Source organism: Paenibacillus sp. IITD108, assembly GCF_036541265.1.
Classification (GTDB): Bacteria; Bacillota; Bacilli; order Paenibacillales; family Paenibacillaceae; genus Pristimantibacillus.
The window spans coordinates 1-115,343 of sequence record NZ_JAZHCT010000018.1 but is presented as its reverse complement, the minus strand read 5'-3'; the positions used below and the strand labels follow the sequence as shown (position 1 = coordinate 115,343).

Here is a 115,343-nt window from a genome sequence, read left to right as displayed (position 1 = left end):
AAAATATACCTAATGAAATTAATGAATCCGCTTACATGGATGGCGCCAATGATTTTAAAATATTTCTTAAAATTATTTTGCCGTTATCTTTGCCGGTCATAGCCACGATGGTGATGTTTTATGCGGTGTGGCATTGGAACAGCTTTTTTCCGGCCATGATTTATTTGAATGATAAGAAGCTGTATCCGGTCCAGCTTATTATGCGAAGCATGCTCATTGACGGAAGCCTGCAGGATACCGATCCGTCACGGGATTTGTCAACGATTTCTACGAATCTGAAATACGCCATTATTATTATTACGATTTTGCCGATTGTGGCCATTTATCCATTTATTCAGAAATATTTTGTCCAAGGCGCGATGGTTGGCTCTTTAAAAGGATAGGCAGTTGCTTCACGTATTTCTGTGAATGAATAGGAGAGGGGTGAGGGCACAGGTTTGTCCAAATATAAGAAAGTATAAGTATTCAGCTTATACCTGTTCTTATATTTCTCCGGAATGAAACGCGCGATCGCCATAAGGATGGCGACAGCCGTTTCACCTTGGTTTTACCAAAATGATTGAGGGGAGAAGTGGAACGTGTGAAGAAAAGCACATTAATCATTTCAAGTATTCTCGTGTTTATGATGCTATTGGCGGGGTGTGCAAGTGATAAGGGGAATAGCGATAAGGAGAATAACGTAAAAGGGAATAATGCGGAGACCGAGCCTGTAAAAGCAAGTCAACCGCCCGGCGAAGCAGTCAGCACCAAGCTGCTTGATAAGCCGCTTAATTTGAAGGTAATGACAGTGGATAGTTCACCGCAGATTGTGACGGATGCTCCAGTATTTGACTACATTCATACACTGACCAATGTGAAATTAAATTTAGAGCCTGTACCGAATGCCAATTATGATCAAAAAGCGCAAACACTGATTGCTACTAACAATCTTCCAGATGTGATGCGCATCCCGAACGGCAAGCCTTATTTTGCAGAAGCAGCTAAAAACGGCTTGTTCTTGCCAATATCCGATTACTTGGACTATGCTCCCAACTTAAAGAAGCTCATCGAAGAAAATAAAGATATTAGCAATGGCCAGGTAAACGGGAAGCTGTATGGTTTTCCTTTGCTTGGCAAATGGAAGCTGCAACTGGCACAGGCGCCAATGATTCGCATGGATCTTATTGAAAAGCTCGACTTGAAGGTGCCGACCACTTTTGAAGAGCTTTACGAAGTGCTGAAGAAGTTTAAAGAAGCTTACCCAGATAAAATTCCGTTTACGAATCGCGAGGGCTCGCCTAATCTGCTTTCCTCATTAGGATTCGCAATGGGTTCAGGCTATAAAATTTATTATGACCCGGATGTAGACGGAGGAAGGTATGTATACGGTCCGGCTCACGAAGAGTTCAAAGCTCCGCTGGAGTTTTTGCACAGACTGTATTCGGAAAAGCTGCTTGATCCCGACTATGCTTTAAATACGGGGGATGCGATGAAAGAGAAGCTGAGCTCGGGCAAAGCGTTGTTCTATTTTGACAATAATAGCTTCGGAGAACAGTTTACGATGGCATTGAAGCCTACAGATCCCGATGCGCATTTCGATCTGCTTTTACCGATGGAAAATCAATTCGGACAGAAGCGTAATTTAATGTATAAAAAGGATTGGCTGCACCATTTTGTCATTAACGCAAAGGTCGACAGGCCTGAGGACGTAGTTAAGTTTTTGGATTGGATGTATGGAGAGGAAGGGACGCTGACTACCAACTACGGCATCAAAGGCGAGCATTATAATATCGTGGACGGAGAGCCGGTAATTGCAGAAGAAATTATCAATAAATATGCGGATGTAAAAGATCCGTTCCGTACGATGCAAAATGCTTTGGGAATCGGTTTCCAGGCATTCACATTGAATGTGGATGAGCGTCCGATGGCATTGCTGTCTTCTGATGAACTAGTGGAATGGAGCACGAAATTCAAAGTGGAGAATGGCTACATGTTTGATGTGCCTCCGCCGCCGCTTAATGATGAAGAGATCAATCGTGTAAAAACGCTGCTATCAAAAATAGACACCCTTGTTAACCAAGAAGTAGATAAATTTATCATTGGAACGAAACCATTAAGCGAGTTTGACAGCTTTGCACAGAAACTAAAGGACAGCGGAGCCTTGGAAATTGAAGATATCTATAATGAAGCCAATAAACGGTTCTTAGCTAGCAATCCTTAAGAGCGTGTCGATTCATTGAAAGCAATAGAAAAGATAAACGAAGAGCAAGATTGGAACTGCAGAAGCGATAGCGTCCGCATTTGTCCGCCAATTTTAACCTCTATTAGGTTTATAGAATCAAAAAATTGTCGGACAACAGCGGTCGGAAGTCCAAACTTGATCGTAGTGGCCATTCATTTCTATTGCTTTATTTATAATAGAGAGGTTGGGATGAGCATGAAATTTGCTCTGGATTTGAGCAAAGCAGCCATTGTAGCATGCGAAGGCATTCAAGGCGCCGAGGCCAAGGCAATCGATGTCCTGATCGAGGAAGTGGGCAAACGAACAGGAATCACATTGCCGCTTACGCATCAATACGGGCTGGAGCACAGCACGTCCATAGTGGTCGGGACAGCAAAAAATTTACAGCATATGATTGACTCTGGCAGTGAGCTGCAGCAAGAGCTTGAGCATCTGCAGCCGGAAGGCTACTTATTGCAGACAGTAGTACAAGACGATCATGAGCATATATATATTATTGGTGCTGATGCGAGAGGTGTCTTATACGGGGTCGGGAGGTTTCTCCGTAAAGCGGTAATGCAGAAGCAGTCGATAAAAATGGATAGCAGCATGAAACTGATAACTTCCCCGCGTTACAAGACGAGAGGGCATCAGCTCGGCTACCGGCCGAAGACCAATGCTTACGACGCTTGGACAGTTGAAACCTATGAGCAGTATATTAGAGAGCTGGCTTTATTCGGGGCAAACAGTATAGAGATTGTGCCTCCCCGCACCGATGATGATGCGACGGGGCCTCTGATGAAGGTCGACCCTATGGAAATGATGATTCGGTTATCAGAGATTATTGATTCTTATGGGCTGGATGTGTGGATCTGGTATCCCAATATGGGAGATGATTATACCGATCCGCAGACTCGATTGTTCGAGCTTGCAGAACGGGAAGAGATTTTTAGCAAATTAAAGCGAATTAATGTGGTGATGATTCCTGGAAGCGATCCAGGCGGAATGCATCCCGATCGGTTATTTGAATGGTCGGAGGAGGTATCTGAACTGCTGAAGCGCTATCACCCTTCAGGGCAGATTTGGCTGGCGCCGCAAGTTATGAAATATGAGCCGAAGCCGTGGCTGGACAGCTTCTACGAAAATATGGACCGGGAGCCGAAATGGCTCGGCGGCGTAGTGTTTGGCCCTCATGTGGACGAAATGCTTCCGCAATTTAGAGAGCGCATTCCAGCGAAATATCCGATCTGCCGGTATGAAGATATTACTCATAATTATGTTTGCCAATATCCAGTCGCTAACTGGGATATGGCTTTGGCCAGAACAGTCGGCAGGGAGGGCTTTAATCCTCGCCCGGCAGCAGAAAAGCATATCCATAATTTATTTGCGCCATACGCAATCGGCAATATTTCCTATTCAGAAGGAATTAACGATGATGTCAATAAATTTGTCTGGAGCGATCAAGATTGGGATCCGGATACCCCTGTTATGGAAACACTAAGAGATTTCGCTCGCTTGTTTATCGGCAGTGAATATGCTGAACCGGTAGCAAGAGGATTAATGGCATTGGAGGAAAATTGGGAAGGTCCGCTGATCGTCAATGAGCAGGTAGAGGTTACGCTTTTGCAATGGATGCAGATGGAGCGGGAAGCAGCGCCAGAGGTGCTGAACAATTATCGCTTTCAAATGGGATTGATTCGCGCGTATTTCGATGCTTATGTGAAACGGAGATTGATCTATGAGACGGAGCTGGAGGCTAGAGCGAAGGATGCCTTGCGTTTTGCGCCAGTAACTGGAAGCTTGGAAGCCTTAAAGAAGGTAGAGCAGCAATTGATGCTTGCCAAAGAGGAGCCTGTAGCACAGGACTATAAGCAGCGTTGTCATGAGCTGGCCGACAAATTGTTTGATAATATCGGTTATCAATTAACGGTAGGGCGGCATTTTGCGATTGGTGTAGATAGAGGCGCATTTATCGACAGTATGGATTATTCGCTCAATGATATTGATTGGCTGCTTACCCAATGTGCAATTATTAGAGCGTTGGATACGGAAGATAAGCGTTTAGAAGCCATCCATCAGGCTTTGAATCGAACAAACCCGGGACCGGGCGGTTATTACAGCAATTTGGGCGCATATGGCCAGGATCGCCGGGTCGATCCGGGGCCAGGCTGGGAACAGGACCCTGGCTACTTAATATCGCCAAGAACTGCAGCTGCGTTTTATCTGTTACGAATGAAAGAGGAAGAGAAAATGAAGCTGGGAGGCGTTCCTCTAGCATGGGTGAACCATGTTAACACCATGACCGAAACACCCATTCACATTACTTACAGTCAGCTGGACCCTCACTCCGCCTATAAAGTCAAAGTCACTTATGTAGGCGACACCATCGATCCGAACCTCTGCAGGGATACATGGGTGCGCATGACGGTTAACGACAAGTACAGACTGCAGGATGATATCCAGGTTAAGGAAGGTAAATGCACCATACAAGAATCCCTCATTCCACAGGAGGCGCTTGCTAATGGCGAGCTAAAGCTCACATTCCAGCGGATTAGAGGCTTTAAACGATTGAACATTGCGGAAATATGGGTTACCCGTCAGACTTAAAATACCTAGAAGTGCAGACGGCTGTGTGGCATGATAAATGCATAGCTGCTTACTAATAGTAGGAACTCGCAATATATATGGCAGCTGCCAGCCGTCGAGCATCTGGGGGGGAATAGGTCCAAAATGAAACGTTTAAAAAGTCCGATTTTTGGGTTGAATCATTTATTCTTTCGCATTTTATTATATTTTTTGTCCTTGCTGCTTCCTGTTATCATCATTAGCGTTGCCTTTTATATTAATGTAAATAGCCGTATTAAAACAGAAAATATCGAAAAAATACATATGAATCTGCAGTCATCGGCTAATACGATGGATATTTATATGCGCACCGTACAAGAAACGAGCATGAATATTTTTTATGAGCAAAATCTTCATTTGCTTCCCTATGGAGAATACGGCCAACTAGATCGTGTCTATATGTCTGAAATCCCGCAGCGATTATTGCGAATCAGAAATAATTTAAGCGCTATCATTGATAATCTCTTTTTGATTGCTGATGGGGTAAAGGTGTATACGGGAAGCGGCCTTGATGATTTTCGTGATTATTTTGACCGGTTATATAACTTTAAAGAATACAATTACGAGTATTGGCAGGATAAGCTGCAAACCGAAAAATCTATTGAATTTTTAGAGAGGTCGGAAGTAAAGACCAATAACGGCAGCCGGAAAAATGTTATTCCGCTCGTATTGATGGAAATTGTAAATGGCAACAAAGTGATACTGGTAACAACGATATCGGTAGGTATGATTCATGAAATGCTGCAAAATAATGCGGTGACTGGCTCTAGTTCTTTTTTAGTTACAGATCATTTAAATAACGTCGTTTTAAGCAAGCACAATCGTGAATTAAGTACAGACGCGATGCAATTCATAACGGATTATTTTGCACTCGGATCTTCGGAGTATGGGGAAATGGATATTGACGGTGTAAGAAGTACTGTTATTTCTGTTAAATCAGAAAGCTATGGCTGGAATTATTACGCCATTGTGTCCGAAGCAGAACTCCGAAAGCAGACGGATTATATTTTTACATGGATTCTTATCGTCTGTTTCGTTCTATTTATTGCGGGAATAATTTTTTCATTCATCTTTACTTTTAATTTGTACAATCCAATCAAGCGCATTCGTGATATCCTGCTTAGCAAAAATGAGGAATCCATATTGGCAGACCGTTACTTGACCAAATACAATGAGTTCGAAGTTATTGGAAAAGGCATTCATCAATTACTGGAGTTTAATCATAAATTCAGAAGCGAGCTGGAAACCGTCTCCATTCATTATAAGGATCAAATATTGTTAAAGTTTCTTCACGGGAATGCTTCATTGAAGGATCGTAATGAGCTGCACCGGATCTTGCATGAAAAGCTGCTGTTTTCTCATGCCAATTATTTATGCTGTAATATCAAGTTCGGATTTAAACCGGCTTTTTATAGTGAAATTCAAGATACCGATCGGCTTGTCATATTAGAGAAAATAAAAAATATTATATGGGCCACTCTTCAGCCAAGGGTTGATGCGTATGTGCTTGAGGAAGAGCAGCAGTTTTACATCTGCATATTTAATGTAAAGAGTGAGGACTGCAGCTCGCAAGTGACGGCAGCATTGGAGAGGCTGCTGGATACTTTTAGCTATGACTCAAAGTATTGCTTTATCCATATTGGCAAAGGAAGAACATACAGCGACATTCCGGGGATTAAAAGCTCTTATGCAGACGCCATGTATGCGCTGGAAGCTGCAGATCAGAACAATGACTTTCAGTTAATCGATGCGGGGGAGCTCCCTACGGTTTCGATGAACTATTCTTACTCTTTTATGGATGAAAATATTATTATTAATTGCCTTAAATCCCGGAATTTCGAAAGCTTAAAAAATAAAGTAGATGAAATATTAGATAAAAATGGCGCAGCAGTCACTCATCTCGGGATATCCTCCTTAGTATCGGAAATGTACAATACGGGCTGCAGATTTTTGGCGGAAATCGGGATCGATGTTCAAAATGTAATTAAAGAAGAGGAACATATTATTTTAAGCACAAAATCAGAATCTCTGCCTAATGTTAACGAGAAAAAACGTTTGCTGAATCAATTTTTCTATCAAATCATTGAGCAAATGCCCAATAAGCCAGCTGACAAATCTAACACTTTAATATCGATGATTATTAAATATATCGAGGAAAATTATCATCAAGATTTATATTTGGAGAAAATCGCCGAAGAAATGGGCGTTTCCGCTAAATATATTTCTAGAGTGTTTCATGAGAAGACAGAAATCAATCTTACTAATTATATTAGCAGACACCGCATTTACAAAGCCAAGGAGCTGCTGATCGAGACTGATTTGACGATTAACACCATTTCGCAGCAGGTGGGCATTTATAGCAGAACTACGTTTATTAGACTTTTCAAAAAATATGAAGGCATTACGCCTCTAGACTACCGCAAATTGAAAAGATAAGAAAAGAGGATTGAGTGATGAATAAGCAATTGCCGAACGGTGTATTTCCGACGATGATTACTCCCTTTACAGCATCAAATGAAGTTGATTATACGGCATTGGAAAAGCTGGTGGAGTGGTATATTCAGCATAAGGTTGACGGCTTGTTCGCAGTATGCCAGTCTAGTGAAATGTTTAAGCTTAGCCTGGATGAGAGGGTGGAGCTTGCCAGATTTATTATGGAAAAAGCAAAGGGACGTGTGCCTGTCATAGCTTCCGGCCATATAGCGGATACGTTCGAGGAGCAGGTAAAAGAGCTTAAGGCGATGTGCGGTACAGGAATCGATGCTTTAGTGCTGATCACTAACCGGCTCGTGCAGCAGCATGAATCCGATGAAGTGTTCAAGGGAAATCTGGAAAGACTGTTGAAGCATATCCCTGATCATATTCCGCTGGGCTTCTACGAATGTCCTTCGCCTTACAAACGTGTGATGTCGCCATCGTTGCTGAGATGGTGCGCCGAAACGGGGCGCTTCTTTTTCTTGAAGGATACAAGCTGCGATATGGAGAATATAACAGAAAAGCTAGAAGCCGTACAAGGCACTGGGCTCAAAATTTACAACGCGAATACGGCAACGCTGCTCGACAGCTTAAAGCTAGGAATTGCAGGATATAGCGGTGTTATGGCTAATTTTCACCCAGAGCTTTATGTTTGGTTAACTAGAAACTATAGCGATAGGCCGGTGGAAGCCAAACAGCTGAGTGATCAATTAAGTATGGCATCCCTTATAGAGAAGCAATTATATCCTGTCAATGCCAAGTATTATCAAATGCTGGAAGGAAACTTTACAAATAATATAAGCCGAACGCAAGATTATACGGCTTTCACACCAACTCATCGGCTGGAGGTTGAGCAGCTGCAGCGGCTTTCAAAACGGCTAGCCGAGCAACTGCCAGATGGAAAGTAATGCAGTCAGATGGAAAAGCTGAAGGAGAATGGAAATATGAAGATTGTTGTGCTTGATGGATTTACTTTAAACCCGGGTGATTTGAGCTGGGATGGTTTGCGAGAGCTGGGTGATGTAACGGTGTACGACCGGACCTCATCACAAGAAATTGTAGAACGCTCTATTGACGCTGAAATTATTCTGACGAATAAAACACCAATAACTAGAGAAACCCTGGAGTGCCTGCCACATTTGCGCTATATAGGTGTTCTTGCAACCGGTTATAACATTGTGGATATACAAGCGGCCAAAGAACGGGAAATTATCGTGACGAATATTCCTGATTACAGCACTTACTCCGTAGCGCAGCATACGATAGCGCTGCTTCTCGCCTTGTTCAATCAAGTACAGCCTCATGCAGATGCAGTTAAGCAAGGAAATTGGACGGCATCCCCGGATTTTTGTTTTATAATTGCTCCGCTAACTGAGCTTTATGGTAAAACAATAGGTATATTTGGGCATGGCCTGATCGGGCAACAGGTTGGAAGAATCGCTGCTGCATTAGGCTTGAGGGTCCTTTGCGTTAGCCGTAAGTCTTCTCCCGCAACATCGCTGTATGGCGAAACCTATGTGGAAATAGATAAATTTCTTGCAGAGTCTGATATCATAAGCCTGCATTGCCCATTGACAAAAGATACAGAAGGGTTCATTAATCGCAGCACGATTGCCCGTATGAAAAATCAAGCGATTGTGCTGAATACATCCAGAGGCGGGCTTATCGTAGAGCAAGACCTTGCAGATGCATTGTTTACAGGCAAAATAGCCGGCGCAGGCTTAGACGTACTATCGACAGAACCACCTCGGTCAGATAATCCGTTGATACATGCAAAAAACTGTATCATTACCCCTCATGTGGCATGGGCGAGTAAAGAGGCGCGTTCAAGACTTATGACTATTTGTATTAATAATATACAAAGCTATTTGCAAGGCAGTACGATTAACAACGTCTGAGAACACGGGGGGTGTCGATTCATTGTGGGCAACTATTGATAAGCAATAAGAAAGGGGAACGGAGAGCAGGATTGGGAATGGAGAAGCGGCAGCGTCCGCCTTTGTAGGCCAATTTTATCTTTTACAGGGATTACTTAATCAAAAAAATTGGACTACAACAGCGGTCGGAATCCCAATCTTGATCGCAGTAGCATCTCTTTCGATTGCTTGTGGCCCTATCCACAATGAATCGACACCCTCCTCAGTTCCGTTCCGGCTTGAGCATGCACAATAGGTTTAGGGGGATTGTTATGTATAAAAAATTAGCTAAACAATTGGTGATACCGGATCAACGGCCGTTCGCCAGCTGTCATGCCTCTCATCTTGCACTGCTTCCCAATAACGAGGTATTAGCAGTCTGGTTTGGCGGATCAGCAGAAGGTGCGGATGATGTAGCGATTTGGGGTTCGATTAGAAGCAGTTCTGGTCATTGGAGTGCCCCCATGTTAATTGCTGATCAGGCTGATACGCCGCATTGGAATCCAGTCTTATTTCGTAAAGCCGATGGAGAGCTGTTGTTATTTTATAAAATCGGGCGATGGATTAAGAGCTGGTCTACCTTAATTAAAACGTCCGGCGATGGCCGGAATTGGTCGCAGCCTCAAGAGCTGGTGCAGGGTGATCGCGGCGGCAGAGGGCCTGTCCGCAACAAAATGATCGTGTTATCTGATGGAAGCTGGCTTGCACCAGCATCTACCGAAGAAGGTATTTGGAAGGCATTCGTGGATAAGTCGACAAATGAAGGCGAAGAGTGGATACGAAGCGGCGAGATCATGCTTGCCAATATTGCGTACACCTCTCAAGCGCCTGATGTTGAGATAAAGGTAACCGAGCAATCCTTTGCAGGACGTGGCGTTATTCAGCCGACATTATGGGAGTCCCAGCCTGGCATTGTTCATATGCTACTGAGAAGCAGTGAGGGGAAAATCTATCGAAGTGACTCTACTGATTATGGAGCTTCTTGGTGTGATCCCTACCCAACGGCGCTTCCGAATAATAATAGCGGCATAGATCTGGTCAAGCTTTGGAATGGCATGCTAGTGTTGGCGTATAACCCGGTGGAAATTAATTGGGGGAAACGATCGCCGCTTGTGCTGCGTGTTTCCAAAGATAATGGGGTAACTTGGGATTCAGAATTCGTATTGGAGGACGAAGACGGCGAGTTTTCTTATCCAGCCATCCTTGCAGACGGCAATCGTATTTTTATTACTTATACGTGGAATCGTGTAAATATCGTATACTGGGAAATAGAAATTATAACATAAGAGGAGATTTTGCCAATGATCATGGATCAACTGAAAAACGCAGGCTTGTATAAAGGATTGCATCCCAACATCGATTATGCTTTTCAATATTTGCAAACCCATCCGATCGCTGACATGGCACCCGGAAAATATGAAATTGAGGGAGAAGATATTTTCCTGCTTATCCAAACGTACGATACGCGCTCGTTAGATGAAGGTTTTTGGGAAGCCCATCGTACCTACACCGATATTCAATATATGGTTGAAGGCTCCGAGCTTATGGGCGTTGCTCACATCGAAAATTTGGTGCTGACGGAAGATCATTTGGACGAGAAAGATTACGTTGTTCTTGAAGGAGACGGAAACTTCCTGAAAGTTGAACAAGGGAGCTTTGCTGTATTTTATCCGGGTGATGCACATATGCCTTGTCTTTCTGTTGATCAGCCAGCGCAAGTTAAGAAAGCAGTGGTGAAGGTACGGGTTGCGTAGGGGGATGTAGGTAATACATTGGGCGAAACATGAAGGAAGAGGGTAACGGCGAAACATAAAGCGAGAGTAACGGTGCAACATAAAGTGATGGAGTAACGTGGGAATGGTCTATCTAAGTATATTTATCTTAGGTAGACCTTTTGTTTATTGCACAGGGTGGGAAATGATGAACGAAACTGTAACGGATGTGAAGAGCGCTATTTTACGAAAAATAGCCGTTTTAAAATTTTAACGGTTGCCATCAACGCTATTTACGAATATTTAGCTTATTTTGCTTGATTTTAGGCAATTAAGCTCTCCTGGAACCGTTAGAATTTATAATACGGTTTTTTAGGCGGATTAGCGTCTCATGCAACCGTTAGAGGTCAGTATACAGTTTTAGAACTAAAAAGTTTAGGATGGTTTATTAATGAGGATACGTATGAAGGGGAATTGGCGAATTGGTTAACGTTGAATCTTTATACATATGTGTGTAATAACGCGGTGTTCTGTTTTTTACGAGGTGAATTTGATAACATGGGGAACAACAACAAATCGGCTTAAAAGGCCTCCTTCAAGGATTTAAAAGAAGGTGGCCTTTCACTCAGCGTTCAAATATAACTTCAATTTCAGCAATAAACGATTAATATTCTGAAGCGTCAACACAGTCGAAATAGTACATCATGCTCTCATATAATTTTTCTTTGCATATCATAGAGTTCATGTTAAGAATGAAAACTACCCCCAAACAAGCAAGTACAATGTGTTGCGGTAATTGATTCGAAACCTTTTTTTAATAAATTCGTCAATATTATGAAGAGACAATACCAGATGAAAGGAGGGGGACTTTGAAGAGAGTAATGTTGACTACTACTATTATAACTGCTCTAGTTATGGGTGGTGGATTAGCAGTTGGCTATGCCCAATATGCTAACAGTGATTCTACACCAACAAAAATTAGTAGGTCAGAATATCAAAGAATGTCCCAAATTGTGCAAGATTTTAATAAGGGTAAGCTGCCAATTTCAGCACTTAAAGATGCTCAACCCCTTATCGAAAGAGACCCATATGCGATACCAAAGAAAGTCAGAGATCAATTAAAATTTGAAGATCTAAAATAAACACATAAATAAATACACTGGTACCCATAGACTATCACTTTGAAAAACAGGTGTGCGGGCTGTGGGTACTTTTTTTGCATACTTTCCACTTCCGCAGAAGGGGATACGTTGCTTCGCTGGCCGGGCGCGGCTTTGGACATTGATGTAAAGGGCGAGCCAGAGCGACTTTACGCCAGAGGTGTAACGGTGGGAGCAGGTTGGGTTCCGAACATGAGCCGCAACGAAAAAGGCGTTTGTTTGATTCGGCCTGAAGCGTGGACGCGCGGCTCGAAAATCCTGTATTGCTCACGATGGAGATGCAGCCGCCACAGGTAGAACCTGCCTTTTGGGATCTCGATAAGGATCTGCTCCGATTTCAAATTTTATACAATTTCCTATTGATTTCTCATAAAGAGCTATGTCACACTATAGATGTAAATTGTATTTCCACTTTTTCCCGCGAAAGGAGATGTTTTTAATGACTGCTTATATGGTATTGGTGGTTTTAACTTAACCAAATATGTGGCATAGTAAATTCCAATCTTTGAAGATAGCTTGGAATGAGAGCAACCGGGAATATCACCCGTGTTTTTTTGCTATGCCGTAAACAGTAACCTTTCGTGAATACTGCTGTTAGCGGGATACGATGAAGGTCGTATCCCTTTTTGATTATAAGCCGAATTTTGGCTTTTCGCCGCGAAACAGCAGCTTCTTAGGAGGCTGCTTGTTCGCGGTATTTTTGTGCCCAAAAACAACTTTAATATTAGGAGAGATCGGTTCAATGATTGATTTGAAACAATACGGCTATATAGAAGCCGAAACGCCGCCAACAGGTTTAATACCCGGAAGGGTTACGGAACTTCAGCGAGATCAATATACCGTCATCACCGAACGAGGAGAAGTGACGGCTGTATTGAAGGGCGCGTTGTACCACAGTGCCGGGACTCGAGAGGATTTTCCGTACGTTGGCGATTTTGTATTTCTAGAATACAACGAAAACGGTGCCTCGCGCATTGCCAAATTGCTGCCTCGCCGCTCAAAATTTTCCCGCGCTGACTATTCGGGACACGCAGCAGGGTATGTCAAAACCATACTGGAACAAGTCGTAGCAACGAACTTTGATTACGTATTTATCGTGTCGTCCCTGAACTGGGATTTCAAGATTAGCCGCATCATGCGTTATCTGACACAGACACGGCAGAGCGGTGGCCAGCCTGTCGTCATCTTAACAAAAGCTGACTTGACCCCGGATTTCAGCATACCGTTAGCTGAGGTTCAGAAAACCGCTCCTGATGTGCCGGTACACGCAGTTTCCAGTCACACCGGTATTGGGCTAGACGGGTTGAGTAAATATCTGCAACCAGGAAAAACCGTGGTATTCCTCGGCATGTCCGGAGTAGGAAAATCCTCGCTGCTAAACACCTTGATGAATCAGGAAGTGATGACTGTCAAGGACATCCGCGAGGCTGACAGCCGGGGACGGCACACAACAACGCATCGCCAGCTTTTTATGCTTCCTTCCGGCACAATGGTTATTGATACGCCAGGTATGCGTGAGCTTGGGCTGTTCGGTGCAGATGACGGGATCAGCGCGGGATTTAACGATGTGGAGGAATTATTTACACAGTGTCGTTTCAAGGACTGCCGCCATCAGACGGAGCCAGGCTGCGCAGTTTTGGCCGCCCTTGCCGATGGATCATTGGCGCAAGAGCATTGGGAGCGATACCTTGTACAGAAGCGGGAAAACAAATTTGTGGATGATAAATCAGGATATCTCATAGATAAACGGGCATGGCAAAAGTCGATTGCTATGCGACATAAGAGTAAAAAAGGAGGAAACAAGAAATGAACATGAACAATCATGATGAAAGATATGTAAAACCCGAAATACTAACGCTTGTTTTGAGTAAAATGCTCGATAAGACGATAGTCCGCGCAGATTATCAAATCAAAGAGTTGCAAGGCGGGACAATAGGAGATGTTCGGCTTGTAACAGGCATGGTTGAAACCTTCGATGGCGAAAATCTGCCATATAAAATAGTTTGGAAAACACAGAAAAAATTTGAGCGTTATGGTGATCCGGATTCATGGCGAAGGGAGTACGACCTTTATGCGTCGGATTTCAAAAAGGTTTTCTTCGATTCGTTCCGTTGTCCGGAGTGTTATCACGCTGAAATAAATGACGATGAGATTCAACTGTGGATGGAATATATTGATGGTGTGTCGGGCTTAAATCTGACTGCGGAAATGTATGAACATATAGCCGAGGAACTGGGGCGATTTCAAGGTAAATTATATATTGAACGACCAAAAGTATTGCAGAATCTGTCCAATTTAAGCAAGGTTGAGTTTATGAAAAATTACTATCTGAGGTATCGGTCATGGAATGTTTTGTATGATTATATACGCTCCGATGACTGTGAAATTCCGAAGCACCTGTGTACAATGCTCATAAACATCGATAACAATGCAGATGAAATATTCGGTCGTATTGAAAAGCTGCCAATAGTGCTTTGCCACAGAGATTTTTGGGTGGAAAATATATTCTACTCGGATAGTAAGATCGTGCTTATCGATTGGGATACCGCCGGATGGGGATACATGGGTGAGGATATCGCGAGTTTAATAACGGATGAAGCGGACGTCTTTCATATGGTTGAATATTACAAAAAATGCATTCCGGCATATTACAGGGGTTTTTCAGAATATGCGGATGTGTCCCATATATCTGATCATTGTATCTATGAACTAATCCTTGTTATGTTCGGATACAGGCTTGTGGAGTGGTATAAATTCGCTGAGTCGCCAGAAGCTAAATTAATACATCTAAAAACCTTGCAAAAAATCTATGAGATGAGAAATTTATAGATGAATATTAGGAATGGGCCATTTAGATGTACGAAAAAGGTGTATAATATCGACCCTTAAAATTGAGCAATTTTCGCTTATTTACCATAAAAATAGAAAAATTATAATGAAATATACAAAACCGATTGAAAATAGCTTTAAAACTAGTGCATAACTTCATCCGTACAACAAAAGGCCGTCCCAACCCGGGAACGGCCTTGCTACATCACATCTCAAAGATTACAGCTGCGTCGAATATTCAATACATAGAAATAGCGCACAAGCAGGAAATACACAATCTGAATCGCAAGGAAGCTGCCGAGCACCATCACAGACTCCTTGAAGATGCTGGAGTAAAACATATTTTGCAAAGCGCCCAGTGCGATAATGCCGTGCACGAGCGCGACGGCAATCGGTGCGAAAAAGAGCAGGATCAGCTGGCGTGTGATGACCTTAGACAGCTCACCGGCGGAGAGGCCGATTTTGGCAATTGCCGCAAATTTTTGTTTGTCATCGTCAAGGTCGGTGTACAAGCGGAAGTACAAGAAGCTGCCTGCTGCGACGAAGAAAACGACACCGATAAATAGGCCAATAAACAGCACTGCATAATAGACACGCAAAACTTGAGTGACTGCAAAGGCTACCGTATAAATATTGGAGTCGCTATCGGTTAGGAGCTGATTGCTGCTTATCGCCTCGCCGGCTTTCAACTCATCGCTGCGGCTTGGAATATCCCACATCGCGTAATTGGTTTTCTCGTTCGCAGGCGGCAAGCTGCTATATTGCGTATCCGGAATAATAAAGACGGGCTCTATCTGATCAGGCATGGGGCTCTTCACCAGGTGGATCGTAGGGTTAATCTTCATACCGGATTTCAGCTCATGGCTCGACTTTACATTATAATTTCTCACATTCACGTAAAATGGATCGAATATAACAGCACTTTCGCCCTCTTTAAGCTCAAGCAAAGGCAATCGCTTTACACTCGCAAACTGATTGTAGACGCTCTCTGGTACGATCGTTATAGGTTTGCCTTCTTTAACAGACCATGCATGCATATCAAGCGTAAAATAACTGCCAGAAATATTTAGCTCTTGGAGAACACGGTTTACTTCATTAATTTCATTTGATTGATCGGTTGTTTTGGCGGCATTGTTGACCAGTTCGATGGCGAACGGATGCCCTGCTGTAATTTGCTGAGTAATAATCGATTTGAAGCCAAATAGCGAGCCAATCGCGCAAAACGCAACAGTCGAAACGATCGACACGATGAAGAAGGTGCGTGCATTATCCTTCATGCGGAAGGATAGATCAGCAAGCGTAAGCAAGTTCGTTTTGCGCCAGAAGAAGTTTGGACGCCGCTTCAGCCGTGTGATGATAAACACGCTTAGCTGGGTGAACAAAAAATAAGTGCCGATGATAACCATGATCGTAACGGGAATAAAAGCAAGTACAACAACCATTCCTTCTACCAGGATGGATGTGATATAGCCTCCGCCGATCAGCAAAACGGCAAGCAAAGACAGCAGCCAGGAAGCTTTCGGCTCCGGGCGCGGCTTTTTGCCGCCCTTGATCAGCTCGATAATCTCCTTGTTGCGCACCATAAACACTGTAAAGAGAGAGATTACGGCAAATAACGCCAGAAAGGCGCAGACGGTTAGCAGCATCGCTTTGCCCGGGATATAAAACGGCAGCGAAGTATCCAGGCGCAGCACATTTTCGGCGAGCAGCAAAATAGCTTTGGCAAAAATAATGCCAATACCGACGCCACCGGCAGTCGCACCGCACCCGATCAGCATATTTTCCCAGAAGATCATCTTGCGCAGCTGGAATGGCGTCATGCCATGCATGATCATGAGGCCAAATTCCCGCTGGCGCGACTTGAGGAAGGAAGCCATGGAGTAAAGAATAAAGAAAAAGGAAAATACATAGATGATGCCTTCTGCCGTATGCAGCCCTGTTGATACCGTATTGCCAAGATTGTCATCTCCAAGGCTCGGGTGAAAAGCAAAGATTGCATAGACAAAGAAGATGAGCACGGAAAACAGGCTGCTCAGGAAATAGGCGGCATACAGGCGCTTGTTGCGCAGCACATTATTGAATGTGAATTGACGAAAGGTCATGTGCATCGCCTCCCATCAGCGACAGCGTGTCGATGATTGTTTGAAAAAACGCCTTGCGGTGTTCGCCGCGATGAATTTCCGTGTAGAGCGTACCGTCTTTAATAAATATTACCCGATTGCAATAGCTGGCCGCTACGGCATCGTGAGTAACGAGCAGCATCGTGCTGCGGTCTTGACGGTTAAGTCCCTCAAGCGTAAGCATGACATCCTTCGCAGCCTTTGAATCGAGGTTGCCGGTTGGTTCATCTGCCAGCAGCAGCTTCGGCGCATGGATGATCGACCGAGCGATCGCTGCCCGTTGTGCTTGCCCACCGGAAATTTCAAAGATACGCTTGTCGAGAATATGCGTGATACCGAGCTTCTGGGCAATTTCCTCCAGCTGCTCGCGCATGTAGCGCACGCTTTTGCCGTCGAGTGTCAACGGCAGGATGATATTTTCCGCTACTGTCAATGTGTTCAGCAGATTAAAATCTTGAAAAATAAAGCCGAGCTCTCTACGGCGAAATTTGGCAAGTTCCCGCTTGCCAAGCGCATGTGGATTGCGGCCGCCAATTGTTATTTCACCGGTAGTCGGCTTATCGATCGTTGCAATCATGTTTAGCAGCGTCGTTTTGCCACTGCCGGAAGGACCCATGATCCCTACAAATTCGCCAGGTGCTACCGAAAAGCTCAATTGATTCAATGCACGGTATGCGAGCTTGTCCCCATATACTTTACTGACTTTATTAACCTGCAGCATTTCCATAAATCGTCACTCCCCAATAAGTGCTTGCATGCGCTGCATGTAAGCTTTGTATCTTTAGTATAGCAATGGGGCAGTACGGTCACTATCGATTTTGCTTTCATCTTCCTTACACCGGTGTAAGGTTGGTTACATATTGGCTGCATGCTGCCAGGACATAAACTTGATGCGTACGACTGTACCTTCGCCCACGGCAGGTTCGAGCTGCAGCTCATGCCCGAGCTTCTCGCTGGCTTGCTTGACGAGATAAAGGCCCATGCCTGTCGATTCCCGGAATTGCCGTCCGTTATCGCCCGTAAAGAACGGATCACAGACGCGCTTCAGATCGGTTTTTGGAATACCGATGCCACGGTCGCGTATTTCCACAGCCGCATGATTAAGATCTACATAGATGCGGATAGTGACCTTTTTAGTAGGTCCAGTGCTGTATTTGATTGCATTGGTAAGCAGCTGTCCGAGCATGAACATGAACCATTTCTCATCCGTTTGCACGAGAATGGAACGGTTTCCAACCAGCTCCGGGAACACTTGGCTGCGAATAAACAGCCGCTTGTGCTCATGCACTGCCTGTTCGGCAATGCTTGTGAGCGATACCGTCTTCACATGGAAATCCTGCTCAAAAGATTGCAGTCGCGCAACGTAAAGCACCGTATCAAGTCCTTGGCGCAGCCGCTCCAATTCTTCACGCATACTGGCGGTATAAGGCATGCTTTGCTCTTCCTGAAGGGTTAAGTCCATAATTGCAATCGGGGTTTTCATCTGATGCACCCATTGATTCATAAACAGCATATGGGTCTTCTGCTGGTTCTCGGCCTGATGCAGCTGCTCCTGCATGAGGGTGTATTGGTTATCGAGAAGCTGCTGCAGCGCTTCGGCTACCGGGGCATGCCCAAGTGGCTGCATGATCGCATCCAGGCTGCTCGGCCGATCCGCCAGGCGCTTGTAGTAGCTGCTATACTGGACATAGCGAAAAGAGAGATAACCGATGCAAAGCACTATGCCTAGCAGGCCTGCATAGAACGCCACTGCCAGATTGCGATAGCCGTCGAGCCAATAGATCAGCAGCACAAGCGCCCATTGCACAGGCTGAAGCAAAATCAAGGCAAGGTGATCCCGCAGAAAGAGTCGGCTCATCGTTCACCGCCTGATCCGCTCCAGGAGGCGACTAGCCGGTAGCCGCTGCCCCGCACGGTTTCGATGCCATCCTGTATGCCAAGCTCCTGCAATTTTTTACGTACACGTGCCATGTTAACGTTTAGCGTATTTTCATCGACAAACATCTGGTCATCCCATAGCCGTTCAAGCAGCTCATCCCGGGAGGCGACACGCGGGGCACGTTTGATCAGCAGCTCGAGAATGTCCGCTTCTTTTTTCGTTACCATTACATTGCGTCCGTCAAGCTCGAGCTCAAGCCGCTCGGGAAAGATGCTCAGCCCTCCCCAGGAGGCGCAGCGTTCGCGGCTCGTTGCATATTCGCCATAGGCACGACGCAGCAAGCTGCGAACTTTGGCCATCGCGATCTCGTTATGAAACGGCTTCGTAATGTAATCGTCACCGCCATTTTCAAGCGCCATTACCTGATCCATCTCACCTGCGCGGGCGGAGATAAACAGTACAGGACAGGTCGATACGGAACGAATCTGCCTGCACCAGTAATAGCCATCATAGCTCGGCAGATTTACATCCAGCAGCACCATGTCGGGACGGTGGGCGTTAAATTGGTCCAGCACACGGTCAAATTGCTCGATAACAACGGGGTGATAGCCGTATTTGGCGAGCGAGGTGGACATAAGAGAGGCGAGTTTGGGATCATCTTCAACTATCATAATTTTATGCATCACTAAAAGTTCTCCTGCAAACGATTTTTAAGGGAGCCGGAGCCAAATGGCAACTGGGCTGCTTGTTTGGCTTATTCGTTGAGCTTATACCTATTCCTATATTTCACTAAGAAATGGCACATCCTTTGCTTAGGACGCGCAGCGTTTCTTCTTGGGTAGTATAGCATAGCTGTTGAAATATTTATAATCCGTTACTTCTATGTCATTGACTAGCCCATCCCTGATATTGGTAATGGCGTCAGTTGATAGAATAATATTTCTAAACTGGAGTCTAATATTATATATCGAGAGGAGCAGGAGTAAGAGTTCTCATCATTGAAAAAGTTAATAATGGATTTATTAAATACTCAGTAAGGATGATTAATTAACTCTTTCTTAGAATTTATGAAAAAGCAAATGTGAGTGATCAATCTGTTATTTTATAAAAGTTAACGACATAAAAGACCGCCTATTCGACGGTCTTTTTATGATTCTCAATATATTAATTATGTGATTTAAGATTTTGAATCGAATCCTCTACAACTTACCCATAGCTTTCTCAGCAGCCTCAAGCGTCGCATCGATATCCGCTTCTGTATGGGCAACGGTCAGGAACCACGCCTCATACTTGGAAGGGGCAAGGTTGATGCTTTGCTCGAGCATCAAGCGGAAGAACTTGCCGAAGCGCTCACCGTCTGTGTCCAGAGCTTCATCATAGTTAGTGACTGGATGATCGCAGAAATGGGTGGACAGAGAGCCAACGATTTGGTTGACGGTTAGCGGAATATCATGTTGTCTAGCAGCGGCGCGCAGGCCGTCTGCAAGCTTCACAGCAAGCTTGTCCATTTGCTCATATACGCCTGGCTTGCCTAGCACCTCAAGGCAAGCGATACCGGCAGAGATGGATGCAGGGTTGCCTGCCATCGTGCCTGCCTGGTAGGCTGCTCCAAGCGGCGCTACTTGCTCCATTACTTCTTTGCGTCCGCCGTAAGCGCCGATTGGCATGCCGCCGCCGATAATTTTGCCGAGCGCGGTAAGATCCGGTTCAATTGCAGCGTGATCAGCGAAAGCTGTGAACGTTTGGGATGAGCCGTAATGGAAACGGAAGGCGCTGATGACCTCGTCATAGATGACGAGTGCGCCTGCTTCGCGAGTCATGCGGCAAAGCCCCTCAAGGAAGCCTTCATGCGGCATAACCATGCCGAAGTTACCGACGATAGGCTCTACCATTACGGCGGCGGTATCCTCGCCCCAACGCTCCAATGCTTCTTTCAAAGCATCCAAATTATTGTAAGGTACTGTAATTACTTCGTGTGCAATGCTCGTTGGAATGCCTGCGCTGTCCGGAATGCCGAGCGTAGACGGGCCAGAGCCGGCAGCGACAAGCACAAGGTCGGAGTGACCATGATAACATCCGGCAAATTTAATAATTTTGTTGCGCTTCGTGTAAGCGCGCGCTACTCGAATGGTCGTCATAACCGCTTCTGTACCTGAGTTGACAAAGCGTACTTTATCCATAGACGGAATAGCTTCTTTTAGCATGCGTGCAAGTGTAATCTCTAGCTCAGTAGGTGTACCGAATAAGGTGCCGTTTTGAGCAGCTTCTACAATTGCCGCAGTAATATGCGGATGGGCATGTCCAGCAATGACCGGTCCATAAGCTGCCAGGTAATCGATGTAGCGATTGCCGTCCACATCCCAGAAATAAGCGCCTTCAGCACGCTTCATAAACGTAGGTGCACCGCCGCCGACAGCCTTGTAAGAACGGGAAGGGCTGTTAACCCCGCCTACAATATGCTTTAATGCATCTGCGTACAGTGCTTCAGAGTTTGGTCTTTGCATCATAATTATCTCCTCTCCATTAAGAAGAAACGGTGAGCGAACTTGTTTAAAGATGAACCGTTTCCCGGAAAATCTATAAGAGTGCTAGTCTTATAGATTTAGTTTATTAAACAACAATACACATTCCAAGCCCATAAAAGCTTGGAATGTGCAATCCATAAAAATAGATGAAATTACTTTTAAGCACACTAACGCGTTGAAGCGTCTCTTTCATTTCTAGATAGTTAGTGGCGCACGCAAATTTTACTGAGTACTGCTGTTTGTTCCAGAGCTGCCTGGTTCATTAGTTGCTTGTCCGCCTTCACCATCGGTCGCCTCTGGCTGCGAATCGTCTTTGGCAAGCACTTCTTGCACATATTCCTTCAGCTTATCGTAACTGCGAATGGCGATTACCTCAGCGCCGCCAATTTTTTCTTCTTTCACAAGCTCCATAGGCGGAATTTGAGCTGATCCGCTCATATTCATTTCCATGCCTAGCTGTCCGAGCTTCCAAATATCGTTAATATCAGTTAAATTCATACGGACATATGGCTGAATGCTTTCAAGAATTTCTTTCATTTTTAAAATATTCCAAGTGGACTTCAATTCGTTTGCTACTGCTTTTAAGAAATTCCGCTGTCTTTCTGTTCGCGTGTAGTCACTCATTGCATCGTGACGGAAGCGAACATATTGCAAAGCCTTATCTCCATCGAGCAACTGATATCCTTTCTCCAAATCAATATCATAGCGATTGCCATCGGCATTATCTTTGTAACGCATATTTTTTTCTACATCGAAATGAACTCCGCCGATTGTATCCACCAGCGCCTTGAAGCCTTCAAAATCGGTATAAACAAAATATTGAATATCAAGTCCGAGCAGATCGCCAACTGTTTTCATTGCCAGTGGGGGACCACCAAGTGTAATAGCTGTATTAATGCGGCCTTTTCCATAACCTTCAATCGGTGCATACGTATCACGCAAAATAGAAAATAAATGCGCTTTTTTGGTTGTCGGATCAAGGGAAGCTACCATCATTGAATCGGAACGTGCGGTTTCACCCGGCTGTGCATCACGCGCATCAACGCCGAGCAGCAAAATATTAACTCGCTCCTTGCCTTCCCATTTTGGAATTTCGACTACTTTATCTGGCGGAACTGAAGGGAATAAAGTGTCGTTTTCTCCAGGATTAAGTTTTTCAAGAGCACCCCAGACCCCTACCGCCCAATAAATACCCGCGGCGATGATAATGCCTGCTGCAATAGATAAACCGATATATAACTTTTTCCTCTTAGATTTTGAGTGTTCTTTTTCTTTATTTCTCTTGCCTGATCTTGTTTCCATTTGCTTGAGTGCTGCTCCTTTCAAAATAAGCGCTTTTTCATAAGCTTTATAATAACAACAGTTTTCAAAATATAAGAAAAGAAAATTTTAATTTTATTTTTGTTCTATATTTCTACACAAAACTGTACGTCTTTAAAAAAAGACGTGGAAGAGATTTTAAAAAGGACGACGGAGCTGTTTCACCTTGCTTCCTTATTATTGCCCAAAACGAGTTTTATTGACATCACTCCGAGTAAACAGATGTGTGGTATCATAAAATTATAAGTCGGAATGGCGACTCGTTGCAAGTTATTATCCAATTTCGCATTTAACATCGCTATTTCCCAGGAAATGTCGAACAGAGAGGGGTTTCAAGCAAGTCATGCTAGCAATCGACGTAAAAGATTTAAGAAAGCAATTTTTGGTACAAAAAAACCGCGAAGGACTTTCGGGTGCGCTAAAAGATTTGTTTAAGCGACAATATCGCGAGGTTTTGGCGGTTAAAGATATATCTTTTCAAATCCCGCAAGGCGAAATTTGCGGGTATATTGGCGAGAATGGAGCGGGAAAATCGACAACGATCAAAATGCTGACAGGTATTTTAGTGCCGACTTCAGGTCAGCTTCGTGTGAACGGTTACGTGCCCTATAAGGATCGTGAAAAATTTGTCAAGGAAATCGGCGTCGTATTCGGACAACGCTCGCAGCTATGGTGGGATATTGGTGTCATTGAGTCTTTTCAGCTATTGCGGAAGGTATATAGCGTATCCGAACAGGATTTCCGTAAGCGGCTCGATCATTTGGTGGAAAGGCTGCATTTGGCTGATTTGCTTAATCGTCCGGTAAGAAAGCTCAGCCTTGGCCAAAGAATGAGATGCGAGCTGGTCGCTTCCTTGCTTCATAATCCTTCAATTTTATTTTTGGACGAGCCGACTATAGGGCTTGATATTGTAGTTAAAACGGAAATTAGAGATTTCCTTATGGAAATGAATAAGGAGCAGGGAACTACGATTCTGTTGACTACGCATGATTTACAGGATATCGAAGCGCTTTGTTCGAGAGTAGTTATGCTTGATGATGGCAAAATTATTTATGATGGCGGACTTGACGAACTGAAGCAGCGCTGGAGCAAAGGGAAGGAAATTCAATTCCAATTTGCGAAGCAGATGTCGCTTGCCTATTTGCAGCAGCTGACTGTCGGAATGAATGTCGCTTGGTCCATCGAAAATGATGTGACAGCCAAAATGTTTGTGCCGCATGCCGTCAGCGTATCGGATGCAATGGGACGAGTAGTAAGCGGAGCAGAAATCCGCGATATTAAAATATTCGAAACAAACACGGATGAAATTGTGCGTGAAATCTATCAATCCGGCTCGGCGGCAGCAGCGAAGGAGCCTGTCTTAGCATGATGAGCGCTTATTTGGATTTTATACGAATCAGATTTTTAACGATGCTTGCTTACCGGGTCAATTACTACAGCGGGATAATTATTTATGCCATTAATATTGGCGCTTATTATTTTTTGTGGAAGGCGATCTATGGCGATCAGGATTCGCTGGCAGGCTTTACTGTGGCACAGATGACTACTTATATTGCCGTGTCGTGGATGGCAAGAGCTTTTTATTTTAACAATTTGGATCGTGAAATCGCTAATGAAATTCGGGACGGCAGTGTCGCCATTCAGTTTATTCGTCCTTATTCTTATTTGCTTGTCAAAATGATGCAGGGCTTCGGAGAAGGCTTGTTCCGCCTGTTATTGTTTATGGTGCCGGGAATGATTATCGTATGCTTAATATTTCCTGTGAAGCTTCCGACCGATCCGACGGTTTGGCTTATTTATGCGGTTATGCTGCTGTTCAGCTTTTTGATTAATTCTCAGATAAATATTTTGACAGGCTTGTTTGCCTTCTTTGTGGAAAATAATGAGGGCATGATGCGTATGAAACGAGTGATGGTCGATCTGTTTTCAGGGGTTGTCATACCAGTTGCTTTTTTTCCAGGCTGGTTATCTTCCATTATGCAATGGCTGCCCTTCCAGGCGATTACGTATTTGCCAAGCTCGGTATTTACGGGGAGAACGCCGCTTCATGAAGCGATGGGCGTCTTCGGACTGCAGTTCGTATGGTTTCTGGTGCTGTTAGTGCCAATTTTCGGCATGTGGAAAGCAGCGCGCAAGCGGCTGTTTGTGCAAGGGGGATAGTGGAAATGAGATATGCTGCTTTATTCGGCGAGTATTTAAAAAATTATGCGAAAACAAGGCTGACTTATCGCTTTGATTTTTGGATTGAAGTATTATCCGATTTGCTTTTTCAAGGAATGAACTTAATTTTTATTTTAATCGTATTTCAGCATACGCCTTCCCTAGGCGGCTGGTCGGAAGCTGAGGTTGTATTCGTTTATGGATTTTTCATGATACCGTATGGCGTGTTCAGCACGTTTTTTAGTATTTGGAATTTTAGCGAAAGATATATTGTAAAAGGGGAAATGGACCGCGTGCTGACACGGCCCGCACACAGTCTGTTTCAGGTATTGCTGGAAAATGTAGATCCGCCGTCCTTATTCGGCTCTTTCGTCGGTGCAATTATTATGGCACTTAGCTGGTCGAAGCTAGGCCTTGATTTTCACTGGTTTGATCTTATTATGCTGCTCATATTCGTCATCGGCGCAGCGCTTATTTATGCGGGCTTGTATACAGCGCTTAGTGCGATTTCCTTTTTTTCGGATGCGCCAACCGGCATCGTGCCGCTCATGTACAATATTCAGAACTATGGCCGTTATCCGGTTAACATTTATAATAAGCTGATCCGGTTTGTATTGACGTGGCTGCTTCCTTTTGCGTTTGTTGGGGTTATACCTGCTTCTTATTTTTTGGAGGCCAAATCAGATGATTTATCCCGGCTTGCGCTGCTGACGCCTGTTATGGGCTTGCTCGTGTTTTCGCTGGCGCTTCTGTTCTGGAACTATGGAGTGAAAAAGTACCGGGGAGCAGGCTCGTAGTCTCAAAGGAATGATACGGGATCATTACATTGAATTTTGTGCTGGCGTCAGTCCAGTACTTTGAGCAAGTTATTTGAAATAGTGAAAGTGAAGGAGAGAGCAACATGACACAGCTAATAATTGGGAGGAAGGCGCCGGCCTTTACTCTGCCTGCCTCTAACGGAGAGACGGTGAAGCTGGCTCAGTTCATTGGGCAAAATGTGGTGCTTTACTTTTATCCGCGCGATATGACGCCGACCTGCACGCAGCAGGCTTGCGATATGAGAGATTTTAATAGTCAATTTGAACAAAATAACACCGTAGTACTCGGTATCAGCACCGATCCGGTAAAATCTCATTTGCGCTTTAAAGACAAGCATGAGCTGCCGTTTTTGCTGCTGTCGGATGAACAGCATAAAGTTTGCGAAAAGTACGGCGTATGGCAGCTGAAAAAACTGTATGGCAGAGAGTATATGGGCCTGGTTCGTTCTACTTTTCTAATTGATGCTAAAGGAAAGCTTGTAAGGCAGTGGCCGAAGGTTAAGGTGAAGGGACATGCTGATGAGGTGCTTGGTGAAGTGAAGGAACTGTACAGCAAGCAGCAGAAGCGTCAGAAGACTCAAAAAGAGTAGTATGAAAAGCGAGTGGACAAGCGATGGGGAAACCCCATTGGGTCTGACTCGCTTTTTTTGAGAAAATGTTTGTTGCAGGAAAGACAGAAGCGAGCAACCTGATGCCTACCTGCATTTCCTCAGAAACTCATCAGCACTATGCGTGTCGGCGCCAGCTCCAAATGGCTAATTGTATATGAAAATTCATACACATTACGCTGAAATGCCCCGAAAAACACAATTGTATATGAAAATTCATACAGAATCGGCTAGTGCCGCCTCCAAATGGCTAATTGTATATGAAATTTCATACACATTACGCTAGAATGCCTCGAAAAACACAATTGTATATGAAAATTCATACAGAATCGGCCAGTGCCGCCTCCAAATGGCTAATTGTATATGAAATTTCATACACATTGCGCTGAAATACCTCGAAAAACACAATTGTATATGAAAATTCATACAGAATCGGCTAGTGCCGCCTCCAAATGGCTAATTGTATATGAAATATCATACACATTGCGCTGAAATACCTCGAAAAACACAATTGTATATGAAAATTCATACAGAATCGGTTGGTGCCGCTTCAAAATGGCTAATTGTATATGAAATTTCATACACATTACGCTGGAATGCCTCGAAAAACACAATTGTATATGAAAATTCATACAGAATCGGCCAGTGCAGCCTCCAAATGCTTAAATCGCACTTCCCCATACAACTTACCACTCGTAAAAGCAATCCTCGATCAGTGCCTCGAATGAATCCGCTAGTTCCTTGATCTCTCCTGTATCGTGATGATAGATGAGAACCTTTCCTGCTTGATCGATAATAATCGGATCGCCGGAACCATCGATAGAAATGACATAACCGGTTCGCAAAACCTCTGCAACGGGAAGCTCCTTGCAATCTTCTCGGAATCCCAACGTCAAATCGACAATCGTTTCATTTCCGAGACTGGAGCCATTATGAAATGCATGTACTGCAAGGCCTGCATATGCTCCCCCAAACGTCCGTATAAATTGCACATAGTCCTCATGGAAGCTTACATTAAGCTGCTGCTGTGCATTAACAATTTCCTCTTGGCTCGCCGGACTTCCCACTAGAGAGCTATTGCCCTCACGATGAAGAAAAGCCTTCAATCTCTCCATTAATGCATCATTCATAGGATAATCCTCTCCCCTAAACAATTGAATCAGATATCATTCAAACTCTTTGCTGTATCGGGACTTTTGCCGCCTCAATCAATCTTTATCCATCTTATACTTTTCTCTATTTGATTGCCAAGCGGTGGTTCCTATTAGTTAACAAAATCAGATATTAATGTGATCTAAACAGAAAGCATTTTTTCGCACATGATTAAAACAGTTATATAATTGGGAGGAGATTAAAATACATACCGCAAGCTAAAAATTGGGTATATACTGCTTAACTTTTTATTAATTGCTTCTTTACTGCGGCCTGTAGGTGCAATTTATGCTAGATTTGAAGAGTTGCCTCAATCTCAGTATGGTACAATTAGTGATGTTCGCAAGCAGGAGCTTGCGTTGGGAGCGAGCTATACCTGGTAAGCGGCAACGGACCGGACAGAAATAGAGTTGCTGGAAAAATTGTGGTGTTATTTGGAGGTGTTAGCACTTCGATGGACGTAAGTGTAGGATTGTCTCCAGTTATGCTGGAGGATTTTGAGAATGGCTTGGATAAATATATGAAAACTTCAGGTGCTGCCTATAATACAGTTTCTGCTGCGGCTGAAATGGATCAGGATTACGTGCGCAGCGGCAGCTATTCGCTGAGGCTGGAGTATGATTTTACAGGACAAACAGGTACTTCGGGAGCTTTTTTGACAGTTAACACAGGTGATCACCTGCAAGTGCCGGGCTATCCTGAAAAAATAAGCATGTGGGTACACGGAGACGGCAGAAGGCATTGGCTTCGCAGTCACTTCCTTGATGGGGATAAAAAAGGGTTTAATGTTGATTTAACTGACGCGGAAACAGGTGTAGATTGGGTCGGATGGAAATATATTGAGGCCGACATTCCAAAGGGCAAGAAGCTGCCGCTGACGATGGATGTGCCTGTACGCTATATGGAAGCGAACAACAATAAAAAAGATGCAGGCGTCATTTATGTTGATGATATACGTGTATTGTATGGACCGTCGGACGAGGACATTTTGCCGCCTGTTATTAAAAATATTGCGCCTGCTGAAGGGGCTATGGTGATGGATGCACATCCTGATATCTCTTTCATTGCTGAGGATGAAGGCTATGATGCTGCGACTAGTCCAGACAGTACTTTAATTGATGCTAAGTCGATTCGGGTATACGTGGATGGCGAGCTTGTGGATTATGTGCTAAATCCGTCGCAAGGACGGGTTACCTATAAGCCTGCAGCGCCGCTTGCCGAAGGAAGGCACCGCATTAAAGCGGCTGTCCGCGATTTAAGCGGCAACCAAACGATTAAGGAATGGAGCTTTACAGTAAATTTAGGTTCGCCTTATTATTCTTATACTACGCCGGAGAAGCAGCTTATCGGTGGAACGTATACACTTGATATTCATGCTGAGCAGGTTTCTGCGTTGTCAGGTGGTCATATTGAATTCGCTTTTGACACTTCGGCAGTAGAAGGTCTCCAAGTAATCTGCAGCGAAAAGCTGAAGGAAAAGCAGCTGCATGTAGTCATTGATGAGCAGAGCGGTAGAGTACGCTTAAACTTCGCAGGTCTGCAGGATGTTCAGCTGAAAGACAGCGATCTGCTTGGCCAAATTAGTTATAAGATTAAGCGTAATTATATTGGTCCTCTTCGCTTAGAAGATTTGGAGAAGGACATCAAGAAGCCGTACAGCATTTCAGTTGTATCTGGTTCTATCGAGAAAACGGGTGCGCCAGGCAATAGCCTTACATTCTACGGCGAGCCTGTTACGTCTGATGTTTGGGCGGATTTGAAGCTTTCATGGAATCATTATACGATCGGTTTAGGCTATCCTGCACAGTTTACAATTACAAGCGTGGCGGATGGTAGCAAGGTGGAAGGTGCTGCCCTAATTATCGATGATGTTGCTGTGGCCGGCAGCTATACCAATCAGGAGGGCGTATTGGTAACCGACCTAGCGACGATGCAGGCGAAAACCTACCGCATTCAAGCGATCAAGGATCATATGTACAGCCCTGTTATGAACTTTATTGTAGCAAACCCTGTATTTACGGAGCAGCCTGTCAATATAAGCGTATCAATGGGCGAGCAGCCTGCTGAATCTAGAAGATTTAATTGGCATACGCATATTGATGTGAAAGATACAGTAGTCGAATACGTGAAGGAATCGGAATTTACTAGCTTTTCTGCTGGCAATGTACAGCGTTCGATGGGCAGTAATGAGCTGTACAACTCGCATAGCTTTGGCACTTATCGGGTGCATAGGGCAGAGGTGACAGGTCTTGAGTCAGGCACTGCTTATAAATTCCGAGTCGGCAATGGCGGAGACTTTGTAAGTGCTGAAGGACGCTTTGTGACTAGCGAAGTGAGCGGCGATATGACGAAGTTTGTATTTATCGGCGATTCCCAGGGAGCGGCTGAAAAAGATTACGAGCTGTGGAAGGATACACTGGACAACGCAATTGCCGATTTGCCTGATGCCGAATTTATTGTTCATGCTGGCGATATGGTCGACAAAGGCTTTTTGCAGCAGGAATGGAATTGGTGGTTTGCAGCTGCCCAGCAGCATCTAATGCAGCGCACTTTAATTACTGCAATCGGCAATCATGAGGTCATGGGCACAAACGGCGCAGGCGATTACTTGGCGCATTTCAACAATCCAACAAACGGTGCAAGCAGCGTTCGGGGAACGAGCTTCTCCTTTGACGTCAAGGATACACACTTCGTATTGCTGAATACCGAGCTGGGAGCGGAGTCCTACGAAGAGCAAGCACAATGGCTTGATCGGGATTTGAAGGCAACGGATAAGAAGTGGAAGGTTCTTATGTTCCACCAAGGGCCATATGGCAGCGTGTATTCAAATGAGCGCGTACAAGCGCAGTGGGTGCCGATATTGGATAAGCATGGCGTAGATCTTGTGCTAAACGGGCATGATCATGTCTATGTACGCACTTATCTGATGAAAGGCGGAGCTTTCTCAGAGAAGGAAGGAACACGCTATGTCGTCGGCGGATCGTCTGGCTCTAAGTTCTATGCTCTTGTAAATCGTCCTTGGCAGGAATTAACTTTTGACCAGAGTAGAGTTAATATTTATACGACCGTTGAGATTACGAAAGGTGAAATCAAGGTAACGGCCAAGACAGCAGCTGGCGAGATCGTTGATACGCTTATTATTGAAAAGTAGGAACGGGGCACGTAAGGGGCATATTCTGCGAGTCTATGAAAAGACTGGGGGATATGCTCCTTTTTAATGGCTCATACGTCTTGTGTTCTAACTGCTTAACAAGCGACTAATGAGTGGTTAGCTTTTTATCAGCTCAATCAGTACTTTTGATTTCTAACGAAGCTGAGAAGCGCTATTCCTCAAAATCTACCCCTTTTGAATTTGTAACGAATCCACATAGCGCTATCTGTGATCAAACCGCCACTTGTAGCCTCTTTTCACCCCAATAAGGCTTTTCACCTTCGTTAGATTACAAAAATAGCAAATTTCAGCCTAATAGCGCTGCTAGGATTCGTTAGAAGGCAATGTTAGCCTGTTCGAATATTTAGCTAGCTCTAATGAAAGATGGGCGCTCACTTTCATTTCTAACAATCTATTACGTCTAAAAATAGTAAAAAACGGAGAAGCTATGTAGTAATCGATAGTATTGGAGGCGATTGCTATAATTATTTCTTCACGACATAAGGAAAATCAAATATTACTGCAGCGTTTGTATACGAGACTGGAAAGTGTATTGCTAGGAAAGCGTGCGGTCATTCATCAGTTTGTTACATCGCTTATGGCCGGCGGCCATGTGCTGCTGGAGGATATTCCAGGGGTAGGGAAAACTCTGCTTGCCAGCTCCTTCGCAGCCGCGGTTGGCGGGGAATACAAACGGATTCAGTTCACTTCAGATATGCTGCCTGCCGACGTGATCGGCGGTTTGGTTTTGGACAGCAAGACGGGCGAGCTCGTCTATCGGCCAGGTCCCATTGTGGCCAATATTGTACTGGCGGATGAAATTAACCGCACCTCGCCGCGCACTCAATCCGCATTGCTTGAGGTGATGGAGGAGCGGGCCTTCACCATCGATGGGAAAACACGCAGGCTGCCGGCGCCTTTTATGATTATAGCTACCCAAAACCCACTCGCATTTGAAGGGACCAGCCAGCTGCCTGAGGCTCAGCTCGACCGGTTTATTGCCCGTATAGCAATTGGCTACCCGGACGCAGCGGACGAGCTTCGTTTGCTTGAGCAATTTGCCGAAAGAAAACGCAGCGAAATGCTATCCAAGGCAGCACCTGTTCTGTCTGTTCAGGAATGGCTGGAGATGCAAGCGGAGGCCAGGACGGCCCATGTCGACCGGTCGCTGCTGGAATATATGCTGCAGGTTGCTGCAGCTACGCGAGAGTCTGACAAAGTGCTGCTTGGCATCAGCCCAAGAGCGATGCGCGATTGGCTGCGCACCGCCCAAGCCTCTGCATATATCGCTGGACGCTCCTATGTTATTCCGGACGATTTGCTGGAAACAGCATTATTTGCGCTGCCGCATCGGATCAGATTAACCCCGGAGGCAAGCTATGAAACTAGCAAGTCTTCTTTTTTAGAGCATATTGTCAGAAGCAAGCTTTCGCTATTTTATACGAGAAGTGAGAGAGCGCGATGAAGAAAAATGCGAATCAAAATGCTATAGCAATCCGCACCCGCATCGGCGCATGGCTGTTTATTGCAGCTGCACTATGGACTTCTTTTGCGGCTGTACTGCTGCGCGGCGGCGCGGTTGAGTGGCTTGTGTTGTCACTTACGCTAGCCATCGTAATGATCTCAGGTTTAGCACCACTTATCGGTGTACTGGGGCTTGAAGCAGGGCGTACGATTCATCATAAAATAACGCAGAGCGGAGGAACAATTGAAGCGGTATTAACGATCAAGCATCGCTTCGGTATGCCGCTCGTCTGGGCAGCAGTAGGAGAACGCCTTATAAATACTAGTACCGCTTATCCTTCCGCTGTGCAGTTTCGAACCGTATTGGCATCATTAAGACGCGGCGAGCAAAGCATCACTTACACATGGGAGCAGCTCGATAGAGGCTGCTATCAGTATGAGCCATTAGCGGTTGCCGTAGGAGATTGGCTCGGTTTTACAGCTTGTAAGCTGCAAATTGCGCTGGAGGATACTTTTACTGTGCTGCCGGCTCAGCTTGATGATACTGAAAAGCAGCGGCGGGCGGGCCTCAAGCTTGCCAGCCAGCAGGAAAATAGCCGCAAGCAAGAGGAGGCCCCGAATCGGATTGCTCAGCTGCAGCGTCATCGCGATGGGCTGCTGGAGGCTGACACTGAGGCTGACACTTTGCAGCAGCAGGCTGGCCAAGGTCCGCACAGCCGCCAGTACCGGGAAGGCGATTCGTTCATGCATATCGACTATCGCACTTTGGCAAGAGGGCAAGGACTGCACACTAAAGTTAATGACTATGAGCAGCCGCCTGTTGTTAAGCTGCGAATATTGGATAACGGCTGCAGCCGGACGAATAAAGGCAATGAGCTCGATCGTTTATTTAATCAGTCGATCAGCTGGCTGCTGCTTGAATTGGAGCAATCAGCAAGCGCGGGGGAGCATCAGCTTGTGTATATGGAGCAGGGGTCTTATTTAGTATCCGACGTCCGCTCTGATAAGTACGAACAGCAGCTGTCCGCATTGCGCCATGGTTTGGCTGCCGCAGTTCCTAAGTTTAGTACGGCGGCGCTTGATACAAGCCGACTGGCTTCATTTTCTGCCTCTGTCATTGATGTTTTTACGACGGATTGGAAACAAGGCGACCGCTGGCTGGAACTGAATGGGCAATTGAAAAGGCAAGGCAAAAGGCTGGTGCTGCATATTGTTGCAGGCAGTTCGGTGTTGAGCTATCAAATGCGCGAGCAGCAGAAGCTATGGGAAGCGGAAGGGATTTCGCTTAAATGGCTCTATTTTTCTCATGAGAGAGCAAAAGCGCAAGTACAAACAGGGGGTGCACAGCAATATGATTTCGCCTAAAGACAGTGAGGGCAGCTTATTATACCGCTTGTTTACGAGTGCTTTTTTGTTCGGCTTATTAATGGAATGGATTTATCCATGGACAAGCAAGTTTACAGGTACAGGACAGCAAACTGCTGCTGTTCTTTATGTATTTCTTGGCGTTGTCGTTGCGATTGGCTTGCTGCGGCTGTCCGCATGGTTCGAGCTGCTTTTGCAAGGGATCAATTGTTTAATGACACTGGCCTTGCTGTTTAAAGAGGAGCGTTCCTCAATGATCAGCTGGCTGCTGCAGATGCCGGGGCTGCTCGTCGATCATATTGCCAGCCTGTTCGAAAGCGGGCTGCTTGCTATGTCAGGCGAGCTAAGAACCTTATTGCTGCTTATCGGGTTCGCTATGCTCATTCCGGCGTTGCAAAGGCTTATTTGGCTGCGTCAAATCGGACTAGTGCTCGTTGGGCTGACTATGCTTTATTTAATCGTGCTTCATGTAGCGCTTGGCTATAATACGTTCTATGGCTTGGTGCGCGCCGCGGCAGCAGGCATGCTGCTCGTATCGATAGCAGCCTTGCCCCGTATTGACAGGCTTCTGGATACGGAGATTACAGCAGGTTTGTCTGCCGGCTTGCCTCAGCAGACGCCAAAAGTCCGTTTATCACATGATCAGCAAATACGAGATCAGTTTAAGAAATGGAATATAAGAGCCATATGCTTAGCAGCAGCTATTTGCTCATGCGTACTGCTCGTTTCAGCACCGATGGCACAAAAGCATGAGCCGCCGCAGTGGACAGCTGCATTATCCGAGCAATTCACACATATGCTGGAATCTTCAGCAAAACCAAAGGCGGCCAAAGCTTCAACCGTATCACTTGATGTGCAGACTGGCAAAGCATTGTCTGGCTACAGCTTCGACGACAGCTTGCTCGGCGCTCCGTTTCAAGATGACGACATGATCATGTTTTATGGAACAACACCAGTCGAAGGTTATTGGCGGGGGGAGGCAAAAAGCTATTATGATGGCAAAGGCTGGAGCTTTGGCGTCGATCGCGAATTAGCGCAGCTTTTTCAGCCGATTGAAGCCCGGCAACGCGATTCTGGCAACAAGCCAGGCGGAAAAGCAGTTGAAGAGAAAGCTTCTGCACAAGCATCCCAAGCCGGCAGAGGTGCACTCATTAGCCAGACGATCGTTTTTGCCAAGCCCCAGGCGGCGATGCCTTTTTTTAGCACCGGATATCAAAGTAAACTTACCCAGCTTATTGCAGCCGATCCGCGCAGAAAGCTGCATGCCTACATACAGAACGAAAGCACTAGCGGATTATATCCTGTAGATGATTATGTTCAAATTGAACAATATACTGTCGATAGCTATCTTCCTATTGTCGATGAGAAGCAGCTGCGCAGGCTCGAGCAGGAGCTGAAGGATAAAAGTGATATGACACAGGAAACAAGCAGCAGCGTCAGGGAAGAGCTGACCCCGAGGCAGTTGGCGCCTTATTTGCAGCTGAATGATAGCATTCCGGATAGAGTGCTGGCTCTATCGGCAGAAAAAGCAGGCGGCGGTGTAACAAGCCGCTACGATCAAGTCAAAGCAGTTGAAGCTTATTTGAAAACAAGCTACAGCTATACCAAGGAAAACAGCTCGATCCCGCCAGAAGGATCGGATTTTGTTGATCATTTTTTGTTTGAGCAGCAAAGCGGATATTGCGTTCATTTTTCCACAGCCATGGTTGTGATGCTGCGTGCGCAAGATATTCCGGCTCGGTGGGTGAAAGGATTCGCCTCTGGGGAAAAGCTTGCAGCTGATGAGAAGTACACTGCAGCAACGGGTACAGGCAGTTCGGTGCGGAACGCTGTCTATGAAGTCCGTTCATCAGATGCCCATGCCTGGGTAGAGGTGTATTTTCCGGGAGCAGGCTGGGTTCCGTTCGATCCGACACCGGGTTATTCGGGACAAGCGGAATTGTCGAATTATACAGGCACAGAACACGCATTATCGCAGTCGGGTTTAAACAGCGGCTCGAGTACAAGCTCTGCAAATAGCAGCAATGGAGGCAGCTCTGTATTTGAAGGCAGCTGGCTGCAGCAGGCTAATACCCAGATTGAGCAAACTGCAAAAGCATTCGCGCAATCAGTAAAAGACACCTATATCGGCTTGCAGCAGCAATTAGAATCGCAGATGGAAAAATGGGGAATTATGACGGATAATGGAGCTAGCGTGAAGTATATCATGCTTGGTGCTGTAAGTGCAGCAGTGTTGTTATTTGCAGCTGTTTTTGTCGCAATCTACAGGCTGCGTTTTCGTATTAAAGCCAAGCTTCATCTGCTTACTTATGCAAGGATGTATAAGCTTCATAAAGCTGCATTTGAATCCAATTTGCCAAGTCGGACGGAAAGAAAAAAGCATGGACAAATATCGGGAGCAAAAAGAATAAAGCTCGACGTCAGGCTGCGCGATTTATATCTGAGCTTGATGGACTGCATGTGGCACAGTTTGACGAGTAGCAGATATCCTGGCAATTCTGAAAATTCCAAGAAAGCAACAGTTAGCTCTGCAAGTGATAAGCAATCAAACGCAAAGGAAATAAAATCCAATAGCTTTAATAACAGACTATCGAGCAGCGGGCAAACAATTGTCAAGCCGACGCTTCAACTAATTATGACGTGGCGGGAAAAAAAGCAGCAGATTATGCCATACTTATGCGACGAACAACGGATGGAGCTGGACAAATTGCTTGTCTGGAGCGAGGAAGCCAGCTTTCAAAAAGCAAATCCTTGGCTAAGTGCTCCTTCGCCAGATGTGTTAAGAAATGCGATCAAGCTTGTGCTGCGCAGACAATTATTTGTGAGGCTAGGCAAAAGAAATCAACTGCCAAAAATATATTAATGGAAGATTGTGCACAATAAATCGCAAAGGAATTAACAATTCGGTGTAGTTTACAAGCTTCACCTTGACTCTCTTGAATAGCGTTATATATAATTACTACATTAATTGAGGGAGGCTCGGTAATGACAAAGCAAACAGAAATCGTCGTTGTTCTTGATTTTGGCGGACAATACAACCAATTGATCGCCCGCCGAATTCGTGATTTAGGAGTGTACAGCGAATTATTGCCATACAATACTTCAATAGATCGCATTCGTGAGCTGCAGCCAAAGGGTATTATTTTCACAGGCGGACCGGCAAGCGCTTATGAGGAAAAATCGCCGCTTGTTGATCCGACTATTTACGATCTAAACATTCCTATCTTCGGCATTTGCTACGGCATGCAGATGATGGCTATGCAATTGAACGGAAAAGTAGAGCGCGCTGGCAAGCGCGAGTACGGCAAAGCCGAAGTTACTTTTGTTGAAAACAGTGCGATAGCGAAAGATTTGGAAAAGGTTCAGACAGTTTGGATGAGCCACACAGACTTAGTTATTGAGCCGCCGGTCGGATTCCAGGTTGACGCAAGTACAGATCATGCGCCAATTGCTGCAATGAGCAATGCTGAGCGCAGTTTCTATGCGGTACAATTCCATCCGGAAGTAAAGCATAGCGTATACGGAAATGAAATGCTGCGCAATTTCCTATACAATGTGTGCGGCTGCGAAGGCAACTGGACGATGGAGTCTTTCATTGATGATGCGATCCGTGATATTCGCAATCAAGTAGGCGACAAGAAAGTGCTTTGCGCGCTGTCTGGCGGTGTAGATTCTTCCGTAGTAGCTGTGCTATTGCATAGAGCGATCGGGGATCAGCTGACTTGTATGTTTATCGATCATGGCTTGCTGCGCAAAGGTGAAGCCGAGAGCGTTATGGAGACCTTTGTTGGCAAGTTCGATATGAAGGTTATCAAAATCGATGCTCGCGAGCGTTTCTTGGGCAAGCTTGCCGGCGTAGAAGATCCAGAGAGAAAACGTAAAATTATCGGCAACGAGTTCATCTATGTATTTGATGAAGAATCAAGCAAGCTTGATGATTATCAGTTCCTTGCACAAGGCACACTGTATACCGATATTATCGAGAGCGGCACAGCTACTGCACAAACAATCAAATCGCATCATAACGTGGGCGGTTTGCCTGAAGATATTAAATTTGAGCTCGTTGAGCCGCTTAAAGCGCTATTCAAGGATGAAGTGCGCAAGGTCGGTGAAGAGTGCGGCTTGCCAAGTGAAATTGTATGGCGCCAGCCGTTCCCAGGACCAGGTCTTGCTATTCGCGTTCTTGGCGAAGTTACAGAGGACAAGCTGAAAATCGTACGTGAATCCGATGCTATTCTTCGTGAAGAAATTGCTAAGGCGGGCCTTGATCGTGAAATTTGGCAGTACTTCACAGCCCTTCCTAACATGAAGAGCGTTGGCGTAATGGGGGATGCTCGTACTTACTCCTACACAGTAGGTATTCGCGCTGTAACGTCCATCGACGGTATGACTGCAGACTGGGCACGTATTCCTTGGGACGTTCTTGAAAAAATCTCTGTACGTATCGTTAATGAGGTCGATAACGTCAACCGTATCGTATACGATGTGACATCTAAGCCGCCGGCGACGATTGAATGGGAGTAATTCACTAGGAGCATTTAAAGTGAAAACGTTGATTTGACTGCATTTCGATGGTACGTAAAATGAATAAAACAATTAAAAATGAATAGGTTCTCCGCCAAGATTCCGCCAGAGGGAACGGAGAAAAGTGAGAGATATTGTGTAAAAGCAATATCTCTTTTTTATTGCTTATTTTTTGAGTGTCACATCCCAACTGTCGTACTTTTTTTTGGCTAAAACAGTGATAAAGCCCTAGCTATTCTGATACATTGCTAAGACTTCCTCTAACTCGTTAATTATTCGCTGTATTAAAGGTTCTGGTGAGACTACTTTAATATGTTTCCCCAATTTACTTAGTAAAGAGGAAATATAATTCAAATCCTTTTCATTCACATAAGTTTCAAAGAGATACATATTATCGCCTATGTGGGAAATCGTTACGCTATCCCAAAGATGATTCTTTAGCATATTGAGTCCCCTCTTCTGACAATGAATGTCTATTTTGATTTTATTATCAGTACGAAACATATACTTTTGAAAGTTATCCATCGTTATCTTTGGTATTTCTTTCATTTCAGTTATTTCTTGAAGTTCATTAATTTTTTCTGCATTTAGAATCTGGGTATAGTTCATTGATTCATTTGTAATAACCATATACCAAAGACCATTTTTAAAAAGAAAGCCGATGATGAAATAAAGTCCGTTCATTTTTCTATCTGCATAAATAATATGCAGCCATTTCTTTTTAGCCATAACTTGAATAAAAGGAGTTACATCAAACTCGTTGTTATTTACATGGATATGATGGTACTTCACTTTATTTTTAAAGAAATCAATGCTATTCCTTTGTTCAGTAGTAGAATTGGTGTATATTTTATGAAAAATATCTTCATAAGTGGTGCTGAATGGTAGAGAATTCATATTCGAAATACTGGTTAAGGCAAATATCAGAGCGTTACTTTCCTCATTCGTTAAATCAATTTTTGTTAAATTTCTTTCTCGGATGATTCTATATCCGCCGTGTTTTCCAGCTTCACTATATATGGGAACGCCCAGCATTTCCATTTCTTGAATATCTCGTAATGCTGTTCTCTTTGAAATTCCGAATTTTTCTATCAAATCAGAGAGGTTAAAGACGGTCTTTGTATTGACAAAGTGAATCATATGATATAATCGCATTGATTTTTTCATACAAAACTCTCCTTAAGGTGCCACAAAGTGTCACCATTAAATTTTATACTTGTATTATATCAAAATGATAAGGAGGATTTATAATGGAGTTTGAAGTATCTCCCTATTTTTTAATAACGACAGACGCAGAAGAAGCAAGATTGTTTTATGAAGATATTTTTAATGCAACAACAGTCTATTTGCAAAGAGTGAAAGACAGACCAGAACAAGCAAAGATAGGTGTTTCTGAAGATGATTACAATCGAATTGACCAATCCGTACTACAATTTGGGAATATTAAAATAATGCTGGCTGATGATACAGAAGGTCTTCCTATTACAGAAGGGACTAATGTTTCTATTTGTCTCACCTTTAATACAGCGGAAGAAACAAAAGCCATCTATGACAGAATGATTGAAAAAGGTTCAAGCATATTAAGAGAATACAGAGGCGATTTTTATACAGAAGGTTATGGGTATGTAAAGGATCCATTTGGAGTATGCTTCCATTTATTTACGAAAAGACGAGCATGAATTAATCTGATTGGTGTTGCCTATACCATAAAGCATTATTCTCATATTTGGTCTGGTTTGCGTCACCTGCAAACTTGGAGTGGGAATAGTAATAGATGCCCTAAAACCCTTGGTAACACTGGGTTTTAGGGCTTTTACATTTTAATGGCATAGTTAGGGCACACTTATTTAAAAATGGTATTCATACAGATATTTTAAAATCAGTTTCTAAATTTAATGAGTTTTTTGAGTTTCTTCTTTAGTAATATCTAAAGATTTTAGAATTAATATATATATAGTTATCGCGCTTCCAATCATAATGAGTCCGCCGATTAAAGCTGTAGTGGCAAAAGAATCATTAAAGGCTGTGAATGCTGCTTCTGACAGTTCGGATAATCCAAGCATATTAGCTACTTCTATTGCCCCTGCAATTGATTCGTTGGAGATATCTGCCAATTGGCGCTCTAGACCAGCCGTAACAAATTGCTCGATATTTAGATGAGAGCGGTATAAATTAGAAGCAACACTTCCTAAAACGGCGATTCCAAACACATTTCCAAGATCATACATTATTTCCTCCATCGCCGATGCGTTACCGGCTTTTTCCACCGGTGTTCCAATCATAATAAGAGTTGTTGCAAGAGCTAGAGCGGCAGTACCGGCACCAATGAGTATTAATGCGATGAGTAAAGTGGAATACTCTAATGGATGTCCAGCAAAATAAATAATAAGGAATCCAATACCAGCAGTCGCTATACCAAGTGGTAATATTAATTTAGGACCAAAACGAGCTGCGAGGCTAGGTGCAACAGGTGAGAATAGTAGAGATCCGCCTGCCATCGGAAGTAAATGCAGACCAGCATTAAATGGAGACAAACCTTCTACTGTTTGTAGCCATTGAGAAACGAGTAAGATGACGGCTGCCATGGAGAACATTGACATGAATGCAGCAAGTATGCCAGAAGAAAATCCACGATTTTTGAACAAGCGTACATCTAACATCGGCTGCGAACTCCTAATATTTTTAATAACGAATATAGTTAAAAGGATGACAGCAGCAATACCTACAATCCATAAAGTAGTGTCAGTAATACCTTCTTTTGAAAATTCTTTGATACTCCAAACTAAACCAAGCATACCGATAATAGATAAAACCGTACCAACTATATCCCAACGGCCACTTTTTACTTTAACTTCTGGCAGCAGGAATGAGCCTGCAACTACTGCAAAAGCAGCAAATGGTATATTAATAAGGAAGGTCGACTGCCATGAGAAGTATTCTAGCAGAAGGCCGCCAATAATAGGTCCAAGTGCAGAACCAAGTCCGGATACGACTGCCCAAACCGCTAAAGCAGTTGCTCTTTCCTTAGGATTACTAAAAATTGTACGAATCATAGATAATGTGGTTGGCATAATCAAAGCGCCTGCAAAGCCAAGGAAGAATCGAAGTATAATAACATGTTCCGGGCTTTTAGCAAAGATGATAAGTACAGAGGTTAAACCAAATAAGAAAAAGCCTGTTAATAATGCTTTCTTACGTCCCCATTTATCAGCAAGTACACTCATAGGAATAATGAACCCTGCTAACACGAGCGAATAGATATCCACAATCCATAATTGTTGTGCAGCTGAAGGCTTAATATCTTGAATCAAATCTGGCAGAGCCATTATCAGAATCGTCATATCCATTACAATTACAAATAAACTTACAGATAGAACGATTAAGGCGATCCATCGTTGTTTTGAAGTCAATTCTTCTACTTTTCGGTTAAAAAATTTATTCATGCATTACTCTCCTTATGATAAGTTTTTCCTTATAGACCGTACGGTCGGTCTGTTTGATTTAAAGGTTATCATATAAGAATTATTTTATCAAGATTTTTCTGATTCTTATAATGTAACAATCATATTATGTCTATGCTATAATTAATCGCACCTGGAATCTCTTTGAAATAAGGAGTGTAAATATGAAAGAACGCATAATGGAAACAGCAAAAGAATTGTTTGTGAAAAATGGTTACAATGCTACAACAACAGGGGATATTGTGAAATTTTCAAGGAGCAGTAAAGGCAATCTTTATCATCACTTTGGGACAAAAGAAAACTTATTTATAGAAATTATTAAAAACGAAGAGGAGAAATGGATTGAAGTTTGGCTGGAAGAAGAAAAAAAATGTAATACCAATAGAGAAAAATTTATCCGTATAAATGAATTGTGCGCCAACGTAGACTATTATTATCCGTTGCAATTGGCTATGCTTGAATTTTATTCAAGAGACATCGAATTACAAAGTACAGGAGAAAAAGTAAACGAAGTCAATCGTCGCTATATGGAACTCTTTATGAACATATTTAAAGCAGGTAACGAAGCAAAAGAGTGGCAGATTAAGGATGTCAAATCAGCTAGTCAAACTGCTGTTGCCTCTATGACAGGTATTATTATTCTTTTCTTACATGAGGGAGAAGAGCAACTAAAAAGACAAATTCATCACTTTTCTATGATATTTCTTAAAGGTATTGATGGGTTAGATAGTAGTCTAGTTGAAGAGTAGATAAATTGACTTGCGTAGAAAATGAATAGGCATGCAACTAGGACACCTTTTGTTAAAGTGTCCATTTTTCGTCACTATTATGTTTCCTCATCATCCATTTTTGCTTTACAATTCAAATGAGCAACCGACTTTTTTTCTTTATGTAATTCAGGCTACTAAAACTAATTGTTTTTTATGGTAAATATATATTTGAGACTGGTGATTATGCCTACAATTTAAGTAACTTTACGATGGAAGATATATTCCCTCCGAAGTCATCATTTTATGCTGAATTTTATTAAATTAGTTGGGGGTCTTTGATAGTACATGAAGAATAAAACTAGTATTTATATTTTTTTATCGTTTCTTTTAATTTTTTCTTTACTTCCAGTATGTCCACCGCGTATCGCTGCTGCACCCGTTCTACTAGCTCCGATTGATGGAAGAAATAGTTTGGATATGGGACAGAGCTTGGATTATGGATACATGAATAGTCGATCTGGTGAAATTTTAGCAGCGTCCCCGGTGAACACTGCACCAGTGCTCGCAGCTATTGGTAACAAAACGATAAATGAAAGGGATTTGCTGACGTTTACAGCCTCTGCTACTGATTTTGATGGAGATACGTTAACGTACAGCCTTGTGGGTGCACCAGTTGGAGCGTCTATTAACTCATCAACCGGTGAATTCACATGGACGCCAACAGAAGCACAAGGTCCAGGCAGCTATACATTTGCGGTACGCGTAAATGATGGCGCATCAAACGCTGAAGAGCAAATCACGGTTACGGTGAACGAAGTCAACACAGCTCCAGTACTTGCAGCCATCGGAAACAAAACGGTGGATGAAGAAACGTTGCTCACATTTACGGCAATAGCAATGGATGCAGACCTGCCAGCGAATACGCTGACGTACAGCTTAGTTGGAGCACCGACAGGAGCAAGCATTAACACTGCGACGGGTGTTTTCACATGGATACCAACGGAAGCGCAGGGTCCAGGCAGTTATACATTTACGGTCCGCGTAAGTGACGGAATACTGATTGACAGCGAACAAATTACGGTTACAGTCAACGAAGTAAATGCTGCCCCCATACTTGCTGCAATAGGCAATAAGACAGTGAACGAAGGAGGTCTGCTAACATTTACAGCAACCGCAACAGATTGGGACTCGGCTATTTTGACGTACAGCTTAGTTGGAGCACCGACAGGAGCAAGCATTAACGCTGCGACGGGTGTATTCACATGGATGCCAACGGAAGCAGAAGGTCCGGGAGTATATACGTTCATTGTTCGTGTAAGCGATGGCACATTAAGTGATGAAGAGGAAATCACGGTTACGGTGAACGAAGTCAACACAGCTCCAGTACTTGCTGTAATAGGGAACAAAACAGTGGATGAAGAAGCGATGCTCACGTTTACGGCGGTAGCAACGGATGCAGACCTGCCAGCGAATACGCTGACATATAGCCTAGTTGAAACACCGACAGGAGCAAGCATCAACGCTGTGACGGGTGTATTCACATGGACGCCGACAGAAGCACAAGGTCCTGGTAACTACACATTTAAGGTACGTGTAAGCGATGGGACATTAACTGACGAAGAGGAAATTACGGTTACTGTTAACGAAGTCAACACAGCTCCAGTACTTGCTGCCATCGGGAACAAAACAGTGGATGAAGAAACGTTGCTGACATTTACGGCAATAGCAACGGATGCAGACCTGCCAGCGAATACGCTGACGTACAGCCTGGTTGGAGCACCAATAGGAGCAAGCATTAACGCTGCGACAGGTCTATTCACATGGACGCCAACGGAAGCGCAGGGTCCAGGCAGCTATACATTTACGGTACGCGTAAGTGACGGAATACTGATTGACAGCGAACAAATTACGATTACAGTCAACGAAGTAAATGCGGCCCCCATACTTGCAGCAATCGGTAATAAGACAGTGAACGAAGGAAGTCTGCTAACATTTACAGCAACCGCAACAGATTCGGACTCGGCTATTTTGACGTACAGCTTAGTTGGAGCACCGACAGGAGCAAGCATTAACGCTGCGACAGGTGTATTCACATGGACGCCAACGGAAGCGGAAGGTCCGGGAGCTTATACGTTCATAGTTCGTGTAAGTGATGGTGCATTAACCGACGAAGAGGAAATCACGGTTACGGTGAACGAAGTCAACACAGCTCCAGTACTTGCAGCCATCGGGAACAAAACAGTGGATGAAGAAACGTTGCTCACATTTACGGCAATAGCAACGGATGCAGACCTGCCAGCGAATACGCTGACGTATAGTCTGGTTGGAGCTCCGACAGGAGCAAGCATCAACGCTGTGACGGGTGTATTCACATGGACGCCAATGGAAGCAGAAGGTCCTGGAGCATATACGTTCATTGTTCGTGTAAGCGATGGCACATTAAGTGATGAAGAGGAAATCACGGTTACGGTGAACGAAGTCAACACAGCTCCAGTACTTGCAGCCATCGGGAACAAAACAGTGGATGAAGAAACGTTACTGACATTTACGGCAACAGCAACAGATGCAGACCTGCCAGCGAATACGCTGACGTATAGCCTGGTTGGAGCACCGATAGGAGCAAGCATTAACGCTGCGACAGGTGTATTCACATGGACGCCAACGGAAGCAGAAGGTCCGGGAGCATATACGTTCATGGTTCGTGTAAGCGATGGCACATTAAGTGATGAAGAGGAAATCACGGTTACGGTTAATGAAGTAAATACAGCGCCAGTGCTAGCAGCAATTGGAGATAAAACAGTAAATGTAGGAAGCCAGTTATCATTTACCGCAACGGCAACAGATGAAGATGAACCAGCTAACACGTTAACCTACAGCTTAGTCGATGCACCAGAAGGCGCTTTGATAGACAGTCAAACAGGTGAATTTACTTGGAAACCATCGGCAAAGCATGGTTCGAAAAAATATACGTTTACTGTAAAAGTGAGTGATGGAACTTTGACGGACGAGGAAACCATTACAGTTATGGTAAATGCAATATATACTGATGTCGTCATATCGAACCCTTTAGAAAATGCATTATTGGTATTAGTTAACGGGAAAGTTGTAAATGCAGGTACTGCAACGTCTTCGATAATAAACGGACAAAAAGTAATTACGGTTAGAGTAGATGAACAAAAGCTGATGCAACAAACTGAAGAAGAAGGTAAGCAAGCAGTCATTACGATTCCAGTGACCGCAGATGGTAATGTTGTTATTGCTGAGATTAATGGACGGATCATTAAAAATTTGGAGAAGCAGCAGGTGATGATTGTACTACAAACGAATAAGGCTTCGTACACGTTACCAGCTGACCAAATTGATATTTCAGCATTATCTTCTCAGCTTGGAGCAAATGTAGCATTAGAGGGTGTCAAAGTAAAAATTGAAATTGCAGAGCCGCTCGACAGTATGATGCAAAATATTAATGCTGCCATTAATCGCAAAGGGGTAACACAAGTTGTGCTACCGCTTAATTTCAAGGTTAGTGCAGAGTATGATGGGCGTACAGTCGAGATATCGCGGTTTAACGCCTATGTTGAGCGTACGATAGCCATTCCGGATGGAGTAGATCCGAACCGAATAACGACAGGGGTTGTTGTAGAACCAGATGGCACAATAAGACATATTCCTACTCAAATTAAAAAAGTGGGTGACCAATATTTTGCGGTTTTATCTAGCGTAACCAATAGCACTTATTCACTCATCTGGAATCCAGCACAATTTATTGATGTAGAGCATCATTGGGCGAAAGCTGCAGTTAATAATATGGGATCTCGTATGGTAGTTAGCGGAGTCGGAAATGGGATGTATAATCCTGATCAAGTCATTACTCGAGCTGAGTTTTCTGCTATTATTATCCGTGGATTAGGACTGCATTTATCACAAGAAAATAGTTTATTTACTGACGTAAAATTAACTTCTTGGTACCACAGTGCAGTTCAGACTGCATATGAATATGGTCTAATTAATGGATTTGAAGATGGCACCTTCCGCCCGAATGATAAAATTACGCGTGAGCAAGCTATGTTAATGATTTCTAAAGCGATGGTGTTAACAGGGCAGAAAAAGAGCTCTACAAATCAAACAAATGTCGATGTCATTCGTACATTTTCTGATGCTAGCACGGTATCTGATTGGGCACGTCAAGGCATTACAGATAGCCTAAGTGCAGGAATCATCTCAGGCAGAAATAATAACTTGTTAGCACCTAAAGCTAACATTACCCGAGCAGAGGTCGCGATAATTATACAAAGGCTGCTTCAAACATCCGGTCTGATTGATAGATAATTCTGAGTCCGTACTGCGGTGAACGAATGTAAAATCGACAAAATGAAAATCGGTGCAAGTGCTGCTTGAAAATGCAGAATTCTAACGGACATCAACGACCCTTAGCAAGCGAAAAAAGCGTACTAAAAATTGTAACGGACGCTGGTGACCTTTACGCGACGGAAACAGCAATTTTAGGGAGAGAATAGTGATTTTACGGTCATTTATGCCCGTTACAAATTAAAAAGGCAGGAAGCAAGTCTTTTACGGTCATTTATGTCCGTTACATTTTAAAAAGGTAGAAATCAAGTTTTTACGGTCATTTACACCAAACATACAGTTTGCCTGCATAATGAATTTTTGAGGACGCCAATAGGCGTCTTTTTTTAAATACAGGAATGTATTCACCCTATACTTGTTCCAATATTTCACCGAGAAACGGCACCTCCTTAGCCAAGGACACGCAGCGTTTCTTCTTGTTAACAATGATACTTCCAAGCGAATGAGTTCATAAAATATAGTAGTAGTATGCTGTTCCATGTCCAATACACTCCTAAAAATAAGAAAATGAACGTTTTTAAAAGAATTTGAAATTGCGATTGCTCTCTCTGATCCCTTATTCTCATTAGCGAGGCACGGCAGGGAGCAGCGGCCGAGACCATCCGGGATGGGGAGAAGATTAATGGAGTATACGGCATTGGGGAAAACGAATTTTCACGTTTCCAGATTGGGGCTCGGCGGCGCGCCGCTGGGCGGAGACTATGGCGATGTGACGGACGAGCAAGCGATTCGGGTAATTGATGCTGCATTGGATTTTGGCATTAATTTTATCGACACTGCACCTCTGTACGGCGGAGGGGAAAGTGAACGGAGAGTTGGGTTGGCGTTGAAAGGCAAGCGGAATCGGGTAATTCTGGCGACCAAAGCGGTCGTGCGCGGCGTTCCTTATACGTACGAGAATACTCTTCGATCGGTAGAGGAAAGTCTGAAGCGGCTGCAGACCGATTATCTCGATCTGATTCAACTGCATGAGTTGGAATCCGTAAGCTATGAAGAGGCAATGGAAGGAACAATTGAGGCCTTCCTGAAGCTCAAGCGGGAGGGAACCGTGCGTGCGATCGGCGTCAATGCCGGCCAATTGAACAGGCTGCTGCCTTTTGTACGAGAGGGCACCATCGATACGATCCAAACCTTCGGGAGATACACGCTGTTGGATTACACCGCCAGGGATGAGTTGCTGCCGTTAACCAGGTATGCGAATGTCGGCGTTATTCACGGAAGCCCTCTCTGCATGGGGCTGCTGACGGAGCAGCCGGCTCCGTTTCTGTACAAATATCCGGATAAGTTGGCAGAAGGGGAGCGACGAAAGCAGCAGCTCGAATTTCTCCGAAAGGGGAAGTCGAATGGGCTGGTAGAGCCGGCGATGCGCTTCAGTCTAGCCTGTCCTGATATTGCGGTGACTCTTACCGGGACGACATCAGTAGAGGAATTGACCCGAAATGTTACATATTGTGACGGGAAAGGCTTGTCCGCGGAAGACGAGTCCAGGGTGTTAGCCTTGTTTCCCGGACAGCCTTTACAATAAAGGAGGAGCAGCAATGAACAAGATCTATTATGTTGCGGTGAATGGCGACGACGCCAACGACGGAGGGACCTTGCAATGCCCGTTCCGCACGATCGGGAGAGCGGCGCAAGCGATGGAGGCTGGGGACGTATGCTTCATTCGGGAGGGCGTCTACCGGGAGACAGTGGCGCCTGTCCGTAATGGTCGGGAAGACGCACCTATTCGTTTTGAAGCTTATGGGAACGAGCGGGTAGTCGTCAGCGGCTGCGACGAGGTGACGGAATGGACGCAGCATGATGGGGCTGTCTACAAAGCGAAGCTGGATTGGGATTTGGGGGACGGCAGTGAAACGCTGGTCTACTTTGATGAGGAGCTTGGCATGGAAGCTCAATGGCCGAAAATCCGGGATCGGCTGGATCGTTCGCAATATGCACGTGTCGATGCGGCGACCAGCGGACTGACGAATAGCACGATTTTCGACGAAGACTTGCAGTCGTTTCCGGACGGTCACTGGGACGGGGCGATGGTTGCCTGCGTGAACGGAGTAGGCTATTTTATGTCCACAGCCAAAGTGAGCAGCTTTGCTGCAGGCACGCTTTATCACGAACAATGGGTCAGCTCGGCTGATCATTATCACACAAAACCGGGAGATCTGTATTTTATTACCCGGACGCTGCGCGCACTTGATACGGAGAAGGAATGGTATTACGGCTCCGGGGAAAGGATGCTGTATGTGATTGTGCCTGAAGGCAAGCACCCGGCGGATTGCGTTGTTGAGGTGAAGCGACGCGAGTATGCATTTGATCTGCGGGACAGGCAACATATCCATATTGCCGGCGTGGACTGCAGGGGCGCGAGCATTACGACGGAGGAGGCCAGCCATTGCCTGATCCGGAAATCGCATATTTACGGCATGGACCGCTCCTTCGGGTACCGTCAATCGATCTATGGAAGAACGCGAGGCGTAGCCCTGGGCGGATACGGCAATACGCTCCGTGACTGCGAAATTTCCCATTTCGAAGGAAACGGCATCTCCATTTCGGGGGAGCGCAACTTCGTGTACAACTGTTACATTCACGACGGCAACTTCGAGGCGACGTATGCGAGCATGATTTGGCTAACTGGCGTCGGTCATTGGGTATCCCGCTGTACGATTACGAGGAGCGGCCGGACGTCGATCTCAGGTGTATTTTCCCGTTCGATAATCGAATACTGCGACATTTCCTTCGCTAATGCGTTGACGAAAGATTCGGGCATGATTTATCTGTTCAATCATGACTTCGATCAGACGCAAATTCATCATAACTGGCTGCACGACAATTTGTCTGATCATCTGAGCTTCGGATTTTATATGGATGCTTGGACCAGTGGCATCAGCTTCTTCCGCAACGTCATCTGGAACATTCCCGAACGGGGCATGGTGCTGAACAGGCCTATCCAGAGGACGCTGATCTATAACAATACGTTTTTTCGCAAGGCGATTGCCGATTCGTCCATATTTTGCTTGGATGACATGTATGGTACACATATGGCCAATAATTTGTTCGCGGACGGTGAGATTCGCCGCTGGGGCGGTCACAGCTTTGTTTCACATAACCGTTTCGACGCCGATCCGCGGTTCGTCGATGCGGAGAACGGGGATTTCCGGTTGCGCGCGGACTCGCCAGTTATCGGTCAGGGCATCCCCATTGCCGGGGTGACGGATGGTTATCGGGGGCTGGCGCCAGATCCTGGCGCGTATGAGTTCGGGGGAGAGGAGTGGGTGCCTGGTCACTGTTTCGAACTTGATGAGGAGCATGTTCGGACAGGTGGAGGAGAGTTTGTTCCTTTGGAGCATGAAAGTCTGCTGCGCAACGGCGGATTCGAGGCAGGCGAGCTGGCGCCCTGGGTGGCCGTTTCCGGGACACCCCGCGTCGTGTTTGAATGTGCCTGGGATTACAGCAAAAATGGCGGCTATCCGACGGTCGTACGCAGCAACAAGTACGCTGCCGTGCTTGGCTCCGGTGAGCGAATAGAGCAGCAGGTAGCGGGGCTGAAGCCGAATACGTCCTACATTTTCTTCGCGGGTATCAAGTCGGGGGGCGAGTACCGGCAGGCCATCGAATATGCGGAAACGAACGCGAGCGGGCAGTGGGACCGGGAGCCGGACGGCACCCCGGCGATCTACCGGGATGTCCGATACGTTGGGCCGATGCACTCGAAGGAATGGATCAAGCTGGCCAGCATTGATTTCGGCGTTTCGGGCCAGTACGACAACGTTTCTATCGGACTGAATAAAGTGGTTGGCTCCGTAACGGTGGAGATCCGCATCGACCGGCTGGATGGCGAATTGATCGGCGCCATCGCGCAGCAAACTCCTTATGACGGGGTTTGGCGCTATTTTGGCGCTCCGCTGAGTACAGTTGAGGGAGTGCATGACGTCTATTTGCTCCTAATAGGGGAAGGGCAGTGTCTAATCCATAATCTGCTGTTTCACAACACGTTTCGGGCTGGTGCGGCCCGGATGTCTGTTCGTGGGCACGGCGGTCCTGAAGAGGAGTTGGTTGTCAATCGTTGGAATTGGGAGAGCACGCTGTCAGAGCTGCATTTTACGACCGGTCCGGAAGTATCGCCGGTGACGGTGGCAATCGATAATGTCGGGGCGCTTGCGGTTATAGGAATGCCAGCCCAGCGAATATATGTCGACGACTGCGGTCTATGGGAGCAGCCATGAGCCATGATCAAGCCGATGCTAGATTCCAAGTGATAGAAAGAAGGGGAATTAGCGAAGAATAGGCGAAGGTTTTTAGTAGATCATTCAGTGAGAGGAGATAGATGAGTATGCTGGAAATTCACGCTTATACGGAAGTGCTGCTGACCCATCCGATGGTGGCGGCGGGACCTATCCCAAGCGCCCAGGACCCGGACGGGGTGTATCCCTACGAAAGTTTTGCAGAAACAAGCTGCCGCCCCGTCCTGAAATCGTATCGATTCGTGACGTTGGAGAACGATCACGTTAAGGCGACCATATGTCCCGATTTGGGAGGCAAGGTATATTCCCTGGTTCATGCCGCGTCTGGCAAAGAAACGCTTTACACGATCCCGGCAGTTCGACCTGTGCGCATCCTGCCCCGGCAATTTTTCATTGGCGGGGGAATTGAGGTAAGCTTTCCGATTTCCCATTCCCCTGTACAGATCGTGCCCGTCCTTTATCAGACGATGGAAACGGAGGATCGGATATTCGTTTGGTGCGGAGAGAGGGAAACCCGGTTCGGCATGCATTGGACGGTGGAGTATTCGCTAGGCAAGGATGACGACTTCCTGACACAGCGCACTCTTTTTTATAATCCGACTTCTCAAGCGCATCCCTGGATGTCCTGGTCCAATGCAGGAGTGCCTGCCCGTCCAGATACTGAATTCTGGTTTCCGAAAGGACCAGTGCTGGCGCACGGCGATCGGATGGAAATGCTGGATTGGGAGAAGGAGGGGCCGAAAAGGCAGTGCGACATCGAACGGATGACTGGCTACTTCTGGCGGGAGCCGGACAGCGGGGCGTTTGGCGTATATACGCCAAGCTTGGGGAGCGGTTTGTACCATGTAGCCGATCGCGGGTCAATGCCCGGCATCAAACTATGGTCGGATGGCGTTGGCAAGCATGAGGCATGGGTTACCCAATATTCACTTGACGGGGAGCAATGTCTGGAAATTCAGGCCGGACCCATTATGGATCAATCGATCAAGCAGGAGCTGGCTCCGGGCGGCTCGCACCAACATGTCGAATTTTGGATTCCGACGGATCGGCGGCTAGATATTTATCAGCTGGAGGTTCCCGAGGTCGAACTGCCGGACGCCGGCCAAATTCCTTTGTTCGGCTTTGCTCGCAGCGAGGAAACGGAATTATGGGAGCAGGTGGCGGAGGCATGGCGTAAAAAAAGTCCCGAGCTTCTTCCACTTCCTCCGGGGGCGGACGACAACAGATGGGCCATCTCCGGTTATGAAGAGCTGGAAGAGGCAATTCGCTTTGCAGCGGCAAGCCGACCCGATCAGGAGAGCGCCTGGCGCATGCAGCTTGGCGCATGGTATGCGGGCAAAGACCGGATTGACGAGGCGCTTGCGGAGCTGGAGGCTTCGGGAGAGGATCGGGCATGGGCGCTGGCCGCACGGTTGTATCGGCGCAATAAGGGAGATAGGGCAAAGGCTGCCGAGTGCTATCGCAAAATTCGGTCGCAGGCGTTTGCCCTGCATCCTCAAGTGACTTATGAACGGGATTTGGCGCTGTCCGGGATCGGACCGCAAACGTTGGCCGAGAGGGAATACTGGCTGGCGCGGACGAGTGCTCTTCAGGACGAATGGCTGGCGGAGCGGCGCGCCGCATGGCTGGCGGATGCGGGAAGGTTTGCCGAAGCAAAACGTTTGCTGGAAGGGACGGCTTTTCAGCTGGTTCATCAGCGTTACGCCCGAACGAAGCTGTGGCGTCGGATTATGGAGGGGATGGGCGAGCCGGAGCATGAAGCGCCTGCTTTTCTGGGCGAGGACGATTTATTCGAATTTGGCGCATATAGGGAATATAGAGAGAGCATCGACTAACTTTGGAACAAAAAAATTGCCACCTATTGTTCTAACAGTCGCCACAGTGCTTATTCGGCGGCTTTCAAACAATTTTATTGTCTAACGGTTGCCGTTGCGGCTATTTCACTATTTCAAGCATAATTTTGCACTTTCTACGCAATTAGGCGCTCACACAACCGTTAGCCTGTAAAAAGTGACTTTTATGTCCATTTAGCCGCTGTGACAACCGTTAGCTACAACAGTCATAGTCGCTGCGAATAAAAAATCTCAATTGGCAAAAGGGATCGGTTTGGCCTGAAAACTGGTTATTGTCATCTCCGGAGCAACGGTTTATAATGTGGATACGAAGTTAAAACTTCATTATATATTTAAATTTGGTGCTAAAACTTCAAATAAAGGGATAGATTTTATGGAGCAGATTCAAAATAAGGTTCGCAGAATGTTTGACGGCTTGACGGCAGGCCAGCGGAAGGTAGCAAAGTTTCTACTGGAGGATCCGGGCCGGATTGCGACTCTGTCGGCCAAGGAGGTCGGCGCTCGCACCGGCACGAGCGAGACGACTGTAATACGCTTTAGCGTCGAGGTCGGCTATACCGGCTACGGCATGCTTCAGAAGGAAATTCAGAATGCGCTGGTGCAGGAGCGGAAGAACGCCAATCCGATCGTCAGTCTGGGCGAGGCGGCTGCTGGCGAGCCGGAAGACCCGGCGGCCTACATCGCTTATCGCAGGAGCATGAATGTGGCGAATGTGGAGCGCACGCTGGCCGAGCTTAGTCCAGCGGCGCTGGAGCAAGCAGTTGAGCTTATACGCTCAGCCTCGCACATTGTGATCATCGGCTTGCGGGCTTCGTTCGCCCCGGCACATTGGCTCACTTATTCGTTAAATATTCTTCGAGGAAATGTCTACCTTTACCATGGCGGCATGGAGGATGGAAACTCCTTATTATCTAGAGTACAGCCCGGCTGGCTTGTGATAGCGCTCTCTTTCCCCAGATATATGCGAGAAACTCATGAATTTGCTAAAGAGGCAAAGCGGCGCTCCGCCCAGGTTCTTGCGATCACCGATCGCGAGTTGTCTCCTCTAGGGCTGCTGGCGGATCAACTGCTGAAGGTTGAGGTCGAACCGCCGGTCACGCTGCAAGGGATGCCGGCTGTATTCGCGCTGCTAAACACACTGGCCGGCTTTTTGACCGTACGGGACCGCGTGCAGGTGCAGCAACGACTGGAGCAGGAGCAAGCGATCGGGGAACGCTCTTTTTACTTTGTAAATCCGGCGGATGTCGATTGATGGGAGGGCCCGGGTGAAAACCGGCGCTTGCGATTGGAGGAATGGATCATGGAGCAGTTGACGTATCGCTCGGTAACGGATTTCTATGAGCTGCGGGTGCTGTCGAAGCTTCAAAGCACCGCATGGCCGATGGAGATGTTTACTTCGGCTGTTCAGATGAAAGCGGCAGTGCAGCATGGCGGATCAGTAATCGCCGCATACGAGGGCGAAAGGCCTGCCGGTTTCTGTTACGGCTTCGCCGCATACGATGGCAATGAACCGTATTTGCATTCGCATATGATGGTCGTCCATCCCGATTTCCGCGACCGAGGGGTAGGTACCAGGCTCAAGCTGGAGCAGCGGCTGTGGGCGATCGAGCAAGGCTATTCGGCGATTACCTGGACCTATGATCCATTCCAGCTTCGTAATGGTTACTTGAACTTGTGCAAGCTCGGAGGAACAGTGAGCATTTACATGCCGGCAATATACGGCTGCGACGAGCAGGGGGACCCGAGCGATCGCTTCCTGATCCGATGGGAGCTGACATCTCCGCGGGTTTGCTCGGCGATACGGAGCAAGCGTGCGGCAGATCCACGGTGGCTGGATTATGTGAAGCTGGTCGACGGCGCGGCGAACCCGAATGGGAGATTGCCAGCGTGGGATTCGCTCAGCGGAGGCTATTTGCTGGCTGTGCCGCGGGACGCTGCAGGGATCAAGAAGAACAGACCAGACGTGATCGTTGCATGGAAGCTGTGGCTGCGCGAGCTGTGCGAAGAGGCATTCGGCCGCGGATTCCGCATCGTCGGCCTGCTTCCAGGGGATACGGAAGTCGACTATTACGTGCTGGAAGGAGAGATATAATTATTGAACGTTCCCGAATGGAATCAACGAATTCAACGCTGGATGGCTGATCAAGCCGCCGGAATGGAGCGAATGTATGCGGAATTGCACGAGTTGGCTGAAATTGGTTGGCAGGAGCAGCTTACAACCGCTTATATTGGTGAACGGTTAAGCGAGGTTGGCCTGGAAGTGCGAACATTCGCAGAGCATACCGGAGCTATCGGCACTTGGAGCGGTCCGGGCGGCGGCCGCAGCGTAGCGCTGCGCGCTGATATGGATGCGCTATGGCAGCCCGTAAACGGACAGTGGCGGGCCAATCATTCATGTGGCCACGATGCGCACATGACGATGGTATTTTTTGCTGTTCGTTGTCTGAAGGAGATCGGGTACCAAGTGCCGGCAGGCGAGCTGTTGGCGGTATTTCAGCCGGCCGAGGAAACGGCTGAAGGGGCGAAAGCGCTGTTGCAGACCGGCCTGCTGGACGCTGCAGACTGTATGCTTGGCATCCATTTACGGCCGCAAAGAGAGCTTGCTAACGGGGTGGCATCGGCCGGGATTTACCATGGCGGCGTCGCCAAAATGCACGGCCGGATTCACGGCCGGCAGGCCCATGCCGCTCGGCCCGAGGATGGCATTAATGCGCTCGAGACGCTCGCCGCGATCGTAACGGCCGTCAGAGCGATCCGGGCGGACCTGGAGAGCGGCGCCTCCTGCAAGGTAACGACGGCGCGGGTGCCGAACGAAAGCGACAACGTTATTCCGGACGAGGCAGAGTTCGCGATCGATATCCGTGCCTCGTCGTTCGAAAAGCTGGAGCGGCTTGCGGAGCGCGTACGGCAGACCGCGGCGGAGATTGGAGAGGCTGATGGAGCAGAGGTAGTGACGGACTGGGTGATCAAGGCGGCGCCAGCTATTCCAAATATCGATATGGAGCGCATTGTCGGCGAGGCGATCGTCGAGGTGCTGGGTGAGAAAGGGCTGGCCCTTCCCGTCATCACGCCGGGAGCGGAGGATTTTCATTTTTACGCTATGGAGCGCAGGTCGCTTCAAGCGACGATGATCGGGCTCGGCTGCGGATTGGCGCCGGGGCTGCATCATCCGGAGATGACCTTTGATCATGAAGCGATGCGCACGGGTGCGGCGATTCTGGCCATGTCCGCGATTAAGCTATTAGAGGAGGGGCGGCAGCGATGAATATACGGAACATCACATTAAGACATATGAGCATGCCTTTGCTGAAGCCGTTCACGACCAGCTTCGGCACCTTGAAGGATAGGGAATTTATTGTGGTCGAGGTGACGGATGCAGAAGGAAGATCTGGGTGGGGAGAGTCCGTTGCCTTCGTCGAGCCCTCCTATAATGAAGAGACGCTCAAGGGCAACTGGCATCTGCTGGAGAAGTTTTTGATTCCGCTGCTAAGCGCGGAGGAAATCGGGCATCCGGCTGAATTGGCGGAGAGGTTCAGCCCGATCCGCGGCAACCGGATGGCCAAGGCGGCGCTCGAGACCGCTTGCTGGGATCTGTACGCCAAGCAGCAGGGCCGATCGCTTGCCTCCGTCATCGGTGCGGCGAAGACATCGATTGAGGTCGGGGTCAGCATTGGTATCCAGGCTTCTTTGGAGCAACTGCTGGAGATGATCGAGCAGCGGCTTCAAGCCGGCTACAAGAGGATGAAGATCAAGATTATGCCGGGCTGGGATGTCGATATCGTCGACGGCGTACGTCAAAAGTATCCTGATATTCCATTAATGGTGGACGCCAACTCTGCGTATACGCTTGCTGATGTGGATCATTTGCGACGGCTGGACGATTATCAGCTCATGATGATCGAACAACCGCTGGCGCATGATGATATCGTAGACCACTGCGAGCTGCAGCGACAGCTGCATACGCCGATCTGTCTGGACGAGAGCATTCATTCAGCCGATGACGCGCGTAAAGCGATAGAACTGGGCAGTTGCCAAATTATTAATATAAAGACGGGCCGAGTCGGGGGACTGACAGAGGCAATCAAGCTGCATAACTTATGTATGGAGCGGCAAATCCCGGTATGGTGCGGCGGCATGTTCGAATCGGGCATCGGCCGGGCGCATAATATTGCGCTGTCGGCGTTAAGCAACTTCACCTTGCCCGGAGATACGGCAGCTTCGTCGAATTATTGGGAAGAGGACATCGTCGATCCTGCTGTAATTGTACGGGACGGCCGGATCGATGTGCCGGAAGGTCCGGGTATTGGGTATATTGTAAATCCGGAGCGTCTCGCCAAATATACACTGCACCGTGAAGTTTTTGAGGTATAAGCTGAGGCTGTCGATTAACTCTGAGCAACTTGTAGTGACGATTGAATTTTGCAGCTAAGTTGCTTATCCACAAGCAGCAAATGATATAGAGCTAATCTATCATTCGGGGAAGGGTGAAGGGTATGTTTCCCAAAGGCGATCATAAGACCGACTTCTTCAAAGCGATTATTATTTTTGCGACTTTGACCGTTGTCATGATTGGTGCTTTCGGATTCTATTTGTATTCTAACTCTCAGACCTTGGTGACGCAGGAGATATCCCGTGACAGCTTATACAGGCTTCAGCACGTACGTGATTATTTGGAGATGACTGTGCTGAAGCGCTACGAGGAGCTGTTCCAGGATAAAGTGGTCTCCACCGCTTTCCAAAAATATGACGGGCTGGGTCTGCTGTTGGACGAACCGAACAGCAGTCTGGGTTACCGGTTTTTGGTCTTGCACAATGATATTCAAAATGTCAAGCTAGCGCAAGAAGGCTTGTCCAATGTGACCGTACATTTCTTGAAAACGGGATATACGGTCGATTCCCAGTACTTATACGAGAAACCTGGAAATTCCAAGGATGCACAATTTATTAGCGAGCTGAGTCACTTTCCGCTCAATCGATGGACGATACGCAGTGGCAGCGGGAACGGGCAAGTGATGACCTATTTGCGCTCGCTGCCTTACGGTTCCTCGCATGAAAATGCGAAGGGCTATCTGTATCTGGACATCAGTCTCGATTATGTGACGGGGCTGCTTGGCGGGATGTTGGGCTCCAAAGAGGAGCAGTTCTATATCGTCGATGAGGACGGTACGACGTTGTTGACGAACTCGGGGCAGGCAGTGAGCGGGTTTGACAGCTCGAAAGAGCTGGCGGGGTCGGTCGCATCGGTGAACGTGACGGAAGAAGAGGGGCGACCGACGGTATGGGCGTATTCTCCTGCGAGCCTGTCTAAGTATGGTTGGGGCTTTATTGTAGCACGTCCGCTGAATTCGCTGCTGCTCGATTCGAAGAAGCAGCAACATAATTTGCTTGTCTTCTCCATAATAACCGCCGTCGTAGGTTTGGCGGTTTCGCTGCTTATGTCCAGACGAGTTTATGTGCCCCTGAAAAAAATGATGAGCAGCCTTCAGACGCTTCACCTCAGTTTGGAGAAGACGCGGCTTCTGAAGCTGATACATGGGGATATAGAGGAAGCCGGATCGTACGCTTATGCGGAACGGTCGCAATTGGTGGCGGCATATATTCGGCTGCGCTCTGGAGAGCTGGAGCCCGCAGCGCTCGGTCATTGGTTCCAAGTCAGACCGTTCTGCTGGGAGGCAGTGGCGGTTTCACGGGAGGAACTGGTCGTGTTGTTCATTCTGGAACAAGACGATCCGAATACGGACGCGACAGTCAAGGAGGCGCTGCGATCGCTGCAAGACGAGCTTGGCGGCGTTTGTGAGTTCTCTGCCGGGTACGGACGTTCGACGGACAGACTATCACATGTTTCCGAATCGTTCAGGGAAGCGAAGCATGCGGCCAGATACGAGTTTCTGTTCGGACCTTCCGCTATCGTTGGCTTTCACGAAGTCGAGGCTCGTCGCAATACGTATGAAGATATGAACTTCGAGGGCTTCGAGAAGGGAATTCATACACAAGATATGCAAGCGGTTACAACGTATTTGAAAGGGTTCGAACGCACCTTGATCGACGGTGGCTACGGAATCGAGACGGCCGAATGGGCGCTGATGCAGCTAAGCGTGTGCATGCGTCGCATGGCGCTTCATTACCGATTGTTCGATCGGCTGGAAATTCCCGACATGTCCCGTACGCTGAAAGAAGGCACGCTGGGGGATGGACTGGAACGGATCGAAGCCAACGTCCGGCAAATCATCGCTTGGCTGAGCAGTGATGCTCCTCACGCGCATGCCGAGACGATCAATGTCATACAGCGTTATATTCACGAGCATCTTTATGAAGATATTTCGCTGGATCAAGTGGCCGAGCTGGTATCCTTCTCCCCTTCCTACATCTCCAAGCTGTTTACCGAAGTATTGCATACGCCGTTTATCGAATATTTGAGCCGCGCTCGGCTGGAGCTTGCAGCGGAGCTGCTGCGGGACGGCCAGGAATCGGTGACGCGGATCGCAGAACGGGCTGGGTACAGCAACGTCCAATATTTCTGTACGAAGTTTAAGGCGAAATATGAGATGACACCTAACCAATACCGTAAGTTTACACGGACGGCGCTTCAGACTGAGGTCGTCTAGCAGCTCAGATCTGCATGTCAGCGGATTTCCCTTGAGGAAAGCCGCTTTTTTTGACAAACGTTGCTTAAAAGTATACAAAATCACATAAATCTGAACTGGATTTGGAGATGAAATTCCTTCTAAAATAGGAGCGAACAACAAGATTTGCGGCAATAAAATTTACAGATTGGAGACCTGCCTATGGCATTATTGACAAGAAGGAGGCAACAGACGGCTGAAAGCAGATGGAAGCGCTACAAAAAGCATAAGTACCTGTTTATATTGCTGCTCCCGGCATTGATCTGGTATACGGTTTTTCAATATGCTCCTTTGTATGGCGTGCAACTGGCATTCAAGGATTTTCGTGTACTGGAAGGGATCAACGGAAGCCCATGGGTCGGCTTTAAGCACTTTGAGGTGATGTTTACCTCGACCAGCCAATTTTGGAGAGTATTTCGAAATACCGTTGTCATCAGTCTATATCACATCATTTTCGGATTTCCGGCTGCCATCGTTCTGGCACTCATTTTTAACGAGATTAGAGGAAAAGTGTTCAAGCGGGTCACACAGTCGATCAGCTATTTGCCGCATTTCCTTTCTTGGGTTATTCTTGCAGGTTTGTTCGGCACGATTTTGTCGCCAAGCACAGGAATCGTCAATTATGTGCTGACGCTGTTCGGCTTGGACACGATCTACTTTCTAGGCGATCCTACCTACTTCAGATTCACCTTGGTGGTCACGAGTATTTGGAAGGAGGTCGGCTGGGGAACGATTATCTATTTGGCCGCACTGGCCTCGATCAATCCAAGCTTATATGAAGCGGCAAGCATCGACGGCGCCGGACGATGGAAGCAAACGCTGCATATTACACTGCCTTCTATTTTGCCGGTCGTCTGCATCATGTTTATTTTTCAGATCAGCGGCATTCTTGACGCGGGCTTCGACCAGATACTGAACCTGTATCATCCGGCGGTATATGAAGTTGCTGATATTCTGGACACGTATGTGTTCAGGGTCGGTCTGTCTCAGATGCAGTACAGTCTGACGACGGCAGTCGGCTTGTTCAAAAATGTGATCGCACTCTCCCTGGTATTGGGAACCGATTATTTAATCAAAAAAGCGGGCCAGGAAGGGCTGTTCTAAGGAGGGATACGATGTTTTCACGCATGACAATCGGCGAAAAATGGTTTCAGGTATTCGCGGTAATGTTCATTGCCGGATTAAGCGTTCTGTTTGTGTATCCCTTCATCCATGTAATGTCGATCTCGCTCAGCACGCCGACTGAAGCAATACGACCGGGACTTCATCTGTTTCCTCAGGAGTTTTCCTTGGAGGCTTACCGGAAAGCGATTTCATCTGCGCAAATCTGGTACGGCTTTCGCAACACCATTTTCCGGACGGTCGTCGGCACGGCGCTGTCGGTTATAGTGATGGTGATGGCAGCTTATCCTTTATCCAAAAAATATTTGCCGGATCGCCGCTTCTACACGCTGTTTATCGTGATGACGATGTTTTTCAGCGGCGGCCTCATTCCGTCCTATCTGCTTGTCAAAAGCCTGGGAATGTACGATTCCCTGTCGGTCTATATCATTCCGATGCTCTTTAATACATTCTCGCTCCTGATTTTACGCAACTTTTTCCTCGGCATTCCTCAGGAGCTGGAGGATTCGGCCCGGATGGACGGAGCCAACGATATTCGGATTCTGTTCTCCGTCGTGCTGCCGCTGTCGGCGCCGATTATCGCGACGATTACGCTTTGGTCCGCGGTCCGCTACTGGAATGAATGGTTTCAGGCGCTTATCTACATTCAGGACCAGACCAAGATCGTACTACAGATCTATCTGCGCAGACTTGTCGTGGAGAATCAAGATATGGAGCTGCGAATGCTGATGTCTCAGCAGCCGGGTCAGGAAACCGTGACGCCAGAGACGGTCAAGGCCGCTGTGCTTATGATCATAACGGGGCCGATCATCGTCATCTATCCGTTCCTGCAAAAGTATTTCGTTAAAGGGGTGATGATCGGCTCCTTGAAAGAGTAGCGAGGCAAGCACTAAATTTGGACCATTTTTTTCGAAAAGGGAGGAGAAAGTATGGTAACAGGTGTTAAATTTAAGTTTTTGACGGCGGCGATTGCCGTTATCCTGCTGCTCTCGGCGTGTAGCAATGGAGGGGGAAAACCCAAGCCTTCTGCCAGCGGCGGGACGTCTGCCCCGTCAGAAACCGCCTCGTCTGCGCCTACTACGCAGTCGAAGGAGCCGATCAATCTGCTATGGCTGAGCTTCGATCCGCCAGAGGGCGATGAAACGCCGGTTCAGAAGTTTTTGGAGGAACGCTTTAACGTAAAAATCGAGAACATGCGGGTGGACCGTACCAGTTGGACGGAGCACCTAAATATTCGCTTGGCAACGGGTGAAATTCCCGACCTGTTCTTCCTATGGTCGCAAGGGGAAATTCTGGATTACTCCAATCAGGGCTTGCTAACCGAGCTGCCGATCGACCTCATCAAGGAGAAAATGCCCAAATATGCGGCTTCTGTTGACGAGATGGATCCTGCCATCTGGGATCTGGCGGTCGTAGACGGCAAGAACTTCGCGATCCCGCTCTACTGGCTGGAAGGGCTGACGCCGTTCCTGCCGGCTTATAATGGCGATTGGCTGAAGGCAGCCGGCTTCGACAAAGCGCCGGAGACGCTGGAGGAGTTCGAGAAATTGGTGTATTATTTCGCGCATAACGATCCCGACCAGAATGGTAAAGCAGATACGATAGGTTATTCGGGCAGCGGCAAGGACTCGCTGGCTACGCTGGCGTTCAATTCCGTCTACTCGGCGTTTGGCACGAGTCCCGGCGCCTGGCTGAAAGCTGATGACGGCAGTCTGATCAACGCGATGGTTTCCGAAAGAACTCGCGAGGCGCTTAAAGTGCTAAATAAATGGTACAAGGACGGCGTTATCGACAAGGAGTTTTTGACGACGGATTATGCTAAGGTTCGGCAGGATCTGGCCAATAGAAGAGCGGGAATTATAGATAGAGGCATGTGGAACAGCTACTCGCTCGCCATCGGGCCAGAATTCAAGGGACAAAATCCGGATACGGAGCTGGTCATCGGCAAGCCGCTAATTGGTCCTTACGGAGACAATGCCGGCTTCTCATGGGGAGTCAAAAACAATTTCGTGGGCATGGGTGCCCAGGTAGCGAAGGATCCGGAAAAAATGGATAAATTGTTTGAAATTTTGGAAGCGATGGTTTCGGATGAAGAAGTATATAAAATGACTTACTTTGGCATTGAAGGAGAGCATTATGATCTGGTAGACGGTGTTCCAACGCCTAAGGAACAGTACGTGAACCTGACGGAGCGCGGAGCAAAGGTCGGAGCAAGCAGCTATTACAATATCTTCGGCACTAAGTCCAGCTACATGTCGCAATTCGATCTGTCGAAGGAGCAGGCCGAGTTCAAGAAGCGGACGACGGAAGGCGTCCCGGCATTTAACAGCCTGCTTACGTTCATCGTACCGGAATCGTCCCAATACCCGGATTTGAACCGGATTCGCGATGAATACTTGATCAAGTTCATTATTGGCGAGGTTAATCTGGATCAAGGGTTTGACGATTTTGTAAAGCTGTGGAATTCTTCTGGAGGAGAGGCGCTGACGAAGGCGGTTAACGATCGTTACGCCACATTGAAATAATGAATATATTGAATTCGACAGGCTGTACCGCTGACATCCAGCTCCGCGAGGAGATCGCGGAGCGCTGCCGGCGGCAGCTTAAGAAGCTGGCGGATGCGAGAAGCCGGGCTGCGAGCTGCGAAGAATGGGAATGCTTGCGCCGTCCGCTGCTGGACGTTATTCGTGCCGCGTTTCCCACCTTCATGTACGACAGGGGGCCGCTAACTTCGCGAGTGGTCAGCCGTCATAACTTTGGCGACTATCGAGTGGAAAACGTTATTTTCGAGTCTTATCCGGGCTGGGAGGTAAACGGCACAGTTTATTTACCCGCGCAGCCGGGCCGTTATCCAGGCGTCGTTTGCCCGACGGGGCATAGCTGCAAGACGGGTGAAAGCTACCAAATTTCTGCGCAGACGTTTGCGCTCAACGGCTATGCGGCTATCTCGTTCGATCCGCCTGGTGTGGCTGGAGAGATCGGACATATGAACGATCATTTTACCAACGGGCTGATCGGCTATCTGACAGGAATCTGGAGCAACACGCATTTCGTTCTGGATGCGATACGTTGCATCGATTATTTGGAAACCCGGGACGATATCGATTTCAGCTCGGGCGGAGTGGCCATGACTGGCGTATCCGGCGGCGGTGCGACAACGATCTATGCTTCGCTGCTTGATGATCGTATCCGTTTTCTAGCGCCGGTATGTTGTCTGAACGAGCATGAATCATTGCATTTGACGGACTGGTACACGAGCTGTCCGGAGCAGTTCGCAACCGGGCTGATCGCACATGGCATCGACTTCACGGATTTGATTGCGCTTCAAGCGCCGAAGCCGTGCCTGATCGTCGGCGGCAGAGAGGATGATTTGTTCGACTACCGCAACACCCAGCGCTTGTATCACGACGCAGCGGACGTCTATCGGCTGTATGGCCGAGAGAGCGAGCTGGGATTGTTCTTGGATGATTGCGGTCACGCGTATTCACTGAACATGGCAAATGAAGTAGTACGCTGGATGAACCGCGTGTTCAAGCCGGGGGTTCAGCCGCTCCCGCTTCGTCTGGAAAACTTGTCGGTCCAGAAGCCGGAGCTGCTGCACTGCCATCCTTCGAACGAAGTTAACATGTATACGATCAACAGGGATGAGGGCAGACGGCTATTCAATAGCCGTGCCGTACCGGTGGGAGAAGCAGGCTCGACGTACCTGAAGGAGCGGCTGCGGCAGACGCTCGGATTGGAGCATGCAGACTTTCCTCGGGAGGCCGACGCAAGTTCACGGGTAAGAGTACAAGAGCAAAAGCCAACCGGCGCTTACCAGTTCCGTGCTGTCAGCTTGCGGACGACGTTCGTGAGCGAGGTGCCGGGCTTGATGCTGCGGCGGACGAGGCCTTCCAGCGGCGTTGTCGGCGCAAGTGCAGATGCGTCCGGCAGGCTGCCGGCCGTATTGATGATTGATGAAGCGGGCAAATGGGACGGCTTTCGCTGCTTCGGCCCGTTGACAGCGCTCGGAGATGCGCTGGTGTACAGCATAGACGTTAGCGGCTTCGGGGAGCTTGCGCCCCGCCCGGTCTGGCACGATGTGGCACCTTGGTGCGATATCGAACGGGTGCTTACGTACCTGTCCGTAGCTGCAGACCGGCCGATCATGGGCCTGCGGGTGCGGGACGCCCTGCACGCTTGGCAATATATGCGCGGGCTGCCGGAGGTCGATCCGAATCGACTCATACTGGCGGGCAAAGGTTTGGGAGCGACGGTGGCGCTGCTGACCTCGCTGCTTATCGGTCCCTTTCACAAGCTGGTGCTATGGGATTCATTGTTGAACTATCAGGCGCTGACCGAGGAATTCCCGTTCGCCTGGAAGCAAAGCGTCGTCGTACCGGACATTTTGCTGCACTATGATCTGCAGGACTTGCTGCGAAACGCTCCCTGCAGCAATAAAACGGTCATCAATCCGCTGAACGCCGCGCGGGAGTTCGTCGACCTGACGCATGCTAGCGCGCTATATCCGGAGGACGTACAGATTTTTGCCGGTCTGGAGGAAAGCCGAGCCAGAGACGCCTTCGTGCAGGCTATTCTGGCTGAGTAGCAAAATTCTGCCCGATCTTTTAAGTACTGCCGTTCTCGTCATTCATCGATGGCGGGAACGGCTCTTTGTATGCTACACCTTCGAAGGGCTTATGCCTTTTATTTTTTTGAATTGCTTGCTGAAATAATAAATGTTTTGATATCCGAGCGCGTCGGCCACCTCTCCTACCGTCATGCCATGCTGTCGCAGCAGGTATTCGGCCCTTTCAATTTTTTTCTCTATGATGTAATTTTCAATCGTCTGTCCCATTACTTCCTTGAATTGCAATGAAAAATAGCGTGGTGAGAGATAGGCTTGTTCTGCGAGCTCACTGATACTGCGTGTGCTTCCGGGATTTTCACGAATGGCAGCGGCGATTTCGTTCATTACGGCATAATGTTTATGACGCTTGCTTTTTACATCTGCCTTCATCGTTAATCCCTCTCTTTTGAAAGCTAGCAGCAAAAGGTTAAGCAATAGCTCTGCTTCTTCCGCATAATGGATTTCCTTGATCGTTACGACTTGGACAAAACGCTCCAAATAAGCTTCGAAATAAAAGGGAGCAGCCAGCGTATGATGCGATGGAAGGTCTGCAAGTGCATCGCGATGCTCTTCAAGCGAGAAATGAATATAAGTTACAGTAAGCGGATAATCCGGGTCATGCCAGGCATTGATGCGGTCACCGGGTCGAAATAGATAGCATTGATTCCGCTGAATTTTCTGTTCCAGCCCATTAAGTACAATCCCGCCTTTACCGCTCCAAACATACCAAAGATCAAAATCGGTAAATGGATTTTCGCTGCGGTTCCATTTCCAGTTCTGCTCACAAGAAATCTTCCCGCAATGGGAAGAGAGCCGAATGGATTGCAACGGGAAAGCTAGCATGAAAATCATCTCCTTTTTATGTATTAAAGTATAAATTATTATTCGAATATAGCATTTGTTTTACAGCTTTGTATAGCTATAATGAATTCATAAAATGAGTAAATTTTATAAATGAGAGGGTGTTGTAAAAATGTCTGCTCAATTAACTCCTCAGGAAATCTCCGAACGATTGTATCGTTATGATCGCATTTCCGACAAGTATGCAGGTCTGCATGAAATTACGGAAGACAAAGTGAAGGAATATTTGGCAATGGGCTATTTGGCTGTTGAAGGAGTGCTTGATTCTGCAGAGGTGAAGCATGCAATCGATGCTTTAATGGATATGGTTTTTGTCGATACCAAAGGCGCTTTGCTGCAGTTTTCCAAGCCGGAAAAAGAGCTGCGGACGAATGAGGAACGCGAATTGGCCGTTCGGAAAGTAAGCAGGTTTGTTGAGAATGACGATAGGTTGAAGCATATCGCTTATCATCCAGATATTTTGAAGACAGTTGAGTTGTTACTGGGTGAATCGCCCAAGCTCGTTCAAGATATGGCTTTGCTGAAGCCTCCTATGGGAGGCGGCGAGAAGCCCTGGCATCAGGATATGGCGTATGGCCCGCTTGCTTTTAATAAACCGGTTATCGGCGTATGGATCGCCCTTGATGATGCTGATCTGGATAACGGCTGCATGCATGTGCTGCCTGGCTCTCATGCTGATGGAGCGACTCCGCATTATGCAGTTCGTGATTGGCAGCTTTGCGACTCTCATATTGCAGTGGAGGAGGACGTTGCAATTCCTCTAAAATCTGGAGGACTCATGTTTTTTCACGGTTTGATAAAGCATGGAACACCCTATAATCTTTCGGCAAAGAGAAGGCGTGCTCTGCAATTTCATTATGTCGGGCAGTCCGCTGTGAAGCTTACTCCGCAGGAATACAAGCGTATTTTTACAAACGAGATGACCGGAGCGGAATGCTAGATCCGCAGTTAAAAATAAAAGTAAAAAAGGAATAGCAAGGATAAACGGCTCCGCCGTCCTTTGGACAGGCGCGTTTACCGATGAAATATAGGAACAGGTATAACGTGAAAACTTATACTTTCTAATATTTTAACAAAAGCCCTAAAATCCTTGGTTATACAAGGGTTTTAGGGCTTGATTTGATTTATAAATCATCAAACTTTTTTCTTACCTTCTTTTGAAGCTTAAAGCCAAATCGATTCGTATGAACCTCATTCCTGGCAAGAAGCTTGTAGGCTTCCAGGATATAGGATGTATGAGTGAAAACGTAGATACCGATTGCAATCAGCCCAATACAAATTGGATAATAAGGTGTTAAAAACCCTTCAGAAATAATACTTTTCCTTTCCAATCCAATTGGTATCAATCCAACTGCAAATAATCCGAATCCTGCTATCATAAAAATCGCATATTTTTTTTTCAGATGTTCATATCTGCTGTTAAGCTCCTGGAGATATTTTTCATCAAGCAACAAAGGCTCCTGTTTAAGCACTTTATATTTATCTTCTTCAAAAAAAGAGGTTGACGCAAGGAATACTATCCCTATGGTTGCAATAATAATCGTTGGGATTAAATAAGTTGACGGGTCTTGTTTGAAAATAAAATAAGGGATGAAGGCTAAAGCAACAAAAAATAAACCCAATGAGAAATATTTTGCAGATTTACGGACAGAGAGCAAATAACCTTCTGCCATTTCTTTGCTGACATAATATCCTGATTCTTTATCATTGCTAGGTTCAACAGACTCCTTTAACAAAAAGTCCATCGAAACGCCAAATATATTTCCAATCATAAGAAGCTTTTCAGTTTCAGGATACCCCTGGCCATTTTCCCATTTGCTAATGGCTTGTCTCGTCGTGTTTAATTTTTCGGCTAAACTTTCTTGGGAAAGCTCATTTTCCTTTCTCAATTTTAAAAGTTTTTCACCAAATGTCACTTGCTTAGAACTCCTTCCAAAAACAAAGTTTAAATATATTCAAAGCATTACTTCATTATATCATAGTTCAAATAGCCTCCTAATACTGCGCCAAGGATTCCCCAAAAAACGATGCTAACGGTATGCCAGAAGATTACTTTTCTTTTGTTTGCACCTGCAGCTAATGAGGTGAAGGCAGCGATATGGCCGGAAGCGACTAATGGAGTAATAAGTGCAAGTCCTGGAACGCCATATTTTTCGTACCATTCTCTCGCTTTCGTTGCTCGATTATGAATAAACCCTTTTTTTGGTTTTCGATTACGAATTTTTGTTAGCAGGGCATTAAAAGGTAAAATAACGAACATGATTGAAATCCAGTTTCCAATCGCACTTATTATTACTGCTAAAATGATAGGAATCCCGATGAGAGAACCGATTACAGCCCCACCAGGAGATTCTATAAACGGAATCAAAGAAGCAATAAAAACGCCTAAATACTGCAGTAGCAAATTTAATTCAGATAATTGACCGACAAACTCTTGTACCAATTGACGAAACATGTACGAACTCCCCTTTTTAATAATAATTCATTTACTTCTCCCAAATGTGCTCCTTATTTTTTTCTAATTCGAGACATGCCATATAAAATAGCAAAAATGACAAAGCCTATAAATACGAATGTATTGGTTATGGGTTCATTAATTCTTGGAATGGCGTTCTGAAAAATTTTCAAAAAAATTAAAAGTGCTACGGTAAAAATAATTCCGATAAAAGATAATTGCTTCATTATTTATTTTTTCCTTTCAAATTGCTTTTTTGAATATTCGCTTTTTGTTTTTGTTTAAATAGGAGTCTCCTTTCTTACTAACTGTCTATATCTTAGAAAAACATTGGTTTTCCTTCTATCACACTGTAGTTGCACTTTGTCAACTTTAGGTTGCAAGCATGTTAAACGGTAACAATTCGTCTAATAAACGCGGTAAATACAACACATTACATTATAAATTCCTAATTGTGTTATCATGTTACATCTGTTATAGTTGATATATAACAAGTGATGCTGATTTTGGTATCGTTATTGGTTGGTACTGATAGCATGCTGAAAGAGACTGTCGATTCATTGTGGGCAACTATTGATAAGTAATGAGAAAGGGGAAACGGAGAGCAAGAATGGGAATGGAGAAGCGGCAGCGTCCGCCTTTGTAGGCTGATTTTTTCCTTTACAGGGGTTATTTATTCATAAAAATTGAAATGTAGTTGACGAACAGTATTAGCATTGCGAGAGAGAACGATGGAGGGGATTGGAATGAAAAAAACGAGTGTTTATATTTGCGTATTATTAGCAACTTTATTGATATTGGCTGGCTGCGGAAAAGGGAAAACCGACGAATCCGCGGGAAATCAGCAGAACTCGCAAAATCCGCCAAGCTCACAAAACTCAGAATCGGAATCATTGGAAAGCATAGCCGGTACATGGGAAGGCTCTATTAAAATTCCGAATCAGCCGCTGCTTATTATCGTCAAGTTTGAGGAAAGCAAGGGAACGATCAGCATACCGGCTCAAGGAGTGAATGATTATTCGCTATCAAGTGTGAAGCTGAGCGATTCCGATCTGTTTTTTGATATGAGCATTGGGGGACAAAAGATCACATTTGATGGAAAAGTTGAATTAGAGAAAATCGAAGGCACCTTTAAGCAGAACGGACAAACGTTTCCTTTCGAGCTGAGCCGAAAAAACGAAGATGTTGCAACAGAAAAGGGGGATATGGTGCAAATGGAGCTTGCTAACGGTACGATGCTGGGCCAACTGGAATTGCCTGAAGGGGACGGTCCATTTCCGCTTATGATTATTATTGCCGGGTCAGGGCCTACAGATCGTGATGGAAATTCGTTATTGATGCCGGGCAAGAATAACAGCTTGAAGATGGTCGCTGAACAGCTGGCCGCGGAAGGTGTGGCAAGCATACGCTATGATAAGCGCGGGATTGGCAATAATGCCGGACTAGGCGGGAAAGAAGAGGATACTGCCTTTAAAGATTTTGTAGACGATGCTGCTTCCTGGATTGCGTTCGCCAAACAGGATAACCGCTTCTCTAAGGTTGGTGTTATCGGCCATAGCGAAGGCTCCTTGGTAGGAATGGCAGCGGCCCGGCAGGCGGGGGCTGATGTGTATGTGTCTATTGCTGGGGCAGGAAGACCAATTGATCAAGTGCTGCTTGAGCAGCTTGAAGCACAGCTTCCGGCTAATTTGCTGAAGGAGTCGAAAGATATTATGGAACAGCTGAAGCAAGGCAAGCAGGTCGACACTTTCAGTGCTGAGCTGCAAAGCTTGTTCCGCAAATCGGTACAGCCTTATATGATTTCTTGGCTGCAATATGATCCGGCGCAATTGCTGAGTGAGCTCGATATTCCAGTGCTGGTTATTAACGGAACAACTGATTTGCAGGTGCCCGTCAAGGATGCTGAGCTTTTGCATGAGGCCAAGAAGGAGTCAAAGCTGCTTATTATCGATGGCATGAATCATGTTTTAAAGGAGTCGTCCGACGAACAAGCGGAAAATATGGCGACCTACACGAATCCCGATCTTCCTTTAGCTGAAGGCTTAATGGATGGGATGGCAGGCTTCTTGAAGGAAGCAGGAATTGTACAATAACTGGTTTTTAAATAGCAGGTAAAGCGGGTGGTGAAAAGACGATGTTGCTCAATATCGATTTGCAATCAGAGACGCCCATTTATACGCAGCTTGTGCATCAAATTATTGAGGGCATTGCGCGCAAGCAGCTGCTGCCCGGGGAGCCGCTTCCTTCCGTGCGCAGCATGGCAGCCGACCTCGGCATAAACTTGCATACGGTTAATAAAGCCTACAATCTTTTGAAGCAGGACGGCTTTGTGCAAATAAACCGCAAGCAAGGGGTGGTCATTCATCCCGATGCATTCCCTGCAGCTGATGAACAGTATATGCTGCGGCTGCAGGAGCAAATGCGTCCGCTGATCGCAGAGGCGATTTGCCGGGGAATGACAAGCGAGCAATTTAAAGAAATGGGTGATCAGGTATTTGCCCAATTTAAAAGATAGTGGAGGCTGATGGCAATGAATGACGGATGGATGATCGGACTAGTGCTGCTCATTATGGTGCCTGTCGTATTGATAACGACGATTGTTCCTTATATAACGAGAAGAATAGAAAGCTTTGGCGTGACGATCCCGGAGGAAGCGCAAGATGATGCCGAAATTATAGCCTTAAAAAAGCAATACGTTTGGCTTAACGGAGGTCTTGGAGCGCTGGTAACAGCTTCATTGCTCGTATGCTCAACTATGCTTACGAATGAAACAACATGGAGCGTGCTGCTGCTTGCCCACTTGTTTGGCTATATAATAGTATCTTTTGCGATTTATTTGAAGCAGCATAATGCTGTTAAGGCGTTAAAGAAGCGAAAGCAATGGCTCAATCCGTCAGTTCAGCGTGTAGTAATAGACACCAGCTTTCGCAGACGAAATTTGACGGTTTCCTACTTTTGGTTCATACCTCACATTTTATTAATTATTGGGACGGCTTTGACGGGGGTGCTTGGCTATGAGCATTTCCCTGAGATTATTCCGCTGAAATATAATTTGAGCGGAGAAGTTATCAATAACGCGGTAAAAAGCTATAGCTCTGTATTATGGCCAGTTGTTACCCAGTCTGTATTACTCATTATATTTATATTTGTTCATTACACAATTGGCCGCAGCAAGCAGCTTATTGAATCAAGCGATCCGGAAGGGTCTTTACAGCGAAATATTTTATTTAGACGGCGCTGGTCTGCGTTTATGATGATTAGCAGCTTCTTGTTTACCGCATTGTTTTTCTTTATTCAGCTCCGCTGGCTGCTTGGCTGGAACGGCATAGAGCAAACGATCGCTCCGCTGGCTGTCACTGGCTTTCTAATTATCGGTTCTATCGTGCTAACTGTAACAACCGGGCAAGGCGGAAGCCGGATAAAGATGGCAAATGGTGCTCAAGGCAAGTCTGCACCTGCAGCAGATCTTGACCAATACTGGAAGCTCGGCATCATTTATTTCAATCCTAAGGATCCGGCACTTTTTGTTGAGAAAAGGTTTGGAGTAGGCATGACGATGAATTTCGGCAGACCAACAGCTTGGATTGTTATAGTAGCAATTATTGCTTTGCCGCTTGTAATGCGACTGTTGTTTAAATAATCGTATAAACTTGCTGGAAGAAAGGAATAATAAGGCATACTCTTTTGTAGTAACAAGGGTATGACTTTTCGACATAATAGGAAATAAAAGGGTAAAAATATCGTAAAGACGAATAATAAAACTAAATATATTGTCAATGTACGTAAAAAGTTGTTGACAAAACGTTCACACTCTCATTAAAATTGTAGACGGAAAACAATTATAAAAGAATATCTTTTCGTATAATCTCAAGAATTGGCTTGAGAGTCTCTACTCGATCACCGTAAATGATCAGGCTACGAAAAGTGTGAAAAAGCCCGCATCGGTCCAGCGATAGTGCTTTTTCCCCTTTTTGCAGAGCCTAGAGAAATGTGATTCACATTTTTTCTAGGCTTCTTGTTTGTTCCACCAAAATTTTGGGAGGTTATTAACAAAATGGAACGTTTCTTTCGCTTAAAGGAACTGGGGACAAATGTCAGAACTGAAGTGATGGCTGGTCTGACGACTTTCATGACGATGGCATATATTTTGGCTGTCAATCCGTCGATTTTGGAACCTGCTGGTCTTAACTGGACAGGCGTATTTCTGGCGACGGCGCTAGCTGCAGGTATTTTCTCAATCGCAATGGGCTTGTTCGTTAACTTTCCGGTAGCTCTTGCACCAGGTATGGGTCTGAATGCTTATTTTGCATCGGTCATTCTTGCATCGGCTGCAACGGATACACCGATTTCTCCTGCTATGGGTCTTACGGCAGTATTTATTTCCGGTATTATTTTCTTTATCCTGACGGTTACACAAATTCGTCAGATGCTGATCGTAGCTGTTCCTGACAGCTTGAAGCATGCGATTACAGTTGGTATCGGTTTGTTTATCTCGGTTATCGGCTTGAAAAACAGCGGTCTTATGACTATTAACGTTGAATCTATCAAGCCTATTGAGCCAGGTAAGTTTACACCGCTTCTAGGTTTTGAATCGGTTATTGGAATCGGAAGCTTTACGGATCCAACGATGCTTTACACAATTCTTGCTTTGTTCCTGATTGCTATTCTAATGGTGCTTCGAGTTCCAGGCGCGTTGTTGTTTGGTATTCTAGGTACTACAATTATTGCAATTATAGGCGGACATGTAGATGTGAAAGCAGCTTTTGAAGGACAAACTTGGGTACCAGATTTCAGCACAATGAACGTAGCTCATTTTGACTTCGCAGGTGTGTTTGAAGTTGGTCTTATTACAGTAGTTCTTACGTTTACTTTCGTAGAGCTATTCGATACATTCGGTACACTCATCGGTACAGCTAACCGTGCCGGTATTATGAAAGACAAAGAAAAAGGCAAAAAACGCGTTGGTAAAGCGATGCTTGTTGACGCGATCGGCGTAAGCGGCGGTGCTGTTCTAGGTACAAGTACAGTAACAGCTTTCGTTGAAAGCTCCGCTGGTATTGCACAAGGCGGACGCTCTGGTCTGACTGCGGTTACTACTGGAATTTGCTTCTTGCTAGCGATCTTCTTGTCGCCGCTTGTTGCGCTTGTTCCAGGTGCTGCTACATCCGCTGCATTGATTATCGTTGGCGTGTTGATGATGCAGTCTGTTAAAGAAATTGATTTCCAAGACATGGTGCACGCTATTCCAGCTTTCTTTACGCTAGCGTTCATGGCATTTACTTACAGCATTGCAAACGGTATTTCTTTCGGTATCGTTGCTTATGTAGTACTTGCTGCGGTTGCTAATTTGTCTGGCAAAGGCAAATATCAAATCCACTGGATTATGTGGGTGCTTGCAATCCTTATTATTGGCAGATACGTATTTATGTAATTTCGCAAAAAAAAGCAGCGCTGGGCCGGCGCTGCTTTTTTTGTTCAAATCTGATCGTTTTCGGCTTTTGTCCATTTATTTGCTCTAGCTGGTGAAAAGTCACCCATTAATAGACAGGTAGCCCAAAATAGCAAATCGATATATAATGGTGGAAGTCATAAGCTAGAATATTACTGAAAGCTTGGAGCCGTGAGTATGATCAAACAAAAACAACAAAGTACCCTTCAGCTAAACCAAAAGACGGAGCGCTTTTCGTCTGTTGGCTTTATTTTTGCAGCGATAGGCAGTTCAGTCGGCCTGGGAAATATGTGGAAGTTCCCTTATATTACTGGTGAAAACGGCGGAGCGGCCTTTTTTCTATTATTTGTAGTGTGCTTGATAGTTATTGGATTGCCTGTACTGTTAGCAGAGCTTGCCATAGGCCGAAGCGGCCGAGGGAGCGCGGCAACTGCGTTTGTACGGGCTGGCGGCGGACGTGCCTGGAAAGGTGCCGGATTGCTGCAAGTGCTGGCGCCATTTTTAATCTTAACCTTTTATATTGTTGTTACAGGCTGGACGCTTCATTATGCGTTGTGGGCATTTAATGGCAATTTATTTAAAAGCTCAGATTTTGCCTATCAATTCAGCACATTTACTTCAGGTTACCTGCCAATCGTATGGCAATTCATCTCCATTGTTATAACTGGCGGCGTTGTCATTTTGGGGGTAGCTAAAGGCATTGAAAAGTTTAATAAAATTCTTATTCCGGGCTTGGTTGCATTGCTCGTTATATTAATGGTCAGGGCGGTTACGCTTCCAAACGCGAACAAAGGGGTTTCCTTTTTCCTTAACCCTGATTTCTCACAGCTGTCTGCGGAATCGGCTTTAGTTGCGTTAGGGCATGCCTTCTTCTCGCTATCGCTGGGAATGGGGATTTTATTAACCTATGGTTCATATGTCCGTAAGGAGCAGTCGCTCGGAACAGCAACACTCGCTATTGCAGCAGGCGATTTGGTTTATGCCTTTATCGCCGGCTTAATTATTTTCCCAACGACGTTTTCTTTCGGCATAGCGCCCGATCAAGGGCCATCGCTAGTCTTTGTTGCTTTGCCTGCTGCGTTTTCGGCTATGCCGTTTGGCGCCATGTTCGGAGGATTGTTCTTTATTTTGCTGGCATTTGCCGCATTAACTTCTGCAGTATCCGTGCTGGAGGTGCCAGTTTCTTATGTAATGGAACGTTTTAGCTGGAGCCGGCCGAAATCTGTTATTGCAGTATGTGCTATTATTTTTGTGCTTGGCGTTCCTTCGGCGTTATCCTTTGGTGCAGTGCCAGGCTTTGTTATTGGCGGTAAGTCAGTGTTTGATTGGGTCGATTTCATTACTTCGAATGTAATGCTTCCGGTAGGCGGTTTGGCGGTAATTGTTTTTGCGGGCTATCGCTGGAAGAGAGCGGCCGAAGCGACCGGGCTTCAAGCTGGCTGGTTCAAACTATGGCTGTTTATGATACGCTATATCGCGCCAGTGCTAATGGTTCTAGTATTGCTGCATACGACAGGCATACTTTCTTTTGAGTAATAAGCAGATAAAAGCAGATAAAAGCATGAAAGCAGATAAAAGCAGATAAATCGATATGCTAGGGTGCGTATCTATTAAACAAGCAGATATATAACTAAGCCAGGATGGTTCTTGAAACGTATCCTGGTTTTTTTGCGGATGAGTTTGCGTAACGTGCGAATTGCGAACGAGTGACCGCCAGAAGTACGCGAACGTACACAGTGACCTGATGCAAAAAGGCTGTTAGTACCGTCAGTACCGTCAGAAGAACGCAAACGCCGCAAGTAACGAATACCTGGACAGCGATCCGCTATTGAGCCGAAATCCCCTCATTTGCTCGTTAAAAGTGACACACGTTCCGCTATTGTACGAAAACTAACCCAAAAACGGACCTGAAATGGGCCGATAACGGAACCAGTGTCCGCGAAACACCACAAATAGTGTTTTTAAGGCAAATAGCGGAACCAGTGACCGCCAAATATAATCAAACGTTAGCTCAGCCCCCACTAAACGCCATTATTGCAAACGTAGCTTGTAACTTCTAATTCTTTGTTTACCACTTGCACTTTCCAACAATCCAACCTCAACTAGTCTACTAAGAACGCGTCGTGCTGTCCGATCAGACACTCGTAAATGTGCAGCTAGCTCTATTGGTGTAATAGGCCGCAACAAACGGCGAGTAAAGCGGACAGTTTCAGCTTCCAGCCAATTTAATTGGTTCGATACATCGATTGAAATAAATTTCCCAATAAAGGCAAGCACCATCTGCTGACATTGCTTTGGCTCATCGATAATGGATAAATAGGCGATAGGCAAAAAAGTCCAGCCATCAAGTGCAAGCAAGCTATGGCGGCGACATAAGTCTTTAAATCTGCGTACATCAAGATCCCTTGCATGAGGACCGTAGCCTTGAATTTCTATTCCGCCTTTAGCTCCAGCTGGCATGTAGGCCAAGTCAATATAACGGTATCCATTGCTAAAATCACGTATTTCCCACTCAGGATAAAGATCATTAAAGTTACCGATAGCAGGAAACCAGACCATGCGGAGAAACTCAATAGTACCATGGCCAAGCCCTTTTTCCAGAAGCTCTCGTCTACGTGGATTTTTATCAATGTTAATATTCGACTGCAGCCATTGCAAATAGTACTCCTCAAATTTGGACATCATCTTAACCTCCGATTTTTATTTTAGAAAATACAAAAAGCCACTTCACAAGGGAACACCTATTAAGGCAGTCCTTTTGAGAAGCGGCGTTTTCTTTACGACCATATCCATTTGTTACGAATTATTAAAATTATAGCTGGTTTGTAGGAAAGAGACAACTAGCGAATTGAAAATGATTTTGACGACGAAGCAGACAATGCGTATACGAACTGACTGTGCGCCTTCACGAACGGAATTCGACGAATGACCGTAACCCGCTACCGTGCCAAACATACTTCATTACACAGTCTCCACAGCTGATCCGTCCGACCGCTATCTAAAGCATAACTCGGATAATGATTGGATCCGACAATATACTTGATTCTTTCGGTAAGCTTTACATTGAGCTCTGCAGGCTGAATAATACCCAGTTTATCATTAAACAGCTGTCCGCTCATCTCTTTGAACTTAGCGTTGCTGCATATTTCATAATAGTTATTCGCCATGGCATCGGGCAACGGAAATATCAGGTTTTGCATATGGGCTGCTAATTTCCAAAGACCGCTTAGATTTCTTAACGTACGTTTTGACATACGCACGCCGGATATTTGCAGCGCATTAACTTTGATGCCATACGGTTTCCATTCTTCCGCCATTTTGCGAGTAAGCATGAATAAAGCCATTTTGGAGTCACCATACATTTTGTAGGAGTTGTAAGGGCGGGCTTGAGAAGCGTCACTATTAGTGTTTGCGATTAAATTCCATTCAATGGAGCGCTTCGGATCAAAGAAGTGTTTAATATTGGTGCTGCAAGCATGAAGCACTCGTGCGTCATCGGATTTTTGCAGAAGGTCGAGCAGCAGATGAGTCAATAAAAAAGGGCCGAATGTGTTTGCTGCAAAAGTCAGCTCGATCCCGTCAACGCTGCCTTGCCATTGGCGCTGGCCATGCTTAAAATGTGCCGCATTATGAATAATGCAGTCGATATGATCATAATGTTCACGTAGACGCTCATTGAATTGGTGAATGGATGCAAAGGAGGAGACATCGAGCTGAAGTAAGCTAACGTGAGTTGATTTTGTTTGCTCCATGATTTCATGCATGACAGCAGCGCTCGACAATGTATCCCGGCAGGCCATAACGACATGCCAGCCATTGCTGGCGAATTGGATGGCTGCTGCTTTTCCAATGCCGGAGTTTGCTCCTGTAATAATAACAATCTTATTGGCCCTGCCAAACTCATCTCTCATAGCGGCCCTCCATATTGTTGTATTAGCTGCTCGATAGTTTTTTCATTTTGCACATGAGCAGCGACGATCAAGTCGATCGCTGTACTATTAAGCAAAGCGGCAAGCTGAGCTTCATCCTCAAAGGCGTCAGGCAGCTGATTGCTTGCGGCCATCACGGAAATGCCTGTATGAAAAAGCTTCATTTTCAACAAGATTAGCTCCAGCCGTTCGTCTGATAAGCGGCTGAAAATCGGATCGCTTCGCATATGCTCAATTAAAAAGCCGCCGCTGCTATGCTGCTGTTTCAATAAAGGATGTTTGGAGTTAATAAGTTCTAGAAACAGCACGCTGTACTTCTTGGCAAATAACAGGCTGGCCATGCCGATGTCCTTGAATGGATCGCCGGATTGCTGCTCCTGCAGTATTTGTTTGCTGATCATAAGCGTCTTTTCGATTACAGCTTCAAGCAATTCCTCAGTGTCTTTAAAATTTACATAAATAGGGGCAATGGAGCTCCCCAGCTTCGCTGCAACGCTGCGTATAGTAATGCCTGCAAAGCCCTCTGAGGAAGCAATGTCGAAGGCAGCATCAATAATTTGTTCTTTTGTAAACTTTGTTTTCGGCGCCATTAAGCTTCCATCCTTTTACTAATATCATTCGATATATATCATTTTATATTTAATATTATAAGTGTTGTGTAAAGTTATGTAAATAGTATAATTGTACTTGTGTGACATTTATCACATCACCCTAAAATTTGCCACAGTATAATGAAACCAAGACCACAAGTTACGGAGGTAATCATTTATGAACAAAGAAATTAATATCCCAGAGAATCCGGTATCGCGATTTCTATTCAGCAGCACGAGAGCAGGTCTAATCTGGCTGGTAGTACGTTTGTATCTCGGATATGCATGGATTACAGCAGGCTGGAAAAAAGTTAATTCTGATGCCTGGACAGGGGATAATGCCGGTGCGGCACTAAAAGGCTTCTTGGGAGGCGCTATTGCAAAATCGCAAGAAGGCGGAGATGTAACTGGCTGGTATGCATCTTTCCTTGAAAATTTTGTTATACCAAATGCAAAAGTATTCAGTTATATGGTTGCTTTTGGCGAATTGCTAGTAGGTTTGGGACTTATCTTAGGTCTTCTAACAGGGATTGCAGCATTTTTCGGAGCACTTATGAACGTCAGCTTCTTGTTCGCAGGTACACTAAGCACAAATCCTTTATTGTTTATTCTTGCAACTTGGCTAGTTCTAGCTTGGAAAAACGCAGGCTGGTACGGACTTGACCGCTGGGCGCTTCCGCTGCTTGGGACACCTTGGACGAGGGATAAAAATAAAAAAGATGAAATATCAGCTTAACCTGACTATCAAAACGTGCATCAGTCGCATTGGCGATTGCTGCACGTTTTTTTATTGCAGAAAAAAGCATAGCATCACAAATGGAGGTTATTATTCTGCGGCACTTATGTTATGTTTACAAGGACGATAGTTATGGCGGATGATCATAGCACTTCGTTGCTTCTATGATTCACCGATTTTTTTCAATGCTGAAATGGGTTGGGAGGATAAGCATGAATCAAAGACTGAAGCAATTGCCTAATATTTTGTTGAATGCTGGAGGCGGAATAGTCAGCAACAAAGATGAATGGGCGCAGAAACGCAGAAAGGAATTAGTCGAGCTTTTTCGTACGCATGTGTATGGCAGGACTCCTGTTCGCCGTCCGGAATCGATGCGTATAGCGGTAAAAGCGGAAGATCTGATGATGGACGGATTAGCTGTACGTAAAAAAATAGAAATTCAATATGAAGGGCCAGGCGGCACAGGTAAGCTCCCGTTTGTCTTGTTTATTCCTGCTAAGGCAGACAAGCCTGTTCCTGCGTTTGTTCTTATTAATAATCGGGGTACAGCCGTTGCGGATCCCGATCGCAAGCAATTAAGCGGCTTTTGGCCGGCCGAGCTGTTGATTGAGCGAGAATATGCAGCCGCTGTTTTTCAAGTAGAGGATGTAGACCCGGATGTGCATGATGAATTTCGCAACGGTGTGCATGGCTTGTTCGACCCGCCGCTGGATAAGCGGCCAGGCGATGCATGGGGCACGATAGCGGCGTGGGCATGGGGAGCATCTCGCGTGATGGATGCGCTGGAGGAGGAAGCGGCTATTGATGCGAGCCGAATTGCTTTAGCCGGTCATTCCCGCGGCGGAAAAACAGCTTTATGGGCCGGCGCCGAGGACGAGCGCTTCGCAATGGTCGTAAGCAATAATTCTGGCTGCACCGGAGCGGCGCTGTCCAGAGGCAAGCAGGGAGAACGAATTAGCCATATCAACGCTTCCTTTCCTCATTGGTTTGCCGAAAATTATAAGCAGTACAATGATCGCGAGGATGAGCTTCCAGTTGACCAGCATATGCTGCTAGGACTTATCGCTCCTCGCCTGCTCTATGTATCCAGCGCAACCGAGGATAGCTGGGCAGACCCTGAATCAGAATTTTTATCACTTATTGCAGTACAGCCGATTTACAAATTGCACGGCTATGATGGGATAGGCGCGGAAACTATGCCTGCTGCTGAAACCCCTATTAGCAGTGAGAGGCTAGGTTATCATCTACGAACAGGGGATCACGATTTAACAGAATATGATTGGCGCTGCTTTATCGATTTTGCCGACGCCAATCTCATTTAGAATAGACAACAAGCCAATGGCTCCAATACAGGCGGCTGTTGGCTTGTTGCTGTTTTAGCAAGGATGACGAGTCGAGTTTTTTCGATTAATATAAGGGTAGTCAGGAAAGCTATCGTTTCATTATGGACAACTATTTATAACCAATAAGAAGGGGCAACGGAGAGCAAGCTTGGGACTGGAGAAGCGGCAGCGTCCGCCTTTGTAGGCCAATTTTAACCTTTATAGGTTTTATGTAATATAAAAAATTGGAATACAACAGCGGTCGGAAGCCCAACTTGATCGTAGTAGCCTTCTATCTTATGTAACCTTATTCATAATGAATCGATAAAGCGAAAGGAGCGAGGCTGGTTGAAAACGATTGATTTGAATTGTGATATGGGCGAAGGGTTTGGCGTCTATCGCATTGGCGATCCTGGCCTTGACCATCAAATTATGGAGCAGATTACTTCTGTTAATATAGCGTGCGGATTTCATGCGGGCGATGCGGCGACGATGCGGGCGATGGTGAAGCTTGCTGTGCAGCATAATGTTGCAATTGGCGCTCATCCGGGACTGCCGGATTTGATCGGCTTTGGGCGCAGGGAAATGCAAATTACGGCGCAGGAAGCTTTTGATATGACAGTATATCAGCTGGGAGCACTTAGCGCTTTTGCCAAGGCAGAAGGCGGAATTGTCCGGCATGTAAAGCCGCATGGCGCTTTGTACAATATGGCGGCAAGATCACGCAAGCTGGCTGAGGCCATTGTTAATGCAGTGTATAAGGTGGATGCCGAGCTTATCCTATACGGCTTGTCTGGAAGCGAGCTGATTCATGCAGCCGATAGAATCGGGATGAGAAGCGCGAGCGAGGTGTTCGCCGATCGGACTTATGAGCAAGACGGAAGCCTGACGCCGAGGGGGATGGCCGGGGCAGTTATTCATGATCGTGCGATTGCCGCCGAGCAGGCTGTTCGCATGGCTGTCGCCGGAGAAACGCAAACTCGGGACGGAGTGACTATTAAGCTGAAAGCGGACACGATATGTGTGCATGGCGACACGCCGTACGCTTTGAATTATATGAAGCAGCTGCGCAGCGGTCTGGAACAGGCAGGTATTGTTGTGCAAGGCCTAGTATAGGACAGCACGGCCACCATGTAGCGATAGGAGGAGAATGCATGCAGGATGTATATGAAATCGAGCCGTTGGGAGAATGCGCTGTTATTATTCGCTTGGGAGAGCGTATTGACGAGTATGTTCATTATAAGGTCATGCGGATGAGCGAGCATTTGGAACAGCATCCTTTTGCAGGCTGGATAGAAGCGGTGCCGAGCTACGCAGCCGTTACGATTCATTATGATCCCTTTGCAGTATACAAAAGCAGGAGAGCAGCCGAGAAGCAGCACTTAACTATATACGAGACCATCAGCAAAAGACTGGATTACATTTTACAAAATAGTCTCTCTAATGAAAATTTTGATTCGCATCAAGCATCAATCAAGGCTGCTTTGCCAGTAATAGTTCCTGTCTGCTACGGCGGCGAGTATGGACCTGATTTGCCGTTTGTTGCAAAGCATTGCGGCCTTACTGAGAATGAAGTCATCAAGCTGCATGCTGAGACAGATTATTTGGTCTATATGATAGGCTTTGTGCCAGGTTTTCCATACTTGGGCGGCATGCCGGAACAGCTTGCGACACCTCGGCGGGCCGAGCCGCGGCTGCAAATTCCGGCTGGCAGTGTAGGTATTGCAGGCGGGCAAACGGGCATATATCCGTATGCTACTCCGGGAGGCTGGCAGCTGATAGGCAGATCGCCCGTTAAGCTGTTTGATGCTGCGAAGGAGCCACCCTCCTATTTGCAGGCAGGCATCAAGCTGCGCTTCGAGCCCATTACGCCTGAGCAATACGCTGCGATAGCTGCGGAGACCGTGGGTGCAAGCTGAGATAAGCTATGAGCGGCAAAGGGGGAGTGGACGTTGAGTTTGTATATTTTACAGCCGGGCATGCAGGCGATGGTTCAGGACCTTGGCCGATTCGGTTATCAAAAATATGGCGTGAGCCCCAGCGGAGCCATGGATTTGCCCGCAGCGCGGATTGCCAATTGGCTGGTTGGCAATAAGGAAACGGAAGCAGTCATTGAATTGACTTATTGCGGGGCAAAGCTAAAGGCTGAACGAACGCTGCTGCTTGCTGTTTGCGGAGCGGATATGTCAGCGGCGGTGGATGGCGAAAGATTGCCATTATGGCGTCCGGTAGCAGTTAGAGCAGGATCGACGATTCACTTTGGCAGCAATCGGGCAGGCTGCCGCGCCTACATCGCAATCGGCGGTGGAATAGATGTTCAACCTGTGCTGCAAAGCCGCAGCACTTATTTGCGCGGAGAACTCGGAGGGCTGCAGGGCAGAGCATTGCAAAGCGGTGATCGAATCGAGCTGCTCAGCGACGATGTCAAAGCAAGCACTATGCAAATCAAGCTGCTTAAACGGATGAAAGCGGGCAGCAGCCTGTCTGCTTCTGACTGGCATGCTGATTCGGCTGCCTATGATGGCAGGCATAATCCGGCTCTCATTCGGGTTATAACTGGCAAGCATTTTGAATGGCTTACGGAAAAAAGCAAGATGGAGCTTTTGTATACGGCCTTTAAAATAGGCATGCAATCAGATCGCATGGGCAGCAAGGTGGAAGGGGCGGCGCTTCAGCTCGAACGGCCAATTGAGCTGCTGTCAGAGGGGGTCGCAACAGGCACTGTCCAGCTGCCGCCTAACGGTCAGCCGATCATTCTGCTTGCTGATCGCCAGACGACGGGCGGATATCCGCGAATTGCACATGTATGCGCGGCCGATTTGCCTAAGCTTGCCCAGCTGAAGCCGGGCGATGCGTTCCGATTTGAATTCATTTCGCAAAGGGAAGCGGAAAGCCTTTTAATCAAAAAGGAATTAGAGCTTCAGCAAATAAAAGCAGCCATTGCTTTAAAGCATCTAGCGATGCAATAAGGCAATGGCTTTATTTTAAAAATATAGGAAAGTATATGTTTTCAACCTTTATAAGAGCTATTTGAAAAATAAGAAATGGGTAGGCAGCTTGCGCATCTGACCGTCTGAAGGATGGTTAATAACCTTTCCGTTGAAAACTAGTGTGGAGGAGCCTCCCCCATCCAAATTGTAGCCGTCGATAACGCCGTAGCCTTTTAGTAGAGTTTGTATTTCCTCTAACGTAGCTCCGACACTGCCGGCTTTGTTGTAGCCGTCAGTTACTAAAATCAGCAGCTGATCATCCTTGTAGCTGGCAATTACGGTTCGCGGTGCGCGTGCTGGACTCGTTTTCCATTTGTCGGGAATCGTTTGGGCAGCGCCATTTTTGAGCAGTACAGGGACAAATGAAGCGCCGAATTTCGGATTAAGCTTGTCCAGCTGCTGCTTAGATGCGAATTTGCCGCCAATCAGCTTGTTGCTGCTGTTCAGTCCGACAAAGAACAGATCCGAATAGCTGGCTTCGAAGCCGCCGTTAATATATTGGCCGTCAATAACGGTTGTGCTGAGCGGATAACGCTTGCCTTTGCTGTCAGCAAAGCCGCCTGCATTAACACCGACTGCAGCTTTATGCTGCTGAACAGCCTCCAGCGTCGTGCGGGCTTTTCCAGGCTCATTCCCTCCAAGCACCATAGTCATGGCATCGTCGGATTTCAGCTTGATTTTGACAAGGTAGCTGTTAAATTTGCTTTCCTTGCTGTAAAAAAGCTGTGCGCGCAGCTTGTCTGAGTTGATCGTTGAAGCGGGCTTGCCCAGCTTGCTTGTAATTTTTTGGTCATACAGCTTTAAAGGACGCTCGGCTTGCGTGGCAGCTGTGTGCGCAATATCCTTCATGGCAGCATTCGTGTTTTGATAAAGCTGAAGCTGCTTATGTATCGCCTGCTGAGTAGCCTCGGCAGTAATAGCGGCATTATCAAGCTGGGATAACGTTTGCTCATGCAAGCTTGTATCCATCGTATGCTGGGATAAGGACAATAAATTTGGCTTCATTTCGTCAGATGACAAAGTGACGGACGGATTAATCGAAAGCAGCCAAATCAAAGCGCCTATGAAAGGCGTACAGGCAAGCAGCATAGTACGATTAAACTGTTTGATCGTTCTATTCATTTCAGGACATCCAGATTTTTCTTAAGTTCGTTCAACTGTTTCTTCACTTCATTAAGCTGGGTATACAGCTTATTGCTATTATCCGTTTTGCTGTCTGCGTTATCTTTGGTAAAGGTAAGCAGCTCGTTAAGTGCATCTACTTTTCCTGTCAATTCGGTCATGCGTACTTCGTATTGCTTGTCCAGCTCAGCGAGTTTATCATCGTAGGCTTCTTGTAAAGCCAATAATTCTGATTTGGTCTGCGCTTCAATGGCAGAGGCAATTTGTTGCCGGGTATGATCGCCATACCATTTGGCGCCAAAAATGCCGCCGCCGATCAAGAGGAGCCATATGGCAATAAATATAGCAAGAGCTATCGGATCGCGTTTTTTTCGAGGATAAGCAGCAGGGCTTCGTGAAGGTTGTTGTGTTTCGGTTTGCAGTTCAGTCATCTTGAATCACCTCATCTTGTAGTTGTACCGTAGAAGTGTAGATGAACCAAGAAGAATCTGCCCCTCAATCCGCTATGAGGGTGAGCATCTTCAAGAAATATAAGTCATTTCAAAAGAGCAAGCACTAATAAATGATTATATTTGAACAAAAGATATGTAAGTCCCGAGCGAATACGCCTTTCTAAATATTTGACGCTTTTTCCGTTAAAAGGTTGCGGGCAAATCGGGATAGCCGCCGCCACGGAAGCCTTTTGTCGTTTTATTGTAACAAAGGTGGCAAGGGACTGTCTCACTTTTTTCGATGGTAAAGTATGGTGCTTAGACTATTTGCATCATGCTTATCGGCTTGCTGTCTCCCCCCTTGCTGTTGGGCTTTGAGGTTGGCAGGCCTTGAAGTATAATAGATATAAGAAGTTCATGTCCAAGGAATTATGAAAGAGAGGGATCGCAATGAATCAGCCGCAATCGACGCACCGGGCAGAAGCGATGTTCGCTGGAGGCTGCTTCTGGTGTATGGTTTCACCATTTGAGGAGCAACCGGGTATTATTTCAGTCGTATCTGGATATACAGGCGGTCATACAGAAAATCCGACTTATGAGGAAGTATGCTCGGAAGCGACAGGACATGCTGAAGCCGTTCATATTACGTATGATCCAACTATTTTTCCATATGAAAAGCTGTTAGATGTATTTTGGAGGCAAATTGACCCGACCGATGCAGGCGGCCAGTTTTATGACCGCGGGGCTTCCTACCGTACGGCTATTTACTACTATACAGAGGAGCAGCGTCAGCAGGCGGAAGCATCCAAGCAGCAGCTGGAAGCGTCTGGCAGATTTGACCGACCTATTGTAACGGAGATAACAGAGGCAACCACTTTTTATCAGGCTGAAGATTACCATCAGCAATATTATAAGACGAATCCGCTGCGGTATAAAATGTACCGTAAAGGCTCAGGCCGAGACAACTTTATTCAAAAGCATTGGCGTATGGAAAAGGATATGGACAAGCTGCGCGGGCGTTTGACGGATATTCAATATCATGTTACTCAGAATAACGGAACAGAGCGTCCTTTTACCGGGGAATATTGGGATCTTGAGGATGAGGGCATCTATGTAGATATTGTATCGGGTGAGCCATTGTTCAGCTCCAGAGATAAATATGACGCGGGCTGCGGTTGGCCGAGCTTTACGAAGCCGCTGCATGGTTCGTCTATTACGGAGCATACGGACACGAGTCATTTTATGGTTCGGGTAGAGGTGCGCAGCAAGGAAGCGGATTCTCATCTTGGGCATGTGTTCGATGACGGGCCGCAGCCAACTGGCCAGCGTTATTGCATCAATTCGGCCGCACTCCGTTTTATACCGAAGGATAAGCTGGAGGAAGAAGGCTACGGACAGTACAGGCAATTGTTTGAGGATGGAAAGTAACAATGAAACTACAGTTTCTAGAATTGTCTTGATCAGCAGGGAGTAGGGGGAACGACACATGGAGAGAGAAACTGGATTAGCGTCAAAGGAAGCGACGGCTCCGTCAATGTCATTGGATGAAGCGATAAGATCGCGCCGTTCAATTGGAAGAGTTAAGCAAGCAGCGGTTCCGCGCCATTTAATAGAAGAAATAATTGAAGCTGCATGCTGGGCGCCAAGCCATTACAATACGCAGCCGTGGAGATTTATCGTCATGACCGGCGAAGGCCGCAGCCTGCTCGGACGAGGCTATGCCAATGTAGCAACAGTGATGAATCCTGAGCTGGCTGGCGAGCAGCTGGAGGAGCTTCATGCCAAGGAGCATATGAAGGCGAAGCGCGCTCCGGTTATTATTGCGGCGGTATGCTCGCCGTCAGATGACCCGAGAGCCATCTATAAGGAAGAATTGGCTGCTGCGCACAGTGCGGTGCAAAATTTGCTGCTTGCCGCGCATGTAAGAGGCCTAGGCGCGATTTGGCGTTCTGGCGCTCCCATGTATCACGATGCGATGAAGCAAACATTCCAGCTTGCTGACAAAGAGGAGCTTATTGCGCTAGTCTACCTGGGCTACTCCGACTTGCCGGATAAAACCTCGACGCGCAAGGCCGCTCATGAGGTAACGAGCTGGGTAGAATAACATAAAAGCTGCGTGCCAGTCTTGGGGCCTCCCTTTTTCATGGGGGCTTTCCGTTTAGACTTGGCTCGCAGCTTTTATTTTTACAAAGGACAGCGGTGCTGGTTAGACTTGGGAAATGATGTTTACTTCACAATGAATTTCCAGCTTTCTGAGGCTTTTATAGAAGTAGGCAGGGTGCGTGGGAGCTTGCAGGCCGCCACTCTTTTGAACTAACTACATTTTCTCAGGCTGTTGAAAAAGCTCCGCAACGGCTTAATAGCCCGGATAACAGACCTGAAGCAGTAAGCGGGAAGCCGTCGATTCATTGTAGGAGTTAAATAACCGAGCAAAAGTCGTAATGCCAGCTGTTTAGAATTGTAACGGAACTGAAAAGCTCTATTTAGCAAAAAAAAGGTGTTTTAAAACTGTAACGGAACTGTAGTGCGCTATAGGTGATCTTTCCACGTTTAGGTAGTGATTTTGAGTAAATAAGGTTTTCTCAGTTCCTTTAGATTTTAGAATAAGCTGATTTCCGTACAATAGCGTGTCTTAGTAGGGTGTCGGTTAATTGTGAATAGGGCAATAAGCAATCAAAAGGGATGTTACTACGATCAAGTTTGGGATTCCGACCGCTGTTGTAGTCCAATTTTTTTGATGAAATAACCCCTGCATAAGATAAAATTGGCCTACAAAGGCGGACGCTGCCGCTTCTCCATTCCCAAACTTGCTCTTCGTTCCCTTTCTTTTTGCTTGCCAATCGTTGCCCACAATTAATCGACACCCTCCTCAGTTCCGTTAGCGTTTTTCAACGGCCTGAAAAAACTGCATCGAGATTTTAAGAAATCGATAACTAGCTCAATCCGATTCAGCACAAACCAGCTCTTTTGTCCAGTGACCATCACACACCTATATTAGCTTTTTCACCGTGAAATTGGACTCCAAAGCATACCAGTTTTGCGTAAACGACAATCCCAGCACCCAGTAGCTTATCCCACGCAGCCTGTAGCTTTTAACGGCATCGAATTTGGCCTGGATGCTTCGGGCATCCTCGAACCAGACGATGTGCTCCCTGCCATGCTCATCTATATACATGTAATAAGGCGATTGAGATTCTGTATCGTATTGAATTTCAGCACTGTATTCCGCAGCGCGCCGGATCGCTTCATCCGAGCTTATTGCCTGGGCCAGCCGGCCGCCCTTCACATAGGGGAGAGTCCAATCATAGCCGTACAGCGGAACGCCCATCAATATTTTTTCCGGCGGTATAACACTGAGCGCATAGTTCAGCACCTTCACCACTTCGTTGATTGGAGCAACCGCCCGCGGCGCGCCTCCAGACCAGCCCCATTCATAGGTCATCAAAATAACGAAGTCCACGATTCGGCCATGTGCCTCATAATCATGTGCTTCATATAACGATCCTGCTTGCTCCGCGTAAAGTTTAGGAGCTAGAGCTGTAGAAACACGATAGCGATAAGGATGAAGCGCATCGACGACCATTTGCAAAAAGTTGTTGTAAGCAGTCCGATCCTGGGGAAGTACATATTCGAAATCGATATGAAGCGTAGTGTAGCCTCTTGCGTGCATAGTAGCGAGTGTTTGATGGATCAGTTTTTGCTGCAGCATGGTGTGATTCAATATAGCATGCACGATATGCGAATTGAAAATACTGTTGTCGAAATTAGTAATAACCATCATTGGCATCGTTTTCTTTAAATATGCGTGATGGATGATGGAGCTATCGTCAAGCTCGGACAGTGAGCCATCCATTTTTACTCTATAGCTAAAGGGGCTTAAATGGGTAAGATGCCCTCCGGCTTCATCTATAATGCGCGCCCCGGCAGAATCAAATAATTCCGTGTAGCCATTTACTTCGATGACTGGTTTCACTCGGCTTGGAATATTCAGCTCTTGGCCAGGCACAATAAGTGCAGGATTGCGCAGCTGATTAGCCTCTTGCAGCTCTTGAAGCGTTACGCCGTAAAGCTGGCCGATCGACCATAAGGTTTCGCCAACAGCTACTCGGTGGGATGTATGCCGCGTCTCGCCAGGTATGATGACAGCTTGACCGGACATTAGTGTGCTTGAAGGCGTCAGACCGTTGGCAGCAGCAATTTGCTGCAAAGGCGCGTTATAATGCTGAGATAGCGACCACAGCGAGTCTCCTCTTTTTACGGTATGGATGAGCAACAGCATCAAGCCTCCTGAAAATAGATCATTTCTATATAAATTCTATTAGCCATGTGCTAAGAAAATGATAGTTTTGGAAAAGAAAGTTGCTGTTAATTGCTAAAAGACGAACTTTAATAATTAACAAGACTTTAATGTTCGTATTTTATTGACATAGATCGCAGAAATGGATTAAAATAAAATAGAATTATGGCGGACTTGCCGCTATAGTCGAAGCAATCTCGTATATGTTCGGGATAGGCCCGATCGTTTCTACCCGGAAACCGCATTTTCTGGACTACGAGCAGAAAAGACTGTTTGACAGTAAAGCATAGCCTTTAGCTTTTTTGTTGATGGCTAAGCATGTCTGTTTTTGTCGATTCTAATGATGCGTGAGCGACACATGCTGAAGAAACTGCACCAGCTTCTTCACGAGGCAGCATGTTCCATACGCATCTGCTCATGTCCTGCGGCATTTCTGATCTGATTGCTGACAGGACCTTTTAGATTTTTTAAAATATAAGAAAGTATAAGTTTTGAAACTTTATATCTGTTCTTATATTTCAACGGTAAACGCGCCAGTCTAAAGGACGGCGGAGCCGTTTATCCTTATACCCAACATTAAGAAGGTAGGTATGCGTGCATGTCTGTACAAGTGGGCGTCATTATGGGCAGCAAGTCAGATTGGGATACAATGAAGCTGGCTTGCGACGTACTGGATGAGCTATCCATTCCTTATGAGAAGAAAGTAGTTTCGGCGCATCGTACGCCAGACTTAATGTTTGAATACGCAGAAACAGCTGTAGAGCGCGGTCTTAAAGTGATCATCGCCGGAGCTGGAGGGGCTGCACATTTGCCCGGCATGGTCGCTGCAAAGACGATATTGCCGGTTATTGGCGTTCCCGTGAAATCATCGAATTTAAACGGCATGGATTCCTTGCTGTCTATCGTGCAAATGCCAGGCGGAATACCTGTAGCGACTGTAGCTATCGGCAACGCCGGGGCAACGAATGCGGGACTTTTGGCAGCACAAATCATTGGCGCTTTCGATCCAGAGATACAAGCTCGCACTGCGGCAAGAAGAGAAAGAATCAAGCAGGAAGTGCTGGAAAGCAGTGAAACGCTATGAGTAAAGTCATTAAGCCGGGAAGCACAATCGGCATGCTGGGCGGCGGACAGCTTGGCAGGATGGTGGCACAGGCAGGCAGCGCAATGGGCTACCGCTTTGTAGCGCTTGATCCTACGCCAGACAGCCCGATGGGCCAAGTTGCGGACCAGATCGTAGCGGCTTACAATGACCGCGAAGCTGCCAAGGAGCTTGCAGGACGGTCAGCTGTCATCACCTACGAATTCGAAAATGTAGATGCGGAAGTTGCTGCGATGCTGATGGCCGAATCCTATGTGCCGCAAGGCAGCAAGCTGCTGTTTACAACCCAGCACAGGCTTCGCGAGAAGGAAGCGATCGAAGCAGCGGGCGCGACAGTAGCCCCGTATTGCGAGGTGCGCAGCAGTGAAGAGCTGCTTGCAGCTGTGCAGCGCTTCGGTACGCCTTGTGTGCTGAAAACAGCAACGGGCGGCTATGATGGTAAAGGGCAGTGGGTAATCCGAAGCGAGGAAGAAGTGGAGGAAGCCTACAATACGCTTGCCAAAGCAGGCGTTCAGCTCGTCGTAGAGCAATTTATCCGTTTTGATAAAGAAATATCGGTAATTGCAGCCCGCAGTACGAACGGTGAAGTAAAGGTGTTCCCTGCAGCTGAAAATATACATGTAAACAATATTTTGCATCTGTCGATTGTTCCGGCAAGAATAAGCGATGAGATGAGCAAGGAAGCAGAAAGACTGGCGTTCGCTATTGCTGAGAAGCTTGATGTAGTAGGGCTGATTGCCGTTGAAATGTTTGCCCAGTCGAGCGGAGAGCTGTACGTCAATGAGCTTGCACCAAGACCTCATAATAGCGGCCACTATACGATGGAAGCATGCCGCACCTCGCAATTTGAGCAGCATGTTCGAGCAGTTTGCGGATTGCCGCTGGGCGATACGACGTTAATGTCGCCGGTTGTGATGGTTAATGTGCTCGGTCAGCATGTCGAGCCGCTGTTGGACAGAATCAGCAAGCCGGATGAGGCTGCAGCAGCATTAGGCGTTGCGCCTAAGCTTCATCTATATGGCAAGAAAGACGCCGTTCATAATCGTAAAATGGGGCATGTCAACGTTCTGGCTGACACCGTTGATGCAGCACTGGGCTGGATTGACGAAACCAAGCTTTGGGAATAGCCGAGCTTTAGCGGCCAAGTGGAAGGGCAGCTTATTTCATGTAATCGCGCCTTCTTCGTTAAAGGAAAGGACGGCGACAGCCGTTCACCTTGCATTACTTTCTTTTATAGTATACCGGTTTTAATCGTTCCCAAGTGAGCGATCAAGATATATTAAAACAACATTCAGGAGGCTATTATGAAAGCTACAGTTTATGTCACTATTAAGCAAAACGTATTGGATCCGCAAGGTGCAGCCGTACAAGGCGCTCTACATTCTATGGGATTTGCTGAGGTAGCAAAGCTTCGCATTGGAAAATATATGGAGCTTGAGCTGGATACGAATGACCGTGCAGAAGCTGAAGCGCGCGTCAAAGCTATGTGTGAAAAGCTGCTTGCCAACACTGTAGTTGAAGATTACCGTTATGAACTGGAGGGGTAAGACAATGAAGTTTGCGGTACTCGTGTTTCCTGGATCGAATTGCGATATAGACTGCTACAAGGCAGTAGAGGCAATCGGCGAGCAGGTCGATTATGTATGGCATACAACGACAGATTTGTCCGCATATGATGCAATTATTGTACCTGGCGGATTTTCATATGGCGACTACTTGCGCTGCGGTGCGATTGCCCGTTTTGCAGGTGTCATGAATGAAGTGAAAAAAGCTGCCGAGCAAGGCAAATATATTCTCGGTATTTGCAATGGATTTCAAATTCTTACAGAAGCAGGACTATTGCCAGGTGCGTTAATTCGTAACACTGGACTTAAATTCCGCTGCCATCAAACGCCGCTTGTTGTTGCAAACAGCAATACCGCTTTTACTAGCGAGTATGCGGAAGGCGAGCAGCTGATGATTCCAATCGCGCATGGTGAAGGCAACTACTACTGCGACGATGCAACGCTTGCTGAATTGCAGACTAACAATCAAATTGTGTTCCGCTATGCAAATGGCACAAACCCTAACGGTTCTGTGGATGATATAGCTGGAATTATGAATAAAGCTGGAAATGTTGTAGGTATGATGCCTCACCCTGAGCGTGCGATGGATGCATTGCTTGGTTCAGCCGACGGCAAACGTATGTTTACATCGATTCTGAAAGCATGGAGGGAACAACATGGCACAGCAATTAACGGCTAAGGAGCCTACAGTAGAACAAATCGCAGATGAGCGCATTTACAGACAGTTTGGCGTTACAGATCAAGAATACGATCTGATTTGCGGCTTTTTGGGACGCAAGCCAAACTATACAGAGATCGGCGTATTTAGCGTAATGTGGTCGGAGCATTGCTCCTACAAGACCTCCAAGCCAATCCTTAAGAAGTTCCCGATTACTGGCGAGCGCGTGCTTATGGGCCCAGGCGAAGGTGCTGGTATCGTGGATATCGGCGACAATCAAGCAGTCGTTTTCAAAATCGAATCGCATAACCACCCTTCAGCGGTAGAGCCTTATCAAGGCGCTGCAACAGGTGTTGGCGGCATTATCCGTGACATTTTCTCGATGGGTGCACGTCCGATTGCATTGCTTAACAGCCTTCGCTTCGGAAACCTTGAGAATGAGCGTGTTAAATATTTGTTCGAAAATGTAGTTGGCGGTATTGCTGGCTACGGCAATTGCATCGGCATCCCTACGGTTGCCGGCGAGGTTATGTTTAATGAAAGCTATGAAGGAAACCCGCTTGTTAATGCGATGTGCGTAGGCTTGATCGATCATGACAAAATCCAGCGCGGCGTAGCAAAAGGGGTAGGCAATCCTGTATTTTATGTAGGTCCTGCAACTGGACGCGACGGTATTCACGGCGCAACCTTCTCCTCTGTTGAGCTGTCTGAGGAATCCGAGAAAAACCGTACAGCTGTACAGGTTGGCGATCCATTTATGGAAAAGCTCGTGATGGAAGCTACGCTTGAGCTTATCAACTCCGGCATCGTGCTTGGTATTCAAGATATGGGTGCAGCGGGCCTTACTTGCTCCAGTGCAGAAATGGCAGCTAAAGCAGGCAACGGCCTAGAGCTTTATTTGGATGAAGTGCCTCAGCGCGAGCTGGGTATGACCGCTTACGAAATGATGCTTTCCGAATCGCAGGAGCGTATGCTATTCGTAATCGAGCCGCAGCATGAAGCGCAGGCTAGAGAAATTTTTGATCGTTGGGGCATTATTTGTGCCAAAGTTGGAAAAGTAACAGATGACGGACGTTTGCGTATTTTCCACAAAGGCGAGGAAGTAGCGGATATGCCGGTTAAAGCATTGGTAGATGATTGCCCGGTGTACAATAACTCTTCTGCTGAGCCTGCTTATTACAGCGAAAACGGCAAGCTGGACAGCTCCGATTTTGCAGAAATTACAGACTTGAACAAAGCGCTTGAGCAGGTTCTTGCTTCTCCTACAGTAGCGAGCAAGGAATGGGTCTACAATCAATACGATTATATGGTGCGCACAGCGACAGCCGTTCAACCGGGCTCTGACGCAGCAGTTGTATTGGTAGATGGAACACGCAAAGCGCTGGCCATGACAACAGATTGCAATGGCCGCTATGTTTACCTTGATCCAGAGGTTGGCGGACGTATTGCAGTGGCGGAAGCTGCCCGCAACATCGTTTGTTCAGGAGCAGAGCCGCTTGCGATTACAGATAACTTGAACTTCGGAAATCCTGAGAAGCCGGAAGTATTCTGGCAGCTTGAAAAAGCAGCGGACGGTATTTCTGAAGCTTGTGTAACTCTAAACACGCCGGTTATCGGCGGTAACGTAAGCTTGTACAATGAAAATGCAGAGGGCGCGATTTTCCCAACACCGGTTATCGGTATGGTCGGCCTGATGCAAGATATTGATCATATTACTACGCAGGGCTTTAAAGCAGAGGGCGACGTTGTCATCCTGCTTGGCGAGACTAAAGCGGAGTTTGGCGGCAGCGAGCTGCAGTATGTGCTTGACGGCAAAATTTCAGGACGCCCGCCTGTCATTGATCTGGCAGTAGAGAAAAAGACACAGGATGCAGTGCTTGCAGCAATTAAGCAAGGGCTTGTCGCATCCGCACATGACCTTGCAGAAGGCGGCCTAGCGGTTGCAATCGCAGAGTCTAGCATGAGCGGCGGCATCGGCGCACAAATCGAGCTGCAAAGCGAGCTTCGTACGGACCATCTTCTATTTAGCGAATCACAATCCCGTATTCTGCTTTCGGCTAAACCAGACAAGGCAGCAGCTTTGCAAGCATTGCTTGCTGAGCAAGGTGTTGTCCATGCACAAATTGGTACAGTAACAGGCAAAGATGTAGCTATTAAAGTGAACGGCAAATCTGCAATTCAATCTTCCGTACAACAACTCGAGAAGGTTTGGAAGGATGCGATTCCATGTCTGATGAAGTAATTCAACAGACGCCGCTTTGGACTGGGGATCATTATAACGAAGGCATAGGCCGTGACGATATTTTTGATAAGTTAAGAGAAGAATGCGGTGTGTTCGGGATATTTAATATCCCGGACGCCAGCAATCTTTCCTACTATGCCCTTCATGCTCTGCAGCATCGCGGCGAAGAAAGCACAGGAATATGTACTGTTGACACAACAGATCATAACAAATTCCATTATCATCGCGGACTTGGACTTGTCAAGGAAGTGTTCGACAAGGAAAAGCTTGAGGTGCTACAGGGAGACCGGGCAATTGGCCATGTTCGATATCCAAGCTCGGGAGAAGAAGATGCAGCTGGAAATGCACAACCGCTTATTTTCCGCTATCGCGACGGCGATCTTGCCGTAGCTGCGAATGGAAGCATTATTAACGCACCTGAAATTCGTGAGGAATTGGAGCGTCAAGGCTCTATTTTTCAAACGACTAGTGATACGGAAGTTATCGCACATTTGATAGCCCGTTCCACCGAAGATTTCGAGACCGCTGCAAAACAAGCTTTGCAAAAGCTTAATGGCGGCTTTGCAGTACTCCTTATGACGAATGACAAGCTGATTGCGGCTACTGACCAGCATGGCTTGCGCCCGCTCGTAATGGGCAAAATCGGAGACGGCTATGTGCTGTCCTCGGAAACATGCGCCTTTGAAACAATTGGCGCCGAATATGTGCGCGACATTGAGCCGGGCGAGCTGCTCGTGCTTGAAGCGGACGGCTTGCGTGAGGAGCACTTTGCTCCATCTGCGCGCCGGGCGATGTGCGCAATGGAATATATTTATTTTGCCAGACCGGATAGCGACATTAGCGGTATTAATGTTCACTCCGCACGTAAACGTATGGGCCGTGAGCTCGCGATTGAATCGTTCGTCGATGCTGATATCGTTACGGGTGTTCCAGACTCCAGTATTTCTGCTGCTATTGGCTATGCAGAAGAGACTGGCATTCCTTATGAGCTGGGCTTGATCAAAAATAAATATACCGGCAGAACGTTCATTCAGCCCTCCCAATCGCTGCGCGAAAAGGGTGTTAAGATGAAGCTGTCTGCTGTCCGCAAGGTCGTAGAAGGCAAGCGCGTTGTCATGATCGATGACTCCATCGTTCGCGGCACAACGTCGCTGCGTATCGTCAATTTGCTGCGCGAAGCGGGTGCGACAGAGGTGCATGTACGTATTACATCCCCTCCATTCAAAAACCCTTGCTTCTATGGCATCGATACGCCGGATCGCAAGGATCTGATCGCGTCCAGGCTTTCTATCGAAGAAATTAGAAAAGAAATTAACGCCGATTCTCTTGAATTTTTGACGCATAAAGGCTATATAGAAGCTGTTGGCGGCAATGATGGAGCTTTCAATCGCGGCATGTGCATGGCTTGCTTTGACAACGATTATCCAACTCCAGTCAAAGATCATTTGAATAAAAGCAGCTAAGGCTGCCCGATTGTAAGAGGCTATAAAATATGGAATGAGGATGCTGTTGATTTATAGTGCGGTTTCGGCTTGGTTTGCTTGATTGCGAGCAGCCCGCTATGAATCAACAGCGCCATTAGCTAATGTGCAGGATGAAGGAGTGGGTGGAACGTGTCAGAAGCGTACAAGAAGGCTGGCGTAGACATTGCCGCGGGCAATGAAGCAGTAGAACGTATGAAAAAGCATGTAAAAAGAACATATCGTCCTGAGGTGCTGGCAGAGCTGGGAGGCTTTGGCGGCTTATTCAGCTTGAATAAGGATAAATATGAGGAGCCTGTGCTTGTATCCGGAACAGACGGGATCGGCACGAAGCTGAAGCTGGCTTTTGCAATGGACAAGCATGATACGATCGGTATCGACGCCGTTGCGATGTGCGTGAACGATATTATCGTACAGGGTGCTGAGCCATTGTTTTTCCTCGACTATTTGGCATGCGACAAAGTTATTCCCGAGAAGATTGAAGCGATCGTAAAAGGCATCGCTGAAGGCTGCGTGCAGGCCGGTTGCTCGCTAATCGGCGGAGAAACTGCTGAAATGCCAGGCATGTATGCAGAAGGCGAATATGATATCGCCGGCTTTACGGTTGGTATTGTAGATAAGAAGAAAATGATCGATGGCTCAACCATTGCTGCTGGAGATGCAGTTATTGGTTTTGCATCAAGCGGTATTCACAGCAACGGCTTCTCTCTCGTTCGCCGTTTGCTGCTGGAAGAGGCGGGACTTAGCTTGAATGATGAGCTTGCAGAGCTTGGCGGAGCTAAGCTTGGCGATGTGCTGATCGAGCCTACACGTATTTATGTAAAATCCGCTTTGAAGCTGATCGAGCAAGTGAATGTAAAAGGAATGGCGCATATTACAGGCGGCGGCTTTATTGAAAATATTCCGCGTATGCTTCCCGATAACGTCAATGTAGATATTCAGTACGGCTCTTGGCCGATTTTGCCGATCTTTGATTTGATGCAGCAAAAAGGCTCTATTACGAATCGTGATATGTTCACGACCTTCAACATGGGCGTAGGCCTCGTTATTGTTGTGCCGGCTGATCAAGCTGAAACGGCACTCAGCATCGCAGCAGAGCTAGGCGAGCAGGCTTACCGTATCGGAACGGTTACGGAAGGAAGCCGCATCGTTACCTTTACAGGAGCGGAAGTATAATGACTCGCAAGCTGCGCATCGCTGTATTTGCATCTGGACAAGGAAGCAACTTTCAAGCGATAGCTGATGCAGTGAGTAACAAGAAGCTCGATGTATCCATCGAGCTTCTTGTTTGTGACAAGCCCGCCGCTCCGGTAGTGGAGCGTGCGCGCCGGAGCGGAGTGGATACGTTCCTATTCACTCCGAAGGAATATAGCTCGCGCGAAGCCTACGAAGCTGAGATTTTGGCGGAGCTGCAGAAGCGTGAAGTAGATTTAATCGTGCTTGCAGGCTATATGCGCATTATTACTTCTATATTAGTAGAGCCTTATTACGGTAAAATGATTAACATTCATCCTTCGCTGCTGCCATCCTTTCCAGGCGTCAACGCGATGGGACAGGCGCTCGACTATGGAGTGAAGCTAACAGGCGTAACAGTGCATTATGTAGATGGCGGCATGGACAGCGGCCCGATTATTGCACAGCGGGCTGTAGAAGTGCGCGGCGGCGAAACAGAGGAAAGCCTGGCAGAGCGCATTCATGCTGTCGAGCAGCAGCTTTATCCGGCCGTCATTGGACAGATCGCGGCTGGCAAAGTAACGTTGGATGGAAGACAAGTTGTAATAGAGGAGTAGGTTTTAAATACAAGGAGGGTATTGTAATGGCAATTCGGAGAGCGCTTATTAGCGTATCGGACAAAACAGGCATTGTTGAATTTTCTCGCGAGCTTGCTAATGCAGGCGTACAGCTTATTTCTACGGGTGGAACTTTTAGTTTGTTGCAAAAAGAGGGCGTTCCTGTCATCGGTATTTCTGATGTAACAGGCTTCCCTGAAATTCTTGACGGCCGCGTTAAGACGCTGCATCCTGCCGTACACAGCGGACTGCTTGCTGTACGTGATAATGAGGAGCACCAAAAGTCGATGCAGGAGCTTGGCATGGACTATATTGATCTTGTTATTGTAAATTTGTATCCGTTCAAGGAAACGATCTCCAAGCCGGATGTATCCTATGAGGATGCTATCGAGAATATCGATATCGGCGGTCCGACGATGCTGCGTTCTGCGGCAAAAAATCATGCCTTTGTTACTGTAGTGGTAGACGCAGGCGACTATGGCACGGTGCTTGAGGAAGTTAAAGCGGGCGGCGATACTACGCTGGAAACTCGTAAAAAGCTTGCTGCGAAAGTGTTCCGTCACACTGCTTCGTACGACTCTTTGATTTCCGATTACTTGTCCAAGCAGGTTGGCGAGCCTTTGCCAGAATCGTACACCGTTACTTACGAAAAAGTGCAGGATTTGCGCTACGGTGAAAACCCGCATCAGCAGGCGGCATTTTATCGCAAGCCGCTAGCAAACTCCGGCAACATTACAACTGCGGAGCAGCTGCACGGCAAGGAGCTTTCCTACAATAATATTAGTGACGCTAACGCAGCACTTGCGATTCTTAAAGAATTCGACGAGCCAGCTGTTGTAGCTGTGAAGCATATGAACCCTTGCGGCGTAGGTATAGGCGCAACGATTCATGAAGCGTATGAGAAAGCTTATGCGGCTGATCCGACTTCTATTTTTGGCGGTATTGTAGCGGCTAATCGTGTCATTGATGCGGATACGGCTGAGCTTCTCGGCAGCATTTTCCTGGAAATCATTATCGCGCCAGATTTCACTCCGGCAGCGCTCGATATTTTAACGAAGAAGAAAAATATCCGTTTGATGAAGCTGGGCGAGCAGGCGGCAGCTGGCGAGCGCCAGGCAGAATGGCTCGTTACGTCTGTTGAAGGCGGCATGCTTGTACAGCAAAGCGACGTTCACAGCGTGACAGAGGCAGATCTTGAATTTGTAACAGACCGCAAGCCGACTGAGGAAGAAATGAAGCAGTTATTGTTTGGCTGGAAGGTTGTCAAGCATGTGAAATCCAATGCGATTTTGCTGGCTAAAAATAATATGACGATCGGCGTTGGCGCTGGTCAAATGAATCGTGTAGGCGCTGCGCGCATTGCAATTGAGCAGGCTGGCGAACTGGCGCAAGGCTCCGCGCTTGCTTCAGATGCTTTCTTCCCTATGGGCGATACGGTAGAGCTTGCGGCAAAAGCAGGCATTACTGCGATTATTCAGCCGGGCGGCTCCATCAAGGATGAAGAGTCTATCGCAGCGGCAAATGCGAACAATATAGCGATGGTGTTCACCCGTGTACGCCATTTCAAGCACTAAGACCGATTTTACATCCATTCTGATCTAATTACTGTTGCAAGCTTGCTGCTATGCAGGTAATCTAGTAATAACAGCAAACAAGCCGTGATGCTTGTATTTATGGATCGCTTGAATAACTAGGGGGTAGCAGGATGCGTATTATGGTAGTAGGCGGCGGCGGCCGTGAGCATGCAATCGTATGGGCTTTGAAAAAAAGCGAGAAGGTAAAAGAAATTTTTTGTGCACCGGGCAATGCCGGTATTGCACAGCTGGCGGAGTGCGTTCCGATTAGCGTAATGGAGTTCGATGAACTGATCTCTTTTGCCAAGGATGCCTATATCGATTTAGTTATAGTTGGACCGGATGATCCGCTTGCTGCAGGCTTAGTGGATGCATTCGAGGCGGCAGGCATTCCTGCCTATGGCCCGAGCAAGGCTGCGGCCGAAATTGAAGGCAGTAAAATTTTTATGAAAGATTTGCTGAAGAAATATAATATTCCTACGGCGGCGTATGAGACGTTTACCGATTATGAATCAGCGCTTTCGTATTTGCGTGAACAAACTGCGCCGATCGTTATTAAGGCAGACGGCCTTGCAGCGGGCAAGGGCGTTACGGTAGCTTTGACTATGGAAGAAGCGGAGAAAGCACTCCGTGAAGCGATGGTTGATAAAGTGTTCGGCGATGCCGGCAATCAAATTGTAATTGAAGAGTTTTTGCAGGGGCAGGAAATGTCGATTCTTGCGTTTGTTGACTGCGAAACGGTTCGCGCCATGGTGCCGGCTCAGGATCATAAGCCTATATTTGACGGTGATAAGGGACCGAATACAGGCGGAATGGGCACCTATACTCCGCTGCCGCATATTGATCCTGCAATCGTGCAGCAGTCTATTGACACGATTATTATTCCGACAGCCAAGGCCATGGTAAGCGAAGGCCGTCCTTTCCGCGGAGTGCTTTTTGCGGGGCTGATGATTACGAAGGACGGTCCTAAGACGATCGAGTTCAATGCCCGCTTTGGCGATCCGGAAACACAGGTCGTGCTTCCGCGCCTTGAGACCGATCTTGTAGACATCGTGCTGGCGTCCTTGAACGGCAGGCTCGATCAGCTCGATATTCAGTGGAGCGATGAAGCGGCAGTATGCGTCATTGTGGCATCGGAAGGCTACCCTGGCTCATATCCAAAAGGAAAAGTCATTAGCGGGCTTGAAGCTGCCGAAGCGCAGGGCGCATTGATTTTCCATGCAGGAACAGCCAAGCAGGATGATCAAATTGTGACAAGCGGCGGTAGAGTGCTAGGTATTGTAGGCCGCGGCAGAGATATTGCGGAAGCGCGCAATCGCGCTTATGAGGCAGTAGCTGTCATCGATTTTGAAGGCAAGCAGAACCGTACCGATATAGCAGCAAAAGCCCTTGTTTAAAGCAAGCATGAAATAGCTCTAATTATTTCAATTAAAGATAGCCTCTTTGAAGCGCAGTGGACGAAATGCTTCGAAGGGGCTATTTAATTATTTATGCGAATGTTGGTCATGCTCTCTGAATAATTATGAGGTAACACTGGAAAATGTCGAAAACTAGCAACATTATGTTTCAAAAAGACGTTAGTTAGTATAAGTATATAAAAGGTTAAGAAGCTGTCAACTGCACAGCTAGTCTGCTGCAATCATCTTCCTATAATCACCAGCTTTATACGATGGACAAAGAGGTCGCTTGTTGTCGGATGTGTTACTTTTTTGTAACTCTATCGAAATAGGTTTTTAGTATAATGAGTTTAACAGCAAATGTAGAAGGTGATTCAGGTGGAAAATGAAGTAACGCGCAGAAAGCGCGGGTTAGCAGTAGTGATTTTAGCGACGATGGTTTTAATTGTGCTTGTCAGCGGATGTGCTCTGAAGGATACATTCAGCAGCGCAAAAAATGCAAACAAGTTTGGCGAAGGTCCTAACCTGCCGGACAAAGGCACAATTGTAGATCAGCAAGAAGGTAACGGACAGGGCGGTAAAGATTCCGATCATTCTAATGAGGGCAATCAGCCCGGTAAAAATAACGAAGGCGGCTCCTCGAACGGCAGCTCAGGCGGGCAAACCGATCCTGACAAGCAAACCCCGGACGGAGAAGGAGCTGGCAAAGGCGAGCAGCAGCCAGGAGCTGGGGGCGAGCCAGGCAATACTACACCACCGGAAGAGAATCACACAGACGATCCAACCAGTACGAGTAATCCGAATGGCACCGGCAAGCCAGGCGAGCCAGGGTCAACAGCAGAGCCAGACGGCAAGGATCCAGATAAAGCTGGCGAAGCAGGCAGCGGCAAGGACGGCAAGCTTCCTAATGTAGGCAGCGATAAGCCGAATCAGCCGGATAATAAGAAAAAAGTAATAGCTTTAACTTTTGACGATGGACCAGATATTAAATATACTCCTGCAATATTGGATACACTTAAGGAAAAAGGCGTTAAAGCTACATTCTTCGTTGTTGGCTCCCAAGTTGAAAAGTATCCGGATATTATGAAAAGAATTGTAGAGGAAGGCCATGCATTAGGCAATCATTCATTCGGTCATAAAGATTTAACCAAGCTTAACAAGACACAAATTCTTAATCAGATTGAATCGACGGATAAAGCAATCAAAGCCGCAATCGGCTTCTACCCAAAAGCTTTCAGGGCCCCGTACGGCGCTCTAAATGCGCAAGTTAAAAAGGTGCTGGAGGAAAAAGGCCGGTATCATGTCGGCTGGTCGGTAGATACGAGAGACTGGGCAGGCACGCCAATTGACGAAATGAGAGAAAATATTAAAACAAATTCTAAAGATAAAGGCATTATACTTATGCATTCATTCGGCGGTAAACATATTCAAAATACGGTAGATATGCTTGCGGATGTTATTGATGATTTAGAGAAGCTGGGCTATTCCTTTGTTACAACGGATGAGTTAAAGTAACAGAGTATGATGATGACAGCAGGGAGAGGAGAGACGTTTGTTGTACGATAAAGATCAACGCTATACTGGCTTTGCCATGCCGTTCGTGCTGCGAACGGCTCTTCTCTTTTTAATTGCTTTGCTATCGCTTATCGTTACGGGCTGCCGCTATACTTCCGCACCTGCGGATTTGCTGCAAAAGCCGTCAATATCCAAGGAGCAGCAGGAAATAATCGCAGCCCTGCAGAAGGCGATGCCGAAGTATAGCGTGCTGATGCTGCCTTTTCGCGATGATTCCAAGGAAGCGATCCGGCTCATTGATGTCAACGGCGACGGAGAAGAGGAAGCGGTCGTCACTTATTATAATGAGTTCAATATTCCCGAGCTGCTTATACTAAAAAAATCAGGCGACAGCTGGAAGCCTTGGGTCGTTATAGAACAGCCGACTGCTCGCGGAATGGAATGGCTGAAGTTTGTTGATTTGAATAATGACGGCCATCTTGAGCTGCTTGTCGGATGGGTCGGCTCATTTGAGAGCCCTAATACGCTGGAGCTGTATTCGTTCCAGACAAAAGGGGAACGGAATCAGAAGGGCAGCATGTCGATTAAACCGATTGAAGCGATCCCGTATTCCTATGCAGAAACGGGCATGCTTGGCGATAACGGCGAGACGATGCTAGCTGTTGTAACGGAGCAAGGGTCCAAGCAGCTTGAAGAAAGCAGCAGCTATCAGCTTGTGTTATATGAATGGAAGGGCGGGACGATTAGGCCCAAGGCGCGCCTAGCTCTTAATAATACAGTAAATAATTATGATCATATGCTTATCGGCAATATATCTGAGCAGCAAAAAGGAATCGTAGTGGAGGGCTCCTACGGCGCGCATGGCACGTATACGACGATGCTGCTGTGGGATGGCAGCACGCTTGACATCATATATCCGAATGAACGTTTAGGACAGGATGGAATAAGCTTAACGACTGTTTTTAGCGAAGACTTCAACGGGGATGGCATTGTTGAGCTGCAAATCAAGAAGGAGACTCCTGACAGCAAGGGGCTGCCCTATTCTGATACAAGCTTTACTACCTATTGGCAGCAATGGAACGGCAAGCATTTTGTGACGAAAGGCGAGCAGTTGCTTGATTACAGTTATGGCTACAAGCTGGATATACCGGATTCATGGCGAGGACGATATACATGGGAATATGGCAGTAATGAGTACGAGGCTGCCGTATTTTATTACTGGAATGAGCAATCCGAACAAAAGTCAGAGCTTGCAACCTTGTATGCAATTCCGCAAAAAATATGGAGCACCCATGACCAGGAATGGAAGGAAGAGGGCAGAAACTATCGCACCGTTATGATCGATAGCGGCAATGTGTATGCCATCTCTTTTGTTTCCAGTATTCCGCCGCAATTGCAGCAAATAGATCGGCAAATAGTTGAGGAAATGCTTAAAGTTGAAATAAACTTCTCCTCATATATAAGCGCGCTGGATTAAGGGATGTTGAGATGGAGGGAAACAAATGCGAATTTTACTGCTTGAGGACGAGGAAGCGATTCGTGGTTTTATAAAAATTAACTTAAAACGCAATGATATGGAAGTAGTGGAAGCGCAGACGGGAGAAGCAGCTTTGCATGAAGCCCTCCATAACGGACCGTTTGATATTGCGCTGCTTGACGTCATGCTGCCGACGATAAGCGGCTTTGAAGTATGCGAGCAGCTGCGGGAGCTTTTTCCGCGCATGGGCATCATTATGCTGACGGCCAAGTCGCAGGAAGAGGACAAAATTTACGGGCTTGAGCTTGGGGCGGATGACTATGTGCAGAAGCCGTTCAGCCCGGGCGAGCTGATTGCACGCATCAAATCGTTACGCCGCAGAATGATGGCTGATATGGATCACAGCTACAAGCAAAAGCAGCTGGAGCAGGAAAATGAGTCTGAGAAGCAGGACAAGCAGTCAGCGGCGGCATATGCTGCCGATGAGCTTATAAGCGGTGCATTCCGGTTGTCGATGCTGGAGCGGCGGCTTTGGAAGGACAATCAGGAAATCATATTAACACCGACAGAATGGTCGCTCGTTAAGCTGCTGATGGAGCGTGAAGGCGAAAGCATAAGCAGAGATTTTATTTTAACGGAAGTATGGGGAAGATATTATGTGGGCGATTTGAAAGTGGTCGATGTAAATATTCGCCGCATCAGACAGAAGCTGGAGCGTGATCCCTCTGCGCCGACTATTATTGAAACTGTTTGGGGCTTTGGCTATCGCTGGCAACGGAGCGAGTCGCAATGAAAAGTATTCAGACTAGAATGGTATGGAGCTTCCTGCTATTAATTGTGCTGGTAGTAGGTGTGCTCGGTTCCGTTTTTGCCGCTTTAATATGGAATTATTACTATGGCGGCTCCCAAAGCTCGGTTAAGCAAAGAGCAGAATCGACAGCTGCGCTTCATGGCCGCTCTTTATCTTCCCTAACCCTATATGGGCAAGCTGATTATATGCTGCAAAATTTGTCTGACAGCGGGACGACGAGAGTGCAGCTGCTTGATCATACTGGCCAGATTAGAATAGATTCAGACGGCTTTGCGCCGGAATATCGTTATAGAACTGCTGATGTAATGAACGCTTTGGCAGGGCAAACGAGTGACTGGAGCGGATTGGACCCTTATTATGGTGAGCGGGTTGTAGCCGTTACGATTCCGATCTGGAACGAATCTCGCATCGTATCGATGCTGCGATATTCCTCTTCTCTGCAGGAAGTAGACAGCATGGTTCAATCGCTCATTCAAATGGCTGCTATTGTTGGAATTGCCGTTATATTATTGTTTCTGGGACTTAGCTTATTTTTGGCGCAGCGTATTGTAAAGCCGATTCGGGAATTGACACGGGCTGCGCGCTATATGTCTGATGGGGACTGGACAAGAAGGGCGCTCAAACGCAGTGATGACGAGATTGGGCAGCTTGCGGAAACGTTTAACACGATGGTAAGCGAGCTTAACAAAAGAGAGCGTATGAAAAATGATTTTATATCTTCAATTTCCCATGAGTTAAGAACGCCTTTGACTTCCATCAAGGGCTGGAGCGAAACTTTAAATGAAGGCAGTTCGGAAGCTTCTCAGGAAGAGGTCAAGCTGGGCTTGTCCATAATTACGAAAGAAACAGAGAGATTATCCGGGCTTGTTGAGGATTTGCTGGATTTCTCCAAATTATCGGCACGCACCTTGCAGCTGTACACCGAAATTCTTCAATTGAACGGGATTGTAAAGGAAAGCGTACAACAGCTTATTGTTCGTGAGGATAGAACAGAGGTCAAATTAATTGATTCCTATAGCGACGAGGAAATATGGGTGCGGGTCGACGCTAATCGCTTCAAGCAGGTCATGATTAATTTATTGGACAATGCTTTTAAGTTTACGCTGCCAGGCGGGCTGATCCGTGTAACAACGAAGCTTGCGGATGGCAAAGCTGTTATTATCGTATCCGACACCGGAACGGGCATTGACGAGCAGCATATGCCGCATATTTTGGAGCGATTTTACAAAGGCAGCGCTGTGCAAGGCGGTTCAGGGCTGGGGCTGGCTATTTCCAAAGAAATCATTGAACTGCATGGAGGCTCGATTCATATTGCCAGTGAAAAAGGTGTAGGAACGACGGTAACTTTAACACTTCCGCAGGCGCTGCAGAACCAGGACTGTTAATTTTTCCAGAAAATTTCGTTGCGCTTAATGATTACGTATACGATAGCGATAATTGCACCGATAATGAGCAGCACATTTCCTATTTTGGCTTGCAGCCATTCTAACCAGACAGGCATAAAAAACACTCCTTATCCTTGATGATTTTATTTGCAGCTTTATTATTAAGGTGTTCGAAGTAGTGTTTTTTATGCCTGTTAAACATTGCATGCTGTTGTAAGCAACAAGTATTAAGGGACAGAAAGCATTGATTTTGATTGGCATTAGAGATGCGATTGCTTCCGCCTTTGCAGGATTGCAACAGCAGATCATTTTTGAAAACGGGGCATTTTAACGAATGATGATGCAAAAGTACAGTATTTTTTTCTTCAAATAACGAAATATAGTAAAGTCCTGCTAAAACAGGGTGTTGAAAAACTGTGCTCGAGAGGCTGTCCATTTGTAACGAATCCTCAAGACGCTATTTCGCATAAAATGTACCTTTTGAAATTCTTACGAATCTTAGCGGTGCTAGCGGTCGGAATCCCAATCTTGATTCGCAGTGATCCCCCTTTCGATTGCTTATTGCTTATCCACAATTAATCGACTGTCTCCTACGATTCGTTACATTTTCAAAATTAATCGACAGCCCTCTACGAACTATTGACAATAAATAAAAGAGGATGATATGATTGACTTAATTCAAACTAAACCAATCGGAATTATTATGATGATATAGATGAACGCATCCAGTAGGAGGAGTTACTTTGGAAAAAGCATTAACGCTGCGCCATAATGGAATAGAGCTGGCTGCTACCTTGCATTATCCGCATGGCTGCGAAAATGACAGCAAGAAACAGGCTATCATTATTTGCCATGGCTTTGTAGGAAGCCGGATTGGCGTCGACCGCTTATTTGTCAAAACAGCAAGAGCACTTGCTGCTGCCGGCTCTTATGTGATCCGGTTTGATTATGGCGGCTGCGGCGAGAGCAGCGGCGACTATGGCGCGCTCGGCTTTGAAGAAATGATTAACCAAACAAGAACGGTAATCGACTATATAGCTAGCATGGAAATGGTTGATCTCGGCCGCATAGTCCTGCTAGGTCATAGCCTCGGCGGAGCAGCAGCGCTTTTGACAGCCGTGCGCGACAAACGTGTGAAGCGTCTAATATTATGGTCACCGGTAGGTTATCCGTTTAATGATATCATCCATATTGTAGGCCGGAAAAAGTATGATGAGGCTGTAACGAAAGGAAGCACAGATTATTTAGGCTACACGCTGCAGCCTGTATTTTTTGAATCGCTCATGCAGCATCAGCCATTTCAGGCGGCATCGAAGTTTACTGGCGATGTGCTGCTCGTACATGGCACCAGCGACGACTGTATTCCAGTCGATTACAGCTTTCTGTATCAAAAGGTGTTTTGGACGAGAAGCGAGGGACTGTGCGACAAAGAGATTCTTTTTCAAGGCACTCACACTTATTCCAGCCGCGAGCAGCAAAATGAAGCGATTGAAATTACGAGCAAGTGGCTTGGCAATTTGGATCAGCGGCAAAAGCAGTGGCTGGATTGGAGTATATAATAGAGGAAAAGCTCAAAGCTCGTGTCTATACAGGCACGGGCTTTAAACTTGTTAACGAAGCTATCCCTTTCGTGGAAAGTGCCTAGCTGGTCAGTCGTTCCGCTAATGCACTGAAAATCGCAGTTTAGACGCAGCAAAGTGACAGACGTTCCGTTATTGGTCGATAAATCGCTGAAAAAGCCTCGTTTTTAGTCGAATAGCGGAATGTGTGGCCGCGAAAATTAAAAAATGCCCGTTTTAAGCTAAATAACGGAACGTGTGACCAAATCGATTACTGAAAAGTGCCCCCTGTTGCAATCAGTAACGAATCAGTAACGATTAGGAGACGTCAATTAAACAGGAGTCATCAATTAAATTTAAAAAATTAAAAAAGTATAAGGTTTGCGCTTTTCCTATCATTTTGTCGAGACATCTCGATATATATATGTTTAAATAATAGGTAGGAATATACAGAAGGGCAAGGTGCTGATGGACAAAAAAACAATATGGATTAGAGCAGCGATGCTGCTGATGGTCATCATGCTTAGCTTGACAGCTTGCGGAGGAGGCGATGGGAAACAGCAGCCGCCTGAAGAGACGCCAACGCAGACGCCAAGTGAAGAACCGACATTGCCAACGCAGGTCCCGGTTACATTTTCTGCGCCTTATACAGGCCTGCCTCACGAGGTAGAGCCGGTTAATCGTCCCATTGCGGTTATGGTTAACAATTTTTCAGCAGCCAGGCCGCAGTCAGGCTTAACGAATGCCGATGTTGTGTGGGAAGTGCTGGCTGAAGGCGGAATAACGAGACTCATCGCTATTTTTCAAAGTACAGATGCGTTGACTGACACGATTGGGCCAATTAGAAGCAATAGGCCTTATTTGATTGACGTAGCAGATAGCTACAAGGCGGTGATGTCTCATGCGGGCGCAAGTCCGGAAGGCTATGGTATTTTGCAAAAGCAAAAGAAGCCTTATTTGGACGAAATCTCAAATGCAGGCCCCTATTACTGGAGAAGCAAGGATCGCAAGGCACCTCACAATCTATACTCGAATCTGAAAAAGCTGCGTGAGGGAGCAGCAAAAAGAGGCTATGACAATGACAAGCCGCAAATTGCCTACACCTTTACTGAAGCAGGCTCAGTTGCAAGCGACCCGCTGGCTAAAACTGCGGAGCAGCTATCATTTATTTTTACATTGAAAAATTATAAGGTAGGCTATCAATATGATGCAAGTACCAGCGTTTACAAAAGAACGATTAATGGAGAGCCGCATATTGATAAAAATAATGATCAGCAGCTATCGGCTACTAACCTGATTATATTTGAGACCGCGCATAAAACGCTTGATAATGAAGGAAGATTGTCTGTAGATTTGACAAAGGGCGGAAAGGCGCTGTTGTTTCAAAAAGGTAAGGTGATGGAAGCCGAATGGGTAAGAGCGAGCGATGGCATGCTGCGCTGGGTTAAGGACGGTAAAGAGCTGGAGCTTATACCGGGTAAAACGTTCATACATATCGTTCCAAGCAAAGCATCGTTACTGGATCATATCACGATTGAGCAATCATCTGAGCAGACCTCATAAATTTAAATAAATAAAATGATACAATTAGTGAAACAATATATGCAAATTGACGGCACTTCTTCTAAATTTGAACAAATTATGACGAAGTTAGCCCAATTTGCATTTTTTTTTGAAAGAAATTTGTCATTTTTCACGATATGTTTACATTCCCTTAACAATTGGATTGTAAACTAAATGTTATGAACGTCGTCATTGCCTAAAATGACATCAATACATCCAATTGAAGCAAAGGGGATTACCATGTTTAAGAAAAAAGACATATTTTTTTCTACATTCGAAGAAATGGCGGACACTATCGTAGAAGCTGTGCAATATTTTGCAACTGGAGTTTCAGATTTATCAGATGTAAATGGTTTCGCCAAAAGGATGAAGGAGTACGAAAGCAAGTGTGATGAGTACACACATGCGATCCTGATCGAGCTTAACAAAACCTTTATTACCCCGATCGAGCGTGAGGATATTATGGCGCTCACGACATCATTGGATGATGTGCTTGATGGCATTGAAGCATGCGCGTCAAGATTTGCCATGTACCATATTCAAGAAAAGGATGAGTATATCACGCAATTTGCTGATATTCTTATTCGTTGTGTTGAACAGGTTAAAAATGCAATTGCATTGCTTACACATAAAAAATTGCTTGCTATGCGCCAGCATTGTATCGCGATCAACGAGCTTGAGAACCAAGCCGATGATTTGCTGCGCGTAAGTGTTACGAAGCTATTTGCTACCGTTACTGATCCGATCGAGCTTATTAAAAGAAAAGAAATTTATGAGCGTTTGGAGCAGACGACCGATTACTGCGAGGATGTTGCTAACACGCTAGAATCGATCATTATGCGTAACAGCTAACAAAGAGAGTAGGAATCGTTCTAATGGATATTTTTATTTTATGTATGGTCGTATTTCTAGCTTTGTCCTTTGATTTTATCAACGGCTTTCATGATACAGCCAATGCGATAGCAACTTCCGTGTCTACAAGAGCTCTGAAGCCGAGAGTAGCGATCCTGATGGCAGCAGTAATGAACTTCCTTGGTGCCGTTACGTTTACAGGCGTTGCCAAAACAATCGGGAGCGGCGTGGCAGACCCTTCCCAGCTCGCACATGGTGAAATTATCGTTATAGCAGCCTTGATCGGAGCCATCGCCTGGAACCTGATCACATGGTGGTTCGGCATTCCGTCCTCCTCCTCGCACGCGCTAATTGGCTCTCTTGCCGGAGCTGTTATTGCGAGTGCGGGTTTTAATGCGGTTAATGGCAGCGGGATTCTTAAAATTTTGGAAGCTTTGCTTATTTCGCCGCTTATCGCTTTTACTGCTGGATTTATTCTAATGTGGATTTTGAAAAAAATATTAGCCCGCGCCAATCCGCATCAGATCAACAAGGGCTTCCGTTATGGACAAGTTGTGACCGCGATGTTCCAATCGTTCTCCCATGGTACGAACGACGCGCAGAAAGCTATGGGTATTATCGTATTTGCGCTCGTAGCTGCAGGCGTTCAGGATAATATGGATGTTCCGCTATGGGTTAAATTATCAGCTGCGCTTGCGATGGCATTAGGTACTTCGGTAGGCGGCTGGAAAATTATTAAGACGATGGGTACGAAAATTTTCAAAATCGAGCCAGTGAACGGCTTTGCTGCAGATATGGGCTCGGCGGCTGTTATTATTACAGCGACTATGCTTCATCTTCCAGTAAGTACAACGCATGTTATTACTTCTTCTATTCTCGGTGTCGGCAGCGCGAAGCGCTTCTCAGCCGTGAAGTGGGGCGTAGCCGGACGCATCGTGATTGCATGGGTCATTACGATACCGATCACAGTGGTTATGTCTGCCCTTGTTTACTGGTTAATCTCGGCTATTTTCTTGTAAGAAATACAACATAAACCCCTCAGCATTTATCGAATCGATAGAACTGAGGGGTTATTTTTGAAAGCGCCAGTCCAAAGGACGGCGGAGCCGTTTATCCTTGTGCGCCTGAAAACGCAGCTGCTTCTCCTTGTATTTAAGTAACTCCTTTAAACATTCCTCTTCGTTTTCGGTCTTCTTTAGGACATATTCCTTCGACTTTCCGATACATTCTGCTGAAATACAATTGATCGCTAAACCCCACGATAACCGAAATTTGCCGAATCGTCAGATTCGTTTCAAACAACAGCTCCTTCGCTTTATTCAAACGATATTTCACAATGTAATCCTTTGGGGTCGTGCCGATTTGCTGCTTGAAAACTTGAATATACCGGCTGATGCTGAGTCCTGCTATATGGGCGATTTCGGGAATCGTAATCGGCTTATCATAATTGGAATGAATGTAAGTGATCGCAAGGTCGAAATTCGTTTGAGTTTCCAGCTGCCTGCTTGTAAAACGGGACTGTAAATAATTTCGCGAGATCACAGTAAGAATTTGCAGCAGCAGTGATGCGATATATACTTCATATCCGCTTCGCTGCGCGGCAATTTCATTTCTTGCCATATGGAATAAAGGGAGGAGGTCATCGCTGGGTGCTGCGAAAAATATGTTTCGATCGGCTAACTGAAGCTTCTCGAGGAGGCTCTCTATGCCATAGCCTGTGAAATGAATCCAAAGACTTTTGACCGGAGTTTCGTCGCTTAAGCTATAACGCTGCTCTTCTCCAGGCCGGTAAAGGACGGCCGTGCCGCTGGCCAAATCATAATCAATCCCTTTGGAACGGGCCTGGGCTGTTCCCTCTATATGATAGATGAGCAAATAGTCCGTTCTCCCGTGGTCTCGATAGCGTGTATAGCTTGTCTTTTCGAATTCATAATACCCTAGGCAATTGACTTGCATATACTCACTTAAATTAACGACGCCGGCAATGTTGGATTCAGGAATGGGATACAGTCCGAATTGCATGCTTCACCTCGCGAAATGCGTAATTAATCCATATAAATGCTAGATAAAACACTATGATGCAGCCTTATTATAGAATACGCTAGTAAAAAAGTATAGAAGAGGTGTATGAAGGGATATGAAACTTTATCGTTCGACCTTATCGATTCAAGGCGCACCGCTGGAAGGGGAAAATCCGCTTCCGATTTTTAGAAGTCCAGAGCGCAATCGAATAGTTAAAGAGAATGGCTCCCTCACCCCGGCACACAAGGAGTTGCTGGGCTATGAGACTGGCGAACGCTTCCTGCCCTATAGGATCCAGGACAGATATACGCGCAAGAAGCGGGAAATGACCCTGCAAACGATCGTAATCGAGAACGAGTTTCTAAAAGCAATTGTATTGCCTGAATATGGCGGAAGATTGTATTCCCTGCTGGACAAGCGCACCAACCGTGAAATTTTATATAAAAACCCAGTGCTGCAGCCGGCCAACCTGGCCATTTTGAACGCATGGTTTTCGGGTGGCATCGAATGGAATATCGGCCAGTTAGGCCATACCTTTACGACCTGCTCTCCTGTTCACGCAGCTAGGCTTACAGACAGCAAAGGAAATGAGTTTTTACGTTTATATGAATATGAGCGTTGTAAAAATGTATTTTGGCATATCGATCTCCATCTTCCTGACGGCTCGGAGCAGCTGCTCGTCTATGTAAGAATTGTGAATGACAACAGCCAATCTGTTCCGATGTACTGGTGGACGAATATCGCGGTAGACGAAACACCTAAGGCTCGGGTTTTTTCATCTACTAAAGAAGTCATTTATATTGATCCGCAAGCAGGCGGCTTTGGAGCAGGCGATTTGCCGATATTGCCGACGGTGTCTGAAACCGATGTTTCTTATCCGATGAACTTTCCGTTTTCCAACGAGTACTTTTTTCAAATTGCTGAAAATGATCCGTCGCCTTGGGAATCCATTGTATACGAGGACGGGAGAATGTTCTATGAGCGCTCTACTTCCTTATTACGGTATCGCAAAATGTTTTGCTGGGGCAATCATATAGGCGGAAGACGTTGGGGAGAGTTTTTGGCTGAGCCAGGGCAAGGCGCATATATAGAGCTGCAGGGCGGCTTTTCGCCTACCCAGCTGCATGGGATTGATCAGCCCGCTCATACGTCCTGGGCATTTACCCAGCTGTTTGGCGTGTCGCAGGTAGAGGCGGAGCAGGCGAATCAAAGTGATTGGAACGAGTCTCGTGCCTATGTAGATGAGCAAGTATGCCGTCTTCTTAGTGCGGAGCAAGTAAACGAAGTACACAGAGAGCTGCAGTTGTATGCCGAACAAGAACCGCTAGAAATATTGTTCACGGGATCGGGCTGGGGAGCTTTGGAGCAGCAGCGCCGTGAAAAGCTGGAAGGCCGAAGCGTGCCCAAGGGCTTTCTGTTTGAACGCGCGAGCTTGGATACACCGCAGCAGCCATGGTTGGCATTGCTGGAAACAGGCTGTTTTCCAGATATAGGAGTTGAGGCAGTACCTGCTTCTTGGATGATTCAGCAGGAATGGCTGGACTTATTGTCAGAAAGCCTTACAGTCAAAGCTAATGAATCATGGATTGCTTATTTGCATAAGGGTGTGATGCTCTACGAGCAAGGGCTGGAAGATGAGGCAATTCAATCCTGGGAATACTCACTGCAGCTGCAGCCGTCTGCCTGGGCATACCGCAACTTGGCTGTGGCTAGTGAACGCCAAATGAAAATGCAGCAAGCGGAAGCTTACTATGAAAAAGCTTTGCAGCTTACGGGGCAATTTCCAGATCGGGCGTTTGCGGAGGAATATTTGCGTATTCTCGTCAGCAGCAAGCAGTATGATAAAGCTTGGCAGGTTTATCAGACGCTGCCCGCGTCATTCGCTTCTAGTGAGCGAATCCAAATTATTGTCGGAGAAGCAGCTTTGATGCTTAACGAGCATGATTTTATGAAAAAGCTGTTTGCCTCAGAGTTTGCCATCGTTCGCGAAGGAGAGCTGTCCGTCATTGATCAATGGTATAAGTATCATGCCAAGCAACTGGCGGATGCTCAACATGTTGAGCTAACAGAGGAGCTCATAGCAGCAGCTGTTGAGCAATTCCCTCCTCCAGCCAATTTAGATTTCCGCATGAGCTAGCATGCAGCTGACCGATCGCGAAGGCGATTCGGTCTTTTTTTTTGAATCCAAATCGGTAAATTCAAAGGAACTGGAAAATTGTATGTGCTTGAAAAATGCAACTTGTTACTTCAAATGCTTTCTATTACTATAGGAAGCAGGGGGGATATTCAGTATGTACAATGTTTCCGGGAAACTTGCACATTTTATTGTTATCGCTTTCATTATGTTGATTGCTGCTGCATGTTCATCTGACTATACACAAAAAGAAGCAGCATCAGAGGCTAAGCCGTCCATCACAGTAGGAATCTATGACAGAGGAAGTATTCCTGAGGGCGAAGGAACGATTGACAATAATCGCTGGACACACTGGATTAACGAGCACAGCCCGGTCAATGTGAAATTTGTGCCCATACCTCGCGGTGAATCTGTTCAAAAATACAAAGTGTTGTTCGCTTCAGGTCATGCACCGGATTTAATTTTGGATTTTGATTCCTCCTTTCTTGCGCAACTCATTGTTGATGATCAGGTTATTCCGATTGACGAGCTGGTTGAGCAGCACAGCACGATTTACAAGCAGCTGCTGGAGCAGTATCCGCTAGTACGCAGGCTGACTACAGAGCCTGATGGAAAAATGTATCTTATCGCCCAGATTACAGGGCTCAAAACGAATCATTCTTTGCTGATCAGGCAGGACTGGCTTGATGTATTGGGGCTGGAAATGCCGAAAAATGAGCAGGATTTGCTGCAGGTTGTACGCGCGTTCACTTTTGATGATCCGGATAGGAACGGCATCGATGATACGTACGGCATTAATTTTACAGGGCTAGGCTCTCTGCTTAACGGAAAGGTTGCGGGAGGAATACGTCCGCTCGATATGATGTTCCGCAATGTGGGCTATATTTTGCAGGATGAGAAGGTCATAAGAGCTTGGAAGCAAGCCGAAGCAGCGCTTGATTACGCCAAGCAGCTATATAATGAAGGGGCGATTGACCCGAATTTTCTGACCGATAAGGACGGGGAAAAGGCCAAGCTTGATTTTGTGAGCGGCAAGCTCGGCATTTTCTG

General features: G+C 46.4%; 89 protein-coding genes and 2 riboswitches (1 of these 91 running past the window's edge). Of the genes, 68 read left to right on the top strand and 21 right to left on the bottom strand.

Annotation, left to right across the window (positions count from 1 at the left end; all coding sequences use genetic code 11):
* The 11 genes from V1L65_RS16825 to V1L65_RS16775 all read left to right on the top strand — a co-directional run.
* Positions 1-383, top strand: the 3' end of a protein-coding gene (locus V1L65_RS16825) for a carbohydrate ABC transporter permease (protein WP_331700366.1). It extends 532 nt beyond the left edge of the window; 383 of the gene's 915 nt are visible here — the last part of the coding sequence; the start codon falls outside the window, past its left edge; the stop codon is at positions 381-383.
* Positions 384-580: 197 nt separating this feature from the next.
* Positions 581-2,200, top strand: coding sequence for an extracellular solute-binding protein (locus tag V1L65_RS16820; RefSeq protein ID WP_331700365.1), 1,620 nt, complete (start codon positions 581-583; stop codon positions 2,198-2,200).
* A 210-nt stretch (positions 2,201-2,410) separates the two neighbouring features.
* On the top strand, positions 2,411-4,807 hold the full coding sequence (locus V1L65_RS16815) for an alpha-glucuronidase family glycosyl hydrolase (protein WP_331700364.1): 2,397 nt from the start codon (positions 2,411-2,413) through the stop codon (positions 4,805-4,807).
* Positions 4,808-4,930: 123 nt separating this feature from the next.
* Positions 4,931-7,261 (top strand): helix-turn-helix domain-containing protein, encoded by a 2,331-nt coding sequence (locus tag V1L65_RS16810; protein WP_331700363.1) that lies wholly within the window; start codon positions 4,931-4,933, stop codon positions 7,259-7,261.
* A gap of 17 nt (positions 7,262-7,278) precedes the next feature.
* Positions 7,279-8,208: a dihydrodipicolinate synthase family protein gene (locus tag V1L65_RS16805; protein WP_331700362.1), complete on the top strand. Its 930-nt coding sequence runs from the start codon at positions 7,279-7,281 to the stop codon at positions 8,206-8,208.
* A 36-nt stretch (positions 8,209-8,244) separates the two neighbouring features.
* Positions 8,245-9,198 carry a D-2-hydroxyacid dehydrogenase gene (locus tag V1L65_RS16800; RefSeq protein ID WP_331700361.1) on the top strand — a complete coding sequence of 318 codons (954 nt, stop codon included), beginning with the start codon at positions 8,245-8,247 and terminating at the stop codon, positions 9,196-9,198.
* A gap of 290 nt (positions 9,199-9,488) precedes the next feature.
* Positions 9,489-10,502, top strand: a complete 1,014-nt coding sequence (locus V1L65_RS16795; RefSeq protein ID WP_331700360.1) for a sialidase family protein — start codon at positions 9,489-9,491, stop codon at positions 10,500-10,502.
* 15 nt (positions 10,503-10,517) lie between these two features.
* A complete protein-coding gene (locus tag V1L65_RS16790; protein WP_331700359.1) occupies positions 10,518-10,970 on the top strand; it encodes a YhcH/YjgK/YiaL family protein in 453 nt (150 codons plus the stop codon).
* Between the two features lie 827 nt (positions 10,971-11,797).
* Positions 11,798-12,070: a hypothetical protein gene (locus V1L65_RS16785; RefSeq protein WP_331700358.1), complete on the top strand. Its 273-nt coding sequence runs from the start codon at positions 11,798-11,800 to the stop codon at positions 12,068-12,070.
* 760 nt (positions 12,071-12,830) lie between these two features.
* A complete protein-coding gene (rsgA, locus tag V1L65_RS16780) occupies positions 12,831-13,898 on the top strand; it encodes a ribosome small subunit-dependent GTPase A (protein ID WP_331700357.1) in 1,068 nt (355 codons plus the stop codon).
* 2 nt (positions 13,899-13,900) lie between these two features.
* Positions 13,901-14,917 carry an aminoglycoside phosphotransferase family protein gene (locus tag V1L65_RS16775; protein ID WP_331700389.1) on the top strand — a complete coding sequence of 339 codons (1,017 nt, stop codon included), beginning with the start codon at positions 13,901-13,903 and terminating at the stop codon, positions 14,915-14,917.
* 212 nt (positions 14,918-15,129) lie between these two features.
* On the opposite strand, the gene V1L65_RS16770 is transcribed toward V1L65_RS16775, so the two are convergent.
* From V1L65_RS16770 to V1L65_RS16745, 6 genes are all read right to left on the bottom strand, one after another.
* A complete protein-coding gene (locus V1L65_RS16770) occupies positions 15,130-17,019 on the bottom strand; it encodes an ABC transporter permease (RefSeq protein WP_331700356.1) in 1,890 nt (629 codons plus the stop codon).
* Entirely contained in the window at positions 16,991-17,758 is a 768-nt protein-coding gene (locus V1L65_RS16765) for an ABC transporter ATP-binding protein (protein WP_331700355.1), read from the bottom strand. The genes V1L65_RS16770 and V1L65_RS16765 overlap by 29 nt, the downstream gene beginning before the upstream one ends.
* A 132-nt stretch (positions 17,759-17,890) precedes the next feature.
* Positions 17,891-18,895: a sensor histidine kinase gene (locus tag V1L65_RS16760; RefSeq protein WP_331700354.1), complete on the bottom strand. Its 1,005-nt coding sequence runs from the start codon at positions 18,893-18,895 to the stop codon at positions 17,891-17,893.
* Positions 18,892-19,599, bottom strand: coding sequence for a response regulator transcription factor (locus tag V1L65_RS16755; RefSeq protein ID WP_331700388.1), 708 nt, complete (start codon positions 19,597-19,599; stop codon positions 18,892-18,894). Before V1L65_RS16755 ends, V1L65_RS16760 begins: the two co-directional genes overlap by 4 nt.
* 516 nt (positions 19,600-20,115) lie before the next feature.
* Positions 20,116-21,420 (bottom strand): glutamate-1-semialdehyde 2,1-aminomutase, encoded by a 1,305-nt coding sequence (locus V1L65_RS16750; protein WP_331700387.1) that lies wholly within the window; start codon positions 21,418-21,420, stop codon positions 20,116-20,118.
* Positions 21,421-21,663: 243 nt separating this feature from the next.
* Positions 21,664-22,743: an LCP family protein gene (locus tag V1L65_RS16745; RefSeq protein WP_432506424.1), complete on the bottom strand. Its 1,080-nt coding sequence runs from the start codon at positions 22,741-22,743 to the stop codon at positions 21,664-21,666.
* Between the two features lie 361 nt (positions 22,744-23,104).
* Between V1L65_RS16745 and V1L65_RS16740 the strand changes: the two genes are divergently transcribed.
* The 4 genes from V1L65_RS16740 (at position 23,105) to bcp (ending at position 26,329) form a co-directional block, all read left to right on the top strand.
* Positions 23,105-24,130, top strand: coding sequence for an ABC transporter ATP-binding protein (locus V1L65_RS16740; RefSeq protein WP_331700352.1), 1,026 nt, complete (start codon positions 23,105-23,107; stop codon positions 24,128-24,130).
* Positions 24,127-24,921, top strand: coding sequence for an ABC transporter permease (locus V1L65_RS16735; protein WP_331700351.1), 795 nt, complete (start codon positions 24,127-24,129; stop codon positions 24,919-24,921). Before V1L65_RS16740 ends, V1L65_RS16735 begins: the two co-directional genes overlap by 4 nt.
* 5 nt (positions 24,922-24,926) lie before the next feature.
* Positions 24,927-25,718: an ABC transporter permease gene (locus V1L65_RS16730; protein WP_331700350.1), complete on the top strand. Its 792-nt coding sequence runs from the start codon at positions 24,927-24,929 to the stop codon at positions 25,716-25,718.
* A 104-nt stretch (positions 25,719-25,822) separates the two neighbouring features.
* Positions 25,823-26,329, top strand: a complete 507-nt coding sequence (gene bcp, locus V1L65_RS16725) for a thioredoxin-dependent thiol peroxidase (protein ID WP_331700349.1) — start codon at positions 25,823-25,825, stop codon at positions 26,327-26,329.
* A gap of 440 nt (positions 26,330-26,769) precedes the next feature.
* On the opposite strand, the gene V1L65_RS16720 is transcribed toward bcp, so the two are convergent.
* Both V1L65_RS16720 and V1L65_RS16715 read right to left on the bottom strand, forming a co-directional pair.
* Positions 26,770-26,928 carry a hypothetical protein gene (locus V1L65_RS16720; RefSeq protein ID WP_331700348.1) on the bottom strand — a complete coding sequence of 53 codons (159 nt, stop codon included), beginning with the start codon at positions 26,926-26,928 and terminating at the stop codon, positions 26,770-26,772.
* A 105-nt stretch (positions 26,929-27,033) separates the two neighbouring features.
* Positions 27,034-27,477: an SMI1/KNR4 family protein gene (locus V1L65_RS16715; protein ID WP_331700347.1), complete on the bottom strand. Its 444-nt coding sequence runs from the start codon at positions 27,475-27,477 to the stop codon at positions 27,034-27,036.
* 476 nt (positions 27,478-27,953) lie between these two features.
* On the opposite strand from V1L65_RS16715, the gene V1L65_RS16710 reads away from it, so the two are divergent.
* The 5 genes from V1L65_RS16710 (at position 27,954) to guaA (ending at position 38,003) form a co-directional block, all read left to right on the top strand.
* Complete coding sequence (locus V1L65_RS16710; RefSeq protein WP_331700346.1) at positions 27,954-30,650, top strand: metallophosphoesterase; 2,697 nt, start codon at positions 27,954-27,956, stop codon at positions 30,648-30,650.
* A gap of 466 nt (positions 30,651-31,116) precedes the next feature.
* Complete coding sequence (locus V1L65_RS16705; protein ID WP_331700345.1) at positions 31,117-32,115, top strand: AAA family ATPase; 999 nt, start codon at positions 31,117-31,119, stop codon at positions 32,113-32,115.
* Positions 32,112-33,479, top strand: a complete 1,368-nt coding sequence (locus tag V1L65_RS16700; protein ID WP_331700344.1) for a DUF58 domain-containing protein — start codon at positions 32,112-32,114, stop codon at positions 33,477-33,479. Before V1L65_RS16705 ends, V1L65_RS16700 begins: the two co-directional genes overlap by 4 nt.
* Positions 33,421-36,342 carry a transglutaminase family protein gene (locus V1L65_RS16695; RefSeq protein ID WP_331700343.1) on the top strand — a complete coding sequence of 974 codons (2,922 nt, stop codon included), beginning with the start codon at positions 33,421-33,423 and terminating at the stop codon, positions 36,340-36,342. Before V1L65_RS16700 ends, V1L65_RS16695 begins: the two co-directional genes overlap by 59 nt.
* Positions 36,343-36,464: 122 nt before the next feature.
* A complete protein-coding gene (gene guaA, locus V1L65_RS16690) occupies positions 36,465-38,003 on the top strand; it encodes a glutamine-hydrolyzing GMP synthase (RefSeq protein WP_331700342.1) in 1,539 nt (512 codons plus the stop codon).
* 228 nt (positions 38,004-38,231) lie between these two features.
* Here the strand turns inward: guaA and V1L65_RS16685 are convergent, their stop codons facing one another.
* A complete protein-coding gene (locus V1L65_RS16685) occupies positions 38,232-39,170 on the bottom strand; it encodes a helix-turn-helix transcriptional regulator (protein WP_331700341.1) in 939 nt (312 codons plus the stop codon).
* 83 nt (positions 39,171-39,253) lie between these two features.
* Between V1L65_RS16685 and V1L65_RS16680 the strand changes: the two genes are divergently transcribed.
* The gene (locus V1L65_RS16680; protein ID WP_331700340.1) at positions 39,254-39,682 is read left to right on the top strand and encodes a VOC family protein; all 429 of its coding nucleotides are present in this window, start codon (positions 39,254-39,256) and stop codon (positions 39,680-39,682) included.
* A gap of 213 nt (positions 39,683-39,895) precedes the next feature.
* Here the strand turns inward: V1L65_RS16680 and V1L65_RS16675 are convergent, their stop codons facing one another.
* Positions 39,896-41,446: an MFS transporter gene (locus V1L65_RS16675; protein ID WP_331700339.1), complete on the bottom strand. Its 1,551-nt coding sequence runs from the start codon at positions 41,444-41,446 to the stop codon at positions 39,896-39,898.
* Positions 41,447-41,628: 182 nt separating this feature from the next.
* Here V1L65_RS16675 and V1L65_RS16670 point away from each other — a divergent pair, with 182 nt between their 5' ends.
* The 14 genes from V1L65_RS16670 to V1L65_RS16605 all read left to right on the top strand — a co-directional run bounded on the left by V1L65_RS16670 (position 41,629) and on the right by V1L65_RS16605 (position 64,963).
* The gene (locus V1L65_RS16670; protein ID WP_331700338.1) at positions 41,629-42,213 is read left to right on the top strand and encodes a TetR/AcrR family transcriptional regulator; all 585 of its coding nucleotides are present in this window, start codon (positions 41,629-41,631) and stop codon (positions 42,211-42,213) included.
* A 504-nt stretch (positions 42,214-42,717) separates the two neighbouring features.
* Positions 42,718-46,503 (top strand): putative Ig domain-containing protein, encoded by a 3,786-nt coding sequence (locus V1L65_RS16665; RefSeq protein WP_331700337.1) that lies wholly within the window; start codon positions 42,718-42,720, stop codon positions 46,501-46,503.
* Positions 46,504-47,149: 646 nt separating this feature from the next.
* Positions 47,150-48,067, top strand: a complete 918-nt coding sequence (locus V1L65_RS16660; protein WP_331700336.1) for an aldo/keto reductase — start codon at positions 47,150-47,152, stop codon at positions 48,065-48,067.
* Between the two features lie 13 nt (positions 48,068-48,080).
* Positions 48,081-50,759, top strand: a complete 2,679-nt coding sequence (locus V1L65_RS16655; protein WP_331700335.1) for a right-handed parallel beta-helix repeat-containing protein — start codon at positions 48,081-48,083, stop codon at positions 50,757-50,759.
* Between the two features lie 107 nt (positions 50,760-50,866).
* On the top strand, positions 50,867-52,612 hold the full coding sequence (locus V1L65_RS16650; RefSeq protein WP_331700334.1) for a DUF5107 domain-containing protein: 1,746 nt from the start codon (positions 50,867-50,869) through the stop codon (positions 52,610-52,612).
* Between the two features lie 319 nt (positions 52,613-52,931).
* Positions 52,932-53,882 (top strand): MurR/RpiR family transcriptional regulator, encoded by a 951-nt coding sequence (locus tag V1L65_RS16645; protein ID WP_331700333.1) that lies wholly within the window; start codon positions 52,932-52,934, stop codon positions 53,880-53,882.
* A 27-nt stretch (positions 53,883-53,909) separates the two neighbouring features.
* Entirely contained in the window at positions 53,910-54,722 is an 813-nt protein-coding gene (locus V1L65_RS16640; RefSeq protein ID WP_331700332.1) for a GNAT family N-acetyltransferase, read from the top strand.
* Between the two features lie 3 nt (positions 54,723-54,725).
* Positions 54,726-55,895 (top strand): amidohydrolase, encoded by a 1,170-nt coding sequence (locus V1L65_RS16635; RefSeq protein WP_331700331.1) that lies wholly within the window; start codon positions 54,726-54,728, stop codon positions 55,893-55,895.
* Positions 55,892-57,001 carry an o-succinylbenzoate synthase gene (gene menC, locus V1L65_RS16630; protein ID WP_331700330.1) on the top strand — a complete coding sequence of 370 codons (1,110 nt, stop codon included), beginning with the start codon at positions 55,892-55,894 and terminating at the stop codon, positions 56,999-57,001. Before V1L65_RS16635 ends, menC begins: the two co-directional genes overlap by 4 nt.
* Positions 57,002-57,123: 122 nt before the next feature.
* Positions 57,124-59,235 carry a helix-turn-helix domain-containing protein gene (locus V1L65_RS16625; RefSeq protein ID WP_331700329.1) on the top strand — a complete coding sequence of 704 codons (2,112 nt, stop codon included), beginning with the start codon at positions 57,124-57,126 and terminating at the stop codon, positions 59,233-59,235.
* A 180-nt stretch (positions 59,236-59,415) separates the two neighbouring features.
* The gene (locus V1L65_RS16620; protein ID WP_331700328.1) at positions 59,416-60,357 is read left to right on the top strand and encodes an ABC transporter permease; all 942 of its coding nucleotides are present in this window, start codon (positions 59,416-59,418) and stop codon (positions 60,355-60,357) included.
* An 11-nt stretch (positions 60,358-60,368) separates the two neighbouring features.
* A complete protein-coding gene (locus tag V1L65_RS16615) occupies positions 60,369-61,253 on the top strand; it encodes a carbohydrate ABC transporter permease (RefSeq protein ID WP_331700327.1) in 885 nt (294 codons plus the stop codon).
* 51 nt (positions 61,254-61,304) lie between these two features.
* Positions 61,305-62,900, top strand: coding sequence for an extracellular solute-binding protein (locus V1L65_RS16610; RefSeq protein WP_331700326.1), 1,596 nt, complete (start codon positions 61,305-61,307; stop codon positions 62,898-62,900).
* On the top strand, positions 62,900-64,963 hold the full coding sequence (locus tag V1L65_RS16605) for an alpha/beta hydrolase family protein (protein ID WP_331700325.1): 2,064 nt from the start codon (positions 62,900-62,902) through the stop codon (positions 64,961-64,963). The genes V1L65_RS16610 and V1L65_RS16605 overlap by 1 nt, the downstream gene beginning before the upstream one ends.
* A 72-nt stretch (positions 64,964-65,035) precedes the next feature.
* On the opposite strand, the gene V1L65_RS16600 is transcribed toward V1L65_RS16605, so the two are convergent.
* Positions 65,036-65,827: a helix-turn-helix domain-containing protein gene (locus tag V1L65_RS16600; RefSeq protein WP_331700324.1), complete on the bottom strand. Its 792-nt coding sequence runs from the start codon at positions 65,825-65,827 to the stop codon at positions 65,036-65,038.
* A gap of 130 nt (positions 65,828-65,957) precedes the next feature.
* Between V1L65_RS16600 and V1L65_RS16595 the strand changes: the two genes are divergently transcribed.
* Positions 65,958-66,785 (top strand): phytanoyl-CoA dioxygenase family protein, encoded by an 828-nt coding sequence (locus V1L65_RS16595; RefSeq protein ID WP_331700323.1) that lies wholly within the window; start codon positions 65,958-65,960, stop codon positions 66,783-66,785.
* Positions 66,786-66,969: 184 nt separating this feature from the next.
* Here the strand turns inward: V1L65_RS16595 and V1L65_RS16590 are convergent, their stop codons facing one another.
* Both V1L65_RS16590 and V1L65_RS16585 read right to left on the bottom strand, forming a co-directional pair.
* Complete coding sequence (locus V1L65_RS16590) at positions 66,970-67,761, bottom strand: helix-turn-helix domain-containing protein (RefSeq protein ID WP_331700322.1); 792 nt, start codon at positions 67,759-67,761, stop codon at positions 66,970-66,972.
* A 47-nt stretch (positions 67,762-67,808) separates the two neighbouring features.
* Positions 67,809-68,300: a small multi-drug export protein gene (locus V1L65_RS16585; protein WP_331700321.1), complete on the bottom strand. Its 492-nt coding sequence runs from the start codon at positions 68,298-68,300 to the stop codon at positions 67,809-67,811.
* A gap of 746 nt (positions 68,301-69,046) precedes the next feature.
* Here V1L65_RS16585 and V1L65_RS16580 point away from each other — a divergent pair.
* The 5 genes from V1L65_RS16580 to V1L65_RS16560 all read left to right on the top strand — a co-directional run bounded on the left by V1L65_RS16580 (position 69,047) and on the right by V1L65_RS16560 (position 75,285).
* A complete protein-coding gene (locus V1L65_RS16580) occupies positions 69,047-70,393 on the top strand; it encodes an alpha/beta hydrolase family protein (RefSeq protein WP_331700320.1) in 1,347 nt (448 codons plus the stop codon).
* A 41-nt stretch (positions 70,394-70,434) separates the two neighbouring features.
* Positions 70,435-70,815, top strand: a complete 381-nt coding sequence (locus V1L65_RS16575; protein WP_331700319.1) for a GntR family transcriptional regulator — start codon at positions 70,435-70,437, stop codon at positions 70,813-70,815.
* Positions 70,816-70,830: 15 nt separating this feature from the next.
* Complete coding sequence (locus V1L65_RS16570; RefSeq protein ID WP_331700318.1) at positions 70,831-71,940, top strand: DUF1648 domain-containing protein; 1,110 nt, start codon at positions 70,831-70,833, stop codon at positions 71,938-71,940.
* 197 nt (positions 71,941-72,137) lie between these two features.
* Positions 72,138-72,238, top strand: a riboswitch (purine riboswitch).
* A gap of 116 nt (positions 72,239-72,354) precedes the next feature.
* Positions 72,355-73,731 (top strand): NCS2 family permease, encoded by a 1,377-nt coding sequence (locus V1L65_RS16565; RefSeq protein WP_331700317.1) that lies wholly within the window; start codon positions 72,355-72,357, stop codon positions 73,729-73,731.
* A 195-nt stretch (positions 73,732-73,926) separates the two neighbouring features.
* The gene (locus V1L65_RS16560) at positions 73,927-75,285 is read left to right on the top strand and encodes a sodium-dependent transporter (protein WP_331700316.1); all 1,359 of its coding nucleotides are present in this window, start codon (positions 73,927-73,929) and stop codon (positions 75,283-75,285) included.
* A gap of 495 nt (positions 75,286-75,780) precedes the next feature.
* Here V1L65_RS16560 and V1L65_RS16555 read toward each other — a convergent pair whose 3' ends face one another.
* From V1L65_RS16555 to V1L65_RS16545, 3 genes are all read right to left on the bottom strand, one after another.
* Positions 75,781-76,431: a transcriptional regulator gene (locus V1L65_RS16555; protein WP_331700386.1), complete on the bottom strand. Its 651-nt coding sequence runs from the start codon at positions 76,429-76,431 to the stop codon at positions 75,781-75,783.
* A gap of 257 nt (positions 76,432-76,688) precedes the next feature.
* Positions 76,689-77,660, bottom strand: a complete 972-nt coding sequence (locus V1L65_RS16550) for an SDR family NAD(P)-dependent oxidoreductase (protein ID WP_331700315.1) — start codon at positions 77,658-77,660, stop codon at positions 76,689-76,691.
* Positions 77,657-78,268, bottom strand: a complete 612-nt coding sequence (locus tag V1L65_RS16545; RefSeq protein ID WP_331700314.1) for a TetR/AcrR family transcriptional regulator — start codon at positions 78,266-78,268, stop codon at positions 77,657-77,659. Before V1L65_RS16545 ends, V1L65_RS16550 begins: the two co-directional genes overlap by 4 nt.
* Positions 78,269-78,446: 178 nt before the next feature.
* On the opposite strand from V1L65_RS16545, the gene V1L65_RS16540 reads away from it, so the two are divergent.
* The 5 genes from V1L65_RS16540 (at position 78,447) to V1L65_RS16520 (ending at position 83,295) form a co-directional block, all read left to right on the top strand.
* On the top strand, positions 78,447-79,004 hold the full coding sequence (locus V1L65_RS16540; RefSeq protein ID WP_331700313.1) for a DoxX family membrane protein: 558 nt from the start codon (positions 78,447-78,449) through the stop codon (positions 79,002-79,004).
* 212 nt (positions 79,005-79,216) lie between these two features.
* Positions 79,217-80,326 carry an alpha/beta hydrolase family protein gene (locus tag V1L65_RS16535; protein ID WP_331700312.1) on the top strand — a complete coding sequence of 370 codons (1,110 nt, stop codon included), beginning with the start codon at positions 79,217-79,219 and terminating at the stop codon, positions 80,324-80,326.
* A 348-nt stretch (positions 80,327-80,674) separates the two neighbouring features.
* The gene (locus tag V1L65_RS16530) at positions 80,675-81,442 is read left to right on the top strand and encodes a LamB/YcsF family protein (protein ID WP_331700311.1); all 768 of its coding nucleotides are present in this window, start codon (positions 80,675-80,677) and stop codon (positions 81,440-81,442) included.
* 38 nt (positions 81,443-81,480) lie between these two features.
* Complete coding sequence (gene pxpB / locus V1L65_RS16525; RefSeq protein WP_331700310.1) at positions 81,481-82,245, top strand: 5-oxoprolinase subunit PxpB; 765 nt, start codon at positions 81,481-81,483, stop codon at positions 82,243-82,245.
* Between the two features lie 33 nt (positions 82,246-82,278).
* The gene (locus V1L65_RS16520) at positions 82,279-83,295 is read left to right on the top strand and encodes a biotin-dependent carboxyltransferase family protein (RefSeq protein ID WP_331700308.1); all 1,017 of its coding nucleotides are present in this window, start codon (positions 82,279-82,281) and stop codon (positions 83,293-83,295) included.
* A 57-nt stretch (positions 83,296-83,352) separates the two neighbouring features.
* Here V1L65_RS16520 and V1L65_RS16515 read toward each other — a convergent pair whose 3' ends face one another.
* Both V1L65_RS16515 and V1L65_RS16510 read right to left on the bottom strand, forming a co-directional pair.
* Positions 83,353-84,438 carry a phosphodiester glycosidase family protein gene (locus V1L65_RS16515; protein ID WP_331700307.1) on the bottom strand — a complete coding sequence of 362 codons (1,086 nt, stop codon included), beginning with the start codon at positions 84,436-84,438 and terminating at the stop codon, positions 83,353-83,355.
* Complete coding sequence (locus V1L65_RS16510; protein ID WP_331700306.1) at positions 84,435-84,869, bottom strand: hypothetical protein; 435 nt, start codon at positions 84,867-84,869, stop codon at positions 84,435-84,437. Before V1L65_RS16510 ends, V1L65_RS16515 begins: the two co-directional genes overlap by 4 nt.
* A 450-nt stretch (positions 84,870-85,319) precedes the next feature.
* Here V1L65_RS16510 and msrA point away from each other — a divergent pair, with 450 nt between their 5' ends.
* Positions 85,320-86,297, top strand: a complete 978-nt coding sequence (gene msrA, locus V1L65_RS16505; RefSeq protein ID WP_331700305.1) for a peptide-methionine (S)-S-oxide reductase MsrA — start codon at positions 85,320-85,322, stop codon at positions 86,295-86,297.
* Between the two features lie 58 nt (positions 86,298-86,355).
* Entirely contained in the window at positions 86,356-86,973 is a 618-nt protein-coding gene (locus tag V1L65_RS16500) for a nitroreductase family protein (protein ID WP_331700304.1), read from the top strand.
* A gap of 543 nt (positions 86,974-87,516) precedes the next feature.
* Here the strand turns inward: V1L65_RS16500 and V1L65_RS16495 are convergent.
* Both V1L65_RS16495 and V1L65_RS16490 read right to left on the bottom strand, forming a co-directional pair.
* Complete coding sequence (locus tag V1L65_RS16495) at positions 87,517-87,720, bottom strand: hypothetical protein (RefSeq protein WP_331700303.1); 204 nt, start codon at positions 87,718-87,720, stop codon at positions 87,517-87,519.
* Positions 87,721-87,858: 138 nt separating this feature from the next.
* Positions 87,859-89,148, bottom strand: coding sequence for a LysM peptidoglycan-binding domain-containing protein (locus V1L65_RS16490; protein WP_331700302.1), 1,290 nt, complete (start codon positions 89,146-89,148; stop codon positions 87,859-87,861).
* Between the two features lie 195 nt (positions 89,149-89,343).
* A riboswitch (purine riboswitch) is annotated at positions 89,344-89,442 on the top strand.
* A 322-nt stretch (positions 89,443-89,764) separates the two neighbouring features.
* Between V1L65_RS16490 and purE the strand changes: the two genes are divergently transcribed.
* From purE to V1L65_RS16400, 18 genes are all read left to right on the top strand, one after another.
* Complete coding sequence (gene purE, locus V1L65_RS16485) at positions 89,765-90,250, top strand: 5-(carboxyamino)imidazole ribonucleotide mutase (RefSeq protein ID WP_331700301.1); 486 nt, start codon at positions 89,765-89,767, stop codon at positions 90,248-90,250.
* Complete coding sequence (gene purK / locus V1L65_RS16480; protein WP_331700300.1) at positions 90,247-91,395, top strand: 5-(carboxyamino)imidazole ribonucleotide synthase; 1,149 nt, start codon at positions 90,247-90,249, stop codon at positions 91,393-91,395. Before purE ends, purK begins: the two co-directional genes overlap by 4 nt.
* A gap of 174 nt (positions 91,396-91,569) precedes the next feature.
* Positions 91,570-91,815, top strand: a complete 246-nt coding sequence (gene purS / locus V1L65_RS16475) for a phosphoribosylformylglycinamidine synthase subunit PurS (protein WP_331700385.1) — start codon at positions 91,570-91,572, stop codon at positions 91,813-91,815.
* Positions 91,816-91,819: 4 nt separating this feature from the next.
* The gene (gene purQ / locus V1L65_RS16470; RefSeq protein WP_331700299.1) at positions 91,820-92,512 is read left to right on the top strand and encodes a phosphoribosylformylglycinamidine synthase subunit PurQ; all 693 of its coding nucleotides are present in this window, start codon (positions 91,820-91,822) and stop codon (positions 92,510-92,512) included.
* A complete protein-coding gene (gene purL, locus V1L65_RS16465) occupies positions 92,490-94,733 on the top strand; it encodes a phosphoribosylformylglycinamidine synthase subunit PurL (protein WP_331700298.1) in 2,244 nt (747 codons plus the stop codon). The genes purQ and purL overlap by 23 nt, the downstream gene beginning before the upstream one ends.
* Positions 94,718-96,196 (top strand): amidophosphoribosyltransferase, encoded by a 1,479-nt coding sequence (gene purF / locus V1L65_RS16460; protein WP_331700297.1) that lies wholly within the window; start codon positions 94,718-94,720, stop codon positions 96,194-96,196. The genes purL and purF overlap by 16 nt, the downstream gene beginning before the upstream one ends.
* A gap of 150 nt (positions 96,197-96,346) precedes the next feature.
* Positions 96,347-97,390, top strand: a complete 1,044-nt coding sequence (purM, locus tag V1L65_RS16455) for a phosphoribosylformylglycinamidine cyclo-ligase (protein ID WP_331700296.1) — start codon at positions 96,347-96,349, stop codon at positions 97,388-97,390.
* Positions 97,390-98,004 (top strand): phosphoribosylglycinamide formyltransferase, encoded by a 615-nt coding sequence (gene purN, locus V1L65_RS16450; RefSeq protein ID WP_331700295.1) that lies wholly within the window; start codon positions 97,390-97,392, stop codon positions 98,002-98,004. The genes purM and purN overlap by 1 nt, the downstream gene beginning before the upstream one ends.
* A 26-nt stretch (positions 98,005-98,030) precedes the next feature.
* Entirely contained in the window at positions 98,031-99,578 is a 1,548-nt protein-coding gene (gene purH / locus V1L65_RS16445; RefSeq protein WP_331700294.1) for a bifunctional phosphoribosylaminoimidazolecarboxamide formyltransferase/IMP cyclohydrolase, read from the top strand.
* A 131-nt stretch (positions 99,579-99,709) separates the two neighbouring features.
* Complete coding sequence (purD, locus tag V1L65_RS16440) at positions 99,710-100,975, top strand: phosphoribosylamine--glycine ligase (RefSeq protein WP_331700293.1); 1,266 nt, start codon at positions 99,710-99,712, stop codon at positions 100,973-100,975.
* A gap of 378 nt (positions 100,976-101,353) precedes the next feature.
* The gene (locus V1L65_RS16435) at positions 101,354-102,490 is read left to right on the top strand and encodes a polysaccharide deacetylase family protein (RefSeq protein ID WP_331700292.1); all 1,137 of its coding nucleotides are present in this window, start codon (positions 101,354-101,356) and stop codon (positions 102,488-102,490) included.
* A 40-nt stretch (positions 102,491-102,530) separates the two neighbouring features.
* On the top strand, positions 102,531-103,967 hold the full coding sequence (locus V1L65_RS16430) for an FG-GAP repeat domain-containing protein (RefSeq protein WP_331700291.1): 1,437 nt from the start codon (positions 102,531-102,533) through the stop codon (positions 103,965-103,967).
* A 25-nt stretch (positions 103,968-103,992) separates the two neighbouring features.
* Positions 103,993-104,760: a response regulator transcription factor gene (locus V1L65_RS16425; RefSeq protein ID WP_331700290.1), complete on the top strand. Its 768-nt coding sequence runs from the start codon at positions 103,993-103,995 to the stop codon at positions 104,758-104,760.
* Positions 104,757-106,163, top strand: coding sequence for a sensor histidine kinase (locus V1L65_RS16420; RefSeq protein WP_331700289.1), 1,407 nt, complete (start codon positions 104,757-104,759; stop codon positions 106,161-106,163). Before V1L65_RS16425 ends, V1L65_RS16420 begins: the two co-directional genes overlap by 4 nt.
* 743 nt (positions 106,164-106,906) lie before the next feature.
* Positions 106,907-107,722, top strand: coding sequence for an alpha/beta hydrolase (locus V1L65_RS16415; protein ID WP_331700288.1), 816 nt, complete (start codon positions 106,907-106,909; stop codon positions 107,720-107,722).
* A 468-nt stretch (positions 107,723-108,190) separates the two neighbouring features.
* Positions 108,191-109,285 (top strand): DUF3048 domain-containing protein, encoded by a 1,095-nt coding sequence (locus V1L65_RS16410; protein ID WP_331700287.1) that lies wholly within the window; start codon positions 108,191-108,193, stop codon positions 109,283-109,285.
* Between the two features lie 240 nt (positions 109,286-109,525).
* A complete protein-coding gene (locus tag V1L65_RS16405; protein ID WP_331700286.1) occupies positions 109,526-110,137 on the top strand; it encodes a DUF47 domain-containing protein in 612 nt (203 codons plus the stop codon).
* A gap of 23 nt (positions 110,138-110,160) precedes the next feature.
* A complete protein-coding gene (locus V1L65_RS16400) occupies positions 110,161-111,156 on the top strand; it encodes an inorganic phosphate transporter (RefSeq protein ID WP_331700285.1) in 996 nt (331 codons plus the stop codon).
* Positions 111,157-111,289: 133 nt separating this feature from the next.
* Here the strand turns inward: V1L65_RS16400 and V1L65_RS16395 are convergent, their stop codons facing one another.
* A complete protein-coding gene (locus V1L65_RS16395; RefSeq protein WP_331700284.1) occupies positions 111,290-112,159 on the bottom strand; it encodes a helix-turn-helix domain-containing protein in 870 nt (289 codons plus the stop codon).
* A 115-nt stretch (positions 112,160-112,274) separates the two neighbouring features.
* On the opposite strand from V1L65_RS16395, the gene V1L65_RS16390 reads away from it, so the two are divergent.
* Positions 112,275-114,296, top strand: coding sequence for a DUF5107 domain-containing protein (locus tag V1L65_RS16390; RefSeq protein WP_331700283.1), 2,022 nt, complete (start codon positions 112,275-112,277; stop codon positions 114,294-114,296).
* Between the two features lie 154 nt (positions 114,297-114,450).
* The coding region (locus tag V1L65_RS16385) for an extracellular solute-binding protein (protein WP_331700282.1) at positions 114,451-115,343 on the top strand (893 nt) is incomplete at its 3' end.

Excerpts from the sequence above, each read along its gene's own strand:
- V1L65_RS16735 (WP_331700351.1), top strand. The coding sequence starts at position 24,127 with ATGATGAGCGCTTATTTGGATTTTATACGAATCAGATTTTTAACGATG.
- V1L65_RS16685 (WP_331700341.1), bottom strand. The coding sequence starts at position 39,170 with ATGAAAAAATCAATGCGATTATATCATATGATTCACTTTGTCAATACA.
- V1L65_RS16510 (WP_331700306.1), bottom strand. The coding sequence starts at position 84,869 with ATGACTGAACTGCAAACCGAAACACAACAACCTTCACGAAGCCCTGCT.
- V1L65_RS16670 (WP_331700338.1), top strand. The coding sequence starts at position 41,629 with ATGAAAGAACGCATAATGGAAACAGCAAAAGAATTGTTTGTGAAAAAT.
- guaA (WP_331700342.1), top strand. The coding sequence starts at position 36,465 with ATGACAAAGCAAACAGAAATCGTCGTTGTTCTTGATTTTGGCGGACAA.
- V1L65_RS16545 (WP_331700314.1), bottom strand. The coding sequence starts at position 78,268 with ATGGCGCCGAAAACAAAGTTTACAAAAGAACAAATTATTGATGCTGCC.
- purF (WP_331700297.1), top strand. The coding sequence starts at position 94,718 with ATGTCTGATGAAGTAATTCAACAGACGCCGCTTTGGACTGGGGATCAT.
- V1L65_RS16760 (WP_331700354.1), bottom strand. The coding sequence starts at position 18,895 with ATGAGCCGACTCTTTCTGCGGGATCACCTTGCCTTGATTTTGCTTCAG.
- V1L65_RS16625 (WP_331700329.1), top strand. The coding sequence starts at position 57,124 with ATGTTTCCCAAAGGCGATCATAAGACCGACTTCTTCAAAGCGATTATT.
- bcp (WP_331700349.1), top strand. The coding sequence starts at position 25,823 with ATGACACAGCTAATAATTGGGAGGAAGGCGCCGGCCTTTACTCTGCCT.
- V1L65_RS16765 (WP_331700355.1), bottom strand. The coding sequence starts at position 17,758 with ATGCTGCAGGTTAATAAAGTCAGTAAAGTATATGGGGACAAGCTCGCA.
- V1L65_RS16815 (WP_331700364.1), top strand. The coding sequence starts at position 2,411 with ATGAGCATGAAATTTGCTCTGGATTTGAGCAAAGCAGCCATTGTAGCA.
- V1L65_RS16730 (WP_331700350.1), top strand. The coding sequence starts at position 24,927 with ATGAGATATGCTGCTTTATTCGGCGAGTATTTAAAAAATTATGCGAAA.
- msrA (WP_331700305.1), top strand. The coding sequence starts at position 85,320 with ATGAATCAGCCGCAATCGACGCACCGGGCAGAAGCGATGTTCGCTGGA.
- purN (WP_331700295.1), top strand. The coding sequence starts at position 97,390 with ATGACTCGCAAGCTGCGCATCGCTGTATTTGCATCTGGACAAGGAAGC.
- V1L65_RS16595 (WP_331700323.1), top strand. The coding sequence starts at position 65,958 with ATGTCTGCTCAATTAACTCCTCAGGAAATCTCCGAACGATTGTATCGT.
- rsgA (WP_331700357.1), top strand. The coding sequence starts at position 12,831 with ATGATTGATTTGAAACAATACGGCTATATAGAAGCCGAAACGCCGCCA.
- V1L65_RS16695 (WP_331700343.1), top strand. The coding sequence starts at position 33,421 with ATGAGAGAGCAAAAGCGCAAGTACAAACAGGGGGTGCACAGCAATATG.
- V1L65_RS16600 (WP_331700324.1), bottom strand. The coding sequence starts at position 65,827 with ATGCTAGCTTTCCCGTTGCAATCCATTCGGCTCTCTTCCCATTGCGGG.
- V1L65_RS16795 (WP_331700360.1), top strand. The coding sequence starts at position 9,489 with ATGTATAAAAAATTAGCTAAACAATTGGTGATACCGGATCAACGGCCG.
- menC (WP_331700330.1), top strand. The coding sequence starts at position 55,892 with ATGAATATACGGAACATCACATTAAGACATATGAGCATGCCTTTGCTG.
- V1L65_RS16400 (WP_331700285.1), top strand. The coding sequence starts at position 110,161 with ATGGATATTTTTATTTTATGTATGGTCGTATTTCTAGCTTTGTCCTTT.
- V1L65_RS16755 (WP_331700388.1), bottom strand. The coding sequence starts at position 19,599 with ATGCATAAAATTATGATAGTTGAAGATGATCCCAAACTCGCCTCTCTT.
- V1L65_RS16810 (WP_331700363.1), top strand. The coding sequence starts at position 4,931 with ATGAAACGTTTAAAAAGTCCGATTTTTGGGTTGAATCATTTATTCTTT.
- V1L65_RS16750 (WP_331700387.1), bottom strand. The coding sequence starts at position 21,420 with ATGCAAAGACCAAACTCTGAAGCACTGTACGCAGATGCATTAAAGCAT.
- V1L65_RS16770 (WP_331700356.1), bottom strand. The coding sequence starts at position 17,019 with ATGACCTTTCGTCAATTCACATTCAATAATGTGCTGCGCAACAAGCGC.
- purH (WP_331700294.1), top strand. The coding sequence starts at position 98,031 with ATGGCAATTCGGAGAGCGCTTATTAGCGTATCGGACAAAACAGGCATT.
- V1L65_RS16715 (WP_331700347.1), bottom strand. The coding sequence starts at position 27,477 with ATGAATGATGCATTAATGGAGAGATTGAAGGCTTTTCTTCATCGTGAG.
- V1L65_RS16550 (WP_331700315.1), bottom strand. The coding sequence starts at position 77,660 with ATGAGAGATGAGTTTGGCAGGGCCAATAAGATTGTTATTATTACAGGA.
- V1L65_RS16585 (WP_331700321.1), bottom strand. The coding sequence starts at position 68,300 with ATGTTTCGTCAATTGGTACAAGAGTTTGTCGGTCAATTATCTGAATTA.
- V1L65_RS16745 (WP_432506424.1), bottom strand. The coding sequence starts at position 22,743 with ATGGAAACAAGATCAGGCAAGAGAAATAAAGAAAAAGAACACTCAAAA.
- V1L65_RS16615 (WP_331700327.1), top strand. The coding sequence starts at position 60,369 with ATGTTTTCACGCATGACAATCGGCGAAAAATGGTTTCAGGTATTCGCG.
- V1L65_RS16500 (WP_331700304.1), top strand. The coding sequence starts at position 86,356 with ATGGAGAGAGAAACTGGATTAGCGTCAAAGGAAGCGACGGCTCCGTCA.
- V1L65_RS16540 (WP_331700313.1), top strand. The coding sequence starts at position 78,447 with ATGAACAAAGAAATTAATATCCCAGAGAATCCGGTATCGCGATTTCTA.
- V1L65_RS16405 (WP_331700286.1), top strand. The coding sequence starts at position 109,526 with ATGTTTAAGAAAAAAGACATATTTTTTTCTACATTCGAAGAAATGGCG.
- V1L65_RS16710 (WP_331700346.1), top strand. The coding sequence starts at position 27,954 with ATGGACGTAAGTGTAGGATTGTCTCCAGTTATGCTGGAGGATTTTGAG.
- V1L65_RS16775 (WP_331700389.1), top strand. The coding sequence starts at position 13,901 with ATGAACAATCATGATGAAAGATATGTAAAACCCGAAATACTAACGCTT.
- V1L65_RS16555 (WP_331700386.1), bottom strand. The coding sequence starts at position 76,431 with ATGTCCAAATTTGAGGAGTACTATTTGCAATGGCTGCAGTCGAATATT.
- V1L65_RS16565 (WP_331700317.1), top strand. The coding sequence starts at position 72,355 with ATGGAACGTTTCTTTCGCTTAAAGGAACTGGGGACAAATGTCAGAACT.
- V1L65_RS16395 (WP_331700284.1), bottom strand. The coding sequence starts at position 112,159 with ATGCAATTCGGACTGTATCCCATTCCTGAATCCAACATTGCCGGCGTC.
- V1L65_RS16390 (WP_331700283.1), top strand. The coding sequence starts at position 112,275 with ATGAAACTTTATCGTTCGACCTTATCGATTCAAGGCGCACCGCTGGAA.
- V1L65_RS16655 (WP_331700335.1), top strand. The coding sequence starts at position 48,081 with ATGAACAAGATCTATTATGTTGCGGTGAATGGCGACGACGCCAACGAC.
- V1L65_RS16700 (WP_331700344.1), top strand. The coding sequence starts at position 32,112 with ATGAAGAAAAATGCGAATCAAAATGCTATAGCAATCCGCACCCGCATC.
- V1L65_RS16425 (WP_331700290.1), top strand. The coding sequence starts at position 103,993 with ATGCGAATTTTACTGCTTGAGGACGAGGAAGCGATTCGTGGTTTTATA.
- V1L65_RS16800 (WP_331700361.1), top strand. The coding sequence starts at position 8,245 with ATGAAGATTGTTGTGCTTGATGGATTTACTTTAAACCCGGGTGATTTG.
- V1L65_RS16575 (WP_331700319.1), top strand. The coding sequence starts at position 70,435 with ATGTTGCTCAATATCGATTTGCAATCAGAGACGCCCATTTATACGCAG.
- V1L65_RS16605 (WP_331700325.1), top strand. The coding sequence starts at position 62,900 with ATGAATATATTGAATTCGACAGGCTGTACCGCTGACATCCAGCTCCGC.
- pxpB (WP_331700310.1), top strand. The coding sequence starts at position 81,481 with ATGCAGGATGTATATGAAATCGAGCCGTTGGGAGAATGCGCTGTTATT.
- V1L65_RS16805 (WP_331700362.1), top strand. The coding sequence starts at position 7,279 with ATGAATAAGCAATTGCCGAACGGTGTATTTCCGACGATGATTACTCCC.
- V1L65_RS16675 (WP_331700339.1), bottom strand. The coding sequence starts at position 41,446 with ATGAATAAATTTTTTAACCGAAAAGTAGAAGAATTGACTTCAAAACAA.
- purE (WP_331700301.1), top strand. The coding sequence starts at position 89,765 with ATGTCTGTACAAGTGGGCGTCATTATGGGCAGCAAGTCAGATTGGGAT.
- V1L65_RS16660 (WP_331700336.1), top strand. The coding sequence starts at position 47,150 with ATGGGGAGAAGATTAATGGAGTATACGGCATTGGGGAAAACGAATTTT.
- V1L65_RS16420 (WP_331700289.1), top strand. The coding sequence starts at position 104,757 with ATGAAAAGTATTCAGACTAGAATGGTATGGAGCTTCCTGCTATTAATT.
- purQ (WP_331700299.1), top strand. The coding sequence starts at position 91,820 with ATGAAGTTTGCGGTACTCGTGTTTCCTGGATCGAATTGCGATATAGAC.
- purD (WP_331700293.1), top strand. The coding sequence starts at position 99,710 with ATGCGTATTATGGTAGTAGGCGGCGGCGGCCGTGAGCATGCAATCGTA.
- V1L65_RS16560 (WP_331700316.1), top strand. The coding sequence starts at position 73,927 with ATGATCAAACAAAAACAACAAAGTACCCTTCAGCTAAACCAAAAGACG.
- V1L65_RS16490 (WP_331700302.1), bottom strand. The coding sequence starts at position 89,148 with ATGCTGTTGCTCATCCATACCGTAAAAAGAGGAGACTCGCTGTGGTCG.
- V1L65_RS16650 (WP_331700334.1), top strand. The coding sequence starts at position 50,867 with ATGCTGGAAATTCACGCTTATACGGAAGTGCTGCTGACCCATCCGATG.
- V1L65_RS16620 (WP_331700328.1), top strand. The coding sequence starts at position 59,416 with ATGGCATTATTGACAAGAAGGAGGCAACAGACGGCTGAAAGCAGATGG.
- V1L65_RS16515 (WP_331700307.1), bottom strand. The coding sequence starts at position 84,438 with ATGAATAGAACGATCAAACAGTTTAATCGTACTATGCTGCTTGCCTGT.
- purL (WP_331700298.1), top strand. The coding sequence starts at position 92,490 with ATGGCACAGCAATTAACGGCTAAGGAGCCTACAGTAGAACAAATCGCA.
- V1L65_RS16410 (WP_331700287.1), top strand. The coding sequence starts at position 108,191 with ATGGACAAAAAAACAATATGGATTAGAGCAGCGATGCTGCTGATGGTC.
- V1L65_RS16610 (WP_331700326.1), top strand. The coding sequence starts at position 61,305 with ATGGTAACAGGTGTTAAATTTAAGTTTTTGACGGCGGCGATTGCCGTT.
- V1L65_RS16680 (WP_331700340.1), top strand. The coding sequence starts at position 39,254 with ATGGAGTTTGAAGTATCTCCCTATTTTTTAATAACGACAGACGCAGAA.
- V1L65_RS16790 (WP_331700359.1), top strand. The coding sequence starts at position 10,518 with ATGATCATGGATCAACTGAAAAACGCAGGCTTGTATAAAGGATTGCAT.
- V1L65_RS16740 (WP_331700352.1), top strand. The coding sequence starts at position 23,105 with ATGCTAGCAATCGACGTAAAAGATTTAAGAAAGCAATTTTTGGTACAA.
- purK (WP_331700300.1), top strand. The coding sequence starts at position 90,247 with ATGAGTAAAGTCATTAAGCCGGGAAGCACAATCGGCATGCTGGGCGGC.
- V1L65_RS16580 (WP_331700320.1), top strand. The coding sequence starts at position 69,047 with ATGAAAAAAACGAGTGTTTATATTTGCGTATTATTAGCAACTTTATTG.
- V1L65_RS16720 (WP_331700348.1), bottom strand. The coding sequence starts at position 26,928 with ATGAAATTTCATATACAATTAGCCATTTTGAAGCGGCACCAACCGATT.
- V1L65_RS16570 (WP_331700318.1), top strand. The coding sequence starts at position 70,831 with ATGAATGACGGATGGATGATCGGACTAGTGCTGCTCATTATGGTGCCT.
- V1L65_RS16535 (WP_331700312.1), top strand. The coding sequence starts at position 79,217 with ATGAATCAAAGACTGAAGCAATTGCCTAATATTTTGTTGAATGCTGGA.